Raw genomic sequence first — 115,343 nt, 5'->3', positions numbered from 1 at the left:
GTACTGCCCTGGACTGTTTCATACTCCAGTCGTTCTAACAGGCTTGCCAATTTCTCCATTTTTATTCCTCTTTTCCAAAAAGCATATTCGTTTTATTATATGATAAATATAGGGATTTTGCAAGTAAGGCATCTGACTTTCCAGCTTTAACATAACCGTGAAAACCAGTACTCTTGTACTTTAAGGTAATGGTATTTCCTGTTGTGCAAAAAAGCTTTGAACCATATTCTCATATCGTTCAAAGCTTTTTATTTTCTGTTTTTATTCTATATCTGTGTTACTACAAAGATATCGTAAATAGCCTTAATAGCTGCTTCAAAATCTTCATTTCTTACACCGATAATTACATTCAGCTCACTAGAACCCTGGTCAATCATTTTAACATTAACATTTGCATGTGCTAATGCGGAGAAAATTCTTCCTGCTGTTCCACGAGTAGACTTCATACCACGACCAACAACTGCAATCAATCCCAAGTTTGATTCGATTTCAATGGAATCCGGTTTTGCTAAACGATGAATTGCTGCTAATACTTCCTGTTCTTTTCCTTCAAATTCTTCCTGATGTACAAAAATAGTCATTGTATCAATACCAGATGGTACATGTTCAAAAGAAATTCCCTGCTCTTCAAAGGCTGCAAGCACTTTTCTTCCGAATCCTACTTCTGAATTCATCATATCTTTTTCGATATTAACTGCTACAAATCCTTTTTTACCTGCAATTCCTGTGATGGTATATGCAGACTGACGACAAGTACTTTCTACGATTAAAGTTCCTTCGTCATCCGGAGCGTTGGTATTACGGATATTGATTGGAATACCTTCCTTACGAACCGGGAATACTGCATCTTCATGAAGTACTGTTGCACCCATATAAGAAAGCTCACGAAGCTCTCTATATGTAATTACTTTGATAGATTCCGGATTCTCAATGATTCTTGGGTCTGCTACTAAGAAACCGGAAACGTCTGTCCAGTTCTCATACATATCTGCATGTACTGCCTTTGCTACGATAGATCCTGTAATATCAGAACCACCTCTGGAGAATGTTTTTACAGTTCCGTCTTCTTTTGCTCCATAAAATCCCGGAACAACTGCACGTTCACATTTTTTCAAACGCTCAGATAAAATCTTATTGGTCTTTTCTGCTTCAAACTCGCCGTCTTCATCAAAAACAATTACTTCCGCTGCATCAATGAACTCATATCCAAGATATTCTGCCATGATGATACCATTTAAGAATTCACCTCTGGAAGCTGCATAGTCACTTCCTGCTTTTTTCTTAAAATTCTCCGCAATTACTTTGAACTGCTCGTCTAAAGATAATGTTAAATTCAATCCGTTGATGATAGAATTGTAACGTTCCTGAATCTTCTTCAATGCTGCACTAAAATCTTTCTCTTCTTCTGCCAATGCATAACATTGATAAAGCATATCTGTTACTTTTGTGTCTTTTGAATTTCTTTTTCCCGGAGCACTTGGTACTACATACTTACGCGCTTCATCAGAACGAATAATATTTCCAACTTTTACAAACTGCTGGGCACTTGCCAGTGAACTTCCACCAAATTTTACTACCTTTGTCATTTCTTTCTCATGGTTCCTTTCTAAACTCTCTTTGCTTGTACACGTTACTGCATTAAACAGCATCTGCCCTAGATTGTACCACAAAGTTTTTTTAATTGGAACTAATTTTTTCATTTTTTGTAAATTCTATGGATTTTTCTTCTTATTTTACCGTATATTGTGATACATCTTCACCATTCAACCATTGATTTATAATCGGAATCTCTTCTTCTCTCAGTCCATGAATGTTATCCTCATAGACAACAAAAGAACATTCCGTTCCGGCTTCTTTTAATGCCTGATACATTGCTTCAGCCTGTAAAAAGGATACTTTTTCGTCATTTCTACTATGAAACATTAAAACCGGTACCTTAATCTCATCCGCCCAGCAGATTGCAGAACGTTTTTCATATTCTTCCGTAGCTTCTCCAGGTGTTTTTCCAATTAACTCTGTCAACAACTCCTGCATGTCGCTTCGTTCTTCATAGGATTGAAATAAATCTGTCAGTCCCGAAATAATGACCAAACGCTTTACCCTGTCATCCTGTCGTGCTACCATATAGGACATCATTCCTCCCCTTGATGCCCCCATCATGCAAAGATTGTCCATATCCACAAAGGAAAACTGTTCACATAAATCCAATAATTTCACAACGTCTTCCACATCTTTTCCACCGTACTGGTCTTTCCCTGTACCTCCGGATGTTCCACGGTACTGAGAACCAATGACAACGCTGTTGAACTGATAGCTCATATACGCTATTTCCTGTTCTTGTAGTGCACCGTAATCCTGATTTCCGCCTCTGTTATACACAATTACCGGATATGGCTTTTTCTGCTCTATACACTCCTTTGGTATGCCTATATAGCCTACCACCTGAGCATCGTCACTTTGATAAGTAAAACGGTAGGAAACAACACATTGCGCTCCCTGTTCTTCTAACTGTACCGGCTCGATAGACAAAATATCTTCCAAGGACTTATATGCCTCAAAGTCATATTCTTCTGCCGTTACTTCTTTATCTATTTCTTTACCTGCTTGTTTCTCAGATACTTGTTTGTCTTTTTTCCCACACCCTGTTCCCAAAACAATAACAGCTAACATCGCTAATAAGATTCGATATTTTTTCATAACTTCTCCCTATTTTCCCATCTTCTATTTCATCTGCTTTCTTTTTACGCCTCTGCCTGTTTTTGATTGTCCCTCATGTTTTTATAATACTCCATGCGGTAATTATTTTTTCCTTTTTCTTTTACGGCATAAAGTGCATCATCCGCAGCCTTGAAATTGGTAGATAAAATCTGTCTTTTATGGTAATTATCATCACTTGCCGGATTGTCGCAAAAACAGATAACACTCTGCATATCGCCATAGTCTTCAAGAATTGGATCTGTCTTTACTAATGACAACATTTCATGTTCAAGTGCATAACCCGACTCATCCAGCATTTTCTACTTCTGACGCATAAACTCTGCCGCTCCATAATATTTGAACCAACATGCTGAAAATTAGCAGTATTGTAACTTTATATCTTGCTTTATACATATATATTTATCTCCTTAGCTGTTGCACATAATTAATTTTTATCATAGCACTTTTTTCCCAGTAATACACCAATTAAACGAATAAATATACATAAATTATATTTTTTTGAACGTAAGTATTATTTTTAAACACGCTTCTTCCAGCTCTGCTTCCATATCTCCTTCCATAGTTTCCATAAACATTTTTGCAATGGTAAGCCCTAATCCGGAACCGCCCAGTGTGCGAGACTCTTCTTGCATATAAAATCGGTCAAATAAGTGTTCTACATCTTCTTCTGTAAGTTTTTCCGCCGGATCTTTGAATATCATCTGTATCCGTCCTCCTGCATCTGCAAACTCTATCTGCCAGAAATCCTTTCCGTACTTTAACGCATTTCCAATTAAATTTCCAAAAACACGATTCAATGCATTCACATCTGCCATTACTGAATACGACTTTTCTTCCGGTAATTGTACCTCTATCCCTTTTTCTTCAAAATTTTGATAATAATTCAATACCTGATTGCAGAAAAAACTATAAAGTTCCACTTGTTCTAATTTTACACTCTGTACTCTGTCTTTTACACTGGTATACTCGTACAGTTGCTCTATCAATTCCTGCAATTGTTCTGTCTTTCGTTGAATTACTCCCAAGTACTCTTCCCGTTCTTTTTCTTCCTGAGTTTCTTTTAAAAGTCTCAAATATCCCTTCATCGAGGTAAGGGGCGTTCGTAAATCATGGGAAATATTAGCTATTTCATCCTTTAATTGTTGCTCCTTCTTTTCAACTGCCAATTGATTTTCCTTTGTTTTTTCCAGATAATGATTCACTACTTCTACGAATTTTTCCATATCAGAAGAAGGTGAGCCTAAATGAAGCTCACCATTTCCTTCTTCTCGCAAAAGTATCTCAAATTCTTTTGTTAATGCCTTTAAATTTCTTTTTTGTAATCTATTCTTAATAAGTGTTCCTAATAGCAAAATGCTCAATACAATGATTACTATTTGTTCCATTTCTTCACCTTAACGTATTTCTTTCTTCTGCAATGATTTTATTCCTAATACAGAAAAAATGACTATTGCACAAACTCCGGCCACAATACACCGAATCACACCTTCCGTTGTCTGCCAACCATACACACGGTCATATCCGGTTGCCGTTTCCACAAGCTGCACCTGCATCAAATTACGCATCAGCATATTGCTAAATCCTCTTATTTGCGGAAATTTATAAGCTATCACATCAATTCCTCTTGGTATGATATCCAAAATCAGAATCATAATTACCGCAGAAATAATCGTATTGTTACTCCATAAAATGCAACAGTGATATAAAACCAGGGCTCCCAGCAACATTGGAATACATACAAAGGTACTACGGACAAACATCTCTGATATTTCTCTTCCGCTATCTTCCAGTAATGCTTTTCCCAAAATATAGTAAAATCCCATTAACCCAAGATACATCACAACACAAATAATCGCTTGTGTAATAACTCTTCCTAAAAAGATAACTTTTCGGTCTACACCGTACCCCACCGAATTTTTCAGATTCTTCAAACTACTTCCATCCAGAGAACTACATATAATAATGATGACATAGAAAAATATTCCCATTGAAGCATCTATCATTATATAAGCATGATGGGTATTGCCATAGAGAAAGCCGGGTAAAGAACGTTGTGCAAAGTATAGAATAATGTTATATGCAGCCAACAATGCAGCAAAAATTCCGGTCAAAAGATATACTTCCTTAGAATAAAATATTCGATAAAATTCACTTTTTATATAATTTAGCATCTTACATTTCCCCCTCTTTGCTTTCTTCACCAATTAAATGCATATAGTAATTTTCCAGATTCATTACTTTTCGAGTTAGTCCCAGTAAACCAATACCATTTTTTATTGCTAATTCACTGATTTGCTGTTCCTTTTCTAACATGCCGTAAATATGAATGATATTTTCAGGGTATACTCGATATCTCATTTTGGGAAAATGTTCTTCTAATACTACTGCCATTTTTTCACTGTCAGATATTTTAAGTTCTAAGTAAGTCTGACACTTCTCTTCTAACGCTTCTCTGCTGATTTCTTCTAATATTCTTCCTCTATCCATAAAGCAAAAATAGGTTGCTATATTGGTAAGTTCCGCCAAAAGATGACTGGAAATTAAAATCGTAACTCCCTTTTCTTTGCTTAATCGAAGTAAAATATTACGGATTTCTATCATTCCCTTTGGGTCTAATCCGTTTACCGGCTCATCCAATATCAAAAAATCCGGATGATTTAAAAGGGCAAGAGCAATTCCCAGTCGTTGTTTCATTCCCAGGGAATATCCTTTTACTTTTTGTGTTGCCGCCTCAGACAGTCCCACCTGTTCTAATAATTCCTCTACCCGCTGTTTTCCCGGAATCCCTAATTGAATTCGATAATATTCCAGATTCTGTCTTCCTGTCATATTTTCAAAAAAAGCAGGTGTTTCCAACATCGAACCAATTCGCTTGCGTTCTCTTCCACTTTTTTCTGACTGTTCTACTCCGAATAATTCCAGTCTTCCGGTATCCCAAAAAGAAGTCCCGGTAATCATACGCATTAACGTTGTCTTACCTGCTCCGTTATTTCCTACTAATCCATAAATCTGTCCTTGTCTGATAGACATAGATACATGATTTAATGCTGCTTTTCCCTGATATAATTTTGTCATATCTGAAATCTTTAAAATTTCTTTTTCCATGCTTGTTCTCCTCTTTTCTTTTCTACTCTATTATAGAAAAAGAGTTTTTAAAAGTCCTAAATAAAGTTTAAAGAAAGTTTAAAGATTTGCAAGTTTAAATCCGATTCCCCACACTGTTTTTATATACTCTTCTTCATCACATACTGCTATTTTTTTCCGAATATTGCTGACATGTACACTAACGGTACTATCTTCTCCGATATAGTTTTCTTTCCATATTGCCTGATATATGTTTTCCTTTGAATATACTTTATCCGGATGTTCTAACAGAAGTGTTAAAATATCAAATTCTAATGCTGTAAGAGAAATTTCCTTTTCTTTCACATAACAAGTACGAGCTTCTTTATCCAATACCAGATTTTTAAACTGCAACTTTTGAAAACCGGATTCTCTCTTTTCGTTCTCCTTACTCTTTTTGCGAAAACGGCGCAATCTTGCATTGACTCTTGCTACAACTTCTTTGTTTTCAAAGGGTTTGGTAAGATAATCATCTGCACCTAAATCTAATACAGAAACTTTATCTTCTAATGCTGCTTTTGCTGTTAACACCAGAATCGGAATCTCATTTTCTTTTTCCCGCAATTGCTTTATCACTTCTTCTCCTGTCGTTCCCGGAATCATTAAGTCTAATAACATCATGTCAAATTGTTCCATAGAAATTCGCAATAATGCCTCACTTCCGGAATAGGCACTTACTGTTTCAAATCCTTCTTTTTCTAAAATTTTACACAACAGACTATTGATATCACTATCATCTTCCACAATTAGTATTTTTTCTTTGTTCATAACGGGCTCCTGTGTATGTTTTCATTTACCATTCCTATAACAATGAAAGGATTATTGTAAAATCCTCTTCTACAATAATCCTTTCATTTTCTTATTATAATCTGTCAGTTTATAGCAATCTGATACTTATTTATAATTTACGATTTTTCCGAAGTCTGCCTTTAAGGAAGCTCCACCTACTAAACCACCATCAATGTCTGGTTTTGCAAATAATTCTGCCGCATTTCCTGCATTTACAGATCCGCCGTACTGAATACGGATTGCTTCTGCTGTTGCTTCATCATAAACTTCTTTGATGCATGCACGAATTGCTGCGCATACTTCTTCAGCCTGATCAGATGTTGCTGTTTCACCAGTTCCGATAGCCCAGATTGGTTCGTAAGCGATAACAGCTGTTTTTGCCTGATCTGCGGTTACATTCTGGAATGCAATCTTAATCTGCATACGAATCCAATCAATGTAGATGCCCTGTTTTCTCTGTGTTAAAGATTCTCCACAGCAGATGATTGGTGTAATACCATGTTCGAAAGCTTTTAATACTTTCTTATTTACAGTTTCATCTGTTTCTGCGAAATATTCTCTTCTTTCAGAATGTCCTAATACAACGTATTTTACACCAGCGTCTGTTAACATTGCAGGGGAAATTTCTCCTGTGTATGCTCCGCTTTCTTCAAAATACATATTCTCAGCACCAATGTTGATGTTAGAACCTTTTGCTGCTTCCATAGCTGGAATGATGTCAATAGCTGGTACACAGAATACTACATCTACGTCATCATTTGCTACTAATGGTTTTAACTCGTTTACTAAAGCTACTGCTTCACTTGGAGTTTTGTTCATTTTCCAGTTTCCTGCAATAATTTTTTTTCTTGCCATGATTTTATTTCCTCCGTAATATTTTCATAAGGATGTTTGCTTTACAAGGAAGTTCACTTCGCTAAGCTCACTGAACGACCTCGCAACACGCTCTGCCTAAGCTAAATGTCTCGCTTTCACAAGGAAGTTCGATTCACTAAGCTCTGTCTGCGCTTTGCTTGCCAATCGCTAAGTTCCTTCGAACTAAGTTCACACTAACCTCACATTTCGCCTTCAGCTCATGTTCGCTAAGTGTTCTACTTATCGTTAGCTGCTGCTACACCTGGTAATTCTTTTCCTTCTAAGAATTCAAGAGATGCTCCACCACCAGTAGAGATGTGAGTCATCTTATCGCCAAATCCTAACTGGTTAACTGCTGCTGCTGAATCTCCACCACCGATGATAGTAGTTGCATCTGTTTCAGCTAATGCCTCTGCTACTGCGATTGTACCTTTTGCAAGTACCGGGTTTTCAAAGATACCCATTGGTCCGTTCCATACAACAGTCTTAGCAGATTTAACAGCGTCTGCGTATAATGCAGCTGTCTTAGGTCCGATATCGAATCCTGCTTTGTCTGCTGGCATAGCTTCTACTCCATATACTTCTACTGGAATTTCAGCATCGATTGGATCTGGGAATGCATCTGCTGCTACTGTGTCGATTGGAAGTAATAATTTCTTTCCAAGTTTTTCAGCTTTTGCAAGCATTTCTTTACAATAATCAAGCTTTGTATCATCTACTAAAGATTTTCCGATTTCATATCCCTGTGCTTTTAAGAATGTGAATGCCATACCACCACCGATGATCAAAGTATCACATTTCTCTAATAAGTTAGAGATAACGTTTAATTTATCAGCAACTTTAGCTCCACCAAGAATTGCTACGAAAGGTCTAACTGGCTTTTCTACTGCATTTCCTAAGAAATCGATTTCTTTCTGCATTAAGTATCCAACTGCTGCTGTATCAACTAAACCAGCAACACCTACGTTAGAGCAGTGTGCTCTATGAGCTGTACCGAATGCATCGTTTACAAATACGTCGCATAAAGAAGCAAGGTCTTTAGAGAAAGCTTCTCCGTTCTTTGTTTCTTCTGCTCTGAAACGTGTATTCTCTAAAAGAATAACATCTCCGTCTTTCATAGCTTCTACTGCTGCTTTTGCATTTGGTCCTACAACTTCTGGATCTGCTGCAAATTTTACTTCCTGTCCTAATAATTCAGAAAGTCTCTGTGCTACTGGAGCAAGAGTTTTTGTTTTCTTATCTTCTTCTGTTTTTACTTTTCCTAAATGAGAGCAAAGAATTACCTTTCCTCCATCAGCTACTAACTTCTTAATTGTAGGAAGAGCTGCTACTAAACGGTTTTCGTCTGTGATTTTTCCATCCTTTAAAGGTACATTGAAGTCACATCTACAAAGAACACGTTTTCCTTTTACATTAATATCATCTACTGAGAGTTTGTTTAAAGACATAATATTTCTCCTTTTCTAAAAGATTGTTGTCGCTACTTGCGGAACAAAGAGTCCGCTTGTCGGACTCTTTCGCGCCCGAGCGATGTCGTTTACGACTAATTTCTTCTCCGCGAGGTGTGCTTCCTTAGCGGAGCGTCTTTTATGCAATAGGACGCACTTTCCTATTGTATAAAAAAGAAGTCCGGTCCATAAGACCGGACCCCTTCCTGAGTCTTGTTGTCAATACTATTGAATTTGCTAATTACAATTAAGCTAATTCAGAGAAGTATTTGATTGTACGAACCATCTGGCTTGTGTAGCTGTTTTCGTTGTCATACCAAGAAACAACCTGTACTTCATATAAGTCATCAGATACCTGGTTTACCATAGTCTGAGTTGCATCGAATAAAGATCCAAATCTCATTCCTACGATATCAGAAGAAACGATTTCGTCTTCGTTGTATCCGAAAGATTCGTTAGATGCTGCTTTCATAGCTGCATTGATATCTTCTTTTGTTACTCCAGCTTTCTTAACTACTGCTGTTAAGATAGTTGTAGAACCTGTTGGGGTAGGTACACGCTGTGCAGAACCGATTAATTTTCCGTTTAATTCTGGGATAACTAATCCGATTGCTTTTGCAGCACCTGTGCTGTTAGGAACGATGTTAACTGCTGCTGCACGAGATCTTCTTAAATCACCTTTTCTCTGTGGTCCGTCTAATGTCATCTGATCTCCTGTGTAAGCATGGATTGTACACATAATACCGGACTGGATTGGTGCATATTTGTTCAAAGCGTCAGCCATTGGTGCTAAGCAGTTTGTTGTACAAGAAGCTGCAGAAATGATTGTATCGCTTGCTTTTAATGTCTCGTGGTTTGTATTGTAAACAACGGTAGGAAGGTCGTTTCCTGCTGGAGCAGAAATAACAACTTTACGAGCACCAGCGTTGATATGAGCCTGTGCTTTTTCTTTGGATGTATAGAATCCAGAACACTCTAATACAACGTCTACTTTTAATTCTCCCCATGGGCAGTTATTTGCATCTGGGAAAGCGTAGATTTTGATTTCTTTTCCATCAACAGTGATAGAATCTTCACCAGCAGTTACTTTATCTGCTAATTCATATTTACCCTGAGATGAATCATATTTTAACAAGTGTGCTAACATTTTAGGGCTTGTTAAATCGTTGATTGCTACTACTTCGTATCCTTCTGCACCGAACATCTGTCTGAATGCTAAACGTCCAATACGTCCAAATCCATTGATTGCTACTCTTACTGACATGTTTAATTCCTCCTAATTTTGAATGAATTTAATTTTACTTTGGGATAATAACCCAAATCTAGATACATTTTACCCAATCTTTGTCCAAAATTCAAGTGTCATTTTCAACTTTGTTAATTTTTTCACTATTTTTTTTTACGTAAACTGCTTTTCACTCACTTTTTACGGTATATATGACCTATATTCCATTATCTTTTGACAAAATAATACATTTCATATATATTAAACTGTGAAATATGAACAAAGGAGGCTTATTTATGCTTTGGGATACACATATGCACACGCATTTTTCCGGTGACAGCGATGCTGACCCTCGTGACATGATTCGTTCTGCGCAGGCAAAAGGCTTGGGCGGACTCTGTTTTACCGACCACCTGGATATTGATTATCCAAAAACCCCAGATGAATTCTTAATTGATTTTCCTGCTTATTTTTCAGAACTGACAGACATTCAACAGGATTTTTCTGCCAAATTTCCAGTATATATTGGTCTGGAGCTTGGACTGCAACCACATCTTGCACAAAAGCTTCCTGAAATCATTGAAAAATATTCTTTTGACTTTGTCATCGGTTCTTCCCATGTAGTCCATCACATGGACCCTTATTATCCGGAATACTATGACGGAAAATCCGAAGATGATGCATATCGGGAATATTTTGAATCTATATTAGAAAATCTTGCGGTTTTTGACTGCTTCGATGTATATGGACATATTGACTATGTGGTACGATACGGTCCTAATACCAACACCTATTACACCTATGAAAAATTTGCAGACGTGATTGATGAAATTCTTCGCACCCTGATTCAAAAGGGAAAAGGCATCGAAATTAACACCGGTGGATTTAAATACGGACTTGGGCATCCTAACCCTACCGAAGCCATTTTGAAACGTTACCGTGAACTTGGAGGCGAAATCATTACCATTGGTGCCGATGCGCATAAGCCGGAACATGTGGCTTTTGATTTCAATAAAGTACCTGCCATTTTAAAAGATGCGGGATTTTCTTATTACGCTGTATATAAAAATCGAAAACCTAGTTTTTATAAACTTTAATGTACAAAAGCTGTGGCAAAATACCACAGCTTTTGTATTTATTTACAAGAGTTGATTATTCTGTTTTTTTGTTAATAGCATCTACCATGCTTCCATCCGTCAGGTTATATGCCTCAATTCTACCGTCTCCATACAGCAGATAAAATACATCCCCGATATAGGTACCTCGCACATTGCAATATCCGTATGTTTCATTTTGGGTATCACAGGCAATTTTCATTTTCTGTTGAAACCCTCCGTTCTCATAAGAAAATAATAAAAAGTCCTGTTTCTCGTCCGTATCACTGTTATAGCTCCGTGCGAAAAAGCCAAACAGATTTTTATTTGTATCAATCATAACTGCTTTATAGTCATAAAGTGCAGCTGAAGTATCATATTCTGAGAGACCGTATTTATCCTGCTCCTTTACATCTGCCGGATTGGAAATATCAAACATGGAAAGTTTCATTCCTTGTGTTCTTCCGGTATTTTCGTCTGCTTCCATCCCGATTCCTAACAAAAGATTTTCGCTATAAAAATGTAAATATTGTGAAAAACCACTGATTTTCAATTCTCCTAAAATCCGGGGATTTTTCGGGTCGGATAAATCTACTGAAAACAGCGGGTCTGTTTGTCGGAAGGTAACAAAATATCCCATATCTCCCATAAAACGTGCTGAATAGATTTCTTCATTTTCCGCTAACCCTTCAATTTTTCCTACTATTTCAAGATTTTTATCTAAAACATAAACACTATTATCCTGTGCGTTATCTGTGGTTTCATATCCCATGAAGTAGCCAAAAATATCGTCTCTTACTCGTTCCTTTTTGTAAGAATCTACGGTAACTGCCATTCTTAAATAACCATTAGCTTCATTGATTGCCATATCATCTAGCAGGATTCCTTTGACACTTCCTTCTGCTTCTTTATGGAAAATTCCTTTTTCATAAGCAATTCGAATAATATTTGTCTTATCGCTATAGGTTCCATCTTCCTCATTTTTTTCTTCGTATACGTTATTCAGCACATAAATATCGTTGTTTGTCACATAAACTCTACTAGAAGTACCCACAATCGCCTTTGTATCCTGAAATTCATCCGGCTGGGTTAAGTCCACAGTTGCCATTACGAAATATTCAGAACCTTGTGCTTCCTTTGGAAAATAAATATCAGAAGCTGCCATTGCCTTTTCTTCAAATATCGGAACATAATCCGTATAATTTTTGCATCCCTGCAATTTATTCACACCGCTTTTTAAGAAAAGATAGAAATAGCCATCTGCAATTCTGGAATCTGAATAAGCCCCTTTTGCTGTAAAAACATGCTGTTGTTTTGGATTGGTGCGTTCTGTAATATCATAGATATATATCTTTTGAAAAGCTGTTCCACTATATGCTACATCTATTGCCTTTGCCCCCTCATTGCCTTCTTCCTCGTCTGCCCAACAAGATTCTATAATTACCAGAGTATCATTCCAAACATAAAATTCACGAGGATTATCCATTCCTTTTATTCTTGTCAGCTCTTTTAATCCTCCTTTGGTATCCGCTATCTGCAAAGATTCTGTGCCATCCTGTTCCTCTACAAGCTGATAAAGATAACGACCATCGTTTTTTATAATATCTGCTTCATCTACGCCTGCCTCCTGCTTATTGGTATCTGCATAATCCTGTGGGGTTTCTGCCTCTTGTGCACTTTCCGTTTCAGCAACACTATAAGTATCCTCCATTACCATTTCTCCCTTTGCAGAACTATACACATAACTTTCCCGTTCCTGTTTCTTAAAATAATTATATAATTCATCATAAGAAGTGTCATAAGTTTCAGCCAGCAAGGTATTATTTTCTGTTTTACTCTCTTCGCTTTCTTTACTTGTACTACTTTGTGCTACCTTTTCCGTATCCTGATTTGTTCTATTTGTTATATTCCATGTATTATGTCCGGCAAACAAAAGTATCCCCACACAAGCCGCAGTTGCAGCCATTCCACACCACTTATAGATACTTTTCTTTTTCTTATTTTTTTCTTCCATTCTTTGTCGCCTCACTTTCTTTTTTTAATACCTTTCACTTATTAAAACTCTACAACTATTCAAAATGTTGCATGAAAAGAAAAAGCCACTCTTCATCCTAAGACGAAAAGTGACTTTTCATTATTCTCTTCTATTGTGTTTAAAAGCGTTCTTCTACTTCTTTCTTTAGGGTATCTAAATTAAATTTACTGATATTTTCTACCAGTTCCTCTGCAACCGCTGTCAACTGCTTTTTTTCCTACTTTTCATAACTCCTACCATACTTAGCCCAATCATTATACACAAAAATTCCAATGGTGCGCCATCTCCCGTTTTAGGAGCTGTAACCGCTGTATTTTCGAGTGTTTTTGCATTATCTGCTGATTTTTCCTTAATAATAAAGTTTGTGATTGCAGAACCGTCTGTCCATACAATTTCAATAGCATGTGTTCCCACGGATAACGTATTAAGATATGCTGCTTTTAATGTGATAATGGTCGATCCTTCTCTTACACTGTAATTACTTTCATCAATAACATTTCCATCAACTTTTACACTTATAAACTTAGCATACTCTCCATTTCCTCGAATTGTGATACCACCGTCACTTTCCTGTGTATAACTGCTACCTGCGCCATCTATGATTTGATAATCTTTTTCATTAACAGTAAGTTTTGGAAGAATTGTATCGGCAATATTGATTTCCCGTGTTCCCGCTTTGTCACTAAAATACTTTCCACAATCTTCACAATAATAATATTCTATATTTCCAGCGACTAAATTTGTGGCAAATTTCTCCTGAATTTTCACAAGATTAGTATGGTTAGATGGATTAATAGGTGTTACCGCTTCCTCTGTTTTTCCACATTTATAGCAATAATGTAAGACCTTTCCCTCCTGTGTACAAGTGGATTCCCTTAAAATCGTATCATAGTTCTTCGAAAAATCGTGTGTATCATGATATCCGGCACTAAATGTAATATTTAAGTCACCTGTTACATTAGGAATTGACAGCACAACAGGTTTTCCATACCCCTCAAAAGAATAGGTGAAATCTTTTCCCAAAACTAATCCTTTGTTTGTTGTTGTATTATAAATGTGTAACTTTTTTAATGTCAGAATCCATTCATTTGTACCCACATAGTACTTTTCATTTGCAAGATACAGATTAATGGTGAAATCTTCCCCCTTGTTTATCTTAATTGTCGACTTCTCTAATGGCAAAAATCCAGTAGTGTCTTCAAAATTTATCAGATAAAACCTTGCCTCTTTTCCAAAAGCAGCATAGTATGTCTTATCTCCACTTACTGTTCCCAAATTTGTTATTGCGTAAGCAGATTTTTTCTCAACTGCCCATCCGTTAAAAGTATAACTATATCCCTCTTCTGTTATTGCAGGAGTTGAACCACCATAAACAATCGGAGTTCCATAATAACCTTTATATGTATATAGCGTTTCCGTTCCATCATACGATTTAAATGTAATGTCATACTGATTGCGTTTATAGTAAAGAGACAGAACCAGTGACCCATCAGCTGATATTGTTCCCGTATTCAAAGATTTTGCTTCATCATATGTAAAACCATTTTTTTCATATGTGGAATCAGGCACTTCTATCTGCGTATTTGTGATTCCTGTTTCATTATAAGATTTATCCGGGGTCATTCCATACTGACCGTCTTTATCCATATAATAAACGTTAACCTTGTAAGGAGTATCGCCTTTTGCTTTCCACTTTGCTGTGTATGCACGATTTCCTGTAGTTCCCTTTGGAATTGTTACTGAAGAATACGTCTCAGTTGCTTCACCAAGCTTCCACCCCTCAAAATCATAGCCACTTTTCGTCGGTGTCGGAAGTGTAAATGTTTCACTTTCAACATTGAAAAGAGTATACGAATCTGTTCCTCTGTTTTTAATTTCCGGTTCTGTTACTGTTTCTGGAAATGTGCCACCATCAAGATAATAGAAAATATAATATGTTTCCGGCTCCCAATGTGCTTTCAAAGTAATATCAGCTCTCCATTCCATCATTATATCTAAATATAGGGAAGGTTGTTCTGTATCACCATTCTTATCACAAGACCAGCCAGTCAGTTTATAATTTGGGCGAACCACATTTTGATTCAAAGTATCAAAAGGAGCATCAAATCCGATTTTGTAATACGGCGTTGCATCATTGGTATCATAAGTGTACGAAAATATCGACTCATCCGGTGTACTTTTCCAATTGCCTCCATTTAAATCATAGGTTATCTTATACTTACTACCCTTGGTACTTCCGGAATTATTATCATACTCTTCCTGTGTCATAACCTTTCCTGTACCTGTCGTTTTATTTTCCAAGTTTTGCATTGTACTTGGTAATATATTTTCTCCACAAACAATTGTACCTGTATTCGAAACACCACTTACATTCGCATTGCTAATATTATTAAGGAACAGCGTTCCATTATTAATGAAAGACGTTCCTAAACCGAGATTATAACAACCGGAAATGGTCGCAGTTCCATTATTTACGAAAGAGCAAGCATCTGTACCTACATCAAATGTGGAAGAAGAACCGGTAAATGTAAACGTACCGTTATTGATAAAAGTTGCCTGATATGTTAAATTGAATCCATTCGTAATATTTACCGTTCCGTTATTTGTAAAAGTACCTGCACTTGACCAACATTGCATATCAAAATTGCTATCCGAATAATTTTCTCCTTCATTCACTGTTTTGTTACTATATAATGGAGCCGCATTTGCTGACATCGGAAAAATGGTAATTACCATAATCACCGCCAATACAACCGATAAAAACCTTTTCATTTTCATATTACTCAACCTTCCTTTGTTTAAAATATCTGCGCACTAAATTTCTGTGTTAAAATACACAGTTGTTCTTTAAATCAATTTTCGCTTTCTAGCTTCCATAACTGCTTCTGCTTTTCCTCGAACTCCCAGTTTCTTATAATTTTCTCTGCAATGATACTTGACTGCACTTTCTGTAATTTCAAGTAGTTTAGCAATTTGGAAATTCGACAGACCTTCTGCCTGAAATCGAAGAATTTTGACAGCATTATCTGAAAATACTTCTTTTTCCATGCTTTTAACTTTCAGGTAAGAAGGATAAGCAATGGCAACTGCTTCCGTTTCTTTCAACACCTGCCTTCGATATGCCTTTCCTTCCTTCGTTTCTGCATCCTCCGCCTTCCATCCTGCTACTTTCAATAATTCTCGAATAGCAGCGCCTTCTCGTGAAATAATTCTAACAAAATGGTAATCCTCAGCCTCACCCAACACCTTTAAAAGGACATCCTTCCATGCTGCTTGGTTCATCCGATAAAGCGTAATACTCAAAAGTAGATTAGCTTCCATTCGAATATATGAGCGTTCCATGACCTTTGCATAATACAAAAGTCGTTCCAGTAAGCTCTGTGCCCGCTCATATCTGCTATACAAAAGATAACCTCTGACCTTTGCCAGATACTTGTAACGGTCAAATGCGCAGAATTCCTCATCCTCTTTCGGAGCTTTCTCCATCCATTCCTCAATCTGTGCTTTTTCCCCCTGATATAAAGCCAGCCGAAAGAGGAAAGTATCTATGTTAGAAAGAAGTTTATCTCCATGCTCTCTTACCGCCATGTTTCGAAAATACAATAAAATCTCAATGGCCTCTTCTATTTGTCCATTAATCACATGAATTCTTGCCTGAATAGCCGCTGCCACAAAACACTGCTCCAATTTTCCTCCTGCCTCTGCCTGCATTCTTCCCCTACTCACAAGGGAAAGTATCTCATAATTGTCCCCACCCTTTTCATAAAGGCTCTCTGCAAGTGCAATATCTGCAAATCCTTTTCCATATTTTCCGAGTAGAATAGATACCGGTTTTCCAATTGTCCTTGCCAGTTCTCTATCCTTTTTGCTCCATTCACAGAAATCCTTTCCGCCGTTCATCTGTGATGGAAGATTACTGGTAACAGAAAATTCCGGTAATGTAATCTGGCGATTCGTAAGCAAAATAAATGCATTCTTCAGAATATCAATAAGACCACCACTCCCCCGGTGAGGCAGGGCAATATCCAAATAAGCAAGCCAGTTTTTTACCGTCTTTCTTTCACTTCCGTTTTTTTTCTTTTCCTGCGCTGCTAAAATATCGTACCACCGCTCACTTTCCTCCGGATTCATCAGTATGGATTGAAGCATGCACATTCCTGCAATCAATTCTATGCTTTCTACTATAGTTTCTTCTGGCAAAGTCAGATAATAATGACGTAATTCATACAAATACCCGCTGCCCGGATTTTTTCTTGCATTATCAATCAACAGACAGCTTATCCTATTTCTGTTTCCACAAGCTTCATACATATGAAGTGCATCCATAACCATGCCTTTCTGTTCATAAAATAGTCCGGCATTATAATATAATTCATTTTTCTGCTGTTTCTTATATCTTTTTTGGAAACGTTGTCTCATGCTTTGAAGCATAGCTAATTCATAATGGTAAACACCCTTTTCTTCATAGAGAAAGTTTCCTGTCTCCCATGATTTCTGGATTAAATAAGGTACATTTGTTTTTCCTGTGATATGTTCTGCCATCTGCACCGTAAAGCTATCTACCACACTCATCTGCATCAAAAATTCCAGCAATTCCGGTTCCCACTGGTCATACACATTATATTCCAAATAATCCCACAATATCTTTTGTGTCCGCTTTATAATATCCTCGTTAAAAGGTTCCCCCTCTTGTAACAGCTCTGCAAAAATTTTTATCGTCATACCATGCCCTCTGGCACCCTGCTCTACTCTCTCCATGGTATCTTCATTTGCTACAATGCCACTTTGTTCAAAATAACGTTCTAACATACTACGGTCAAACTTAAGTTCTTCTTGACTAATTACTTGAAATGGATAATGTTTCAAAGTTGCAGGCAGCAACCATGACGGACAGTGACACCGTCCCACCAATATAAGCCATATATCCTTTCTTCTGTTCAAATCTAAAATAGCATTTCTCACATCTTCTGGCTCTGCAAGCTGAATATCATCCACTACCACAATGGTTGTGTCCGTTTTCTTTTCTTCATGAACACCCTCATGTTCGTCGTTATTCAATATAGCCAGTTCATTAACAAGTACACTTCCTGCATTAAAATAGGCATATCTCATATTTTTTAAATAATTCTTTATAAAAACAGTCTTACCATACCCTGTAGCCCCATAAAGATATACTGTCTGTGCATTCATCTGGGCTTCTTTCAATTTTCTTCTTGCCTTTCCTGGCGATATGTAAATTTCTTTCTGCGTCAACTACATGCTCCTCCTCCGCATAAAAGCAGTATTATGGTTTTAAGTAGGTATCTTGCTTCTTTCATAATCTCAGAGCGTACCTCTGAGAAATATCATGATAATCGTATTATAGCAAAGATAATTTTAAAATGGAACTAACCAAAAGGATAGTCTGCGTTTTTCGCAGTACCTTCATTCTATTTCGGTCAGTGCTGAACAAGTGCCACTGGCACTTAGCACCCTTGAATTTTTATGCACGCATAACGTTTTCATTGCTACTGGCGAAAAAAAGCCACTCTTCATCCTAAGACGAAAAGTGACTTTTCATTATTCTCTTCTATTGTGTTTAAAAGCGTTCTTCTACTTCTTTCTTAATTGTGTCTAAATTAAACTTACTGATATTTTCTACCAGCTCCTCTGCTACTGCGGTCAACTGCTTTGTAGATTCTTTGCAGGAAGCCACCATTTGCTCAAATTCTTCCATAGAATCTCTTGTTTCCGTAGCACTAGCTGTATTCTTTTCTGCTGCATCGTTTAATACAGTAACACCTGCTTCCATAGCTTCTTTGTAGCTCTGTAATCCACCTACCTCAGCGTTAATACCTGTAATAGATTCTCCTACCTGAGCAATTTCTGTATTTAATGACGTGAAAATACTCTCTGTTTCCTGAATTTTTTCATTTTGTTTTACAAATGCCTCTGATACCTGCTGTGTAATATCTACACTTACATTTGAATTCTGTATTAGTTCATTTACAATCGCATTAATCTGTTCGGATGATTCTCTGGATTGGTCTGCCAGTGTACGAATCTCCTCTGCTACTACTGCAAATCCTTTTCCCTGTTCTCCTGCTCTTGCTGCTTCGATACTTGCATTCAGTGCTAAAAGATTGGTCTGACTGGAAATTCCGGCAATAATCTCTGTTACTGTACGAATCTGCATTGCAGACTGGTTAGTTAAATCTGTCTGATTTCTTACATTTTCTATGGCAGTACTACTTGCCTGACTGATAGAAACCAATTCTTCCATGATACTGTCTGCATTCTTATTACACTCTTTCATTTTATCAGCACTGTTGGTAAGAAGTTCTACGTTCTCTGCAATCACATCAATGGCTTTACTCATATCATTTACTTTTTGTTCCATCTCATGAGTTCTTTCTGCCTGTGATACTGTGTTGTCTGTAATTGCTTCTACTTCTGTGCTGACATGTTCCATGGATTGATTCATATTGTCAAATGACGTACGAAAATCCCCGGATACTTCTTTCAAGACTGCTGTTGCCTTTCGAATTGCTGTTGTAATCTTTGCAAAGGATACCACCAACTCATTCATAGAACGCATCATATCGCCCCATTCGTCCTGACGCTCTGCCAACTTATTTTCTTCCATTGTCAGTGTTCCATCGGCAATTTGTCCAAGATTACTTATAATCTTATTAAAACGATTAAAAAATGATTTAACTCCTATGAACAGTATTGCGAATAACGCTACCATGATAATAATGATTCCTACTGTTCCAACCAATACAGATACCGTTCCGTCTTTTACCAAATGCATAAAAACAACTGCTATGATTGCTGCTATAATAATTGGACACGCTACGATTCCGGTAAGGGTGAATAATAACTTTTGACTTTTTTCCTGCTTCATCCTCGGTTCCTCCATCCCATATTTTATTACCTTTATCATAGCGCATTTTTCAACAAATTTCTACCTGTTTCTTACTATATTTCACCTTAATTACTATGCACCTAATCCCGGTTTCTTTCCGGTATACAGCTGGTAATATCTTCCTTGTTCTTCGATTAACTGGTCATGCGTACCTCGTTCGATGATTCTACCCTGCTCTAATACCATGATACAATCGCTGTTTCGTACTGTTGATAATCTGTGGGCGATGACAAAGGTTGTTCTTCCCTTCATCAGCTTATCCATTCCATCTTGTACCAAACGTTCTGTTCTGGTATCAATGGAGCTGGTTGCTTCATCCAAAATCAATACAGGCGGGTCGGCGACTGCCGCTCTTGCAATAGCAAGAAGCTGTCTTTGTCCCTGACTTAAGTTTGCTCCATCACCGGTCAATAACGTATTGTATCCTTCCGGAAGTCTACGGATAAATCCATCTGCATTTGCAAGCTTTGCTGCCGCAATCACTTCTTCGTCGGTTGCATTTAAATTACCATAACGAATATTCTCCATAACTGTATTGGTAAACAAATGGGTATCCTGTAATACAATTCCAAGGGAACGACGCAGGTCTGCTTTTTTTATCTTGTTTATATTGATTCCATCGTAACGAATTTTACCATCCTGTATATCGTAAAAACGATTAATTAAATTGGTAATTGTTGTTTTTCCTGCTCCGGTAGAACCGACAAATGCTATTTTCTGTCCTGCATTGGCATACATTTTCACATCATGTAATACTGTCTTTTCCGGTGTATATCCAAAATCCACACCGTCAAATACCACATCTCCGTTTAGCTCAATATAATCTGTAGTTCCTTCTGCCTTATGGAAATGTTTCCATGCCCAGTGTCCGGTACGCTTTTCAGATTCTTCCAGTGTTCCGTCTTCTCTCTTGTTTACATTTACCAAAGTTACATATCCTTCGTCTTTCTCCGGTTCTTCATCCAAAAGTTTAAATACTCGCTGTGCACCTGCTAACGCCATTACTACACTGTTAAACTGCTGGCTGACCTGATTTACCGGCATACTAAAGCTTTTATTAAATGTCAGGAAGCTGGCAAGTCCTCCCAAGGTAAAACCTCCCACACCATTTAATGCAAGAATACCTCCCACAATGGCACATGCTACATAACTCAAGTTTCCAAGCTGTCCATTTACCGGTCCTAAATAGTTTACAAAACTGTTTGCCTTATTTGCACTCTCAAAGAGTTTATCATTCAGCTCATTAAAATCCTTAATACTTTCTTCTTCGTGGCAAAATACTTTAACAACTTTCTGTCCTTCCATCATTTCTTCGATATATCCATTTACCACACCTAAATCCTGTTGCTGTTTAATGAAGTAACGACTACTTGTTCCTGCAAAAAACTTTGTTGCATACAACATGACTCCTACCATGAAAAGTGTTACCAAAGTCAATGGAATATTTAATATCAACATACTGACAAACACACTCACAATAGTAATGACACTGGATAAAAACTGTGGCATACTCTGGCTAATCATCTGTCTTAAAGTATCAATATCATTGGTGTAAATAGACATGATATCTCCATGGGCATGAGTATCAAAATATCGTATTGGAAGGCTTTCCATGTGTGTAAACATATCATTTCTCAAGTTACGAAGTGTTCCTTGCGTTACATTTACCATAATACGGTTATATGCCCAGGTAGATATCACACCAATACCATAAAATACGGCTACTCTTCCAATAGCTGCTGCTAATGGTCCAAAATCCGGATGTTCTGCTCCTATCATTGGCACAATATATTTATCAATCAGTGTCTGCATAAACATAGTTCCCTGCACATTTGCAAGCACACCTATAAAAATGAAAATCACAACCAGAATTACATGCCACAAATATTGTGAAAAAATGTATTTCATTAAGCGTAAAAATAATTTCCCCGGATTTTCAATTTTAGGTTTTGCTCCCTGCGGTTGTCTTGGTCCTGGCATTACTGGTCACCTCCGTTCTCATCAAAATCTCCTGTCCCTTTGTTTTGTGATTCATAAACATCACGATAAATTTCACTGTTTTTCAATAAATTCTCATGTGTATCAAAATCTGCTACTTTTCCATCATCCATTACGATAATGCGGTCTGCATTCTGTACACTGGAAATACGTTGTGCAATAATCAGCTTTGTCGTATCCGGAATTTCTGTTGCAAATGCCTGACGGATTTTACTATCTGTAGCAGTATCTACTGCACTGGTGGAATCGTCCAAAATCAATATCTTTGGTTTTTTCAGAAGTGCTCTTGCAATACAAAGTCTCTGTTTCTGTCCACCGGATACATTATTTCCGCCCTGCTCGATATGAGTATTGTATTTATCCGGGAAACGTTCTATAAACTCATCCGCACATGCCATCTGGCAGGCACGAACACACTCTTCTTCTGTTGCATCTTTATTGCCCCAGCGAAGATTATCCAAAATGCTTCCGGAAAACAGCACATTTTTCTGTAATACAACTGACACCTGATTACGCAAAGCTTCCATGTCATACTGTCTTACATCCAATCCACCTACGGATACACTTCCTGCAGTTACGTCATACAATCTGCTGATGAGGTTTACTAAGCTTGACTTTGCGCTTCCTGTTCCTCCAATGATACCAATTGTTTCTCCCGCATGGATATCTAAATTAATATTTTTCAATACCGGTTCTTCACTGTCTTTGCTATAAGCAAAATTAACATGGTCAAATACAATGCTTCCATCCTTTACTTCCATTACAGGATTTTGTGGATTTGCCAAATCACTTTTTTCATTCAGTACTTCTGTGATACGTTCCGCACTTGCGGTACTCATGGTTACCATAACAAATACCATGGATAACATCATAAGATTCATCAAAATGTTCATGCAATATGTCAGTAAGCTCATAAGCTGTCCTGTGGTAAGACCATTTACCACAATCATTTTTGCTCCCAGCCAACTAATTAACAGAATACAGGTATATACGGTAAACTGCATAAGTGGTGCATTCCAAGTGATAATGCACTCTGCTTTTTTAAACATGTTATAGATATTTCCGCTTGCCTTTGTAAAACGCTTATTTTCATAATCTTCTCTTACATATGCCTTTACCACACGGATTCCAGACACATTTTCCTGTACGCTGGCATTTAAATCATCATATTTAGGAAAAATCTGTTTAAAATAACGTGTTGCCTTAATCATAATAAATAGCAGGCAACTTCCTAACAAAATAACTGCAATAAGATAAACACTTGCTAACTTAGCATTAATCAAAAATGCCATCACCATTGCACAAATCATACTAAACGGTGCTCGTGCACACATTCTAAGTATCATCTGATATGCATTTTGGACATTAGTTACATCGGTAGTTAAACGTGTTACTAATCCTGCTGTAGAAAACTTATCTATATTGGAAAATGAATAACTCTGGATATTTTCAAACATAGCTCGTCTTAAATTTCTTGCCAACCCGGTAGAAGCACTTGCTCCGTATTTTCCGCCTAGCATACCTGTAATGAGCCCCAGCACAGCAAGACCTACCATAATGGCTCCCACTTTGTATATGTAATTCATGTCGCCTTTTTCTACTCCGTTATCAATGATAGCCGCCATAAGTAATGGAATTAAGGTTTCCAGAATTACTTCCAGAATCATAAATATTGGTGTTAAAATGGAATCTTTTTTAAACTCCTTCACCTGCTTAAGTATGGTTTTTACCATAATTATTTTCCTCCTTATTTTCTATTTTTTTATTGGATGCAATGTCTTCTTCTAAGTTTCGTTTTAACTGTTCTGCAACCTTCCAGAAAGTTTTCAGCTCTTCCCTGGTTATATTTCGCTTACAACGTTCCTCTAAAATATCCATATCATCCATATGCAACTCATGTGTGTTACGCCCGGTTTCCGTTAATACCAATTTTTTCAACCGTGCATCCTGAGCTACACACTCTCTTTTGATATACCCCTTCTTCTCCATCAATTTCACGATACAAGTCACTGTAGATCTTGCAATGGAAAACTCTGCTTCAATATCTTTCTGAAATATGTCCTTACCCTCATTTTCGTAAAGAAATGCCAGAATCCAACCATGCATAACCGTAATTTCATCCATATGATTATTGGCAATTTCATAGGACATTAGATTACGGAAAAACAAGTTGTCCAGGGTTTTTACTTCATATCCCAGTGTGCTTTTGTGTTTCATCTTTCCTCCGTTTTGTTTTGTATCAAACTGTTCGGTAGCTAATTGTTCGTTACAAAACTATTATATGCGCATAAAAAAAAATGTCAAGAGGAAATCTATTACTTTTTTCCCATTCTCCCAATTATGGCACTCCCATGCTCCTTTAACCACATTCTTCTTTCCCTATAGTCCGGTAATACTTTCTCCACTTCCTCCCAAAATTGCTTTGAGTGATTCATCTGTTTTCTATGACATAACTCATGTACTACCACATAGTCCTGCACATCTTCCGGTGTCAGCATAAGCAGACAATTCAAATTCAAATTTCCTTTTGCGCTGCAACTGCCCCAACGTGTCTTTTGATTACGAATAGTAATTCTGCCATAGGTAACTCCAATAATTTTTGCGTAATATTCTACTTTCCTTGGCAATATATCTAGTGCCTCTTTCGCTAACTTTTGAATATCCGCATTTGTAAGTTTTTCCTGCCCGGAATGTTCTTGTTGTTTTTCCAACATCTTTTCCACATGTTTCTGTATCCAATCAGATTTTTCATATACAAACCGTTTAACTTCTGCCATAGGCATACGATACGGTGCTCTTACTAAAACTTTCGCATCATTGGTTATCTCAATCACCATAGTTTTTCTATTGCTGCGCTTTACTTCTATTTCCATTTTTCTTTTCCTTTTTATTTCATATTACCTTATACTAACAAATTCTTTTGAACGAGCCAAAACAAGGATATGGCAATTTTCTTGCAACATATCCTTGTTTCTTATCAAACTCTATTATAATAACATCTTTTCTTGCACTTCGAGCCTCTAAAATTATTAACATTACTATGCTATATGATGGTTCCTCCGCCGACAACAATCTCGCCATCATAAAATACTACAGCCTGTCCCGGTGTAATTGCCCGTACCGGTTCATGAAACTGACAAACCACCTTATCCTCTTCTACTTTTCGTATGGTACAAGGTGCTCCCTTATGACTATAACGTATCTTTCCAACTACTTCCATCTCTCCTTCTAAGTCCGGAATAGACATAAAGTTGAGATTTGTAGCATAAACAGTGGTTCCAAATACGTCATCATTACTTCCAATCACCACTTCATTGGTTTCCGGACGGATTTCCGTTACAAATACCGGTTTTCCAAGTGCAATTCCAAGTCCCTTACGTTGTCCAATTGTATAATGAGTGATTCCCTTGTGCTGTCCGATAACTGTACCATCTGCCAGTACAAAGTTTCCCGGTGGTGGTATCTGCCCCGGAGCCTCTCTGTCAATAAATCCCGCATAATCATTATCCGGAACAAAACATATCTCCTGACTATCCGGTTTATTTGCAGTACGCAATCCTATCTCTTCCGCAATAGCACGAATCTGATCCTTAGAATAATCTCCCACCGGCATTAAGGTATGAGAAAGCTGATACTGTGTAAGATTATAAAGTGCGTAGGTCTGATCCTTCGCTGCCGTTACAGATTTTTGTAATGCAAATCTTCCATTTGGAAGCTGGGTCACCTTAGCGTAATGTCCGGTAGCAATATAATCTGCACCGATTTCCATACTGCGCTTTAATAAGGATTCCCACTTTACATAACGATTGCAGGCAATACAAGGGTTTGGAGTTCGTCCCTTCAAGTACTCTGCCACAAAATAATCCATGACATTTTCCTTAAACTCTCTCTTAAAATTCATGACATAATAAGGAATCTCAAGAGTTGCTGCTACTCTTCTTGCATCATCCACTGCACTTAATCCACAGCAGCCTCCGTTTTCTTCCTGCACAAATTCTTCCTCATCCTGCCATATCTGCATGGTAACTCCCATTACCTCATATCCCTGTTCTTTTAAAAGATAAGCAGCCACAGAGGAATCTACTCCTCCTGACATACCTACTACAACTTTCTTCTTCATACTTTAGTATTCTTCTTCCTCTTCTCCCTCGCTGATATCGTTCTTTGGTTTCTCTAATCCTTCGATTTTAATTCCGTTCTTTTCTGCATAATCCCACAAAGCTGCGTGAATTGCTTCTTCCGCCAGTAAGGAACAGTGTACCTTAACTGGTGGCAGTCCGTCTAAAGCTTCCATAACCGCTTTATTTGTTACCTGTAATGCTTCTTGCACATTCTTGCCCTTTACTAATTCAGTCGCCATAGAACTTGTTGCAACTGCCGCACCACATCCAAAAGTCTTAAATTTTACGTCTTGGATAATTCCATTATCATCAATATCAAGGAAAATTCGCATAATGTCTCCACATTTTGCATTTCCTACAGTTCCTACTCCACTGGCATTTTCGATTTCTCCCATGTTTCTTGGGTTTTTAAAATGGTCCATTACCTTTTCGCTATACATGTTTTTTCCTCCAACTTTCGTAATTCTTAACTATATTTTTTGATATAATCCTCATACAGTGGGGACATCTCTCTTAATTGTGCAACAATATCTTTGATTGCATCAATGGTATAATCAATATCTTCTTTGGTTGTGTCTGCTCCTAAAGTCAAACGAAGAGATCCATGTGCGATTTCATGTGGTAATCCAATTGCCAGTAAAACATGAGAAGGGTCCAAAGAACCCGATGTACAGGCTGATCCTGAAGAACCGCAAATGCCCTTCATGTCTAACATGATTAACAGAGATTCTCCTTCAATAAACTGGAAACAGAAGTTTATATTATTTGGCAAACGATTCTTTCTGTCACCGTTTACACGGGTAAATGGCACTTCTTTTAAAACTCTGTCAATTAAATAATCACGAAGTTCTATTTCTTTATCGGTACGTTCTTTCATTGTAGAAACAGCAAGTTCTACTGCTTTTCCAAATCCTACGATACCCGGAACATTTTCTGTTCCTGCACGACGTTTTCTCTCCTGAGCTCCACCATGTACGAAAGAACGAATCTTAACTCCCTTACGAATATATAAAAATCCGATACCCTTTGGTCCATTTAACTTATGACCACTGGTACTTAACATATCAATATTCATTTCATCTACATTGATTGGTACCTGTCCAAATGCCTGTACTGCATCTGTATGGAATAAAATGTCGTGTTCTTTTGCAATTTTACCGATTTCTGCAATCGGCTCAATTGTTCCGATTTCATTATTAGCAAACATAATACTAATTAAAATTGTATCTGGGCGAATTGCTTTTTTCAATTCATCTAACTTAACCAAACCATTTTCATCTACATCAAGATATGTTACTTCATATCCCTGTTGTTCTAACCACTGGCAGGTATGAAGAATTGCGTGATGCTCTATCTTACTGGTAATGATATGCTTTCCTTTGCTCTTGTAAGCCTCTGCTGTTGCTTTTAATGCCCAGTTATCAGACTCACTTCCACCTGCTGTAAAATAAATTTCATTGTCTTTTGCACCAATGGCATTTGCGATTGTCTCTCTTGCCTTTGCAATTGCCTCTTTGCTCTTTCCACCAAATTCATACACAGTAGAAGCATTTCCATAAAACTCTGTAAAATATGGAAGCATTGCTTCTACTACTTCAGGTGCGGTTCTTGTAGTTGCCGCATTGTCAAGATATATCATCTTTCCCATTTCATTCACCTCTACTGTTCTTTTTTGCTTTCCTTAACCAATTCCCCTATATATATGCTGTCCACGGTATTATTAATACTATCATTAATCCGTTTCCATACAATCTTACTAACACAATGTGCAGAACCATTACAATGAGTTGTTGCCTTATCACTGCCAATTCCCGCACATTCTACCGGTGCAAGGTCTCCCTCTAACGCTCGCAAAACATCTCCGACTGAAATCTCTTCTGCCGGTTTTGCAATTACATATCCACCGTTTACACCACGGATACTATTTACTAAACCAGCCTTTTTCAGTTTTGCCATGAGCTGTTCTAAATAACTTACGGAAATGTCCTGCCGTTCCGCAATACTGGTAAGAGATATTGGTTCATTTTCTCCCCATACTGCCAGATCAATAAACGCACGCAGACCATATCTTCCCTTCGTTGATAACTTCACTGCTGTCACCTCGCCTTTAGCAGATTTTAAAACCCGACTATTTTAGTCGGATTTCACATAATCGCATAGTACCACGCTTTGTTTTTTATGTCAAGATAAGTTCCATGCATTTCAAAGTATTTTTTTACATACATTAAATAGAACTATTTTTTTCTTTCGGAGGACGTATGAATTCTAAATCCCTACAAAGTCACCCTCTGCTTACCGGAACACTACTTTTAACCATTTCCGGCCTCATTTCACGAATTATCGGTTTCTTTTATAGAATATTCCTTTCCCAGACAATTGGTGCAGAAGGTGTTGGTATTTATCAATTGATTTTTCCACTTTATGCCTTAACTTTCTCACTCACTGTTTCCGGGATTCAAACTGCCATTTCACGTTTTACCGCCCAGGCTGTTGCTGCTTCTTGCAGTAACGGTGTTCCATCCCAAAATACCGGTTTGTGCAACGACCGTTGTTACCTGACTACTGGTCTTATTCTTTCACTGTTTTTATCCTTTTTATGCACAATTTTTCTTTATCATTTTGCAACACCACTTGCCGTATTCTTTTTAGATGAACCACGTTGCCAGGCTCTATTGGAAATCCTTTCCCTGACGGTTCCTTTTGGTGCTATTCATGCCTGTATTAACGGTTATTACTATGGCCTTAAAAAGACCTTTGTTCCTGCCACCTCACAACTTGTAGAACAGGTAATTCGTGTGGTCTGTGTCTTTGTGCTTTATCAGATTTGTTTGGAACGTCACTATCCTGTTACTGTCAACATTGCTGTTTGGGGATTGGTTGCCGGAGAATTTGGTGCAGTCCTCTATTCCATTTCTTTTCTTGGAAGAGGAAAATGCTATGGTAGCAAACTTTTAGGCTTAAAACAGATTTTTTTAATGTCTACGCCACTTTCTGCCAATCGTGTACTGGTGAATCTTTTACAAAGTATTGAAGCTACCATGATTCCGGGACAGCTACGAAATTACGGCTATTCCGTATCGGAGTCCTTAAGTGTTTACGGTGTATTGACCGGTATGGCTCTCCCTATGGTTCTGTTTCCCTCTGTTATTACCAATTCTGTTTCGGTAATGTTACTTCCTGCCATCGCAGAAGCTCAGGAAAAAGAAGACCGACATTATATTCGAAACGCTATCCGAAAAACCTGTTTTTACTGCCTGTTTCTTGGATTTCTCTGTACAGTTTCTTTTCTTCTTCTGGGAAATTGGATGGGAAAAGTTCTGTTTGCAAATGAACTCGCCGGAACATTTATTGTCATCCTTGGATGGATGTGTCCTTTTTTATACCTTTCTACTACTTTAAGTAGTATTTTAAATGGACTTGGAAAAACAACCACTACCTTTACCCTGAATATGGTAGGATTATCTCTTCGCATTGTTTCCGTGGTATGGGGAATTCCGTCATTTGGTATCAAGGCCTATCTTTGGGGAACTTTAATCAGTCAGATTGTTATGGCTCTGGCTTCTATTGCAGTTCTTTCAAGAAAAAATAAGTAATATCATAAAAAGACCGAAGTCCAATATCACTTACTAAAATAATACTGAAACTTTGGTCTTTTCTTTGCTACTCTTATACTATTCTCCGATTGCTTTTAACAATATTTCCTTTGCATAGGAAATTGCCTTTGCAACACTTCCTTCTTCAAAAGGTACCGAAAGATTTGCTGTCTTTAACAATCCTAAATAGCTCTTACTTCCACCTGCATTACAAAGATTCAAATAATATTTCCATGCCTGTTCTCTATTTTCCTCATAACGCTTTTTGAACTCCATAGCTCCCATAGTCGTTAAGGTATAGTTAATATAATAGAATGGATATAAGTAGATATGAAGTTTGTGATACCAATAACCTCCACGCTCCATAAACTCATCATCTTCATACTTTCTCCATGGCATATATTTTTCTTCTAACTTATGCCATTCATAAGTACGCTCTTTGGGTGTTAATTCCGGATGTGCGTATACAATATGCTGGAATTCATCTACTGCCACTCCAAACGGTACAAATGTAATTGCCTCCTGTAAATGTGCAAAACGATATTTATCTGCATCTTTTCCAAAAAACTGTTCTGCATATGGATATGCAAACTGTTCCATGGACATGGAATGAATCTCTGCAATATCTGTAGATTCACTGTAATAAGCCGAAATCGGCTGATGTCTCATTGCCTGATATCCTGCAAATGCATGACCTAATTCATGGCTTAATACCTGCATATCAAAAATGGTATGATTAAAGCATGAGAATACATATGGTGCCTTATAATCTACCAGGAAAGTCATATAACCGGTAGATGCTTTGTTCTCTTTATTCTTCAAGTCCATTAAATGATGCTCAATCATAAAGTCTATAAATTCTCCGGTTTCCGTACTCATATCATGATACATTTTTCTTGCCTGTTCAATCATATAGTCATCATCACCGGCCGGCTCTGCATTTCCATCCGGGAACACAAACTTTTCATCATACACTTTGATTTCATCCACACCGATACGCTTTGCCTGAGCCTTGTATAATTTTTCACAAAGAGGTACGATTTCCTTACGCACCTGTTCACGGAAAGAAGCTACTTCTTCCTGTCCATAATCACTTCTGCCCTGCTGTTTATATCCTAATGGGATAAAGTTTTCATCTCCAAGAGCCTTTCCCATTTCATTTCTTACTGTAATTAATTCAGCAAAAATTTCTTCTAATTCCGCTTCATTTCCATGATAGAAATCTGAATATGCCTTAAACGCTTCTTTTCTGATTTGACGGTCCGGATGCTCAAAGAACTTCTCGATTCCGTAAAGGTTATACATTTTTCCACGGAACGGTATCTGTGCTGTCGCCATTATTTTCTGATATCTGGTAGTTAATTCTCCTTCCTTCTGTAAAAAAGGAACCAATGCAGGATTAAAACTATCTACCTCACGCTGCATAGCTACAAGAACTTCCTCTCCGTACTCTTCTTCGATGTCTTTTCTAAATGAGCTTGTCAAGACTGCCTTATAGTATTCCATTGCGCTTTCCATAACTGTTGGATATGTATTCTGCACATACTCTATCTCTTTTTCGTAAAATTCATCTGTAGTATTCAATGTATTTCGAATACTGCAAACATTCATCATGGTAGACATATTTCCCTCTGCTTTTTCGATTCTGCCCATGGCATCCTTTACTTCAGCATAAGAAGTTGCCTTTTTGATTTTCTCAGTTTCTTCTTCCCAAACTTTTTTCATTCCCTCAAAATCAGGGCGTACATATTCTATCTCTTCAAACTTAAATGTGTCCATTTTCTACTACTCCTCCTTTTTATCTAATTTCCGAAATTCATTGATATCATGTACCAATTCTTTTACACATCGCATCTGATTATCAAAAACACCTGCTTTGTACAGGTTAATTAATATCATTCCGATTGGAACAGCAACAATCATTCCGATAATACTGCTAAACTTGTATCCAATATACATAAAAATCAATGTTGCCAGAGGATTCATTCCTATGGTATCGCCTACCACCTTTGGCTGAATAATCTGACGAACCAACTGAGTAACCAGATACAAGATAATCAGTCCCACTGCCATTTTATAATCTTTGGACAATATCTTTAAAATAGCCCAAGGACCTAATACAGTACCCGTTCCAAAAAACGGCAATGCATCCAAAAATGCAATAAGCAGTGCTACCAACAATACATAGTCCACTTTTAAAATCCAAAGCCCTATCACAAGAATTACATACACAACCCCCATGATTTTAAACTGTGCCTTGAAGTAGCCGCCCACTACATGTTTTAAATCATTGATAACACCGGAACAACGATTCCACACACTTTCCGGCATACTTTTCTTTAGCAGAGCCAAAATATTGTCTCGATCTGCTGTAAAAAAGTATGCTGACAAAATGCTCATGATTATAGCAATCAGTGTTCCCGGAACATTCTTTGCAAAATTTCCTGCTGCCTCAAAAGTTGGCTGACCGATTGCTTTTACTGCTCCACTCAAATATCCTGATAAATTATCCGTCACTTCCGAAATATTTTTCTGCATATTAGCCGGCAGTTTATCATAAAATCCTTGCATATTATTTCCAATTTCTTCAAATTCTTCTTTGAAATTGTCATATATCTTAGGAAGTCCATTTACCATATTGACAGTCTCTGATACTAACTTAGCTCCCGCTAAATATCCCGCTAAAATAACAACTACCAATACTCCGATAATCGTTATCATAGAACCATGTTTTCTAACGACCTTCAACTTTCGTTCCAGTAACCGTACCAGTGGATTAGCAATCATAGATATAATCCATCCAACTACAAATGGCATAAAAAATACTAACAGTTTTGGAACCAACACACACAATACTACAATTACAAATATTGCTACCAACAAATTCAGTGCAATTTTAAAATATTTGGTGGATTTTTTCATCTCTTCACCCCTTTATTATTTTTAAATGTCCTTACGTTCTACGCCGTATTTTGACTCAAGTTCTTTTACTTTTGCGTCATATACTTCCTTCTGCTTTGTCTGAATCAACTGCTGATGAATCTGATCTTTCACCTGTTCAAATGGAATTGTAGAACCTTCTTTTTTATCCTCTACACGAATCAAATGATAACCAAACTGTGTCTGTACTGGTCCGATTACTTTTCCAACTTCACCTTCAAAAGCTGCCTTTTCAAACTCCGGTACCATCTGTCCCTTGGAGAAATATCCCAAATCTCCGCCCTGTTCTTTGGATGGGCAAGTAGAATATTTCTTTGCTGCTTCTTCAAATGCAAGTCCTTCTGCAATTTCCTTTGCAATATCATTTGCAGAATCTTCACTATCTACTAAAATATGTTTTGCATTTACCTGTGGTTTTGCTACAAATAAGTCTGGATTTTCTTCGTAGAATGCCTTTTCTTCTGCCTCATCTACTTTGATGTTTTCGATGACACTGGTAGCTGCCATATGACTTGCTAATTCTACCTGCATTTTTTCTATCATTTCTTTATATTCTTTAGATTCTGGAATTTTCTCATCAATTGCCATTTGATGAAATAAATGGAATGCAATAATCTGCTCTAACACCTGCTGCTTTGCCTGTGGACTAGACATATAAATCTGCTGCTCTGGTGGATAATTTTTAATTAAATCGTTTACTTCTCCTTCGGTAATTTCATGTCCTGCTGCTACTGCTAAAACTTTTTCACTCATGTTCTTTCTACGCGTGCTCTGACGCTTCCTTTCTATTAAATACTTGGGAAATTCTGTTTTTTCGCCTGTTTCTACTCTAACATATCAAAGTATGTTCGTAAAGAAAAAAGTACCTTTTCCTTTATTTTTAAGAAAAAGATACTTTTTTTAGAAAAATTTTATTTTTCTGCCAAACGATTAATCTGCGCTGCCAAATAACCTGCTCCATAACCGTTATCTATATTGACCGTAGCAATTCCATTGGCACAGGAATTAATCATAGTGAGCAGCGCTGAAATTCCATTCATACTTGCTCCATATCCTACGGAAGTTGGCACTGCAATTACCGGATTGCTAACTAAGCCGCCGATAACACTTGCTAATGCTCCTTCCATTCCGGCTACTGCTACAACACAATTCGCTTCCTGAACCACATCCAGCTCTGCCAGCAAACGATGAATTCCACAAACACCTACATCATAAGCTCTTTCCACATGGGCACCAAAGTACTCTGCTGTCTGCGCTGCTTCTTCTGCCACCGGAATATCTGCTGTTCCGGCAGAACAAACTGCAATACTTCCAATATACACTTTATCCGTCTTTTCAATCTTGAGGATTCGTGATATCTTGTCATAGGTAATCTGTGGTAATACTTCTTTTACTATTTCGTATTGATGTTCACTTGCTCTCGTTCCGAATACTTCACCATACATTTCAAACATTTTCTGATAAATAGATACCAGATAATCATCTGCTTTTCCTGCGCAATAAATCACTTCCGGAAATCCTGTACGCACTTCTCTGTGTACATCTAACTTTGCAAATCCCATTTCTTCATATGGTTGCTTTTTGAAATGTCGTTCTGCTTCCTCTATGGATATTTCTCCACAACGAACTTTTTCCAGTATTTCTTTTGTTTCCAACTTCCCCACTTCCTATCTGCTATAAAGTATGTGACCTGCTACATATTATGTTTTCTGCCCCATAAATAAGTTGCAAAGTAAATAATAGATGCAATAATTACAATCATTGGACCGGTTGCCACATTGGTATAATATGAGATAATAAGTCCTGCTACTCCGGAAAACATAGAAAATACTATTGAAAAGAAATGGTACTCTCTCATATTTTCCGAAATATTCCGACTGGCTGCTGCCGGAAGAATTAACAGTGCATTAATAATTAAAATTCCTACCCACTTAATGGATACCATAACAATTAATGCCGTCAACACTGCAAACAAATTTTCCATTAGTTTTACGGGAATATGTCTGCTCTTTGCTAACGTTCGATTCAAACTTACTGCCAACAGCTTATTAAATCCCAGTATCCAAAATCCCAGTGTAATCGCAAAAATTACAATCAAATATATAATTTCGGTAGGTGTAATACTTAAAATATCTCCTACTAAGATACTGGAATACTTACTGAAATTTCCACCCTTTGACAAAATTGCAAGTCCTATTGCCATGCTACAAGAGGAAAATACCGAAATCACTGTATCTGTAGATGCTACTACTTTACTGCTTAACTGATTTAACAATATAGCAAACACAATGGCAAACAATATCATAGATATATTGGTATTGTTTACGCCAAGCACCACGCCAATGGCAATTCCTGTCAATGCGGAATGTCCTAATGCGTCTGAGAAAAACGCCATTTTACGGCTTACAATCATAGTTCCCATCATGCCAAACAATGGGGTAATAATTAAAACTGCTATAAAAGCATATTTCATAAAATCATATTGCAACCAAGAGAAAATTTCCATTATATCTCCTCCTTTTTGCCAAATACTCTTGTAAATTCCCCACTGGAAAATACCTCTTTTACATTACCTTGTTTTAAAATTGTTCCATCCAACAACACTACTTTGTCTGCATAGCGTTTTACATATTCTAAATCATGGGAAATAAGAATTACCGCTAAATCATAATTTTCTTTTAACTGGTATATGGTTTTATAAAAAAGTTCCATACCGTTTTGGTCTATTCCCGAAACCGGCTCGTCTAAAATTAATAAGTTCGGTTCATCCATAATTGCCATAGACAACATTACTCTTTGCAATTCTCCACCTGACAGATTGCATACCTGCTTATCTATCAAATATTCTGCCTCAAATACTTGTAAATGTTCCAAGATACGTTCCCGCTGCTTGTGGCTTTTTACTGCAAATACCGGTACATTACTCTGATACGCTGCTATCATATCATATACGCTGACCGGTGTTTGTTTTTCGATATTTAAAGACTGTGGCACATATCCAATCTTTAGCTTCTGAATTCTGCCATTTTCACTATCTTTAAATTCAATATTACCACTATGGGGAATGTCTCCTAAAATTGCTCGTATCAAGGTGGATTTTCCTGCACCATTTCGACCAATAATAGCATTTAGACTTCCACAATGAATATGAAGATTAATGTCTTTTAAAATCTCCTGTCCACCTAATGTCACGCCAAGATGATTTACCTTAATGCAATGTAACCCACAAGGTTTTATAATTTTACGCAAAACGGTCATTCCTTTCCTGCTATCTGTTTCATCAGATTTATGTTTTCCTGCATAGTTTTTAAGTAACTATCTTTTTCATATGTTCCTCTTACCAGGGAATCTAAATAATATACCTGACATGTTCCTTCTTTTTCCACAGTGTTTCCCATATCCTTGCCATATAATTCTTCAGCTAGCACTATGGACACCTGATTTTCCTTAATATGTTCCATCACGTTGGCAACTTCACCTGCACTGACCTGACGTTCTTCATCCAAGTTCAGACAATATGCCACATTCATACCATACTGTTTTGCCACATAGGCATATGCCTCATGAAAAATAATAACCTCTTTTCCAGAAAGTTCCTGTTTTAATTCATTTACCTGATCTGTTAACTTCTGAATCTGTGCACTGTATGCTTTTGCATTATCCTGATATATCTGTTTATGTTCTGTGTCTACTGTGGAAAGACCATTTGCAATGTTTTCCACCATGTCTGCATAAAGCTCTGTGTCCATCCACGCATGGGCATTTTCCTCACCATGGTCATGGTCGTGTTCCTCTTCATGGGTATCTTCGTTTCCATGGTCATGGTCGTGTTCCTCTTCATGAGCATCTTTCTTACCATGGTCATGATTATGCTCCTCTGCCTTAGCATCACCTTCCTCTTCGCTTAGAAGTTCTAATCCATCTGTCGCCTTGATAATAGTAAGATTTGGATATGATTTTGCCACCTGAGATAAAAAACTCTCAATTCCACCACCATTTACAATAAATACATCTGCGTTGGATAAAAGAATCATATCCTGTGGTGTAAGCTGATAGTCATGCATACATCCCGTCTGTGGCTCACTTAAATTCTGTAACGTAACATCCGGATTATCTCCTACTACATTTTCTGTTGCAACATATATTGGATAAAAAGATGTAACAACATTTAATTTTCCTTCTGTTGTGCCCTGCTCTTCTAATTTTACATATGCAATTGTAAAAATACCGCCTGCCAAAGCAATGGCAAGCAGCATTATTAATACGAAAATATATTTATTCTTCTTCATTCTTTTCCTCAGAAAATCCAAGTATGGAATCCATTAACTCCCATATTTCGTCTCTTCCCTGTTTTGTTAAGGCAGAGTAAGGCATAATTGGAGTTCCCGGTTTCACATTCAATCCTGTTCTTAGCATTTTTACATGTTTCTGTATCTGGCTACGATTAATCTTATCCAGCTTTGTTGCAATAATGATTGGGTCATATCCCTGATACACTATCCAATCATACATCTGCTTATCGTTTGCAGAAGGCTCATGGCGAATGTCTATCAGTAAGAATACCGCCTTTAACTGCTTTGAAGTATGCAGATAATTTTCAATCATCTGTCCCCATTTTTCTTTTTCTTTCTGGGATACTTTTGCATAACCATATCCCGGTAAATCCACCAGATACATTGCATTATTAATATTATAATAATTGATGGTCTGTGTCTTGCCCGGCTGAGACGAAGTTCTTGCCAAAGCCTTGCGATTCATCAGTCCGTTAATTAATGATGACTTTCCTACGTTAGACTTTCCTGCGAAAGCTATCTCGGCTTTATCTGTATCAGGTATCTTACTGGTGATTCCACAAACAATTTCTAATTCTACTGACTTAATTACCATTGCTTTCTCCTATTCCTTTACAAAAGCGACCTCTATCACCTGTTCCATTTTTTCCACAAAAACAATTTCCAATCCCTGTTTTATTTCCTTAGAGATTTCCTGAATATCCGGTTCATTTTTCTTTGGAACACATATGGTCTTAATTCCTGCATTCTTTGCTGCAAGAATCTTCTCTTTTAGTCCACCAATTGGAAGTACTCTTCCGCGCAATGTTATCTCTCCTGTCATTGCCACATCCTTGCGCACTTTACGCTTGGTAATCGCAGAAAGCATTGCTGTTGCCATTGTAATTCCCGCAGACGGTCCATCCTTTGGTACTGCTCCTTCCGGAATGTGAATATGAATATCATGTTCTTTGAAAAATTCTTTATCAATGTCATACTGTTCACTCACAGAACGGATATAACTAATGCCGGCTTGTGCAGACTCTTTCATAACATCACCAAGCTGACCTGTCAACTGGAATTCACCCTTTCCGGGCATGATGTTTACTTCAATTTCAAGAGTATCACCACCAACACTCGTCCAGGCTAATCCACGAACAATTCCTACCTCATCCGTTTCATTAATTAAATCGTAGCTGTACTTTTCTTTTCCAAGAATCTTTTCTATATTATTCTCAGTAATTTTTACCGTCTTCTTTTCCTTGGTGTAAATCTCTTTTGCAGCTTTTCGACAAAGTTCACCCACCTTACGTTCTAAGTTACGAACTCCTGCTTCTCTGGTATAAGCACGAATCAGTTTTTCCAAAGCTCGGTCACTGATGGAAAATTCTCCTTCCTTCAGTCCGTTTTTCTTCATTTGCTTTGCAATTAAATGTTCTTTTGCAATATGACACTTCTCGTTTTCCGTATAACTACTAACCTCAATGACTTCCATACGGTCCAACAGAGGTCTTGGAATCCCCTGTAAATCATTAGCAGTTGCAATAAACAGTACTTCTGACAAATCTAATGGCAATTCTACATAGTGGTCACGGAATTTATTATTCTGTTCTGAGTCCAAAACCTCTAATAATGCCGATGCAGTATCACCCTTATAGTCACTGCTTATTTTATCAATTTCGTCTAACAACATAAGTGGATTTTTTACACCTGCATATTTTAATCCGTTTGCAATACGCCCCGGCATTGCACCCACATATGTTTTTCGATGTCCACGAATCTCTGCTTCGTCACGCACTCCGCCAAGACTAATGCGCACATATTTTTTATCTAATGCTCTTGCCACTGATTTCGCAATACTGGTCTTACCGGTTCCCGGAGGTCCCACCAAGCAAATAATTGGGCTTTCACCCTTTTGTGTAAGATTGCGTACTGCCAAAAATTCCAGCATACGCTCTTTCACTTTTTCCATTCCATAATGGTCTTCATTTAAAATTTGCTCTGCTTCTTCCAGATTCTTGTTATCCTTTGACTCTTTATTCCACGGAAGTTCTAATATTGTCTCAATATATCCACGAATAACACCGCTTTCAGAAGAGTTTGGTGATATATTTTTAAATCTTTCAATTTCTTTTTTCAGTTTCTCTTTTACTTCTTTTCCGGCTTTTAATTTCTTAGTCTCTTCTAAAAAATGTTCTGCCTCTGAAACCGTATTATCCTCGCCTAGTTCTTCACGAATAAGTTTCATCTGCTCACGCAGAATATATTCTTTTTGATTTTTATCAACCTTCTCTTTTACTTTTGTCTGAAATTCTTTCTTTATCTGTATCACATTAATTTCATTCATCAATAAAAGCATTAAGGTTTCATATCTATTCTCTAAAGTCTCTGCCTCGAGAATTTTTTGCTTTTCTTCATATCCCACCGGCAAATTATTTGCAATATAATCAAGAAGCTTACTAAGCTCCTTAATTTCTCCGATTTGTTTTGCCAGTTCCTTGCCCGGCTTTGGATTTGCTATACAGTATCTTGCAAACGTTTCTTGTAGTCCACGCTTCATAGCTTCCTGTACTTCTACAGGAAGCTCTTCTGTTTGCTCTGATATCACTTCTATTTCAGCCTCTAGATATTCTTCATATTGACTGAAATCAATTATTTTTGCACGCTCTATTCCTTCTACTAGAACACGTACAATATTATTTTGCATTTTAATCACTTGCTTAACAATTGCTATGATTCCAACGCTGTATAAATCTTCTATTTTAGGCTCTTCCTGCTCTGCTTCCCTTTGAGTTACCAAAAAAATCTTCTGGTCCTGAAGCATTGCATTTTCTACTGCCTTCACAGACTTTTCCCGACTTACATCAAAATGCGCTACCATCCCAGGAAGAATTGTCATTCCACGAAGGGCAACTGCCGGAATTTTCCTTTGTTCTTCCCTCATCTTTTTCTCCTTTAAGCGGTCTTACTTTCTTTGTATTGAATCTCCGGTTCTCCTTCTTCCTCTACTGCTGCCTTTGTAATATTGCAACCTACAATAGATTCATCGGACGGAACTCGATACATTAAATCCATCATTACTTTTTCCATAATAGCTCGAAGTCCTCTTGCACCTGTCTTACGTTTCAAAGACTTCTCTGCAATCGCTTCGATAGCATCATCATCAAAAGTCAATGTTACACCATCTAATTCAAATAATTTCTCATACTGTTTTACTAATGAATTCTTCGGTTCTTTTAAGATACGCACCAAAGCGTCCTTATCCAAAGCATCTAAAGAAACAGTTACCGGTACACGTCCTACAAATTCCGGAATTAATCCGAATTTTACAAAATCCTGTGGTAATGCCTGTTTCAATATCACGCCCGGATTCTTTTCTCTCTTATCTGCAATCTGTGCATTGAATCCCATGGACTTTTGATCCATTCTTGTTTCCACAATCTTATCTAATCCTTCAAATGCTCCACCACAGATAAATAAAATATTTGTAGTGTCAATTTGAATTAATTCCTGCTGTGGATGTTTTCTTCCACCCTGAGGCGGAACACTTGCAACAGTTCCTTCTAAGATTTTTAATAATGCCTGCTGAACACCTTCACCGGATACATCACGGGTAATTGATGGATTCTCAGACTTTCTTGTAATCTTATCAATCTCATCAATATAGATAATTCCCTTTTGCGCACGTTCAATATCGTAATCTGCTGCCTGAATAATCTTCAGCAATATATTTTCTACGTCTTCACCTACATATCCTGCTTCTGTTAATGCAGTTGCGTCTGCAATAGCAAAAGGAACATTCAATACTCTCGCCATAGTCTGCGCCAATAAGGTCTTACCAGAACCAGTTGGTCCAAGCATTAAAATATTACTTTTCTGTAATTCTACACCTAAATCCTGTGGTGCCATAATTCTTTTATAATGATTGTATACCGCAACGGAAAGTACCTTTTTTGCCTCTTCCTGACCAATTACATACTCATCCAGAAACGCTTTCATTTCTTCTGGTTTCAGTAAGTTAATTTCCTCTTCCTTAACGTTTACGGTTTCTTCTTCCTCTAATTCTTCTTCAATAATTTCTGCGCAAATATCTACGCATTCATCACAAATATATGCACCGTTCGGACCTGCTATTAATTTACGCACCTGTCCGTCTGTCTTTCCACAAAAAGAACAACGTATTCTTTCATCTCTACCTGCCATATTTTCACCTCGCTAATTTCATTTTATACTCTACATTCAACATAAGGGACAGTGGCAAATGCTCGCTGTCCCCTGGGATTTTTCTTACTGTCTGTTTGTAATAACACGATCAATCAAGCCGTATTCCATTGCCTCTGTTGCAGACATATAATTATCTCTTTCTGTATCTGCCGCAATGACATCGTATGGCTTTCCAGTATTTTCCGCCAAAATAGTATTTAACTGTTTCTTGGTCTTTTGAATGTTATCAGCAACAATCTGAATATCTGTTGCCTGACCTTTTGCACCACCGGATGGCTGGTGAATCATAATCTCAGCATTTGGAAGTGCAAGACGTTTGCCCTTTGTTCCTCCTGCTAATAAAAATGCTCCCATACTTGCGGCAAGTCCAATACAAGTTGTTTCAACATCGCATTTAATATACTGCATTGTATCGTAAATTGCAAGTCCTGCGCTTACAACGCCTCCCGGAGAGTTAATGTATAAATGGATATCCTTTCCCGGATCTTCGGACTCTAAAAATAAGAGCTGTGCAACTACAAGACCTGCTGTTGTTTCATTTACTTCTTCTCCAAGGAAAATGATTCTATCCTTTAACAGTCTGGAATATATATCGTAGGACCGTTCTCCTCTGCTCGTCTGCTCAATGACATAAGGTACTAAACTCATTAATATTCCTCCTTATTCTTACCAAGAATTATTTTTCTGCTGCTGCAGCAGCTTCTGCTTCTTTCTCTTTCTTAGACTTTGGCTTTGCTCTTTCTTTGATGTTTTCCATGATTAAATCAACAGCTTTCTGAATTGCCATATCTTTCTTCATGGATTCTTTCTCAGCATCTCCCATGTACTCTTTGAGTTTTTCAACTTCCATTCCGTACATTTCAGCCATTTTCTTTAATTCTTCATCTACTTCTTCATCAGATACTTCGATGTTTTCTTCTTTTGCAATTGCTTCTAATACTAAGCTAGACTGAATACGCTTTAATGCTTCCGGTTTCATCTGCTCCATTAATTTTTCAATGTTCATGCCTGTAAACTGCATGTACTGTTCCATAGATAATCCCTGCTGTGCGATTCTGTTAGCAAAATCATCTACCATAGAACGAGCCTGTGTATCTACCATTGCATCTGGGATTTCCATCTTAGACTTATCAATAATCTTCTGAATTGCTTCGTCTTCCTTCGTACGTTTTGCTTCTGCGTCTTTTCTTTCAACAAGCTTCTTTTCAATGCTTTCTTTGTACTCAGCTAATGTATCAAATTCAGAAACATCCTGTGCAAACTCATCGTCTAATTCAGGTAATTCTTTTGTCTTAATCTCGTTAATCTTTACTTTGAATACAGCTGGCTTTCCTGCTAATTCTGCTGCATGGTATTCTTCTGGGAAAGTAACGTTTACTTCTACTTCGTCTCCAACATTTTTACCTACTAACTGATCTTCAAAAGTATCGATGAAGGAATGAGAACCGATTACTAATGAATGGTTTTCAGCCTTTCCACCTGCAAATGCAACACCATCAACAAATCCTTCGTAGTCAATTACTGCTGTATCGCCATCAGCGATTGCTCTGTCTTCTACAGTAATCATTCTTGCATTGCTTTCTCTTTCTTTATCGATTTCAGCCATAACTTCTTCTTCTGTTACGGAAGTATCAATCTTTGTTACCTGTACACCAATGTATTTTCCAAGAGTCACTTCTGGTCTTACTGCTACTTCAGCTGTGAAAATAAATGGTTTTCCTTTTTCAAGCTGTGTAATATCGATAGTTGGACGAGAAACGATATCTGCTCCTGATTCTTCTACAGCCTTTGGATATTCCTGATTAATCAGAATGTTTGCTGCATCTTCAAAGAAAATTTCTACTCCATACATTTTTTCAATCATATGTCTTGGTACTTTTCCTTTACGGAAACCTGGAAGGCTAATCTGTCCCTTCTGTTTCATATATGCTGCCTGAATTGCCTTTTCTAACTCTTCTGCGGAAACCTCAACTGTGAGTTTTGCCATGTTTTTTTCTAAATTTTCTACCTGTACGCTCATTACAACTATTTCCTCCTTAAATATATATCTTATCCTTTTCCATTCTTTTCAAAATGGTGTGCAGACGTACTTTTCTTTCCTTCAAGACACAATGCCAGAGCATAATGTCCTAATTTACAATCATTTTGAAATTATAGCACACTGTTTCTCAAAATACTAGTGTTTTTTACATTCTTTCGAGAAATTTTATAAAAAAACTACTTAACATTACTTTTTATCATATCAATCTGACTTTCTTCTACAGACGCTTTAAATCCGATACTTTCATATAGGTGAATTGCTCTATAATTTTGTTCATCTGCTGCTAAAAATGCTTTTACTGCTCCATGACATTTTCCATACCATAATGCCTGCGTAATCAATTTCCGTGCAATTCCCTGGTTGCGGTATTCCGGTCTTACGCCTACCTCACGAATCCAAGCAATTTCTCCAGTTCCACTGGCATTTCCATAAGTTCCGGCACATACTAACCCTATTATTTTCCCTTTTTCATTTCTTTCTGTCAACACTACTCTATTTTGGGCAAAGCCCTCTTTTTCTCCTATCCACTCTTGAAACCATTCCTTGGTCTGCCCGGTAAATCCTCTACTATCTCCACGACACGCCACGGTAACTTCAGCTGCCTCTTCACATTCATTTTGTTGTAAAAATGGATACTTTGTTTTACTTTCTTTCACATTTTCTAATGATTCCATAAAATAATCATGCCACGCATTTCGAATCTTAAATCCTGCCGTTTCCATTTTCTTTACCCATTCATGTGGTATAAATGTAACGAAACAATCTTGCTCTGTCAGTTTTTTTATTAATTCCTGTGGATTATTTGCTGCCCAATGATATTCTTGCTGTTTTGCTTCTGGATTATATCCTAAAATCAATATAAGTTCCGGGGTCTTACATATTATTTTGTATGTTTCCACCTCTTCATACTCTGCATAAGTTAATGAGGAAAATTGATATTTTTCTAATTGACTTTGAATTTGTTCAAATTCTGTTTTTTCCATGATTTAACTATCCTCCCAGTCTTTTTAAGATTTTATCTTTTCGATACTTTTTTATGGTATCTGCAATTGTATTGTAGTCTCGTTCAAACAATTCCTTGCTTATCTGTTCCCGCAGCTGTTCTTTTTCCACTTTCAAAAGTATCTTTTCAATAACAAACGCTTTACTTTTTTCCTTATATTTAGGTAACTGATTCTTCTCTTGAATATGAACAAGCTCGGGTCTCCACAACAAAGTCATTTTCCGTTTCCAATCCACTTTGGGATTTTCTTTTGGTTCTCGTAACAGATAAAAATCCGTTTTTTCATTTTCCAACTCTACGGTAATAATTCCCCACCATTCCGGCACATGTTCGGCAACATGCTTTGCATGCGTAGTTTCTACTACAATATAGTTATAATCATAATATTTATCATAATCCTGCACCTGCCGTTTTAAACGCGCATAAGTGTCTGCATCACTTTTTATTTCTACACCACAAACTGCCTGTGGGCGTACCATCACTACATCTGCTCTGGAACGCCCCATTTGCTTTTCTTCTATAATTCTTACTTTTCCATATAGTTCTTCTAAGAATTCAAAAAGTGGCTCACGAATATCCTTGTCATATAACATATTTCTTACCTATTACAATCTCTTTACAAAGAAGAACTCCGAAAATTGGTCCTCCTTATTTTCATAACTTCCTATACATGCTTTTCTAAGTTATACTTCATTTTATATTAACTCCATATTGATAGATTTCTCTGTAAATCCACACTTTTCATACATCTTTTTTGCAGCTGTGTTTCTTGCATTTACCTGTAATTCTATGCCATCACACTGTCGCTCTTTTGCAACCTTTTTCAGATACTCAAACATCCCTGTTCCAATTCCTTTTCCACGATACTTTTCCTCGACTGCCATAGTATCCACAAATAAAACTTTTCTTTTCACATGAGTAGGGCTCTGATATATACGTTCTACAAATACTAAAACTGCACATACTTTATCTTCCCGTTCTTCTACTACGATGGCTTCTTCTTTTTGTAATTCTTCAAATTCTTCTTTGGAAAGCACCGGTGTAACAGGTTTGTAAATATCCGGTCTCCAATCAACATGTAACCCCTGTACCTGCTGCATTATTTTTTCCACTTCTTCGTAATCTTCTATTTTAGCATTTCTTACCATCTTGCTCCTCCTATTTTTCTATCTGTTTCGTTCCATACATTCTACAATTACTTCTACTTCTTCTTTTCCCGGCATAATACCACAAGCCTTCTTTGCCAGTTGAAATCCGCAGGATTCATAGAGCCTTCTGGCAGGTTCATTTCCTGCCAAAACCTCTACATGAAGCGGTCTCCTTGATGTGTGTTCAATTACATAATTAGAAAGTGTTCTGCCGATTCCTTGATGTGCATAGGCAGGATCTACATATAACCACGCCAGTTCATCCTGTGAATATGCGCAAAATCCTACTACTTTTTCTTGTATACAAGCTACGCAAATTTCATATTGAAATAATCTTTCCCGAATCACTTTTTCCTTTAATGGTACAAATGCACACTCACATTTTGCCCAATGCAATTCTTCCATTCTTGCTGCATCATGAACTTCCATAAGCCGGTTCCAATCTTTTTCTTCGTAGCTTCTTATATTGACACTTTCTATAACGCTTTCCATCTATACAATCCCTTTCACCAAACAAATTTCTGCCTAAATATTCTTAAACTGTGCCATATACAGGTTGTAATAATGTCCCTTCTTTTCCATTAATTCTGCCGGACTTCCCTGTTCTAAAATACCACCTTTATCAATTACAAAAATGCGGTCTGCCTTCTGAATGGTTGACAGACGATGGGCAATTACAAAGCTGGTTCTTCCTTTTAACAATGCTTCGATTCCCTGCTGCACCAAAATCTCCGTATGGGTATCAATACTTGATGTTGCTTCATCTAAAATTAGGATTTTCGGCATACTTACCATAGTTCTGGCAAACGCAATAAGCTGTCGTTGTCCAATAGAAAGTCCTGCTCCACGCTCTTTTAGCACCGTATCGTATCCTTTTTCCATTTTCATAATAAACTCATGAGCATTTACTGCCTTGGCTGCTGCTATAATTTCTTCCTCCGTTGCATCCAGTTTTCCATAAGCAATATTTTCTCTTATCGTTCCCTGGAAAATGAAATTCTCCTGTGTCATAACTCCCATCTGTTGACGCAGACTTTGAATAGAAACCTTTTTCACATCATAGCCATCTATGAGAATTTTTCCTTCCTGAATATCATAAAATCGGCTAATCAGGTTTACAATGGTACTCTTTCCTGCTCCGGTAGGACCAACCAATGCAATCGTTTCTCCCGGCTGTATCTGAAAACTTACGTCTTTTAATACTTTTGTTTCTGATGGAGTACCTGCATCATATGTAAATGACACATGTTCAAATTCTACTTTTCCCTGAATCTCCGGTAATTTTTCCACCTCTACTTCATCTGCAATATCTGCCTTAGTGTCTAAGATGTCAAAAATTCGTTCTGCTGCTGTCAGATTTGTAATAATCTGATTATAAAAATTACTCAGATTCATTACCGGATTCCAAAACATACTGATATATGTTCCGAACGCAACCAAGGTACCAACACTGACATAATCTGCTCCAATCATCTGAATTCCAGCCCAGTACAAAATCATAGCTCCAAGTCCCCAGCAAAAGTCAACAGCTCCTCCAAACATATCTGCCAGGCGAACTGCACTGATAAAAGACTGTTCATGTTCTTTTACCAAACCTGCAAACACTTCTTTGGTTTCATCCTCCGCCCGAAAACTTTGAATTACATTCATACCCGCAATACTTTCATGCACATACGCATTTAAGTTAGAACCTTTCTTTCGAAAAATCTGCCAACGTACATGTGAAAACTTCTGAATAAACCAAATTGCTAACATCATAAGAGGGATACTGCATAAAGATGCCAGCGCAAGACGCCAGTCTTTTACCACCATAATCAATACTACTCCACATATGGTAACAAAATCCGGAATCAATGTAGTTACTGCATTTGTCAGCACTTCCTTCAATGAATTTACGTCTCCAATAATTCTTGCCAAAATCTTTCCGGTAGGACGACTGTCAAAAAAGGAAAATGACAGAGTTTGAATATGTTCATATAATTCCTGGCGAATATCCAGAAGAATTTTGTTGGATATCTTCGCCATTACATACATTCGTACTTTTACCATAATGATAAAAATCACATTCAATACTATGGTAAAAATTGCAAGTTTTGCCAATCCCGGCATATCATTGTTTGCGATATACACGTCGATGGCATTTTCAATAATCAATGGATTTACCAATGTAATTACTACCGTAATCAGCATACAGACTAACACGCCGATTACTGCTCTTTTATATTTAAAAAGATACGAAAACAGTCGTTTCAGAGTTTCTTTTTTTCCTACTCCGTTTAACTGTTCATCCTCTCGAAATGAATTAACTGCCATGTTTTTATCACCTCATTTTCTAATTTGCACCACCATACTGTAACTGATATGTTTCATAATACAATCCCTTTTGTGCCATCAGTTCTTCATGGGTTCCACGCTCTTTTATTTTTCCGTTTTCTAAAAAGATAATTTCGTCTGCACGGCGTACTGCTGAAATACGATGTGCAATGATAATCTTTGTAGTATCTTGTAAGGTATCTAATGCCTTTTGAATCTCGTACTCTGTTTCCATATCCAATGCTGAAGTGGAATCATCCATAACTAAAATCGGATTATGCTTTGCAATGGCTCTGGCAATGCTGATACGCTGCTTTTGTCCACCTGATAATCCCACACCACGTTCTCCAATAATGGTATTATATTCAGATGGCATTTCTTCAATAAAATTCTTTGCCTGTGCCAGTTCTGCTGCATGCACCATTGTTGGATCTTCCATGGTTTCTCGTTGACCCATCTTAATATTTTCCTCGATGGTATCAGAAAACAAAAATACATCCTGCATTACTGTTGATACATTACTTCGAATCTGTTCTAATTTTAATTCTTTTACATCTACTCCATCTAATTTCACACTTCCTTTGTTTACATCAAAGAATCGCATTAAAAGGTTGACAATAGATGTTTTTCCTGCACCGGTTGCTCCCATAATTCCAAGAGTTTTCCCTGCCGGAAGTTCAAAGGAAATGTCCTCTAAAATCTTTTGATTTCCACGTTCAAAGGAAACATGTTCAAAAGAAATCTCACCGTTAACATTTGGTAATTCCACTGGGGTTTCTTTTTCCTTGATTGTGGATTCCTGCTGATAAATCTTGTTGATTTTCTTGCAGGAGGCAACAGCGGAAGACAAATCATTGGTAAGCCATCCAAGCATTTCCATTGGCCATACAATGTTACGACAATACTCTGAAAATGCTACCAGACTTCCCAATGTCATGTTACCATTGATTACCTGTACACCTCCGATAATGACCATAACAACCGGTAACAGTTTTCCTGTAAACTGAAAAATCGGATAATAACGTACTAACATTTTTGATTGTTGCATATTTAACTCATAATACCGCTTGTTATGTGATAAAAATTTTGTAATTTCAAACTTCTCTCTTGCAAATGCTTTTACAGTACGAACTCCTGCAAGATTTTCTTCCGCAATCGTAGTAAGAACTGCATTTTCCTCACTAATGGACTCGTACACCTTATCTAATTTTCGTTCCATGTAAATAGCCGTAAATCCCATAAGAATCATAGCTGCCAATGGAATAAATGCCAACTGCCAACTTAATGTAAACATGCAGTAGAGCACAATGGATACATGAATTACAACTTCAATAATTAACATTCCCACATATCCTAGTGCATTCCAGATACGATCCACATCGTCCTTCACTCGTGCCATGAGTTCTCCGGTATTGGTATCATCAAAATAATCCATAGATAAACCTTCGATATGGGAAAATAAATCTTTCCTCAACCTGGAAGCAATTTTAATGCTGACACAGTCAAAGGTAAATTCCTTAAAGTAACCGCCTAATGCTCTACCAATTCCAATAATGAAAATAGTTACTAACAGCCCGCCTAACAATTTCATTTTTCCACCAATAATTACGTCATCTACAATCCTTTTGGTAATCATTGGATATAACATATCCAGTACAATTGCTGTTATCATACATGCAATTGCAAATACATATGCATACCAGTATTTTGCTATGTATTTTAATATTTTCTTCATGTCTTTTCCTCTCTTTATTTTCTTAAAATCTCTCTTGCATCCGTATCATATCCCGTACTAAATTTTTATTTTCCTCATACATGTTTAATACTTTCTGATGTTCTAACAGATTTTCTACAGATATCTGTGAATCTGTCTTTTTCTTTGCTCTTTTTACTTTTCTTATTACACCTTCAATTTCAAATGGTCTAATAAAAAAATGTATACAAATTGTATCTCCATATTGTCTTGTTTCCATAATACTTTGTTCCTCCCATTGCTGTTTCCCCGATGGCCTTGTATTCTATACTTGCGCTACTTCTGTTCAATTCTGTTCTACATCAAATGCGCAAAAAAACCCCGTGGCAGATAAATCTACCACGGGGTACTATTCCGTAAGAATACAATTTACAATCTCCATGTAAATTGACGCATATTCTATTTTCCTAACTCAAACAAAATAAAATATGCTACCTACGTTCTACAACCATCGAGGTAAACTTATGACTATCTGTATATATCATGTTGCCTGTTGTGTACGCTAAATTAATCATCATTTTTACCTCGCTTTCTTTTTATTTTAATTCAGTTTACTAATTTAGTAAATCACATCTGTTAAAATTTGTCAACACCTTTTTTTACCTCATCACAGCGTATGTGAGATACCCAACATATACAAGAATACAAATTGCTCCCTCCACTCTCGATGTCATACCCTTGGTCTTTCCAAACAAAAACATCATAATGGTTACCACAGTTAATACACAAATGTCTACCAAAGACTCTCCGGTTGCCATCATTGGTGAAAGTGTACCTGACATTCCTAAGATAAATAAAATATTGAATATACAGGAACCTACTGCATTTCCAAGTGCAAGTCCACTTTCTCCCTTTCGTGTTGCAACGATGGATGTTACAAGTTCTGGTAAAGAAGTTCCTACTGCTACAATGGTAAGTCCTATAAGATTCTGGCTTAATCCAAAATTTCTAGCAATTTCACTTGCATTATCTACTACTAAATTTCCGCCAAATACAACTGCTGCCAGTCCTCCAAGTATATAGACAATACTGATTAACGGAGATAAGCTCTTGACTTCTTCCTCTTGCTCTGTACGATTTTTTACTCCTTCTCCTACCACAATAATCATGTATACTACAAAAAGAATCAATAAAATAATTCCTTCTATTCTGGTGATTTTCAAATCCATCAAAAACAGTAATAACAATGCACTGATACCAATATTTACCGGCATGTCCCGTTTTAAAATATCCTTATCGGTAGCCACTCCCTTCATTACTGCACAGACACCCACAACAACTAACAGATTGAAAATATTAGAGCCAATAATATTTCCAATGGCAATATCGTTGTTTCCTGCCAATCCTGCTGTAATACTTACCGCAGCTTCCGGTGCACTGGTTCCCATTGCCACAATCGTAAGTCCTATAACAACCGCTGGAATCTTCAATAATTTTGCTACCGCAGAGCTTCCCTCTACCAGAAAATCTGCTCCCTTAATCAACAACACAAATCCTACTACTAACCATACATAAATCATATTTTTCCTCTCTTTCCGCAATAGAATCTGCGTATAAAAAATGAGACTCCTATTGCATATTTTGTACTAAAATAAGCAATAAAAGTCTCGTTTCTTAGAATACAGCCCGGTTTTACAACGTGATGACGAACTGCATTATATCCATCGGATACAAACTACTCCCTTTTATTTAAGAAAATAGTAGCAAGAACGACACCTTTCGTCAATATTTTCCATGCTAAGATTCCGTTAAAATTACTGTTGATAGATAATTCCTTTTTTCAATTCTTCTGCTTTCTGTTCAGAGGTAAGATATGCGGTCAATCTTAATGCAAAGGGGATTGCTGTTCCCATACCACGACTTGTAATTACATTTCCTGCTTCTGCCACTTCTTCATAAGTAACCTCTGCTCCAAGAAGTTTTTCCTCAAATCCCGGATAACAAGCTGCCTTTTTTCCCTTTAAAATACCGTTTTCTCCAAGAACACTTGGTGCCGCACAAATTGCTGCCACTAATTTTCCTGCTGCTTCAAATGCTACAATCTGCTTTTTTACACCTTCATGTGCACCTAAATATTTCGTTCCTGGCATTCCACCCGGAAGAACTACACCATCTAATTCTTCGAATGCCACTTCTTCATATAATGCATCTGCCAATACTGTAATTGCATGTGCTCCTTGAATTTCTTTTCTTCCCATAATCGAAACGGTAATTACCTCTACTCCTGCTCGACGTAAAATATCTACTACCGTTAACCCTTCAATCTCCTCAAATCCATCTGCTAGAAAAACTCCGATTTTTGCCATATTTCCTCCTATAAACGCTTTTTTAACATTTCTTGATTGGTTGCATAATTAATTGCTGTCTCTTTAGTAATTTTCCCTTGTTGATAAAGCTTCACTAAACTTGCATCCATAGAAATCATGTCATCCTTATTTGCTGAATATACAATTCCGTCAATCTGCGGTATCTTATTATCGCGAATCATATTACGAATAGCCGGTGTGATTGTTACAATTTCAAACACCGGAATAACATTTCCATCTATATCTGGAATAAGTTGTTGTGAAACAATTGCCTGCAATACCATAGAAAGCTGTACTGTAATCTGACGCTGCTGATTTGCCGGAAATACATCAATAATTCGATCAATTGCATTTGCAGCTCCTATTGTATGTAATGTAGAGATAACCAAATGTCCGGTTTCTGCTGCTGTCATGGCAACTCCAATCGTTTCATAGTCTCGCATTTCTCCTAATAAAATCACATCCGGACTTTGTCGCAAGGATGCCCGTAAAGCAGTTACATAACTTTCTGTATCTATACTGATTTCACGCTGACTGACAATACTGTTTCCATGGGTATGAAGGTACTCAATGGGATCTTCTAATGTAATAATATGTTTCTTTTTATGCTTATTAATAGCATCAACAATACATGCAAGCGTTGTAGACTTTCCACTTCCCGCCGGTCCTGTAACCAAAACTAAGCCTTTGGATAAGTTTCCAAAATTAATAATACTGCTTGGAATCCCAATGTCTTCCGGATTAGGCAATTCAAATGTAATTACACGAACAACCGCAGACAAGGTTCCACGCTGTTTATATGCATTTACTCTAAAACGTGAAAGTCCAACTACCGCAAAAGAAAAATCATCATCCCCATGTGTAAGGAAATGTGACATATCCCTGTGATCTGCAAGTTCATAAATCTGTCGCAAATACTGTTCTGTTTCTGCCGGCATCAGTCGTTCATTTTCTTCACTTAGAATTTTATTATTTAAACGATAAGATACCGGTAATCCTGCAACAATAAATATATCAGACGCATGTTTTTCTACAGCTCTCCTCAACAAATCTACAATATCCATTTTAGCACCTCTAAAGGCTCTATTCGCTTCCAATAACCGGAAGTTTTGTATCACTGTTCCATTCCTTAGAAGGAACTTCTTTCCATTCCGTAATTTGGTACGACACCTTTTTATCTTTTTCTAAATTTATAGTTATCATAACCTGCAATTTCTGCTGTTTTGTAACCTCAACTTCATAATAAACAGTAGCAGACATTTCATCTCTCGTCAATACTGTAACTTCCGTTTCTTCCGAAACCTCTTTCCACGCACTCTCCCAGTCATCACTCTTTGTAATAATTCCATCGATTTTTTCAATTATCTCATATGCCTTTGAATTTGCTGCATAATAAGCTGTTGTTTTTTCTGCCATACGCTGGCTATATTTATAATCTCTAAGGGATGTCGATAATGATAGAACACTAAATACAACAAGCATTAAAATAACCATAATCGTCAACAAAAAAGAATATCCCATAGGACTGGAAAGAAACTTTTTTTTCTGAAAATTTTTCACTTCATTCCTCCCATATAAATTTATCAAGACTTATATCGTAAATTTCCTGATTTGTTTCTATATCCTTCATGGAAAAATACCCTTCTGCTTTCTTTGCTTTTTGGGTGATTTCAATAGACAATTGAAATCTGGCATCCTTCTTTTTGCAGGCTTCCCATTTTTCATTATAATAGACAGCAAATCCATCTTTGTTTTCCTTACATTGGGGAAATTCATTTTTGAAATATTCTTCCACATCTGTCTCAGATTTAAAAATTTCTGCCGCTGTAGTCACTTGATTCAGAGCCATATTCAAATTTTGTGTTTTCTGACTGATGATATGAGATTTTACAATTAATCGAATGCAAACCGTAGCAGCTAAACAAAAAAATAAAATTGCAATCATTAATTCTAAAAGAAACATACTTGAATGTCGTGTTTGTCTTCCATTCATATATAACTCCTTTATATAAACATTTTTATGTATCAATTTATTTACTCAATGTGGTCACAACAATACCAGGCTCTTTTCCATCTTCTAAGACACAGGAAAATCTGAACACACCGTCTGTAATCTCTTCCATTTTCAAATCATGTATTTCCATGATTTTTCTCCCATCTTCTGCTGTGGCTTGCACTCCATCCTGTACAAATAATTCTCGTAATTCCCCTTTTTCCTCATAGATATAAGTGAAATAACTTTTTTCTTCATACACCTTTTTTATAATAAGACTGACACGTCCATCAAAAATTCCGATTGAAATTCCTCCATTTTCATCTTCCTGATGAATCTTTTCTGCTATATAAGAAAGAGCTGTTCTACTTTCATAATTGGAATTTTCCATATTTACTGTACTTTCATAAACATTTGCTGCCAACAAACTTACCCAAAGGGATGAAACCATAAATACAAAAAAAACCGCAAATGGAAAAATTCTATCTATTACATGTTTCTTCTTTAAATGAAACCCCATACTACCACTTCCATTCCTTAATAATTATTTTTCTATAATTGTCACATCCGGCACAATATTCTCTCCCAGCACCTGATAATCTACAAAGAACTTATCTGAATCATATTGAACACCATATTCTTTTTTCAGATATTCCAAGCTTTGAGGATATCTTCCTTCAATTGCATAACACTGTGTAATTCCGTGCCAGATTGCTTCCTCCATACTTTTCGCCTGTTCCTTGCTTGTCTTATCCGAAAGATTCTCTATCCCTTTATAAAATAAAATAATGGCAAAAGCAAACACCAGTATTTTTATAAAAATCCCATATCCGATTCCTCTTTTTTCATGATAAAATCTACCCTTATTTCCTGTATACTTCATCTGGGTACCTCCTGTCTTTACAAACCTGCCATAATTCCCATAAGCGGAAGCATAACAGATAACAGAATCGCTCCTACAATGATAGAAAGGATAATCACCAATGTAGGTTCTATTACTGCAATAATATCAGAAAGTTTTCCTTCTATTTCAAATTCATACTGACAGGCAATCTTATCCATCACTTCATCCAGTCTTCCGGACTTATTTGCTATTGTTACCATTCTTGCATAAAGTCCGCTAAATATTGCAGATTTCTGAAGTGCTTCTCCTAAATCACTACCATTTTCCATCTCTTCTTTTGCAATATTAAGCTTTTTATTCAAGCATGGGTTATCTACTAATTTTTCCGCAAATTCCAAACTACGTTCCGGATTGATTCCGCTTTTTAATGTTAAATACATACCACCTGCAAAACGGCAAACAGTTACTTTGTCATAAAACTCTCTAAAAAATTTCATATGATACCCCAGCCTTATGAAATATCTTCTTCCATTTTTCGTCTTTGTGAAATAAAGCACTGCCAGTACAATTACTACCACTACTCCGCCTAACACAACTGCATATTGTGAAATTGTATTAGACAGTACCAGGACTCCCTTGGAAAATCCTGTCATTTCATGTCCCAGCTGCTTATAAACCTGATTAAAAACCGGCATTACTTTTGTCATTAATACAACTACAATTAAAAACATCATTCCTATCATAATAAGGGGATAGGTCAACGCACTTTTTATTTCTTGGGAAATATCTGCTTCTCGTTTATAATGTTGGGAAAGCGCATCCATTACCTCATCTAACGTACCTGTCTCTTCTCCGATTTCCACCATCTGTAATAGATATGCCGGGAAAACTCCGGTTACTTTCAATGCAGGATAAAACTGACCGGAATCCACAATTTCCTCATACATTCTTTGTAAAAGTTCTTCCTCTTCTTGATTCTTAGCATCTGCTAAAAGTAACGAAACCCCTTCTAATGCTGTAAAACCAGATTTTAAAGCCATTGCCATCTGCTCACAAAAAAATGCAATTTCAAGATTGGACAAATCACTCTGTTGTTTCTGTTTTTTCATAATTATTTTAAAACTCCTTTTCTTAATAGCTATACTTAACGATATAACGACTCTTATCTCCTATATACTCTTTTGTTGAATCCTTATCATTATTTGCCGCCAGTGTAGGGTCCATTAAGGACCAATTCTTACCATCAAATTCTATGATGTCATCTACCCAGCCAACATCCTCGATGTAGCAGCTAATCCATGCGTGATATATCTCACCCACATAGCCTACTTCTAATCTCACCGGAATCCGTTGGGAACGCAACATTGCAGACATTAGTGCTGCATAATCAAAACAAATTCCTTTTCCACTTTTTAAAGTTTCATCCACATCCGGTGTATATCCATACGGAACATTTTCTGCCTTTTTCGTATCATATTCTATGTTCTCAATAACATAATTGTAAACATTAGACACTACTTCCAAATCACTGGTACATCCTTCTGCCAGCTTCTGTGCCATCTTCACTGTTTGTGATTCTATGGAAAAGTTCACATAGTAATTTGGATATAAAAATGGGGAAAACTCGTTTGAAATGGTGACATCCTGCTGTTTGGAAAATACGACAGCATATTGATTATTTTCTACTGAAACGGACTCTAACAACACATATTGATATGTGCCATTTCCACCAGAAAGAGAATACACATTATATTGTCCTGTATTTGTAACAGGATATGTGTATTCTATTCCTTCCGGCGTTTTTATCTGAAATTTAACTTTCTCATTTGTTCCTGTATAATTTAACATAATATATCCTTCAGAAACATTAGAAGCATCTATACTAACATTTTCTTCCTGATAAGTTACAGCACCAGTTGCCTCTGGACTTAAAACCACTGGAGTTGCATCTCTTAATTCTTTTTTTTCGCTGCCATTTGTGCTTACATTACTTTTCTTCGATACCTCTTTTTCGTTTGCACAAGAAACAGTAGCTCCCAAAAAAAGTATAAATACTAAAAAAAAGAAACAACGTATGCCCCTATGCCAACCTTTTTTCTTTTGGATGAAATAATGCATAAATGTTCTCCCTTCTTTTTCATTTAAGAAGAACCTTGAACAATGAACCTCTTTTCAAGTATAGCATGCACACAAAATTTACACAAGAATCCTCTATGTTAAATCTGAATTTTGTATTTTCCCGGCTATCAGTTGAAGTACCGTAGCAAACAGCACCATTACTCCTGCTACTATCTTTCCCTGCATCGTCACCATCACAGAAAGAATTTTACCAAGTATCGGTATATTCATTACAACTTTTCCAATAAGCAGTTCATATTTTATGGGCATGGGATCTGCTTTATCATTCGCATCTCCCTTGGTAATGAATTGTCCTGATACTACTTGATTTTTTTCTACTCTATGGGTAATAATTGCCCCACTATCTGAGGCACTGTAAAATGCTATTACATCACCTTCCTGTACTTTTTCTGCTTCTATTTCATCAATGAAAACCAAACTTCCTACCGGAATCGCCGGCTCCATACTTCCACTAATAACGGTATAAACCTGATATCCAAAAATTTTGGGCAAAATCAGCGGTATACATAGCAAAATAATTGCTACAAGAATTGTTCCTCCAACAATATTACAGATTATTGCCCCCACCTTTTTCTTGCTTTTTTGATCCACTCTTGTTTTCCGCCTTGTTATTTTTTTTCTTTTTCTTAAACAGCACTGTTACTAATACCCCTAATGCGGCAATTGCAACCACTCCAATTCCAAGAAATAATAACATATTTTTCATTGTTCTGGGCTTTGCACTTGTATTCTTTATATTGGCTAACGGCGTTTCTTCATCATCTAAATTAACCAATTCTTGTGGAGCCTGCTGTTCCTCGCCTATTTCATTTCTGCCATTATTTTCCCCATTATTTTCCCCATTTTCTTCTGTTCCCGTATTATCTACGCCCATATCATTATCGTTATTATTTCCCCCGTTTGTTGTATTGTTGTTCAACTGTCCCCCAACTGCTTCTGCATTGGTACTATTCGTTCCATTTTCTTCGGTCTGAACAATTGTTTTCTTATAAACAAATGTAAAAACATTATCCGCTTCATTACGACTTAATGTTTTTGTTAAATTATATGCCTGTGGCTGATAATTTTCAATATAGCGAAATGCCACTACCGGTTGATCTCCTACTGTTCCGTAAAATTGTTGACTTTCTGCTAACGTATTTCCTTCCTCATCCTGATAATTTACTGTATAAGATACCATATCTCCTTTTATTCCATATGCCACTACATATTCTTTGTCTGCATCTACACGAAAAGCGGATTCTCCCACAGTACTATTGTCTCGACCACTTTCTCGTATTCCTTTCACATAATATCTGGATGTGTCTTCCATCTTAATATTAGAAGGAGCACTTGCAACCACTATATCCCCCAACTTAAGTCCGGTAATTTTTATTTTTTCTCCGCCTTTTTGTTCTTCCAGTATCTGATAATCAGAACCTGTCAGATGATTATCTACCTGTATTCCTTCTTCTCCCAAAAAAGTTCCTTGTTTTCCGGAATATAATGTTACGGTATAGGTATAGCACTCTTCATTTCCACCTTTTTGTGCAAATACATTCTGTACATTCATAAGAGTGCATATACTACACGCCAGAAGGATTTTTTTCAAAATTTTACATCGTTTCATTTTCTCAGAATCCTCCTATCTCCTATTTGTATCTTTTTCTTTCTTCAAATTGAGTTGCTCTCTGCGAATTCTTATAATAACGGTAATTGTACATATTATACCGGCAAATAATGCTAATAGAGAATAAAATAAAATTCTGGTATTATCGCCTGTCTTGACAAACTTACTAAATGGCAATATTCCTGGAGAAGTATTATCGGTTAATTCCACTGCAAAATTCATTTGCAGTTTTGCCAAAGTATCCTGATACGAATTTCCCTGTGTTTCTCCTTCTAATTTTACTACAAGAATAATTTCTGCTTCACTATCCGCATTTAATTGATCCAGATAGAAAAAATCTTTTAATGAATTGGTTGCCTGATGAAGTCCTTCTCCGCTCTCATTCACTGTTTCACCACCAACTGCTTCGCTGCTATATAAAACCCTGGATGTTCCTTTTTCATCAACATACGTCAATATATATGCATATGCTCCTCCAGCCGTTGTACTATTGGTATCCTCCAGACTTTGCAAAACTTCATTGGACATATACCAATTTGTGGCTTCTTTATATGAATTTTTAAGTTTCAAATGAATATCTATGCTATCGCCTGGTTGAAGCTGACTGATTGCGTCATCAATATCTACATTTTTAAATGTACTCTCCATCTTTTTTCCGTCAAAGGTAACGCTCCAATTATCTCCGCCCGAAAAATTTTCTGCATGCGCTGTTATTGAAACAGACAACACCAGAATCATCGTTGTTACCAAGCTTGCTAATCTCTTTTTCATGCCTCTTTCCTTCCTACTGTACAAGACTCAATGTTCCATTCTCTGTAATCTCTACATCTATTCCCCAGGCACTTTTTATTGCATCTACTGCATTATGCGTCTGTACTGCATCTACTTGTGCATCAATATTAAATTGAACACCATCGTAGTTAAATTTTGTAGTAATTGTGGTTAATCCACCTTCCGTAGTAGTTGTTGTTGTAACCTTTTTTCCAATGGAATCATCTATTTTAAGTGTGTCAGAAAATGGTGCTGTTGTTTCTCCCGGCTTTAAAATATTCGGCCAATATAAAACTGTTCTTTCCTCCGTGGATGCACTTTCATCTATTAACCAGCCGTTCTGTGTTAAGTGAAGTTCAATCAAACTCGGTGCCAATGTAGTTTCCTTGTTTCCATCTGCATTTGTCCAATTTTTTGAAACATATACTCTTACATATTCCTCAATACTTCCACTATTTTTTACTGCAAGTTCTTCCACATAATTTCTTCCAAGAATCAACTTCCCATTGGTCTCTTCCAACATATCCTGCAATAGTGCTCCCTGCGTCTGTTTCCAGTCATTATTACTCTTGGAATAATCTCTACTACTAATATCCTTGGTAGATTGTGCAGATTTTTCTACCAAAGTTACACCGATATCGTAAGTTTCCATCTGCGCTGTATAATTTTCACTATAATAAGTAAGGGCTGCCCTTACGCTGCCTACTGCACTAAAAAGCAATAAAATAAATGCTATCACTGCAAGAAGCAAAGTTCTCTTATTTCCGCTAAAAATACTCTTTCGTTGCTTCATTCTCCTGCATCCCCTTCTCCATTTGCCACACCAATATCCGTTCTTGTATCAACTTTTCTGTTCCAATCTGCGTAGGGATTTCCTGATTCATCGTATAAAACAGGGGTACATTCCTGAATTACAACAATGTCAAAACTTTCCTTTAAATCTTCCGGAACTTCTATTTTTGCCAACAATTCTTTTGTTTCTTCCCCTACTTGCAAAATATCTTTATAATACCAATATCCATCTTCTTTTAACTCCCACCATGGATTATTATTTTCATCTACTTCCTGCGAAAAATTGATAGTATACTGACTTCCACTAAACACCTTAACTCGTACATAACATTCACACTCTCCGGTATTGGAAAGCACAATATGTTTCGTCATATCTTTTACTTTTTCTTCCACTGAAGTACTTGTTCCAAGTGTTATTGTATGTCCTCCTTTTGCTTCTACATATGTCGTAAAATACGCCATAGCTCCTTGAACGCTGCTGCATCCAATCAACACCACAGTTAAAGCTGCAAACCAAAACTTTTTTTGCTTAAATACTTTTTTCAATGTTTCCAGCCTCCTCTACTTGTTGTCTATACTGTTATCTCTTAATTGTGACCACTGCCATCCTTCATCTTCGCTATATTCAAAATGATTCGTCACTCCATATCCAGGTACTAATTCTTCATCATATGTATTGGTGAATTCTACCGTTACAAAATCATCTGCTGCAATTACCACTGTTTTTTCCGGTTCTGTTTCTAGGCGATAACTTGCGCCACTATACACTTCTGTAACTGTTACTGTGGTTCCTGCCGGAATATGCTCCACTAACACTTCTTTACTTCCCGCTTCATCATGTGTAGTAGACACCACATTACTATAAACCGTGTTTCCTTCTGCATCTACTCCTTCAATCTGAAATACAAAACTTACATCTCCGAGAGCTGTATTGTAGGACTTTAGTGTTTTACAGATTTTAATTGCTCCATAACGTGGATTTTGTTCTGGTTTTAAATTGCATATTACATCATAATACCAGCTATCATCTTCCACTTTACCTGTTTGTAAATACAAATTATTTGGCAACATAACTAAGGCTGAACTGAAATGATATTCATGCAAATCTGTAACTGCATCTTCTACCATAACAAGATATAACCCTGTTTTTAACTCTCCTGCGGTTCCCTGTCCGTGTTCTACTGTAATTTCAGCATCCGCAGTTTTCCCCTTTGCTATTGTTTCTGCCTTTTTCATAATCTCTTTCCAATTTTTACTGTCTTGTCCATATTTTTCAAGGTCTAAGCTTTCATATCCTGATACAGATGCACATACCCCATTTTCATCAATTGAGGCAATACGATACACTTTTGCCTCTAATGATACATTTTCCAGTTCTGTACAATACTCACTATTATCTGGTAATTGTAATGTCAAGGAACATTTTTTAGATACCTCCACCTGATTTGCTGCGTATAAATGAGAAAATCGAAAAGCCACTATAGTTAACATCACACCCAATAGTAAGCCTACGACCAGATATCCTTTTTCCTTTTTTACTTTTTTCATTTTTTCTCCCTCCCAGACCTTTTTTCTGATTTTCTATTTCTAATTATTCTTATTCCTAATGCAACTAATACGGATATTGCCACTGCTGTTAATGCATACAGCATATAATAATCTTTCACAGATTGAAGCATGTTGTCACTCATAGTACTGGTCTCATCATCTTCTCCATGATATGCAACACAATGTCCTCGCACTAACAGTCTATGACTATTTACTCCATATGGGGTACAGGTAAATAATGTTACATAATCCTGTCCTTCTTCATTTTTTAGTGCATCCTGTAGTGCCTCGATATCATCTTTTTCTATCATTGGAAATATCTGATCCACTTGATAGGCTAATACCTTATCCAAAATATGGATATAAAATTTATCTCCGCTTTTTAACTGATCAATATCTGTAAATAATTTCGCACTTGGCAGACCACGATGCGCCGCCAGTACACTATGATTTCCCTCTCCTCCAATTGGAAGTCTGGTTCCCATAATATGTCCTGCACCAACCTGTAAAACAGCATCTGATGTTCCATGGTAAATAGGAATCTTTTGTTCTATTTTGGGAATAGATACATACCCCATGATTCCATTATCACCTACATTTAACACTGACCAATATTCGCTTCCTCGCATGTTTTTTTCTTCCTGTGAAAAAACCTCTCCTGAAAATGTGTTTGTTTTTATTTTCTCATTATAATTTTCTGCTTCCTGCCACTGTTTTTCAAAATCTTCTTCCTTCATATCACTAACAACATTTTCATAATCAGCAATAGCTCTACTTTGATGTAATTTATTCCACTGATCTGCAATCGTGGGATACAACATCACGGAGAGACCTATTATAAAAATTATTATAAAAATTACAGTCCACTTATCCTTTTTCATAAACCTCTCCCTAATGTCGTATTATAAAACCAGACTCTTCTACCTGATATATCCTTTACATCAGGTAGAAAGTCTGTTATTATCAGTGCTCAAATTTCATTATTTTTCCTGAGCAGTACGCTTTCTTGAAATCAATATTACTGCTGCACCAATCATTAGAACCGCACCAACGGTATAAAAAATCTTAGTACCAATACCACCGGTAGATGGAAGTTCTGTTCCACTTAAGTTCACAATATTTGTACTTGCTGTACCTTCTGCTAAATTAATTGTGATTTCTGTAATTTCTTTTCCATCTTTATCTACAACAACTAATTTCTTTAACTTTGGATCATTTGAATTGGTATCATATTCTGCCTTTATTGTAAATTCAAAATCATCTGCCTTATTGTATCCAGCCGGTACTGTTGTTTCCACTAATTTATACTGACCTGCATCTAATCCTGCAAATGTAAATTGAGTTACGCCGGTAATTTCATCTTTTACTGCTACATAATCTGCTTTTTTCGCATCATATTTGTATAAAGTAAATCCTGCTCCTTCAAGTGCCTTTCCATCCTTGTCTACTTTGTTTGCAACTAATTTATATGTAAATACAGTTACTTTATCTTCCGGAGTCTCTCCTGTACCATCACCGTATGGGTTATTACTGTATTCCAATTTTGCAGTATTTGGATTTCCTTCATCGCCAATCACTGCATCTTCGTTTAATGTAGCTGTATATTCCACAACAATTTTACTTCCTGCATGTGCCGGAGTAACCTTTAAGTTATCAAATACAACTTTAAATGTTTCACCGTTTTCTAATTCTGCTGCATCTGTTACAACTCTATATCCGTCACTGATTTCTGTTCCATCTACATATACTTTTACATCATTATTAAAAGTAAGTCCCTTTGATAATGTATCGTGGAATGCATAATAATATGTTTCATAATTATCATATTTTGCTTCTACCGTACCTGTTAATTGAAACGGCACCTTATCCCCGATATCATAATCTGCTCCATCCTGCCAATCTGTTACTTCTCCGGTAGAATCATTTTTTTCTTTTACTTTTTTTACTAATTCCGGTTTATCTTCCTTAGTGGTTACATTTATTTCATCATTACCTGCGGTATCTAACATAACCAAAGAATATGTATCTGCATCATTACCTGTTTTTGTTTCTACAATCAGATAATATCCCTGTTCCACACCTGTGAATTTGTCATTGGCTGTTGTATAATCTGCCTCTAAATCTTTCACTTTTCCATACATAGCATCTGCAAACTGACGTGTCTGAGCTGCATCAAAAGAACTAATATAGTCAATAATTTCTCTTTCCTGTGTCTTTCCAGTTACTTCTTTAAGTGCTGATTCATATTTTGCATTTATAGTATATGCAAACTTTCCTTCTCCACCATCTGTAACATTCAGCAATTTATATGCTGCATACTCAGATCCTTGTGCACCTCCACTAATTGTAATGTCTGCTGCAAATGTTGTCATTCCCATTGCTAATACCATAACAAACACTACTAACGTTGCTAATAAACTTTTTTCCTTTTTCATTCTTTTTCTCCTTTTTAATAAGTTATATATTTGATACCTTTTTTCACTATAGTTTTTCTTTTTTCTATATTTCAATCGGTATCCATACAGTAGTGATGCTACCACCATAAGCAGTACACCACCTACAGTATATACATTTGTTCCCATTCCTCCGGTCTTTGGAATTTCCTGCCGGAAGAGACTTTCATTTCTTGCAAGAATGGAAATATCCTTTTCTTTATAATAAGTGAAGGTGTATTCTTCACCAAATGTACTTAACTTTTCTCCTTCTTGCCCTATTCCCAGAAGTTTATATCCTTCTGGCACTTTTTCTTTAATTGTATATTCTGTTCCGTCTTTTAAAACTACCAGCTTACCATCCTTATCTTTCAAATTAGATAATTCTGCATAACCACCCTGACATATGGTAAACTCGCATAATTTTATGTTGGAATGTTCTCCTTTTTGATACAGTTCAAATGTAAATTTCTTGTTTTCATCATATTCCTGTATATTTCCATCTGAATCTACTACCTCTTTTTTTACTACTGGAACTTTCGGAATCATAACTCCTACCTTTGGTGGTTCTGCCTTTAATAAGGTGGTACAACCGTTGGAATGATACTGATATCCAAAACTATTCCATGCAATATCACCCGCTCTGGCTCCTTCCGCTATTTTTCCGTCATACTGTATTACTAATGTCTCATTGGGTGCAAGTTCAAATGCCTCTGACATTTTTACCCTGAATGAGCAATCACCCTTTTCCCACGCTTCATGCCACTGGGTAGAATCTCCCTGGAAATCTTCCTGCGTATAAGATGTTTTTGTGGAAAACTCTATTTTATAATCTTTTTCGTTTACAGCTCTTTGTACTCCTCCACTACTTATTACATAAATGTTAAGTCCACCGGCATATGCAATTGAAAATTCACTTCCACGCTTGTCTTCCTGATTGATAACTCCTGTATCATTTCGCATTGGCATTAAATCAACTATGGTAAATTGTTTGAATGTTTTGCCACTTATATTGCGAATGTTATCTGTGTAGGTAACCATATTTGCATTACCATCATCATCTAATCCTACCGAAATATAATTCTTTTTCTGTGTTCCTTTGGTTGTGTTTGCTTCATTTCCTTTTTCCGTAACACTTTTCCAGGATACAGAAGCATAATCTCCTAAGGCGTTTACTTCTGCCGATGCAGTTACACCAATATATTCTCCCTTATCGTTCTTCTTCAAGTCACCATATTTTGCTCTATTAGCATCAAACTTCTCACTTGGAAGAATTGTTACTGTATTTTTATATACCTGATAGTTCGTCACAAGGTTATTAGTATATACCCGAAGTTTTGCATAGCCCCCTGGCGGAATACTGTATTTTTCCTCTGAAAAGTCAAAGGTAAATGCATTTTCCTCTGAATCATTCTTAATGGTTTTCCAGACCTCCGAGGATACATCGTAAGTATTTAATTTTTTGCCACTGTAATCAAATATTGTCAATTCATATGGAGATTTTATTTTCTTTTCATTTGCCTCCGCTTCGGTAAGCAAATGAAATCCTTCTGTAACCAAATCCTCCACCTGATAATTTTTTAAATCTTTCGTTCCATCATTATGTAACGTAATTTCCCAATGTACCATGGACTCCGGCTGAATATTTGAATTTTCCTCCAACGGCTGTTCCTCTATCTTTCCCGGTATAATATAAGAAACCGCTTCTTTTTCTATTCCGGGTACCGGTAAATTTTCCGGTATAATTGTTACCGATGAAGAAATTATCCTTTTTCCATTTATTATTCCTTCGTCTTTTGATTTTCCATTGTTCTGAATCAAATCATATGGTGTATTTTGGGTATAAATTTCTTCACAATCCTTATATTGTACTGACTTATCTACCAAAAGCTTTGCTGTATTAGTGATAAGTTCTCCTTCTTTCACATCCGGTTTTATCCTGCACAATACTAAAAATGTAATTGCTTGTCCTCCTGAAAGTTCATATCCATCGGAATCTTTTTCAAAGGAAAATGTTACCTTCTTTCCTTCTTGCTTGGATGTAACACTTACTCCCTGTGCAAGTTTGTGCCCGCCATAAAGGTTCAGCCCACTCCAGGCATCTGTGAAAATCTGCGTTGTAAACTGCTCTTTCATATTACGTTTTTCGTTACCGTAATAATCTGCTTTCATTCCGATATATTCCAGACCTTCAGGCAGCTCATCCTCCACAGTATCTACATGTACTGTCTCACTTCCGGTATTTATCACTGTCATGTTATAGATCACATAATTTGTTATATCACTATCATCAATCGGAAACAGTTCCTTATCATACCAATTGGACCACTCTTCGTATCTGTCACTGCTATTTCCAGTGATTTTTCCCTGCTTGATTGCCCAGACACTCTTTTGTAAATCTACACCGCTTCCACTTCCGTAATTGTTATTAATAATTACTTCTGTATCTTTTTGGCCATCAACTTCTACAATAACTCCTGATTTATCGGTAGAATCGGTGACACAATTAGGAGCAAAAGTTCCGTTTACCTTATAAGTTGTGGTCAATACCTTACCCGGAATCGTTGCATTCTCTTCGATTAACGTATAGGTACCCGGTGAAAGATTTTCAAATACATGATGCCATCTTCCATTTCTCCGTGCATTATTAAATTCTCCCAGCTTGACACTCTGGCGTATCTCATTTCCGTCATTATTTTTTCCAATCAAAGTAAATGTAATATTTTTTTGTTCCTCGGTAAGTCCATCTATGTTATACAAAATTTCTCCGTCAAAGTGTTTTTCAATATATATTTCACCTTTCGGTTCACCACCGTACACTGTTACCGATTTACTTATTCCATCTACATATACTGTATTGGTAAATTCTTTTTTTCCTTCTTCCCCTTCCGGTATTGATATCTGAGCCTGATAAGTAATCTTTACTTCTTCTCCCTTACCAAGTTTCCCAATCTTCCATACCAGTATGATGCCTCCATCCCAATTTCTTTTTACCTGGGTCTGCCGTCCATCAATTTCCGTGGAAAAGGTACTGTTCCATGTCTCTATTTTTCCTTCGCTGAAATCTTTCCAGGAAACCTTTCTTGTTGTACCATCGTCTTTTTGTTGTATCAAATCATATCCATATGGAAGCATACCTGCCGGCATCTCATCTACTAATTCTAAATCTTCCTTTTGACTTGGATTCTTTTCGTCATTTTTCATGGTTACAGTATAATCAAACACCGTTCCATCCGGATATACGATACTGGTATCTTGTGCTACCTCCTTATCCACTTTAATTGGATAATCTACTTCACTTTCTTCTGCATCACCAGAATCTGAAGTTGTTACTTCATTTCGAATCACTCTTCCGGATGTTATTTTATCTGTATTCACGGTACACACATATACTAATTTTATTTCTTCATGTGCCTTTAACATTCCTATATTCCAGCTAAGATTCTGTCCATCTTTTGCAAAAGTTACTTCATGCCCATTTGTTAAAAGATTACTTATAGCAACATAGGTACCTGCCTGTGTAATCTGTCTGTTTTCCTTATCAATTACTGCATCAAATTCAACTCCATCCGGTAATGTATCTTTCACCATTTCATCCATTACTGCATCGAAATTCGTATCGTTTTTTACCGTTAGCGTGTATTTGATTTTCTCACCATTGGATACTTTTCCGTCTCCGTTACTGTCTTTTCCCTCTTTTTTTACTTTTATTTCCGCTTTATCATATGTAATTTCCACTTCATTGGAATAATGTTCTTTGTACTGTGCGGTATTTCTAATCACAGAGCCATTCTTAAGTTCCTGCATTTCTTCATCTGTTGCATTTCTCACTGTTACCCAAAAAGAAATTTCATATGTTTTTCCCGGTTGTAATTCCGTTTCATCCGGCACCCAGGAAATTGTATTGGAATTTTTATCATAACTTATTTCCCGAGGCAAATTTCTTATTTGTTCATCTGTCATAGTCAAATACTTAACTAATTGATCTGTTACGGTATAATAATTTCCCTGGTTATCCTTTACCTTAATTGCATTTTCACCGGTATTGGTAATTGATAAAGTATACTGTATGGCATCCCCTGCCTGTACATGTTCTCGATTGGCTGATTTTTCCACAATAAATTCTTCCGGTACAGGAGTAGGCGTTGTGGTAACCTTATCACTTGTCACCGTTCCTTCACTTCCTTTATATGGAACCGGAGTCATTTTTACTTCATTTTCAATTTTATCATGTGCCATCTCCTGTATAGACTTGTCTTTATAACCTTCCTTTAACTCCAGAAGATTTGCATTCATTTTCATTTCTAACGAAATATGTTCCATTTCCGCAGTAAGAACATTTTCACTATTTCTATTGGTATTCGGCACCTGAATTTCATAAACAACTTTATTATTATTTTCTAATTTCAAGCTCTTAATATTAATTTGTTGTTTTTGATTTGTGGGAAAATAAAATATTTTATTTCCGTTTTTGTCTACAATCGCCTCTCCGGAATCATCTACCTTACTTCCCTGTGGGAAAGTAATCCCCTCCGGTAAGGTCAAGGTATCTGTTACATTAACATAATCTGTCCATATCTCACCAAAATTTTCTTTGTTTTGGCTTTCGGCTTCAACTGTATATGTTAATTCTCCCGCTAACTTATTCTTATTGTTTACTAAAATCTGGTTGTTTTTTGCATTATTTACCCATTTTTGTACCGGATTCCATTCATTATTTGCTGTCCAAGTCAATACAACCGGTTCTCCGAATATATCATTTCCGGGACCTTCTAATTTTTGCATCTTTTCTTTGTCTACTTCCAAAGAAAGTGTTTCCTTTTCTCCCATGATTCCATTTTCCGAATTAAACTGTACGGAAAATTCTATGGTTGCACCTGCCGGCTGCTCAAAGCTAATATAATAAATTCCATTTTCTTCTATTAAATGTAATGTTACATTATGCTCTTTATTATTATCATCACGCCATACAACTTCTTTTTTCCCATCGGTTGTAAACCCTGTTATTGTTACACCCTCCGGCAATGCCCCCACCTTTATAAAAACTTCTGCATTTTTTTCCTGCTGATTCGCCTGTGAATAACTAGATACTACTTTTACATATTGTGTTTCTCCCGCCTGCGCATTTCCGCCATTTGTCTGAGCTTCAAAATTTACCACAAGTCTTTCGTTAATATTATCCGTTTCAGAATTGCTCTCACCATTTACTGTTGCTTTTCCAGATTCTTTTTCCTGCAATGCTACCTGAGTCTCCTCATCAGCAGACTGTTCATTCTCCGAAGTACTGTCCGTTTTTCTTAGTAATGCATACCCTAAAACTTCTTCTCCAAAAGCCTTATGTTCCTTTTCTTTTACTGAATAAGTATTATGTTCCTTTTCCCCTTCAATTGTTTGAACATAATACTCGCCTTCACGCTCTTGCACATCTTCTACAATTGCAATTTCTTTTTCCTGATTTCCGCTCTCATCTTCTATCTGCAAAATAACCATTTCGCCTTTTTCAGGCAACATGGTAATAGATGCATCAAAATTAGAAATATACAATTGTTCCTCTTGTAACTTTGCAATCCATTCTTCTATATTTGTTTCCGTTGGAAATACACTTTCCGGTATTCCTGCATAATATAAACTTTCCGAAACCAGTAATGTATTCCACTTATTACAGACATTCTCCTCATTGTCCTGATAGCCTATTTGCATTTTTGCAACAGCAACCAAGTCATTTTCCCACTCGCCTGTAGGTATATATTTTTCACATTCTTGTGTATACTCTTGTCTTGTTTTAAAATCCCCACTACCCTCATAATTTTCTCCATTATATGCCATGCTGGGAATTGTAGCCTGCCCTAACATATTTATTCCTATAATAAAAGCACACACCCTTTGAAATAACCGTGCTTTCTTTTTTCTGTTTTTCCTATCTCTCCAATACAACTGCTTTCCCCTTCCCCTAGTGTAGCCCCAACTTCTTAGTAACCCCTACCAAGAATCATTTTGCTTACTAGATTTATATCTCCATTTTTTAACCACTAAAAAGAACTATAGCAAATCTATTCCCCTTTCTCAAGATTAACCTCGTAAACGTCGACTTAACCCCGTAAACGTCAACATTTGTCTACAGAACGCGGTATTTCCTATTGCACAAAAAAGGCGTTTATTACTTATTTACTACAATAAGCAATAAACGCCTTTTCCTCTCCTTATGTCCATCTTGTGTTCGTTTTTACATACACTCTAACACAATCACTTCGCAGCTTTCAAGTTGCAATTTTTCTCCCACCTGACTTTTTTTCATATTGGATAACGCTACTCTTTTCACTGGATAATTCAGTTTTAATTCCACTGGCTCTGTTCCGAAATTAGCCGCTATCAACATTCTTTTTCCTTCGTCCACACGATAGTATGCCATAACATTGTCTGTATTTTCATACTCCGGAACAAATGTACCATAAGTAAATACTTCTTTATATTCCGGTGATTTTCGCAAAGCAGTCAACTTACGATAATAGTTCAAAACGGAATCCTCGTCTTTTTCCTGACTTTCTACGTTAATTTCCTTATAATTGGAATTTACCTTAAGCCATGGTGTTCCTGTGGTAAATCCTGCATGCTCCTTATCACTCCACTGTACCGGAGTTCTTGCATTATCTCGACTCATTCTTCCGCAAACTTCTAATGCCTCTTTGTCGGAAAGTCCCGCCTCTCGTGCAATATGATACTGGTCTTTGGTACTGATATCGTCATACTCTTCGATGCTATTCCATACAGCATTTTGCATTCCGATTTCCTGTCCCTGATAAATAAACGGAATTCCTCTCAGTAATACGCTTACTGTTCCAAGCATTTTTGTTCCTGCCGGTGTTCTTGCGTATTCCGGTAAAAATCTGGAAACTCCTCTCGGCTCGTCATGGTTTTCAATAATATTTGCTTCAAATCCTGCCTTTTGCACTTCTAACTGTGAATTTACAATGGTTTCTCTCCATTTTTTGAAATCTACTTTTACAGCATCATACCAACCATGCTCTCCATCACTTAAGGAATGAGCACTAAAATCAAAGATTGTTGAAAAATGTCCATCTTCTCCGATAAACTGTGGCAATTCTCCTTCTTTCATATTAAAGACCTCTGCTACGGTAAAAGCGTCATGCTTTTGGAAGGTATTTTTCTTTAAGTCTTCCAAAAATTCTCCTACTCCTTCTACGCTTTCTACCATCTTCCAGCAGCCTGCCATTCCATCCGGACCATCCGGCTCAAAATCCGGAAATTCCAAATTCTTTTTGATATTAATAATGGCATCTATACGAAATCCTGCTAATCCCTTTTCCAGCCACCAGTTCACCATATCATAAAGTTCCTGACGAAGTTTCGGATTTTCCCAATTTAAATCCGGTTGTTCTTTTGCAAACATATGAAGATAATATTTGTTGGTACCCGGAACCGGCTCCCAACAACTTCCTCCGAAATAAGAACGGTAATTGCTTGGAGGATTTCCATTCTTTCCCTCACGGAAGTAAAAGTAATCTGCGTATTCTCCTTCCGGGTCTGCCAATGCCTTTTGAAACCACTCATGCTTATCAGAGCAATGATTGATAACTAAGTCCATGATAATATACATATCACGCTTTTTAGCTTCTGCCAACAACTCATCAAATTCTTCCATAGTTCCGAACTCTTTAGCTATTGCATAATAATCTGCAATGTCATAGCCCTGATCTACAAATGGAGACTTGTAAATAGGAGAAAGCCAGATAATATCAATTCCCAATGCTTTTAAATAATCTAACTTTGAAATAATTCCCCGTAAATCTCCGATTCCATCTCCATTAGTATCCAAAAAACTCTTGGGATAAATCTGATATGCTACTTTATCATGCCACCATTTTCTTTCCATTTTTACGACCTCTCTTTCGCTTTTTCGTTATAATTATTCGTTGTGATATTTTTCTATTTGTATTATACTGCTATTATAAACATGATTTTTTATTTTTTCTTGCAGTATATTTGCCTTTTATGACACAATACTGCTCTTTTGCTTTTTTTATTTTAAAAGGAGGAAAACACATGAAAAAGCTACATTCTCTCGCTTTAGAACAAAAGGAAGATGCGAAACACGGAGAAGCCTTTTTCCCGGTGCAAAAATATATTACTAACTTAAAGCCGGACTATCCCGTAGTAACCACTCATTGGCATGAGGAAGCGGAGTTTACATTAATCACGGAAGGTCAGGCACTCTACCACATTGATCTTGCCGAATATCCGGTAGAAGCAGGTGACCTTTTATTTATTCCCCCTTTGGTGCTCCACTCTATTTCTTTGCAGGAATATCCGAAAATCAGCTCGGAAACCTATGTGTTTCACATGAATTTTCTCGGTGGAAATTCTACTGATATTTGCTCTACCCGTTACTTGACCCCTCTGATGAATCAGGAATTTTCCATGCCTTATCTGATAAAACCGGAACACCCTGCTTATGCTTCTTTGCGAAAGATTTTCAATCAGATAAACTCTTTATACGTAGCGGCTGTTCCCGGATATGAACTTGCCTTGAAGTCCCTATTTTTGCAAACTATTTTTCTATTATTACAGTACAGTAAACGAAATCTTTCTTCTGATACCGGTACTTCTTCCGATAAATTGAAACAAGTATTAGATTATATCGAAGTTCACTATGCTGAAAATATCACAATTTCAGAATTGGCAAAACTGTGCTACTTTAGCGACTACCACTTTATGCGTTTTTTCAAAAAACATATGAATATGACCTGTGTGGAATATATCAATAATCTGCGTTTGGAAAAATCCGTGGAACTGTTTGAACAGGGCAATACTTCTATCTTAGATGTTTCGCTCTCCACCGGTTTTCACAACTTATCTTATTTTCACAAGGTCTTTAAGCGAAAATATCATATGACCCCCAAATCCTTTTTAAAACAATTGGAGTGATTTTCCAAAATTCATAAAAATTGCCATTATATTTTTCTTTTCTTTGCAAATAATAACACCATGATAAGCGACAACATTTTGAAAAGGACATCATTCTTCGGAATGAACCGATTCAGAATGATGCCCTTATCAAAACAAAAAGAAAAATTTGGAGGTGTATCACATGAGTGGATCTAATAACTCTGGTTCTAACACAAGTAAAATGGCAGTACCACAGGCAAAGGAAGCAATGAATCGTTTCAAACAGGAAGTTGCATCTGAAATTGGAGTACCTTTAAAGGAAGGTTACAATGGAGACTTAACTTCTGCTCAGGCTGGTTCTATCGGTGGAGAAATGGTTAAAAAAATGATCATGAAACAGGAACAGCAGATGTCCGGTGGACAGCAGTAAACAGCTGAACGCATAAAAAAGCTTAATGCATAAAAGAAGCAGGTCTTTATGGACTTGCTTCTTTTATGTTTACTTTTTTCCTCTACTTTTTTATAATGGTATTATCACTTTTCAAAGGAGCATACATATGGAAATCGAGCGTAAATTTTTAATTGATACTTTACCGGAAAATCTCTCAGACTATCCCTATCATCAGTTAGAACAGGGATACCTTTGCACAGAACCTGTGGTTCGTATTCGCCGTGAAAATGATGATTACTATCTTACCTACAAATCCAAGGGGCTTATGGTACGGGAAGAATATAATCTGCCATTAACAAAAGAGGCTTACGAACACCTATTGCCTAAAATTGACGGCATTTTAATTTCAAAAAAGCGATATCTCATTCCACTTCTGGAAAATCTCACCATTGAATTGGATATTTTTGAAGGAAAGCTTGCCCCGCTATACCTTGCGGAAGTGGAGTTTGATTCCGAAGAGGCTGCCAATGCATTTATTCCACCGGAATGGTTTGGAAAGGATGTCACTTATTCTTCTGAATATCATAATATTACCCTGAGCCGGAAAAAATTATAAGTTCCGGTCAGGGTAATATTTACTCTGTAACACAAACCTCTGTTGTTCGTTCTGCAATATGTTTTAACTTTTCCAGGGCAAATAAGATAACTCCGCCAAGTAAGAAAAATACAACATGGAATGTCTTCACTCCCATTGCTTCTTGTGGTACATCCAGTGTAGTGGGTCCCATCACAATCGCATATAAGGAACCAAACATCAACCCCAGGATAAAATATATCATAGCAGAACGATGTCTCTCTAATCCTAGTTTTACCAGTTTAATTACCGATAAAATTCCTACAATCACACCGCATCCAAATACAAACAATGCCGGGACGTACTGAAAGTTAAAATGCAAAAATTCTTTAATGCCACTAATAATCGGCACATACAATCCAAAAATCAACAATAGCGTAGAACCGGAAATTCCCGGCAGTACCATGGCTGATATAGCAATCATTGCTACCACGAAAAGATAGATTCCGTTTTTCCAGCTTAACGCTGAAATATCTACGGAACTTCCTGCACCGATATGCTGATTTGAATAAGTAATGGCTACAACTACACCAACTCCAATAAGCGCAAATATGACATTTTTATAATGCCCTATGATACTCTCTTTTTCCTCTCGAAAAATAATAGGAAGAGAAAATATAGTGAGTCCCATAAACAGTGAACACAGTTGATAAATATAAGTATGAAACAGATTTCCGATTACTAACACAGACATGCAAAAACCGATTCCCCATCCACACATTAACTTCACCAGAAAAACAGCCGCCTTCTTTTTCTGTTCTTTATTTCCACTTACCATTGCATCCAAAGAACCTATAAACCGGTCATAAAATCCCATGATAAAAGCAATCGTTCCACCGGAAACTCCCGGTACACTATCTGCCAGGGACATACAAAATCCTTGTATCATTGTCATAATTACTTTCATTTTAAAATAATCCTCCTATGTCATGATTATTTTCATCATATCATAGGAGGCTGTTAAGATTCTGTCCTGAATTGTCTACTTCTGGTACACCGGTGGATTTTTTTCTAAAATATCTCTTACAAATTCTGCTCGCTGGTAGGTCATAAAATCAATGATTTTCACTTCGTTTGCAAATGGTTTTATTGCATTATGTATTTCCTCAAAAATCTTTTTCGCGTTTTCTTCCGGGCAATCTACCACACAAAGATATGCTCTCTCATTATTTTCTTCAATCTTAAGTAAAAAATCTATCCGTTTGATTTGTTCCTGATGTTTTGCATAGGTAAGCATTGCATCTTTTATCAATGTAACTTCCTTTGTTTCTCTTGGAAGTCCCACCATAACCTTAGTGTCTTTCTTGGCTTTCACTTCTTTTACATTGGAGTTTTGTTTGGAACCAAATTCCGCCTGATACCCTTCTGTATTGACAATGTTTTTTATCAAATCTATTGGTAAAAATACCGGTGCTGTTCCAAAGGGATTCAATACCATTCCCGCACTGTTTTTCAACACAAATGCTACGCAGTCTGGAAAACGCAAAATGACTGTTTTGGGCGGATGTTCCTTGGAAAACACATTCTTCCACTTGTGCAATTCTTCCCAATCGGTAAATACCGGAAAAACATCTTTTGTTGCATCCTGTGGATGTTTTAAGGATAAAAATCCCATGGTAGTTCCCTCCCCCATAACACAGGTTCCATTTTCCTGTTTTTGGGGTTCTTTATTCATGTATACCGGTGTAATATAATGTCCATGTGCAATCTGATAAACCAATAGATTAATATACTCCGGTTCCTTATAGAATCTTCCATATTCTCTTGCTAATCCTAAAACATATGGATTTTCTACCGCAGTATCTACATCTACTACCGTCTGTGGTCTTATACTGGTAAGTACTGAAAATCTTGCAATTTGGCTCTTATCTTTTATATCCTTTAACCATATGGCAACCGGCTGATTGGAAGCTTCCTTTACCTTGCCCTGTGGTTTTAATTCCAATCCGCTTACCTCGGTAAGCGTAATTGCATTTCCCGGACACATAATATATGCTGCGTCACCTTCACAAATTGTTCCATGAATGGTTCCTAACACAACAATTCCCTGTTGGTCTTTTAATTGAACTGCATCTTCTACCATATAGGTAAACTTTCTTCCATCATTTGCATAATGGACAGACTGCTGCTCTACGTTCTTTTGTTCCTTCTTTTCGTCCTTTTTTTCTTCTTTCTCGCTTTTTCCAATATTTCTTATTTTATCAAATAAACCCATTTTCTCTACTCTCCTACGTTTTTATATTTTCTTGATGCTATCTTCGATTTCTTTTCCATATACATTTCGATATAAGGCGCGATATTCTTCATATGTAATCTCACAGTTATATGTCAGCACTTCCATTTCTACGCCTCGTACTTCCACATAATAGTCCATTTGCTTCATTCCATTAGACAGATAAAACTTCTTTCTTCTTTTTCTGTCTTCCGCATTTGGTGCCGGTACTCCGGTTCGTTCAATTTCTAAGAAAAAACGTTGCTTTCCATAACGCTCTTGAAGTGCTTTTAATGTTTTAGAACCATTTCCTTTTCCACGACATTCTGTATCAATAGCAAAATAATCCAACAATACCATATCTTCGTATTTTGCAGTAATCGCCTCTCCTCTAAATGCTTCCGGTTCTCTAGCACTATCCTCTGAAATAGCCGCAAGCACTTCTACCGTATTTTGTGCTTCTCTTTCAAGTATCATGGAAAAAGGCTTTTTTTCTTCTTCCGGAAATGCCTCCTCATATAATTGCTCTATTTTGGGTAAATATATTTCTGTTGCACCATTGATTAATTTCATTTTTTAGTTTCGTCCTCCTTGTTATACTTCTACATAATACAGACAAATATCTTCGTATTTTCCATTCTTTAACAGAAATCCCTTTGGTATTGTACCTAAATACTGAAATCCTAAACGTTCATATAAATGTCTTGCATGAATGTTACTTGCCACAACTGCATTAAACTGAAGAATCTTAAATCCATTTTTTCCTGCTTGTAAAATACAATCTTTTACCAGCTTTTCTCCAATATAAAGTCCTCTGCTGGCAGAAGCTACCGCGTAGCTGGCATTTCCAATATGTCCGCATCTTCCGATATTATTGGGATGAAGAATATACAATCCTAAAACATTTCCGGTTTCCACCTCTTCTGCAACTGCACAATAGGTTTTTGATTTGCGAAAAATTCTTTTCCTAAAATCTCATCCAAATAATCCTCCTGCGGAAAAGCACTCCTTCTTCTACCACTTCATTCCAGATGTCTACCATTTTTCCGATATCCTTGGATTGATATTTTCGAATTATAATATTTTCATCCATTTGTTTTCCTTCTTTCTGCTAAATCCTTTTCTAACAAATAATCTTATCATATGTTGCAAGAGTTTGCTATGTTGATTTTATATTCTAGATAAACCTCACTGAAAAACACGGCTCCTTCACTTCAAATACCATCTCTTCACAGTTTCCATTTTTATAAACTTTTCCATCCTTTAATTCATATGTAATTTCTTTCATCTCTTTCTTTTTATCCCCGTAAGGATACCAAAACCATTTTACTTTTTTTGCCTGATGAATTGCAAACTCCTTTGTCGTATTAATAATTTCCGTTGGTTCTAAAACTACTAAGCACTCTTCTTTATCAAAAACTATTTTTAATACATTATTTTCATATGAATATTTTTTTATTCTATGCAAATTATCCATTGGTCTTCCAAACCAATCATTATAAAAACAAAGTGACCCTGTCTCCTTTTTTATTTTCAGCCTTTTCCAATATTTTTTGTCTTTTTTTTGCAATATTTCTTTTCTCACTATCTGGGTTGCCTCTTGCAATGCTTCTGAATATCTTTTCTTTAATTTTATCTTTTTTCTACTAGATTCTATTTGTAGGAAATATTGTTTTTTATTATCTACACAAACAGTTCCTACAACCTCTTCTCCTAAGCATATACAGCATGGCGTTACCGGTCCATATCCATACTCACATTCCGCATAAATACAACTTTTACATTTTGGACAAAATACTATAATATTTGCACTAGGCACATAAGGGACCTTCCAATCACAATACCGACATTCTACTGTTTCCATATTTTACTTTTCACCTATAAAATGATTAACCTTTCTATACTCCTTTATTTAATTAGCGGTATATCTATTTTCCATAGACATACCGCCACTTTTTCATTCTTAATTTTCAAATGCAAGCATATTTCCTAGCGGAATTTCAAATCCAATCGCCTGATACATCTTCAAGTCACAATCTGCGCATCCCACAGTTAGGAAACCTACTCCGCTTGTCTGAAATGCAAACTGAGCCAATTGTCTTGCAATTCCTTGATGTCTGTATGCCGGCTCAATGTAAAAATCCTCAAACACCCCTGCCTTTCCGTATTGAAAGGTGGAGTATGTAACGCATACGGAACAACATCCTACTAATCTTTCTTCGCAAATACATCCATAAAAATATATCTGTTCTGTTTCAATTGCCTGATATAGGCTTTGAAATTCTTCTGTTTTGGGACTATCTTCCCCAATCTCTGCCTTATACGCTGTTTGCAATTTTTTCAATTCTTCAAAATTTTCTGTTATAATTTTCACGAACTTCATTATCGTGTCCTCCATTTTTTATTTGGAGGATTATTTATTGTGCATCCTCCAGTTACACAAAATTGTATTCTTCATAAAAAATCATCCTTTCCGTTCTTTATTTATTACAACGCCTAAGCGATGAATAGCTACTATTTACTTAAACTATTTTATCATAAAACCATTATTATTTTAACCTTTATTTCTTTTTTAATTAAATCAAATTTACAATCCAGGCTACTACTACCGCAACGATTGCAAATGTAGGGATTCCCCGTAAGAAAGCATAGATATGTTTTTGTGGATTTTGATACATTTCTTTTTCGGGTATGAATGAAAAGCGGATTTATTACACTAATTTCATATATAAAAGTGGATACGGATTTCCTTCTCCATCATAATCGGTTCTTTTATATATTGCAAAACCCAAATGCTTATAAAATCCATCTGCCTGAGGATTCTGCTCATTAACAGTAACTTCCTGTATACGATAATTCTGAATAGCGTATTGCATTAGTTCTTTTCCAAGTCCCTTTCCACGCTCTCCCGGAGAAAGAAACAGCATTTCTAAACGATTATTCTCTACGCCCATAAAAGCAACTGGTTCTCCCGACTCCCTTTCAGCAACTATCAAGTGCGCAACTCCATTTAGAGCCTCTGGAACGTATTCCCTAATCTGCTTTATTTCTGTATCAGGCTGGAAAAGATGTGTTGCTCGAACTGACTCTTCCCACACAATCAAAAGTTGTTAATTTCACTCCTTTTTTCTCATCCATATCACAACCGTTCTTTGGGCTTAATTCTGTTCTATTGTATCAATAATGATATCAATTGTATTCCCAACGAAACTGACTTTTCTTTCACTGATAATCTCACCATTTAATGATATTGTGACTACAGCAATTGCAAGTTGATTCTCTTTTGAATAATTTGTATCACCCATTAATGTCTGCCACTGTACATCTATATCGTCTTTTGTTATTTTATCAGTAGTCTTAATTTCATAACTCATATCTTTACAAAATGCAGAATTTGAACTTGAAGCAACTTTAATCCCTGTATCTTCCTGGTATACTTTAATGGTATAGAAAACCTTATCTTCATCTTTTTCAATATATTCTTCATTTGGGGATATCGTACTTTCATAAATTGCTTTAGAATTATCACTATCAGTAGATGGGGTATGTCCATTACTGCATCCAGTTAAAGAAAAAATAAGAATAAGTACCAAAATTCCCTCAAAAAATTTTTTCATACAATTTCTCCTTATACAATTATCCATTTTTCGCTAATTATATCATTTAACATAGTACATATCAATAATATATAATATTGCCTCTAAGATTTTCGCAACCTCGATTCCGCTTCGCTTCATCTCAGTTCGGGCTTGCGCCCTACTGAAAAAGAGAAAATCAGCTTCTAGAAAGTAAACTTTCTGAAAGCTGATTTTCTCTTTTTCTGCACTGCTTGTAGCTTTAAATGTTTTTGACTGTTGCGATATCTACAAGATTAAGTTCTTTATTTTCGTTTGCATGCTCTAAGCTTCGTGCTAATGCATTAGCTGTATCCATTGCTGTGATACAGTAAACACCTGTTTCGATTGCATTTCTACGAATCAAGAATCCGTCTCTTGTCTTATCACGTCCCTGTGTTGGAGTATCAATTACAAGGTCAATCTTATGTCCAAGAATTAAGTCCATTACATTTGGTGATTCCTGAGAAATCTTATTGATTCTCAATGCATCTACTCCATGCTCCTGCAAATATTTTGCTGTACTTCTGGTTGCATATATCTTATATCCCAGTTTTTCAAAACGCTTTGCTACACCTACTGCTTCCGGCTTATCTGCGTCTTTTACTGTCATAATCATCTGCTTATATTTTGGCAACTGTACGCCTGCACCTAAGAATGCTTTATACAGTGCTTCATCAAAGCTCTTTCCAATACCAAGACACTCTCCTGTGGACTTCATTTCCGGTCCAAGGCTGATTTCTGCACCACGCAGTTTTTCAAAGGAGAATACCGGCATCTTAATTGCAATGTAATCTGCCTCTGGTGCAAGTCCTGTTGGGTATCCCATTCCTTTTAAGGTATTTCCAATGATTACCTTCGTTGCAAGATCTACAATTGGAATTCCTGTTACCTTACTGATATATGGTACGGTTCTGGAAGAACGTGGATTTACCTCGATTACATATACTTCTTCGTCCATAGCAATGAACTGAATGTTGATTAAACCTACAACATGAAGTGCTTTTGCCAATCTTCCGGTATAATCTACGATAGTATCTTTTACTTTCTGGCTAATGGTTGGTGCAGGATATACGGATATACTATCTCCGGAATGAACTCCTGTACGCTCGATGTGCTCCATAATACCAGGAATTAAAATATCTTCGCCATCACACACTGCATCTACTTCAATTTCTTTTCCCTGTAAATACTTATCTACCAAAATTGGATGATCCTGTGCAATTCGGTTAATGATTTCCATAAATTCTTCGATTTCCTGATCAGAGTATGCAATCTGCATTCCCTGTCCACCTAATACATAAGAAGGACGAACCAATACCGGATATCCCAAACGATTTGCAACTGCTTTTGCTTCTTCTGCTGTAAATACAGTTCCACCTGCTGCTCTTGGAATCTCTGTCTGCTCTAATATTTTATCAAATAACTCACGGTCTTCTGCCGCATCTACATCTTCTGCCTTTGTTCCTAAAATCGGAACTCCCATCTTCATGAGACTCTCTGTTAATTTGATTGCTGTCTGTCCACCAAACTGAACAACTGCTCCATCCGGTTTTTCTAAACGAACAATGCTTTCCACATCTTCCGGTGTTAATGGCTCAAAATACAACTTATCTGCAATATCAAAGTCGGTAGATACGGTTTCCGGGTTATTATTTACAATAATTGTCTCATAACCTTCTTTTGCAAATGCCCATGTACAGTGTACAGAACAGTAGTCGAACTCGATACCCTGTCCAATACGGATTGGTCCGGAACCAAGTACTAAAACTTTCTTTCTGTCATTGGTTTCTACTGCTTCGTTTTCACTACCAAAGCAGGAATAATAATATGGTGTTTCTGCTGCAAATTCTGCTGCACAGGTATCAACCATCTTATAAGCTGCTGTAATACCGTTTGCATAACGCATATCACGAATTTCTGTCTCGTCTTTTCCTGTCAAACGTGCGATAACATTATCCGGGAATTCAATACGTTTTGCTTCTTTTAATAAATCTACAGTAAGTTCCTCTTTTTCAAGACGCTCTTCCATTTCTACTAAAATAGCAATCTTATCAATAAACCAGTGGTCAATCATGGTAATCGCATGAATCTCGTCATAAGTAACACCCTTACGAAGTGCCTCTGCAATAACCCAGATTCTACGGTCATCTACTACTTCTAACTGTTTTAACACTTCTTCTTTGGAAAGTGCACTGAAATCATAAGATCTCATGCAATCTACATGCTGCTCCAAAGAACGAATTGCCTTCATTAAAGCACCTTCAAAGTTATTACAAATACTCATAACTTCTCCGGTTGCTTTCATCTGAGTAGTTAATGTTCTCTTTGCTGTAATAAACTTATCAAACGGAAGTCTTGGTATCTTAACAACACAATAGTCAAGCATTGGTTCAAAACTTGCATAAGTTTTTCCGGTAATTGCGTTCTTAATCTCATCCAAGGTATATCCTAATGCAATCTTTGCTGCAACCTTAGCAATCGGATATCCGGTGGCTTTACTTGCTAATGCAGAAGAACGGCTTACACGAGGATTTACTTCGATAACACAATATTCAAAGCTGTTTGGATTCAATGCATACTGTACATTACATCCACCGGTAATATTTAATTCAGAAATAATATTAAGTGCGGAAGTACGAAGCATCTGGTACTCTTTATCACTTAATGTCTGGGATGGTGCTACTACAATACTATCTCCGGTATGAACACCAACTGGGTCAATATTTTCCATGTTACATACGGTAATTACATTTCCCGCAGCATCACGCATTACTTCGTATTCGATTTCTTTCCATCCGGCAATACAACGCTCTACCAATACTTCACCAACACGGCTCAAACGCAGTCCGTTTGTTAAAATATCGATTAATTCTGTTTCGTTATGAGCGATACCACCGCCGCTTCCACCTAAGGTATAAGCAGGTCTTAAAACTACCGGATAACCAATGGTATTCGTAAAGGCAATACCGTCTTCTACGTTATGCACAACTAAAGATGGTGCACATGGCTCACCGATTTTTTCCATGGTGTCTTTAAATGCCTGACGGTCTTCTGCCTTAAAGATTGTCTCTGCTGTGGTACCGATTAACTTTACTCCGTTTTTCTCTAAGAATCCGGATTCTGCTAATTCCATACCAAGGTTCAGTCCAGCCTGTCCACCTAAGGTTGGCAATACGCTGTCTGGCTTTTCTTTTAAAATAATCTGCTCCAAGACTTTTGCAGTTAAAGGCTCAATATATACCTTATCTGCAATGTCCTTATCTGTCATAATTGTTGCAGGATTGGAGTTTACCAAAATTACTTCAATGCCTTCTTCCTTTAAAGAACGGCATGCCTGTGTTCCTGCATAGTCAAATTCTGCTGCCTGTCCGATAACAATAGGACCGGAACCGATTACTAATACTTTCTTAATATTTTGATTCTTTGGCATTACTGGTTCCCTCCCATCATATTGATAAATCTGTCAAATAAGTATCCACTATCCTGTGGTCCCGGACATGCCTCCGGATGAAACTGTACGGTAAAAATATTCTTACCTGTATATTTTAATCCTTCGTTGGTTCCATCATTTACATTGATAAACGCCGGAACTGCTACCTTTGGATCAAGATTGTCAGTATCTACTACATATCCGTGATTCTGAGAAGAAATATATACTCTTCCTGTCTCTAAATCCTTAACCGGATGGTTTCCACCACGATGTCCGTATTTCATCTTATGAGTATCTGCTCCGGTTGCTAATGCCATTAACTGATGTCCTAAGCAAATAGCAAAAATCGGAACTTCTGAATCATATAATTTCTTGATTTCTTTTATAATCTCAGTACATTCCTTTGGATCTCCAGGTCCATTACTTAACATAATTCCATCTGGATTCGATGCCAAAATTTCTTCTGCGCTGGTATGTGCCGGATATATCGTCACATCACAACCACGCTGGTTTAAAGAACGGGCAATATTCTTCTTTGCACCCAAGTCTAACAGTGCAACCTTTTTTCCTTTTCCGCTTAACTTGGAAGATTCTTTACATGTTACCTTATCTACAACATTTCCTGTGGTATATTCTTTTAATTTTGGAATAATCTCGTCAATGTTGTAATTTTCATTGGTAGTAATCATACCATTCATCGTTCCCTTTTCACGGAGAATCTTTGTTAATGCTCTTGTATCAATTCCTGCAATTCCAGGAATGTCATGCTTTTTCAAAAAGTCCTGAATGGTTCCTTCACAACGGAAATTGCTTGGCATTCTAGATAATTCTCTTACAATATATCCATCCGGCCATGGCTTTTCAGATTCCATATCCGGTGTGATACCGTAATTTCCAATTAACGGATATGTCATGACTACTGCCTGTCCAGCATAAGATGGGTCTGTTAAGACCTCTAGATAACCCGTCATTGACGTGTTAAAAACGATTTCGCTAATGATTTCTTTTGTAGAACCAATGCTTGTCCCTTCAAACACCGTTCCATCTTCCAATATTAGAAATGCTTTCATTTATTTACCTTGCCCTTTCTATATGAATCTCTTATGTCACCTAATTTTTTACAAAAAAAAAGAGGGATTCTTTTTTTTCATAAGGGTTCTAACATACTTGTTTATTTGTGCTTCTTCCTATTATAAATGTATAGGCGCACACATAGTATGCCTAAATTGTAAAAATTCTACCATAACCAGCATTTTTTTTCAACTGTTTTTTTATACAAAATTCTTCCAATTTTATGCTTTTTTATTGAACTTCGATTCTTCCTGCTCTTTTTCCATATTAAAATACTGCTCTCTGTCGTTGTGGGGAAACAGCTTTTCCATGTAAAGACTTCCCAGTAAATTCTTCACTTTTTCCGTTTTCACCTCTTGAATTGGGAGTTCTTTCATATCCATTTTTCGCAAATTATCCAAAATCTGCTCCATGCTCTCTCTTTTCAGCACCACCGGCTCACCTGTTGGAACTTCTGTTTCTTCCGAAAGATTTTCTTTCACCTCTTTTTTCGTTTCTTCCGGTTTCAACAATTCCTTTGTCTCCGGAATGTTGTACACAAGATTCTGACAAGTCTTGGCAAAACATTCCGGATCATACTTTGCTAAAAAAGTCAAATCATCCATAGTCAGTGACCGCTTATTGTAAATTTTAATATAAATATCTGCAAGACGAATCTTATTTTCCATATCCCATACCCTCCTGTTATTTATAGCATAACACATTTCAGGGCTTTTTTCTATACATACATTCTCCAATAATGTTTTGGGTCCTGATAAGAAGCATTTTCCATTCCATTGGTAGAAATAACAGGTAGTTCTCCTTGTACTTTCACATAAGCAAGACCATTATTGTTTCCGAATAACTCCAGCGTGGAGATTGCACATATACGATCTACCGGATAACTGCAACCGGTATATTTATCTGTGCTGTAACATGTTGCAGAGGATTCAAACAGAAAATAGGTATTGGTTCCGTCACATACAAATTCTTCTGCCATTGGCGGGAATTTGCAGGAATTGTAGTTATAGTATAAATTTCCATCACTGTTAAGGTCTTTTACCACCTGATAAAAATATATATCAGAATGAAAATGTCTTCCCTGAGAGGTAGATACTGCCATATAGGTTTTTCCGTCACATTCCATAAAGGAAACGCCATTTGCAAATCCTGGAATAGAAATTTGTTCCTGTTTTACAAGCTGTAACTCTTCTCCTTCTACAATGTCATAGCTTCGTAAAGTTCCCATTCCACTGGTTCGGTTGGAATAAGTTCCCACCCAAATACGATTGTTATGGTATTCAATAAAGGATGCTACTGCTCCGCAATCTACATTTTGTGTATAATTATCCAAAAAATAACTACCTTTTGATGTATTTACTGCTGTTTCAATTACATCATAATCAATTACACTGCATTTACGAGTGGTGCTTTTTGCAATCCAAACTCGTTCTCCATCGAAAGCAACTCCACCTACATGATTCGCATCCGGAAGTACGATTGTAGTCAACAACTGACGATTTTGAGGATTTTTATTTGACAATACATACATTACAGAATTAGCTCCTGAACTATCATAAGCGGTCACTAACATATAATCCTTTGCCACACAAATTCCCTGTGGTACCATTTGATTGCTGATACTTCCCATAACATCCGTTGCAGCTAATCCGGGAATTGCACTGGAATACTCTTCCTGATACATGCTCTTAAAAGTTCTATAACGGTTTAAAGTTTGTTCAAATTCTTTATTATAACGATAATCTGTACTGGTAATATTATCAACAGAGGCTGTTTGTTCTAAGCGATAAAAAAAGGAAACGACCGCACTGATCCTGCCTCCTGCAAAAAGGAGCCACCATGCCGCCGTTATTACTGTTAAAACTACACTATATTTTAAAAATGTTGCTGTATTTTTTCTCATATGCTGTCGCCACCTTTGCTGTTAGTTTTGTACAATTACTTTTCTTGTAATTATAGTATAACCAACTTTTGTTTAGACAGCATTAACAAAAAATGTACATTTTGTTAACATTCTTTGTTAATTTAATCCAATTTTATCCATTTTTTCACAAATAGCCTTTACTAATACCTCTTCTGACGGCATTCTGCCTGTCCCCTTGTCTCCATTTGCTAATATTCCATCTTCCGGAGCTATTATATCATAACCAAATTTTTCTAATTTTTGCACATTTTCCTGCACGATTGAATTATGGTACATGTTATGATTCATAGACGGTGCCACAAGTTTCGGACAATTACATGCCATTACGGTTGTTGTGAGCATATCATCTGCGATGCCATTGGCAATTTTTCCAATGATATTAGCTGTTGCCGGAGCTATTAGTACAATATCTGCCTGTTTTGCAAGGGAAACATGTTCTACAGAAAATTCAAAATTTCGGTCAAAAGTATCAATTAAACATTTATTTCCTGTTAATGTTTCAAAGGTAATTGCTGTTGCAAAATTCGTTGCATTTTCTGTCATAAGTACATGCACATTGCAATTTAATTTTTTTAACATGCTGGCTACATTTGGCATTTTATAGGCAGCAATTCCTCCTGATACTGCAAGTAATACGGTTTTTCCCTGTAACATAAGTTTCCCTTACCTTTCTGTATTTATCCTTTACATGGAAATTTGTCCATGTTTTTCATATGTAGTTACTTTTTTTATTTTATTTTCTTCATCTACAAATACTACCTGCGGATGAAATTGTGCTGCTTCTTCCGGTGTCATCTGTGCATATGCCATGATAATCACATGGTCGCCTGTTAACACCTGTCTTGCCGCTGCACCATTTAAACATATCATACCACTTCCCGGCTCTCCTGCAATAGTATATGTTTCAAATCTGTTTCCATTTTCTACATCTACGATCTGAACATTTTCATATTCCATAATTCCCGCCGCAGCCATAAGCTCCGGATCTACGGTAATACTTCCTACATAATTTAATTCCGCCTGCTTTACGATTGCACGGTGGATTTTTCCTTTTAACATTTTTAAGTACATTTTTTATTCCTTTCTAAATAAGCTGGATTTCGCTCTGCTCTATCTTTTTTAACTTTTTACTTCTGTTGTTCTAGATATGTTCTAGGCAGTTACAAAGTTATCAATTAATCTTGTTTTTCCGATATATACTGCTGTTGCTACTAAACATGGTACGTCTATGGTCTGTACCGGCTCTAAATTCTCGTTATCTACGATTTCGACATAATCTACCTTTGCCAATGGTTCTGTTTCCATATTTTTAATGATAGCTTCTCGTACTTTTGCTGCATCCTTTTCTCCTGCTTCTATCATTTCTTTTCCAAGTGTGAGAGACTTATTTAAAATCAATGCTGCTTTTCGTTCTTCATCGCTTAAGTAAGTATTTCTGGAACTTAATGCAAGTCCATCTGCCTCTCTTACGATTGGACATCCTACCACTGTAATATCAAAGTTTAAATCACGCACCATACGCTTAATCACTGCTAACTGCTGTGCATCTTTTTGTCCAAAGTATGCTCTGTCCGGTGTTACAATATTGAATAATTTAGAAACTACTGTACAAACACCTGAAAAATGTACCGGTCTTGTTTTTCCACAAAGTCCTTTGGTTAATTTATCCATATCCACAAAGGTACATTTATCCGGATAATACATTTCTTCCGGTTCCGGATGGAAAATAATGTCTGCCCCTGCTGCTTCACAAAGTGCTGCGTCTCTTTCAATATCTCTTGGATAACTGGATAAGTCTTCGTTTGCCCCAAACTGTGTTGGATTTACAAAATCACTTACTACTACTTTATCATTTTCCGCTACCGCTTTTACAATTAAGCTCTTATGTCCGTCATGAAGATATCCCATGGTTGGCACTAATCCAACGGTAAGTCCTTCTCTCTTCCATCCTTTTATAATTGGTCGTAATTCTTCTATGGTTGTTATAATTTTCATGTTTTCTTTCTCCTATACCTTGAAATTTCTCATATCCTGTCCGAGACTATACTAAATTTGCTTTTTACATTTAGTACAGTTTTTCGATTACTTCATCATCTATTTTAAAAGTATGCTCCGCTGCCGGGAATGTCCCATTTTTTACTTCTTCACTATATGCTGCAAATGCTGCCTTCATCTGCTCTCCAATCTGTGCAAAATGTTTTACAAACTTCGGTTTGAAGTCACTAAACATTGCCAGCATATCCTGATATACTAATACCTGTCCATCGCATCCTGCACCGGCTCCGATTCCAATGGTTGGAATTCTTAATTTCTTACTGATTAATTCTGCTAATTTTGCAGGTACACACTCTAACACAACAGCTACTGCACCGGCTTCTTCTACTGCCAACGCATCTTCTAATAATTTTTTTGCTGCTTCTTCTGATTTTCCCTGCACTTTAAATCCGCCAAAGGCATTTAAGGACTGTGGGGTTAATCCCAAGTGTGACACAACCGGAATAGAAGCATTGGTAATTGCTCTGATATGCTCTGCTACTTCTTTACCACCTTCTAATTTTACTGCCTGTGCACGTCCTTCTTTCATCAATCTTCCTGCATTTACTACTGCATCATATACGGATGTCTGATAAGACATAAATGGCATATCCGCTACAACAAATGTATTTTTTGCACCTCTTGCTACTGCGGCAGTATGATGAATCATATCTTCCATGGTAACAGATAAGGTATCTTCGTATCCTAATACTACCATTCCTAAAGAATCTCCTACCAAAATCATATTGATTCCTGCTTCGTCTATCAGTTTTGCGGTAGAATAGTCATACGCAGTAAGCATGGTAAGTTTTTCTCCATTTTCTTTTGCCTGTTGAATTGTAACTACTGTGTTTTTCATTTTTCCTCCAATTTTCACTTACTTCCTCTTAACATCTTCCTGAAATAGCTGTTGCATCTTGTGATAATCGCATTTGGGATTTTTCTCCTTAGCAACTTCTAACACTAATTTTCCATTTGCCTGATATGCCTGATTCCACAAAGCGTTATTCTCTAACGCTGCAAGATGTTTTTTCACCGTTTCTAAGTCATTTCGCTCGATTGGACCTGTTAAGGCTTCCTTACATCCATTGAAAAAAATACTGTTTACACTGTTTTTTACCAATGGCTCTAACATCTCATATGCCGTTTTCTCCGCAATTCCAGTTTCTTTTAACAATTCAATTGCCATCCATAAAAGTCCTGTCAACTGATTGCTAGCTACACTGGCTGCTGCATGGTACTTTCCCTTTGTCTCAGTTGGAATTGACACCACCTGATTCGGCAATATTGCAAATAATTCCTGCATACGGCTCAACGCTTTGGAATCTCCCTCTACGGTAAACAATGCTTCTGTTAAGTTCTGGTAAGCTGTGAATTTATTACTGAACGCATAAATTGGATGGATAGAACAAGCCACAACGCCTGCGCTCTCCTTATTTGAAAAAATATCACTTGATAATGAGCCACTAAGGTGGCAGATGACTTTGCCCTTCACATTCTTTGCCGCAATGCAATCCCATACGTTTTTTATTGCTCCATCACTCGTAGTAATAAAAAGGGTATCGCTTACTTCAATCAGTGAGTCTAAATCCTTAAAATAATTTGTGTTGCAAAACTGTGCCGCTTCTTTCGCATGTTCTATGGTTCTACTATAGAATCCCTGTATTTTCCCACCATGAGCGATAATATACTTGCCCATGGTAGTACCTACTCGTCCGGCACCTATAATTCCTATGTTAATATGTATTCGCCTCCATTTCATTCTTCTACATTACTGCATGAATCAAAAGGGATGGCACTATCAAAATGATACAGTTTCTTTCCAGAATACCGTTCGTTAATAAATTAACACATATGGGAATTTTTTACAACCCATTTTTGAATACCTATATTTTAATACAAAAAAATAGTGATTCCCTCAATCCCTCTTACAATTCTTCCTCTACTGCTTCCTCCATCAAACGCATTCCCGCAGTTGCCGACACAGGAAGGGAGAATACAATGGCTTTTGCCTTGCTTTCTAAACCTGCTTTTTCCATAATTGCTTTCATAATTTCTTTTTTTTGTTCGCTTTTTACTACGATAAAGACCATTTCCTTTTCTGCTACCAGGGTAACACCAAGGAATTTCTCTGCTTTTTCTGTTCCGGTTCCCTTGGCATGAATTACCGTTCCTCCTGCTGCATGCACCTGACGAGCTGCATCCATAACAAGTTCTGTATATCCCTGATTTGCGATTGCAACTAAAAGTTCATATTTTGTTTCCTTCAATGTGGATTCCTCCTCTTTTACAAATTTTTGTCCACTTAGCAGATAATTCAGTGCCTTTTTTCCGCCAATACTACTTAATGGCACTAAAAACGCAATTCCCATTCCCGGTAAATCAATCTGCATTTTCTGTTGCAAATCATACTTTACTTCTCGCCACTTTTCATTGGTAACAACATGAAATAATACACTTTTTTCCGTTCCTTCTAAGCCAAAATAATCTAAGATTTCACTGGCTGCTGTTCCCATTCCTACGGTAACACCGGAAACATCCAGTCCTTTTTCTTTATAAAAATGTACAAACTTTTTTGTAAGATTACGATTGGTAATCGTAACCATCATATGAAGCTGACTCATATTTTATATCCTTTCTGCTACAATTCAATAATTGCATCTTCATCCATATTGGCATAAGCATCTTCCACTGGGGAAACATCCTGTCTGTGCTCTTTGATTTTATAAATCATGCCTAATATCTGAATGGTAATAAGAGGGGTCATGGCTACCATTGCTACCACACCAAAGGCATCTGTTACCATATCTCCACCTACTGCCATACAAGCCCCTTGTGCCATTGGCAGTAAAAATGTTGCTGTCATAGGTCCGGACGCAACTCCACCGGAGTCAAATGCAATGGCAGTAAATATTTTCGGTACAAAAAAAGATAATCCAATGGCAATGGCATATCCCGGTATCAGGAAATAAAGTACCGGTATTCCCCAAAGAATACGCACCATGGATAAACCTATGGAAACTGCCACACCAATGGAAAGGCTAAGACCCATAGCACTTGCCGGAATTGCTCCGTCTGTGATTTCCTCTACCTGATGATTTAACACATAAACTGCCGGTTCTGCTTTTACAATAAAATATCCCATCACCGCACCAATGGGTATAATAATCCAGCGATAATCTAAGGAGGCAAGTGTCTGTCCCAGGTAATTTCCAGATGGGATAAATCCCACATTAGCTCCTGTTAAAAACAGTACCAACCCAATATATGTATACACTAACCCGATTACAATCTTCGTAAGCGTTTTTCCTGATAATTTTAAGGAAAATATCTGAAACAATCCGAAAAATACCACAATTGGAAGCAACGAAACTGCAATCTCTTTCATATATGCAGGCAATTCTGTGCCAAATAACTTCCACAGCTCTACGGAATCATTTATTTCCGGAATGGCTGCCAGACTATAATCACTTCCGGTTGGATGGTATATCATTCCCAATATTAATACCGCTAAAATCGGTCCGATAGAACAAAGTGCTACCAATCCAAAACTATCGTTTGCAGCATGGTGGTCATTACGAATAGAAGATATACCAATTCCGAGAGCCATAATAAACGGTACTGTCATAGGTCCGGTAGTAACTCCGCCAGAGTCAAATGCTACTCCTCGAAAACTCTCAGGAACTAAAAATACCAATCCGAACACAATAGCATAGAAAAATACCAGAAGCGGAGGAAGAGCAACCCCTAACAGCATACGAAGAAATGCGATTACCAGGAAAAATCCAACTCCGGCTGCCACTGCTAAAATCAAAGTGACATTTGGTACAGACGGAACCTGTTGCGCTAACACCTGCAAATCCGGCTCCGAAATGGTAACGATAAATCCAAGAATAAAAGATAATACAATGATTACAATAATATTTTTACTTTTTGTCATACTGGTTCCAAGACGTTCTCCCATTGGGGTCATGGACATTTCCGCACCTAGTGTAAAAAACATCATACCAATAATCAAAAATACTGCTCCTACCAGAAAACTCAGAAGAATACTTGGTGTAATAGGTGCAATGGTAAAACTTAACACCAGTACAATTCCTATAATCGGCAACACTGCCCGCAATGATTCTTCTAATTTCTTTTTTAATTTTCCTGTGTATTTTCCCAAACAATCGCCTCTTTCCTGTTTACATAATATTTGCTTTTTATTGTAACATAGGACTTCTCCCAAGGGCAAAGTCTTTTTTAATTTTAGCGTTTTATTAGCACTATAGAACAAATCGTTACCCGCTAGACTCTTTGGCATCCAACATAGCAATGTTACTTATGACTAATCAGCACTTTAACATAGTATTTCTTATGACACAAAAACCTCCTTACCTTGGCACCCTTGCCAACATAAAGAGGTTTTCTTTTCTTATTTTTTCTATTTTATTCTATTCTAAAAATTATGGCTCAATTTTTTCGATTCCACCCATGTATGGTCGCAATGCTTCTGGAATTCTTACGCTTCCGTCTGCCCGCAAATTATTTTCTAAGAATGCAATTAACATACGAGGTGGAGCTACTACGGTATTATTCAAAGTATGTGCAAAATATTTTCCGTCTTTTCCGTTTACACGAATCTTTAAACGACGTGCCTGTGCATCGCCTAAGTTAGAACAACTACCTACTTCAAAGTATTTCTTCTGTCTTGGAGACCATGCTTCTACATCCACAGATTTTACTTTAAGGTCTGCTAAATCTCCAGAACAACATTCCAGTGTACGAACCGGGATATCCAAAGAACGGAACAAATCTACGGTATTCTGCCACAACTTGTCAAACCATGCTTTAGAATCTTCTGGCTTACAAACTACAATCATTTCCTGCTTTTCAAACTGGTGAATACGGTAAACACCACGTTCTTCTATACCATGTGCTCCCTTTTCTTTACGGAAACATGGAGAATAACTTGTCAATGTCTGTGGCAACTGATCTTCATTTAAAATAGTATCAATAAATTTACCAATCATGGAATGTTCACTGGTTCCGATTAAGTACAAATCTTCTCCTTCGATTTTGTACATCATTTCGTCCATTTCTTTAAAGCTCATAACACCGCTTACTACGTTACTACGAATCATAAAAGGTGGTACACAATAAGTAAATCCACGGTTAATCATAAAGTCTCTTGCATAGGAAATAACTGCGGAATGGATTCTTGCAATATCTCCCATCAAATAATAAAATCCATTTCCTGCTACTTTTCTTGCACTGTCTAAATCTAAACCATGGAAGCTTTCCATAATTTCTGCATGATATGGAATTTCAAAATCAGGTACAACCGGCTCTCCAAACTTCTGAACTTCTACGTTTTCGCTGTCATCCTTTCCGATTGGAACAGATGGATCAATGATGTTTGGAATTGTCATCATAATCTTAGTAACTTTTTCCTGTAATTCTGTTTCCTTTTTTTCTAATTCATCTAAACGTTCTGCACTTGCATTTACCTGTGCTTTTACAGCTTCTGCTTCATCCTTTTTTCCCTGTCCCATCAAAGCACCAATCTGCTTAGACAGTTTTTTACGGTCTGCACGCAAAGCGTCTGCTTCCTGCTGTGTCTTTCTTGCCTGTGCATCTAATTCAATTACTTCATCTACCAATGGAAGTTTGCTATCCTGAAACTTATTACGAATGTTCTGTTTTACTACTTCTGGATTTTCTCTTAAAAATTTTAAATCTATCATGATTTTCCTCCTAAAATATAAAATGCCCTCGCCTCATGCACAAATATCCATGCATGGGACGAAGGCTTATGCTCCGCGTTGCCACCCAAATTGCCGCTCTTGCGACCTCTCTAATAGTATGATAAGGAATACTACTCCGTGGTTCTCACCACTGACTCTGAAAGTGGAAAGATTGTATCCCGTACCGATTCACACCAACCATCGGCTCTCTGTCACAGCATTGCAATCATAGCTTTCGTCATTGTCAAATTCTTTTCACATTATACTATTATTATTTTGAAAATGCAAGCTCCTTATGCCAGAACTCTATCAAAATTTTCCTATTCGTGTCGCAATGCATCAATTGGATTGAGATTTGCCGCCTTATAAGATGGAAGCAAACCAAAAATAATTCCGATTACCATAGAGAACACAACCGCCACAATGGCTGCCGGAACACTAATGGCAACTTTTGTTTCCATTACTTTGGAAATTACTTCTGCTAAAATAATTCCCACTACAACGCCAAGTATACCACCCATACTGGTTAATACTGCTGCCTCTGTTAAGAACTGTCCTAAAATCTTTCCTTTTCTGGCTCCGATTGCCTTTTTCAAACCAATTTCCTGGGTACGCTCTGTTACAGATACCAGCATGATATTCATAACGCCGATACCACCTACTAAAAGAGAAATTCCTGCAATCCAGATTAACATGGTATTGGTAGACTGGCTTAATTCCTGAATTTCCTTTGCCTGCTCTAACAGATTGACTGCCTTATATTTTAAGGTATCGTCCTGCACGGTAAGGTTCGCATTCAATATATCTGCCGCTTCTTTTCCCGCTGCTGTCATATTATCTGTACTATCCAGCTTCAATACCAATGTCTGCGGTTCATCATAGGAATAAATTACCGGCCATGTGGTATTTGGTACATATACGGAACCGCTGCTATCCTGTGCATACATATAATAATCATCCATAGAGTTGATTACCGGTTCAAACTTTGAAGATTTTTCTACCACACCAACTACCACATATGGCTCCTGTTGAATTTCAATGGTTTTTCCTACCGGATTTTCTCCTTGAAAGAGTGTCTCTGCTGAATCGGTATCTAAAATTGCTACTTTTCGCAGTTTGCTATAATCGGAATCTGCAAAATTTCTTCCACTTTTTACTTTATAATTACAGGTAGAAAAATAATTGTTGTCAATTCCATATATTTTTCCACCAGATAATCCTGTGTTCTGATGATATACTGTGTTATATCCTTCTCTATAAGTATATAAAGAAGCATTTTTTACATGATCCAAATCTACCATCTGCTGTCTTACTTCTTCTGAAATCACCGGAACTCCATCTGGTATTCCGTTATATTCCATTTCGTAAGCATTATCACCTTGATTTAACTGTACGGTCACTGTATTGTCACCTGAGCCTACCAGATTTTCTTTAATCTGCTCATTGGTTCCTTTGATAGTTGAAACAATTGCAATAATTGCTGCTATACCAATAATGATTCCCAACATGGTAAGAAAGGAACGCATTTTATGTGACCAGATGCCCTGAAAGGACAATCTTATATTTTCTAACATACTGTTTCCTCCTTAATACATTATTCCACCGGAAGACTCTTTTACTTTTACGCCTTCCTTTGCATTTTTTCCATATGGGAATGCTATTTTATCATCCAGACTAAGACCTGATACAATCTCTACCGCCTGACCCCAAAGAGTTTTTCCCGTTACTACATACTGCTTTACTAAGCGGTCATTCTTACCCGCTTTCCATACATATGACTTTCCATCTTCCTGGCGCACATAAGCTTTTTCTAAATAAATACTATTTGAAGAATCTTCATTGCTTGACATGGTAAGTTCCACAGATTCCCCATTTTTTAATCCGTCAGTATCTTCAATATAAGCAGTATATGGATAGTAAGATACATTTGGATTACCATCTCCACTCCATGCATTACTGTTTTCTTCCGGATATGTGGATATTTCTGTAATAGTTGCTTCAAAGCTCATTCCGCTTTCCCATGAATTTGCATAAACGTTCTGTCCTACTGATATGTCATTTAACATCAATTCACTTAACGCACCTTTTACATACAAACCTTCCGAACTGCTCACAGTCAAGAATGCACTACCATCTGTTGGTGGATTATCTTTATCTCCTACTTTTTTTACTACACCATTTACGGTTGCTGTTACTGTTCCGTTTTCTGCAATTTTTTTCATTTGTTCTAATTCCAGTTCCGCTTTTCGTTTGTTTAAATCAAGCTCTCGGATTTCTTTTTCCTTGTCTGAAATCAGCTTTGCTAATTCTTTTGCAGTATATCCTTGTGGAGCTTGTGGTTCCGGTGTACTTACCTCCGGTTCTGTTACAACCGCTTCATCATCCATCGTATCTTCTATTTGTGACTGGGTACTTACTGCCCATTTGGAGTCTTCTGCCATCTTCGGTAAACCATTTGCTCCGCTTATGCTCCAAGATGTAATCAATTCCCCATCAAACGTATTATTCTGATGAATCTCAAATATCACAAACTTTGGATTAGTTGCATCTTCAGATAAACTATTCAAATATTCACCTAATACATAACAATCCGGTGTACACAAAAATACATATGGGTCATTTACTGTTCCGCTTCCCTTATTCGGTACTGCATTTAATGAAATATAATTGTAAGCATCCCCTGTCTTCTCCGCTACTTCCGGTGTATCCGGTACTGTTGGTGTATCCGGTACTGCCGGCGTACTTGGTGTTGTGGATGTTTCCGGAATCGGAGTTGTTTTTTTCAATTTTTCCAATTCTTTTTGTGCCGCTTCAAGCTTACTTGTATCGGTGTCTATATCCAGTTGTTTCATTTCTAACTGCAAATTCGACAAGGTCATATCATAAGAAATCAACGGATCTCCTACGGAAACCGTCTGTCCTTCTGTTACCAATACTTCCTTAACGGTCTGGTTATCTAACAAATATACATCTTGTGACAAATCATTTGTTACTTCCCCATAGCTGCTCATTTCATTTCCACTATATCCCCAGTTCAAATCAGAAACAGATTGAACCTCTATGGTTGTATTTTCTGATTGATACCAGCGATATGCAAAAATTCCACCTACAACCAGTGCAATTACCACGATAATGGAAACTACTATAATAATTATCTTTTTCTTACTCATCGGCTGCCTCCTCACTGCCCTCTTCTGTAATCACACCGTCTATAATGTGTACAATACGCTTTGCATTTGAGGCAATCTTTCTATCATGGGTTATCATTACGATGGTAACCCCTTCTTCATTGAGTTTGTCAAAAAGTTCCATAATCTGTTGACCTGATTTGGAATCCAATGCTCCCGTTGGCTCATCTGCCAAAAGAATCTTTGGATTGTTTACCATGGCTCTTGCAATGGCAACACGCTGTTTTTGTCCACCTGATAACTGAGTTGGTTTAAAATCCACACGTTCTCCCAATCCAACTCGTTCCAATGCAGCAGCAGCACGTTCTCTTCGCTCTTTTTTCTTTATGCCGGCATAACTTAATGGAAGTGCTACATTTTCAATTGCAGACTGACGTGGTAACAAATGAAAACTCTGAAAAACAAATCCGATTCTTCTAAGACGCAGGTCTGACATCTCTTTATCTTTATATTTCAATACGTCTTCTCCTGCTAATTCATAGGTTCCGGATGTTGGTCTGTCTAAACAACCAATAATATTCATCAAAGTTGTTTTTCCTGAACCGGATGGTCCCATAATTGCCACATATTCTCCTTCTTCTACTTGGAGGGAAACATCCTTGAGTACCGGAACTACAAGCTTATCCTGCTGATAATCTTTATAAATATTCTGTAAATTCAATATCATTCTGCTCATCCCTCCGGTTCTTCTGCCGGGTTCGCAGACTGACTACTCTCACTATCAGTTGCATCTTTTCCTTCCGGCATAGCCTCTCCATCTTCACTCATTCCATCCTCCGGCACGCTTCCTCCGTCTTCGCTCATTCCGTCCTCTGGCATAGTTTCTTCTTCATTTACACCACTTTCTCCCTCTTGATTATAAAGCGGGGAAGAATAATCTACTTCTGATGCATCGGTTACCGTAGAAACACCTTCATATAATCCATCCATTGGATATGCAATGTAATCATCTTGGGAAAGTCCCGATTTAATTTCGTACTCACCTAATGCTTCATCATATTCCCCTAATTTTACTTTGCGTTTCTCTAATTTATCCTTTTTGTTTGCCACCCAGACATATGGTTCATCTCCACTCTGGTCAAGATAACCTTCAAATAACCAGATTCCATCTTTTTTCTCTGTTTGACCTTCGTCTAATTCTACATAGACATGCTGTCCTAAAATCAATCCATCGGTAGTATTTAAGGAAACATAAAATGGATATTTACTGGAAGTCTGACCGGAGCTGCTACTATCCATATACATATTGTTGTTATTGCTGGTTTCCTGATTCTCCAAATCCACTTTGCTAATAGTTCCGGTCCATGTCTGATTTTCATCTACTCTGGAACGTATAATGACACTCTGTCCTTCACTTAAGGCTCCAATGTTCTGTTCGCTTATGGTTCCTTTGATTCTGTAATCTCCCGTTGCCAGAATTGTCATATACGCTGCTGTATTTCCATTTGAATCTACTTCTTTTTCATTGATTGACTTTACTACTCCTGCAATCTGGCTGGTCACAGTAGCATTATTGATTGCATCCTGTTTCTTTTGTATTTCAATTTTTTTACTTTCGATATTGTATTGTGACTGTTTGATGTTATTTTGTAATCCCTGAACCTGAGTTGTGTAATTAAATTTTTCATCCTCCGGTGCTGTGTTTTTTTCATCATTCAGCTGTTTAATCTGTGCCTGATAATTGGTAATGTCGTTTTGAAGTCCCTCTACTTCTAACTTTGTCTGTTCTATTTCTGACTCTAATGTTTCCGTATCATATACAAACAAAGGTGTTCCTACTTCTACTGCATCCCCTTCTTTTACATAAACTTCTTTTACCGTCTTCTCACTGTTTTTATTTACTTCCCATGTTTCCTGAGGCTCTACTACTCCAGAATATCGATTCTGCGCCCCTGTATTTGCAGATACTAATGTCGCTACAGATTCCACATATACTTTATCTGCACTACTTCCTCCCGCATTGTTTCCTTTTAAGAAATACCATAGTCCACCCCCTGCCGCAGCTGCAACCACTACAACTGCTGCAATGATAATTCCTACTTTCTTTTTGTTCATCGTTCTCCTCCTGATATTTTAATAAAAAAGAGTTCCCTTGTCAGACTCTTTCGCACCCGAGCGGTGTCGCTCACGACTAATTTCATCTCCGCATAGAAAAAATGGCTACAACGCTCAATTGCCTTATAGCCATTCTACCATGGAAAGTTTATAAACTTCATGGAAGTTTCTTAATTTTTCCTTAATCTTAAACTAATGGATATTTTTCTGTTAATTCCTTTACCATTGCTTTTACTTCATCCGCTGCTGCTTCGCCTTCTTTAATCATTCTTGCGATGCATTCTGCAACCTTATCCATATCCTCTGTATTAAATCCTCTGGAGGTAACTGCCGGTGTTCCAAGACGAATACCACTGGTTACAAACGGAGACTTTGGATCATTTGGAATTGTATTCTTATTAGAAGTAATGTTTACGGAATCTAATAATTTTTCTACTGCTTTTCCTGTTAAATCAAATGGTGTCAAATCTACTAACATTAAATGATTGTCTGTTCCACCGGAAACAATCTTAATGCCACGATTCATAAGACCTTTGCATAATGCCTGTGCATTATCAATGATATTTTTCTGATATACTTTAAAACTATCATCCAATGCTTCTTTAAAGCAAACTGCCTTTCCTGCAATAACATGCATCAGAGGACCACCCTGAATTCCCGGGAAAATTGCTTTATTGAAATTGAACTTATCTGCGATTTCCTGACTGGAAAGAATCATTCCACCTCTTGGTCCACGCAATGTCTTATGTGTAGTTGTGGTAGTAACATGTGCATATGGAACTGGGCTTGGATGAAGTCCTGCTGCTACCAATCCTGCAATATGAGCCATATCTACCATTAAGTATGCTCCTACTTCGTCTGCGATTTCACGGAATCTCTTGAAATCAATGGTTCTTGCATAAGCACTTGCACCTGCAATAATAAGTTTTGGCTTACACTCTAATGCAATTTCTCTTACTTTGTCATAATCGATAAAGCCTTCATCATTTACACCATAAGGTACAACATGAAAATAAGTTCCTGAAAAGTTTACCGGACTTCCGTGTGTTAAATGTCCGCCATGGTCTAAGTTCATTCCCATCATGGTATCTCCTGGCTTTAACATAGCAAACTGCACTGCCATATTTGCCTGTGCCCCGGAATGTGGCTGTACATTGACATACTCACAACCAAATAATTCCTTTGCACGTTCAATTGCCAGGTTTTCTACTACGTCTACACATTCACATCCGCCATAGTATCTTTTTCCCGGATATCCTTCTGCATACTTATTTGTCAAAGGGCTTCCCATTGCTGCCATAACAGCCTTACTTACCCAGTTTTCTGATGCAATCAACTCAATGTGACTGTTCTGTCTTTCCATCTCATCTGTAATTGCCTGTGCTATCTGTGGATCTACATTTTTTACTTCATCAAATGCGTACATATCTTCCTATCCTTCCTCTTTTTATTCTCAACTGACTTATTTGTCAGTCATTCATTCTTGTTACGTTTATGATATTCTTTTGTTTTTTGAATGTCAATAAACATTTTTAAGTATTCCAACTACTACTTGCAGTATCAATATTGCCGGCATTCCCAGCACAAAATACCAGTGTTTTGTCTTATGATGAAACACATACATTCCTGCCCATGTACCAATACTTCCTAACAAAACCGCTACCAAAAATAATGTTTTTTCCGGTATTCTCCATTCATGTTTTCTGGCTCTTTTCTTATCAATTCCCATAAGTGCAAAACCAATCACGTTAATCACGATGACATATAGCAGGAATATTTTCTCTAAGGTACTCATTTTTCTATTCTTCTCCCAGTTTCATAGCAACCACAATTCCTACTGCTAATGCCACAATTCCGGTAAGTACCGTTACTACACTAATTGTTCCAAGACTATTCATCATAAGAATTGCAAATGGAGATGCTATGATTAATCCGATAATTGCCCAATATGCTACATACGGGAACTTGGTAAAAATAATTTCAATTAACTTAGCAATTGCAAAAATTCCAACTACTACACCGATACCAAATGGTACCAAAACGGCACATCCATCCATTAATCCCGGCACATTAAAACTTACTAAGTTATCAATAAAACGGTTTACTTCTTTTAATATCGGGTTGTAATAGCCCATAATCATTAAAATCATCGAACCACTGACACCCGGAATTACCATGGTTGCTGAAGCAACAATTCCCACACCAAAGAGCTTCACTACATTGATTGCATTAAATGTCATATCTGCTGCTGCACCTTCTGTTTCGCCCATTGCTGCCAAACCTACTACAAAGGCAAAAAATAAAACACATGCCATGATATGAGGCAACCGTATACTCTGACCTTTTACTTTCTTAGTCATAGCCGGTAATCCCCCTACAATTAATCCTACAAACAGCAAATTTGTCTGTAACGGTGCTTTATCAAACATAATCTGAATGACTCTTGCTACTACTACCAATCCCAGTGCCGCACCAATCAAGATAGGAATTAATACCTTCATACTCTTTTTAAACTCTGATAACAAGTGAGTTGCAGCATGAATAATCTTATCATATATTCCCATGGAAACAGCCATGGTTCCACCGCTTACTCCCGGAATGATATTGGCAACACCAATTACCACTCCTTTTAAAATCATTTTTAACATAGATTTTCTCCAATTCTTTTCTTACTTTTATTTCATATAATTTTTCAAAAATGTAACTAATGCATCCATTTCTTCATCTGTTCCGATGGAAATACGCAAATAATTGTCAATTCTCGGCTTATTGAAGTATCTTACATAAATGCCTGATTTCTTCAATGCCTCAAATAATTCTTTTGCCGGATATTTTGGATGACTTGCAAAAATAAAGTTACTCTTAGAATCCTGAAAAACAAATCCCAATGCCTTTAACTCTTTCTGAATACGCTCTCTGGTATTAATTACCTTTTGCAATGTCTCTCTAAAATATGTTTCATCCTTTACCGCTTCTACCCCAAGAGTTAATGCTGTCATATTCATGGTATAGGAATTAAAAGAATATTTTACATCATTAAGGTACTTAATAAGTTTCGGTGCGCCAATGGCATAACCGATTCTCATTCCAGCCATACTTCTGGACTTGGAAAAAGTCTGAACTACCAAAAGATTTTCGTATTTCGGTAATAATGTCAACGCTGACTCTGCTCCAAAATCAATATATGCTTCATCAATAATCACTATTACCTCCGGATGACTCTGCAAAATCTCTTTCACTTGAGCCAAATTCATAGCTACTCCGGTAGGTGCATTGGGATTCGGAATAACAATTCCGCCACATTCCTTTTTATAATCATCTATTTTTATATGGAAATTATCGTCTAATGGCTGACACTCATATGGAATCTGAAATAAATCTGCCCACACATCATAGAATGAGTATGTAATATCAGGAAACAAAATCGGCTTTTTTGAATTAAAAAAAGTCAAAAAGCTCATTGCCAATACATCATCAGACCCTACGCCTACAAATACCTGTTCCGGTTTCACCTGAAAGTATTCTGCTAACACATCTACCAATGGCTTTGTCTCTGCATCCGGATATTTGCGAAACTCCTGTACATCCATTTCACGCAATGCCCGTTCTACGCCCGGAGCCGGTGGATAAGGATTTTCATTTGTATTTAACTTTATTATATTTTTTGCCTTTGGCTGTTCTCCCGGTGTATAGGGAACTACCTTACGCACATTTTCTTCCCATGTTTCCATATTCGTTCCTCCTATCATGTATTTCGTACCCTACCATATTAACATATGAAAGTAAAAAATCATACATTTTTTTCTAACCATTTTTTCACTTCCATAAGATTCTCAAGAATGACAACACTTTTTTCTTCCATTTCTTCATTAGGTCCTACTCTGTCCGGTACCATAATTGCCTTCATTCCTGCGTTATAGGCTGCACGAATTCCATTATAAGAATCTTCTACTGCATAGCTTTCTTCCGGTAAAACTTCTAATTGTTTACATGCCATCAAATAAATATCCGGTTCCGGTTTACTCTTTTTTAGCATATCACCACAGACTACTTTATCAAAGTAGTGTAACACTCCTAAATCCTTTAATTGCACTTTTGCTACTGCTTCTCTGGTGGATGTTGCAAGTCCGATTCGATATTTTTGCTCTTTTAACCACTGCAAAAATTCTTTGGCTCCTAATTTTAGCTTCAGTTCTTCTTTTTCTCTTTGATGAAATAAATCAGAAGACTCCTGTTTATATTCATCATATGGAAAATCCGCTCCGTAACAAGAAAGGAATACTTCTCTCGTTGCATCCTTATTTAGTCCAAGACATTTTTTACAATTCTCTTCTATATTGGGAATTTGGTATTTTTCTCCGATAATACGCCAGCAGTCTGCCACCAGCCATTCGGAATCAATGATTACACCGTCCATATCAAATACAATTGCTTTCATTTCCGCCTCCTGTTATTCTGTCCTGTCAATACTTTTTGTTATTGTGACATTCTATCACGAAAAAATAGAATTGAAAAGAATTTTCATAAAGGAAAGAGAACTGCCTTTCTCTGACAGTTCCCTTTCTTTTTCCTGCTTCTTTATACAATTCCCTTAAAACAAAACTTCAATTCCATCGGTTTTGTTACATCCAGCAAATACTCTTCATGAGTTCGTGCTCCCCAACTGTTGTCTCCACCGACTCCCATCTGCTGTTTTGCCACTCTTACTACAGTATAATGTATCTGTGGCAACTCATATGGATGCATTGCATTTTCCATTTCGTGTGGTGTATACGGTAAAGCGGAAAAGCTTAGTTCATCTCCTGTAAACATGATTCCTTTTCCTGTATTATCAGTTATCTTTGCCCAGCGCACCTTGGTTTTATTTCCACACTCCTGTGGCACCAAATACTTCGCTACATTATCTACTACTTTGTTTTTATAGATTCCAAGCTTTGCTCCATGCTGTCTGTCGCAATAAGTTTCAGATGGTCCATTTCCATACCACTCTACATTTTCATAATCCGCATTAAATTTAAACATTACACCAAATTCCGGCATATCTGCTAACTCTTTTACCGGTTGATATGTTAATGTAGTAGCAATGGTTCCGTCTCCAAATACCTCATAGGAGATACTGCACTTGCTTGCAGGTGTCGTAGGCATTGCATAATAGAAAGTAATCACTGCACTGTGCTCTTTTTCCAGAAGGGTTGGATTTTCTTTTACTTCTGTATCCATCCAACAGTACATGCTGGCAATTTTCCACTGTGCATACCGTCCCATCATTTTGTTTCCACAATCGTTATCAATTGGTGCTCGCCAGAAGTTTGGCATTGGTATTTTTTCTATCATTTCTTTTCCGCCATATCGATAAGATGCCAATCCTCCGTTTAAATAACTGAACAGACATTCAAAATGTTCTCCTCGCACCCCGATATTTAATTTTCCACGAATTACGGTAAGCGGCTCCGTGATTGAATTTTCTTCTGCTTCTACTTTGAAAGTACCCTGTCCGAATGCCACTTCATGTCCCACCGGTGCCCAGTCTTCTGCCTCTTTCAATCGGAACGATACGGTAACCACATATTCGCCCGGTGCTTTTGGAATTTGCAACGGAAGCGGATATGTCTCCTCACTTAGCGGTGCCACATTGGTTATCAACTGCGCTTGCTCTACAAATACACCATCTTTTTCTAATATCACTATACAATCATATTTTTCTGTATTTACAAACAGATTTTTATTTTTTACCAAAACTTTCTCTTCGCTTATTTCAACACTGATATTCTGATAATTGAATTTTACTTCCTGCATTTTAGGTGATTCATCACGTTCTCCGCCATATACAATTCCATTTCCGCTAAAATTATAATCACATGGATGATCTCCAAAATCACCACCATATGCTTGGAATTTATTGCCATATCGGTCTTTCTTTTCAATAGACTGGTCGATATAATCCCAAATAAAACCACCTTGATAGGAAGGCTCTGTATCTGTTAAATCCGTATATTTATGCATTGCACCACAGGAATTTCCCATAGCATGGGTATACTCACAGCAGATAAATGGTTTGCTTCTATCCTTTGCCAAAAATGCCTTGATATCCTCTACACTTGGGTACATCTGACTTTCCATATCGCTGGTTTCATTGTATCGTCTGTCATTGAACACACCTTCATAATGTACTAATCTGGTATTATCCAACTTACGGAAACAATCTGCCATATCTCGAATAACAGTTCCGCCAAAGGACTCATTTCCACAGGACCAAATTACAATGGCGGGATGATTTTTATCTCTCTGGTAGCAGGAATTTACTCTGTCAAGCATCATTGGTTCCCACTCTTTGTTATTTCCCGGAACTGCTGTTTCAATATCCGCTATACCACGCACAATTGGATCCCATGAGCCATGACTTTCCATGTTGTTTTCTGCAATCATATAAAGTCCGTATTTATCACATAATGCATAAATTCTGGAATCATTGGGATAATGGCTGGTTCGAATCGCATTGATATTATTGCGTTTCATAGTCATAATATCCTTAAGAATCTCTTCATCTGTAACTGCCCGCCCTGTCTTAGAACTGAATTCATGACGATTTACGCCTTTAAATACAATTCGTTTTCCATTAATCTGCATGATATGATTCTTCATTTCAAACCGGCGGAATCCTATCATTTGAGAAATGACTTCTACCACATTGTCTCTTTCATCTAAAACCTCTAAAAGCAATTCGTAGAGATTCGGTTCTTCTGCACTCCACAGTGCCGGTTCTTTTACATTTTGTAATATTGTAAGTTCCTTTTCCAGCATTGCTTCTGTCTGAATTACCGCTTCTTCTCCATCTTTTAAGGTAACCCTTACCTTACCTTCTCCTACTGTTTTGCATGTAATCTGCAAATCTGCATTTCCATAAGAGTCATCCAATAAGGTACGAATACGAATATCTTCTATATGTGTTTTTGGAATGGTATACAAATATACACTTCGATAAATACCAGAGAATCGGAAAAAGTCCTGATCCTCACACCAACTTCCGGAAGTCCACTTAAATACCTGTACTGCCAGCTTATTTTCTCCCTCTTTGATATATGGTGTAAGTTCAAATTCCGATGGTGTAAAACTATCCTCACTATAGCCTACATAATTTCCATTTAGCCACAGTGCCATACCACTTTCCACTCCTTGGAAAGAAATATAAATTGGCTTTCCTTTCATTTGCTCCGGTACCTGAAAATATTTTACATAACTTGCCACCGGATTGAAATATTCCGGTATTTCTCCCGGTTCAATCTGTTCTCTTCCATCCCATGGATATTGTACGTTAGCATACTGCGGTGCGTCATATCCTTCCATCTGGATGTGTGCCGGAACTTTAATATCTGCCCAGGATTTACAATCGTAATCCTCTGCTTCAAATCCTTTTATTGTGGAATTATAGTTTTTTGCATAGGAAAACTTCCAAAGTCCATTCAGGGAATAGCGAAAACTTGTCTTTTTCTGTTGCAATTCTTCCATAGATGCATAGCACACATGGTCTGAATGCGCATCTTTTCTATTTTCCGCAAACACAAGTGGGTTCTTTACTTTTTCATAGTTAAAGCAAGACATATTCATACCTCCAATACATTTTTCTTTATACTGGTTCGGCAGCACCGAAAACCAGTGCTGCCGAACTTTGTTCTTATGCTTTCAAATATGAGATTATTTCACTGCTCCTGTAATACCTTCTGCAAAGCTCTTCTGTAACAGGAAGAAAATAATTACAGTTGGTAATGTACATAACAAAACCGCTAACATCAATACACCATAGTCGGTAACATAACCTTCGATTAAGTTTGCTACTAACATCGGCATCGTGATACTGGTATCATCCTGCATAATTACCTTTGGCCACAGATAATTGTTCCATGCATTCATAAAGGTAATTGTCATTGCTGCTGCATAAGTGGAGCGCATGGTAGGAACGAACATACGGAAGAAAATCTGTAATTCGCTCAATCCATCAATTCTTGCTGCCTCGATAATATCATGAGGAAAGCTTCTTGCACTCTGTCGAAACATCATAATCAGGAATGGTGTTGAAATCGTTGGAAGGATAAATCCTAAAGTTGAATTCAACAAGCCTGCAGAAGAAAACATTCGAAACAATGGAATCATTGTTGCAACAAATGGTACCATCATTGCCAATAACAGAATTGACATTACGAAATCTTTTCCTTTATCATGATAAATTTCAAATCCATAACCTGCCAAGGAACAAATGATCAGAGAACAGATTGTCAGGATAATAGCATATTTAAAGGAATTAAACATTGCTGCCTGAACATTCTGTGAGGCAAATAATGCCTTGATATTTTCTATCAAATATCCACCTGGTATCAGTTTTCCATTAGTAACATCCACACTCTTATTGGTTGCAGATACTGCCATCCAATAAATTGGAAATACGGAAATAATAGATACAATCGTTAACACAATATACATTAAAACATTGGCTCTTTTTGTCTTAGTCACGCTTGTCACCTACTTTCATCTGTACGAATGCCAAAATAGCTACTAAAATGAAGATTAAGAAGGACATTGCTGCTGCATATCCGAAGTTTGGCACATACTTAAAGGATACATTATAAATGTAATGGGACATCGTAATTGTTGCATTTGCCGGTCCACCTTTTGTCAAGTTAACGGATTCATCAAACAACTGTAATGTTCCGTTTGTAGACATAATTGCTGTCAACAAAATGGTTGGTTTCAGCAAAGGTACTGTGATTTTGAAGAAGGTCTGCATTGGACTTGCTCCATCAATTTTTGCTGCCTCATAAACAGAATATTCTATATTTTGTAATCCGGAAAGGTAAAATACCATATTATATCCGGTCCATCTCCAAACCAAAGCAAGTATAATGATAATTTTGGCACTTGTAGCATGCCCCAGGAAATTATATCCTGTATTTAAAATTCCTACTTTAATTAAAATATTGTTAATGAATCCGTCTACTGCAAACAGAGAACGGAAAATAATTGCATAAGAAACAAGTGATGTTGCACATGGTAAAAATATTGCGGTACGGAATAATCCCTTAAACCGAAGATTCTTATTATTCAACATAGATGCCAAAACCAATGCTAAAATCAACATGATAGGCACTTGAATAATTAAGTATAAGAATGTGTTTCCTAAGGAAGTCATAAAAACTTTATCCTTAAACATTCTTGTATAGTTGCTAAATCCACCAAAAGTCAGATTATTTGCCTTACCAACTTGCAAAGATAAAATAAATGCTTTTATCATTGGCAAGAAACTCATAATCGCAATCATTACAGTTGCCGGTGTCAGAAACGCCCAACCGGTGAGATTATGTTTTTTACTCAAGGACCTCTTTTTTCTTCTGGGTTCATTTATCTGGCTCACATCTGTGCCCCCCTTTATTACTATTGTGGAGAATAGCCTTTGCCATTCTCCACAATACTTATTCTGCTACTTTTATTGTTACTGCATATTGAATTCCACTGTTTCCTGTGCAACCTGAAGTTCATCATCAATATTTGCACCGGCCACAACATTCTGGATTGCTACTGCTACGGCATCACGAGCTTCATAGTAGTATACACCAGTATTGTTAGAAGGAACTTTTCCTGCAAACTCTGTAATCTTTGAGAATACTGCATCGCCGCCGAAGAATTCAGATGGCTGTGCATATACCTCAGAATCACCTGCTGGTAAGTAGGTTGCTAAAGCACCGGAGCTTGGTAAAATATTTTCATAAAGCTGTACACTTCCTGCGAATGTACTTGCTAAGAAATCTTTTGCTAAATCTAAATTTTTACAGTTGCTTGTAACTGCCCAAGAAGATCCACCATTGTTGGAATAGTTCGTAGCACCATCTACACCTACAAGTTTTGGCATATCTGTGATAGCCCAGTTTCCGCTCTGATCTTCTGCTGTCTGAATAGAAGCCATAATCCAGCATCCATTGACAGTTCCAGCTACTGTTCCCTTTGTAAGTGTTCCTACATATTCATCCCAAGAGTTTACTTCGATTAATACTCCTGCTTCTACTAATTTAGAATATGTTTCCATAACTTTCTTTAACGCATCGTTTCCAACTATATCAGGATTTCCATCATCATCAAAGAGAGAAGCTCCGCAGGACTGAAGCATCATCATGATAACATCAGATTCACCTGCCTGACAGGAAAGTAATGGTTTACCTGTTTTAGCTAAAACATCTTTTCCTTTTTCCAAATATTCATCCCATGTAATATCTGTAAAATCATCAACAGTGTATCCGGCTTCTGCTAATACATCTGTTCTGTAACAAGCAATAACTGCTCCATTATCAAAAGGTACTCCGTAATTCTTTCCATCCACTACAGAATATGCTGTTTTTCCTTCTGCAAAGTTAGAATAATCAATTCCACTATCTGTTAAATCAACAAATGCATCTGGATAGGAAATAACATTTTTTTGGAATGCATTGTCCTGCATTAACAAAATATCCGGTAATGTGTCAAAGTTTCCACTGGTTGCTGCTGTTGTCAACTTGGTCTGAACGTCTTCCCAAGGAGTTTCTACTACATTAACAGTAACGTCCGGGTGATCTTCCTTATAAATCTTAGCGGCTTCTTCCATTGCATAAATATTAAATGCCGGATCCCAACACCAAACGGTTAATGTGTTCTCGTCCTCAGAAGCAGCTGTGTTGCTATCTTTGGAACTGTCGCTTTTCTTACTGTTGTTTCCTGAGTCCCCACAGCCAACCATCATAGTTGCTGTCATTGTTAAACAAAGTAATACGCTTAAAAGTTTTTTCTTCATATTGTTTCCCTCCCAATAAAAAGTTTTTGTTTGTTTAGAACAATTCGCAAATTGTTCAATCGGTTGTTCTATGGTTAAAGTTTACCAAATAATTATATTGTTGTAAATGTCTTTTTTTTCTAGTTTTTCAAATCTGTTTTTGTGTATTTTTCCTATATTTTTTTCGTCATTTTCACTATATTTTTTGTTTGCGCAATCGGTTGTTCAGTCGAAAATTAGATATTTTTTCCTTATTTTACTATAAAAATCAGTCATGGTAACGTTACCATCCTTATAAATCCGTTACTCCTATTTTTCTTTGTATGTTCTTTAACTTATTAGTAAATTTTCACACTATTTTTACTGGCGTTTTTTTATTTTTTTACTAAACTTTTACTTACTACTATTTATATACATTGCTATAAGAGATTTGTATCCTTAGCGGTGTCACTTACGACTAATTTCATCTCCGCGAGGTGTGCTTCCTTAGCGGAGCGTTTTTTATGTAATAGGACGCATTTTCCTATTACATAAAAAAAGACCACTGCTAAAACAGTGATCTTTTCCATTGCTCTTCTATTTGGTTGATTCTTTTAAGATTACCTCATATCCTAATAGAGTTTTTTGTTCTACTTGTTTTCCCTCTATCATATCCAGTAGGGTATGACACACTGTCATTCCCAATTCCCGTACATTAAAGGACAGCGATGTGATTGACGGCATATGGCTGTCTAAAATAGAACTATCATAGAAGGACGCTACCTTTACTTCTTCCGGTACCCGCACATTTTCCTTGCGCAATTTATTTAGTACCTGCATACAAACAGCATCGTCCAGACATGCAATACAGTCCACTTTTGCCTCTAACAATTTCTCAACTGCTCGCTCTATCATTGCCTCTCTATCTGCATTTACAAAAATAATATCTTTTTCGATTGCCAGACCTGCATTTTCATATGCCTCCAGGTAACCATTCAAACGGCTTTGTGTTACCACATGCGACTCAATTCCCCCTACAATTCCAATTCGCCGCATTTTTTTCATCAATAAAATGGAAATCAACTCTCTACATGCATTTTTATGGTCATTATCAACCTGTACCACATCTGTATAATTGGTACTTCCTACGGTTACAAACGGAATACCTGTCTTTTGTAAATATTCTATACTTTCATCTTTGGTAAATGTCCGCATTAGAATAATACCATCTACTTTATGATTTTCTACCATTCGCATCAACTGGGTATTTTCATTTTCCCTTCCCATAGTCAACAGAATATCATAGTCCATACTAACTGCAACTTCACTAATTCCCATAAGGCATGTCTGAAAAAAAGGTAAATCTACCAATGTATAATCTTCCGGCAACATGACACCTATATTATACGTTTTTAACTGCGCCAAGCCTTTTGCCAAAGCATTTGGCTTATAGTTATGCTCTTTAATATAAGCAAGTACTCTTTCTCTTGTTTCTGTTCCAATTCTTCCTTTTCCTGAAATTGCTCTGGAAACTGTGGTCTTTGATACCCCCAACGCATCTGCCACATCGGAAATTGTTATTTTCTTATCATTTTCCTTTTGATACTCCATATCCTGTCCCTTCTCCTTGAACACTTTATGAACCACTTTCCATTGTTGCTATCAATCGTTCTGCTTCTGTAAGTACTGAATAATTTGTTACTTTAGCCTTTGCTGCATCTGACAGTGCATCATACTGACGTCTGATTTCCTGTACAATCGGTTTTTTATCCAGTGTAATTGCCTGATTTACAAGATTATTGTTAATTGCATCTATTACCGGCTGTGCCTGACCCTGTGCCTGTTGATCTGCCGCTCTCGCAGCAGCATCAGCGTCAAGTTGTGCTAATTGCGCTTCTGCTGCTGTCAAGACATCATAATTCGTTACATAACCCTTTGCACTTTCATCTAATGCATCATACTGTGCCCTTGCATTACTAATTGCAGATCTGCTTCCCTGTGACACCGCACCAATGCTGTTAATTGCACTGACAACTGCTGATGCCGCATCTTGTGACTTAGCCTTTGTACTTTCTGTTCCGCCTAAGGTATATACAAAAATCGGGCATCCTGCCTCAATATTTTCATATAATTTTTGTGCTGCACTATACGGTAAATTTACACATCCATGAGATCCGCTCTTATGATAATAATTACCGCCGAAATCTTTTCTCCAAGTTGCGTCATGGAATCCTACTCCACCGTTAAATGGCATCCAGAAAGATACCGGTGTTGCATAACCCTCTCCACGCAACGTCTTATCTTTTTGTTTATAATACAAACCATAAACTCCGGTTGGTGTACTCCATCCCTTCGATTCATTTCCCGATACAAAATCTGACTCTAACACCAATGAACCATTTTTATAATAATATAAATGCTGTGCAGTCAGATTGACTTCAACGTATGTATTGCCATAATCATTATCTCCGTGGCTACTTGCTGTCTTGGCATATGCCGGCTCTTTGGAAACTTTATCTCCTGCTTTTATATTTTCCATCAATGCTTCTGTTTCCGCAGCTTTATCTATCTTCCATCCATAATCTCCGCCACTTACCGTAATTGTAGTGCCATAGGATGTTTTTAAACTTTTTGCCTTTCCTGCTGTATTGTATGTATCTGCTAAGGTTGCCACATATTCACTTACTTTATCCTGTGAAATATCTGCCTCCATATTTTCATTTACCGTAAGCCACTGACTAATTGTTTCCCCATCTAATTTTTCACTCTTATCCCCAAACTCATATGTAACTTCCGTACCTGCGTACTTATTCATAGTGTCTACCAGGGTCTTTAACTCTTCAGAATCTTTGGTATATGTTGGCTTGGTATAACACTTTTCGCCCTCTAAAGAAACGCTTTTTTGTAAATTTGTTACGGATTTCCCTATCACCTTAAAAAACTTTTCCGTATCAATTTCTGTTCCATCTTTTTCCGGAACAATCTCATATCCCTTGGACTTAGAATATTCTGATACAGTAGCATTTTCCGGTTTTACCATCTTGGATTCATCCATACAGTTAAGATTTTGAAGCTCTTTTTCTAAACTATCTTCATCATATTTTACCATCGTCTTAACTTCTATTTTGGATGATTTAAACAAATATATTGGCCATGCAAATCCGTTTTGCTTCTTCAATTCCTTTTCCAAGCTACCATCAAATTCTGTTTTCAATCCTATTTTACTGCCATCTAGAACCTCTGACTGATTTTCACGTTCTTCCACAGTAAGTGTATATCCATCAATGGTCTTTTTAATCTGTTCTTCTACCTGTTTCGGATTCTTACCGGAGGCTGACACTCCATTAACTGTGGTATGAAATGCGAAATGTCCTTGAAAAAATATTGCTATACTAATGTAAATCACCAATAATACGAAAAGTGTTATTCCAACACTCCCAAGTATTATCTGCTTCTTTGTAAATTTTTCACTCACTTTCATATACTACCTTCCCTTATTCTAATCTTTCTTTCCCTTCTATTATATCGGCATTTTCCATTTAGTCAAACGATTTAGCGCTTTTTTTTATTGCCCCATTGTACAATTTGTGATACAATGTGAAAGTTGCGGGGTATGGCTCAGCTTGGTTAGAGCGCACGGCTGGGGGCCGTGAGGTCGCAGGTTCGAATCCTGTTACCCCGATGTTATTTTACAAAACAAATTATATTTCTTTCAATTTCCTTTTTCATATAATTTATAAAAATCCATTTTTTAGATAATTTTGAACATATTAAGCCAGTAGACTTTTTCTACTGACTTCACGCAGTTTGGTTTTTTATTTACCATTTATAATGATACTGGAAAAGTTGAATAATTTATCTTAGAACTTATCATATAACATTTCTTTATGATTCTTTCCAACCTAGACTTTATATTTTCATCAGATGTTTGAACTGTTACCAAACCCAAAACAAAGTTTAATAATTCTTTTGCCATTTCTTTCTCACCTAAATCATATGCCCAAAAAATCATACTGCTTCTTTCTGCTAAATCTTTTCTTCCAAGCACGGTTTCAGAAATACATGCAGTCCAAATCTGAATCATACATAAACGGTTATATAAGCAATCCAGTTTTACTATCATATATTTCCAAATTTTCTATGTAAATCGAGTAAACTCTCATTTATACATGTAATCTTATTTTCTAAATTTATTTTGTAAATCCTTTAATAATATTTCCTGTCTATCTATCCCCTTTTCCTTATTAGCATATTCTATATAACATATAATCTTTGTCTCTTCTGTTATATCAATATCTTTGCAGAAAACAAACTGTTCACGTTTTTCAAACCCTAATTCTCGTGCTAATATTTCATTTTGAGTAACAATAGTTAATTTATGTTTTTTAATAGCATTAATATTTAAAGAAAGAATTTCAAATTCTCTTTTATCATACACAGCCATATAACGCAAATTATATATCTCTTCAACATCGTTAATTTTCACCTTTTTAAAAAAACATCCCTTTATTACATTTCCAAGTAAATCTTTACAAGGCAAAAAACCTTCTTCTTCATTATGTGAATAAATACTCACCATATCTTTTTTCACTTTACAACTATATTCTTTTCCTCTATAATTACATCTTTTTTCAATCAAAAGAATCACCTCTCTTACCGCTTTTCAATCTGAAATCTTATGTAATTCCCTTAATATACTAAAAAGGTAACAGTAAGATATTCACCATTACCTTCATAGCATTACTTAACGAATCCGTCCAATAGCTCTATCTGCTTCTATTTGTAACTTTCTTGATGTAGCTCCCAAATATTTTTTAGCATTAGCAAGAACATCATCATTATCTCCTAACTTTTCCATCATATTCTGCTACCTCCATAATCTTATTATGAAATTGCAATTTCTTTCCCTGTAACAATATTTTGTTATTTTCTATTTTTATCATTGTCCAATAATCCTTTGTTGTTTCTTTAAATACATTTAATATTTAAACGCATCATTCAATGTTTTGTCTAAGTTATGCTCAGATAAAAAGAAATATATCATATCACAAAACAATTTTAAATCGCTTTTCTTTACTACATAACTTAATGATTTAAAATTTCCCTTTTCACCATCGATTTCAAACTCTATCTTTCTATCCCGAATTTCTTCTTCAAACCCCCACATCCCCATTGGCATAATAACATTATAGCCCTTATAATCAACATAGACTCTACATTTTCCTTCAAAATATTGGTCCTATGTCAAGATTTAGTACAAGTTAAAATGAGAAATTTCTCCCCATTTTAACCTGCCAGAAGCTCAGCCTCAGTGTTCGTTCTTTCATACACTCGTTCGAATTCGTTTGGCGAC

Annotated in this window: 101 protein-coding genes, 1 tRNA gene and 2 pseudogenes (1 of these 104 running past the window's edge); 6 read left to right on the top strand and 98 right to left on the bottom strand. The window is 36.9% G+C overall.

The genetic code is table 11. From position 1 onward, the window contains the following. The 11 genes from KQI83_RS10375 to gap all read right to left on the bottom strand — a co-directional run. A protein-coding gene (locus KQI83_RS10375) for a UDP-N-acetylmuramoyl-L-alanyl-D-glutamate--2,6-diaminopimelate ligase (protein WP_216557430.1) crosses the window boundary here: on the bottom strand, positions 1 to 59 show its start. 1,408 nt of this gene lie to the left of the window's left edge; 59 of the gene's 1,467 nt are visible here — the first part of the coding sequence; it begins with the start codon at positions 57 to 59; its stop codon lies beyond the left edge, outside the window. 207 nt (positions 60 to 266) lie between these two features. Further along, positions 267 to 1,586 (bottom strand): aspartate kinase, encoded by a 1,320-nt coding sequence (locus KQI83_RS10370; RefSeq protein ID WP_216557846.1) that lies wholly within the window; start codon positions 1,584 to 1,586, stop codon positions 267 to 269. Positions 1,587 to 1,728: 142 nt separating this feature from the next. Continuing rightward, complete coding sequence (locus KQI83_RS10365; protein ID WP_216557427.1) at positions 1,729 to 2,697, bottom strand: alpha/beta hydrolase family protein; 969 nt, start codon at positions 2,695 to 2,697, stop codon at positions 1,729 to 1,731. Between the two features lie 44 nt (positions 2,698 to 2,741). Beyond that, positions 2,742 to 3,014: a hypothetical protein gene (locus KQI83_RS10360; RefSeq protein WP_216557424.1), complete on the bottom strand. Its 273-nt coding sequence runs from the start codon at positions 3,012 to 3,014 to the stop codon at positions 2,742 to 2,744. Between the two features lie 192 nt (positions 3,015 to 3,206). Beyond that, positions 3,207 to 4,103: a sensor histidine kinase gene (locus tag KQI83_RS10355; protein ID WP_216557421.1), complete on the bottom strand. Its 897-nt coding sequence runs from the start codon at positions 4,101 to 4,103 to the stop codon at positions 3,207 to 3,209. 9 nt (positions 4,104 to 4,112) lie between these two features. Further along, complete coding sequence (locus tag KQI83_RS10350) at positions 4,113 to 4,889, bottom strand: hypothetical protein (RefSeq protein ID WP_216557418.1); 777 nt, start codon at positions 4,887 to 4,889, stop codon at positions 4,113 to 4,115. 1 nt (position 4,890) lies between these two features. Then, positions 4,891 to 5,823: an ABC transporter ATP-binding protein gene (locus KQI83_RS10345; protein ID WP_216557414.1), complete on the bottom strand. Its 933-nt coding sequence runs from the start codon at positions 5,821 to 5,823 to the stop codon at positions 4,891 to 4,893. Between the two features lie 78 nt (positions 5,824 to 5,901). Then, complete coding sequence (locus KQI83_RS10340; protein WP_216557412.1) at positions 5,902 to 6,609, bottom strand: response regulator transcription factor; 708 nt, start codon at positions 6,607 to 6,609, stop codon at positions 5,902 to 5,904. Positions 6,610 to 6,735: 126 nt separating this feature from the next. Continuing rightward, positions 6,736 to 7,485 (bottom strand): triose-phosphate isomerase, encoded by a 750-nt coding sequence (gene tpiA / locus KQI83_RS10335; protein WP_216557408.1) that lies wholly within the window; start codon positions 7,483 to 7,485, stop codon positions 6,736 to 6,738. A 236-nt stretch (positions 7,486 to 7,721) separates the two neighbouring features. Further along, complete coding sequence (locus KQI83_RS10330; protein WP_216557405.1) at positions 7,722 to 8,933, bottom strand: phosphoglycerate kinase; 1,212 nt, start codon at positions 8,931 to 8,933, stop codon at positions 7,722 to 7,724. A 247-nt stretch (positions 8,934 to 9,180) separates the two neighbouring features. Next, on the bottom strand, positions 9,181 to 10,197 hold the full coding sequence (gene gap / locus KQI83_RS10325; RefSeq protein ID WP_216557402.1) for a type I glyceraldehyde-3-phosphate dehydrogenase: 1,017 nt from the start codon (positions 10,195 to 10,197) through the stop codon (positions 9,181 to 9,183). 257 nt (positions 10,198 to 10,454) lie between these two features. Here gap and KQI83_RS10320 point away from each other — a divergent pair, with 257 nt between their 5' ends. Beyond that, positions 10,455 to 11,255 (top strand): histidinol-phosphatase HisJ family protein, encoded by an 801-nt coding sequence (locus KQI83_RS10320; protein WP_216557399.1) that lies wholly within the window; start codon positions 10,455 to 10,457, stop codon positions 11,253 to 11,255. Positions 11,256 to 11,310: 55 nt separating this feature from the next. Here KQI83_RS10320 and KQI83_RS10315 read toward each other — a convergent pair whose 3' ends face one another. The 12 genes from KQI83_RS10315 to KQI83_RS10260 form a co-directional block, all read right to left on the bottom strand. Continuing rightward, positions 11,311 to 13,266, bottom strand: a complete 1,956-nt coding sequence (locus KQI83_RS10315) for a beta-propeller domain-containing protein (protein ID WP_216557396.1) — start codon at positions 13,264 to 13,266, stop codon at positions 11,311 to 11,313. Between the two features lie 222 nt (positions 13,267 to 13,488). Continuing rightward, positions 13,489 to 16,065 (bottom strand): InlB B-repeat-containing protein, encoded by a 2,577-nt coding sequence (locus tag KQI83_RS10310; RefSeq protein ID WP_216557393.1) that lies wholly within the window; start codon positions 16,063 to 16,065, stop codon positions 13,489 to 13,491. Between the two features lie 69 nt (positions 16,066 to 16,134). After that, positions 16,135 to 18,540, bottom strand: a complete 2,406-nt coding sequence (locus KQI83_RS10305; RefSeq protein ID WP_253295585.1) for a LuxR C-terminal-related transcriptional regulator — start codon at positions 18,538 to 18,540, stop codon at positions 16,135 to 16,137. 325 nt (positions 18,541 to 18,865) lie between these two features. After that, the gene (locus KQI83_RS10300) at positions 18,866 to 20,173 is read right to left on the bottom strand and encodes a methyl-accepting chemotaxis protein (RefSeq protein WP_253295584.1); all 1,308 of its coding nucleotides are present in this window, start codon (positions 20,171 to 20,173) and stop codon (positions 18,866 to 18,868) included. Between the two features lie 93 nt (positions 20,174 to 20,266). Next, complete coding sequence (locus KQI83_RS10295; protein ID WP_216557390.1) at positions 20,267 to 22,174, bottom strand: ABC transporter ATP-binding protein; 1,908 nt, start codon at positions 22,172 to 22,174, stop codon at positions 20,267 to 20,269. Beyond that, positions 22,174 to 23,925, bottom strand: coding sequence for an ABC transporter ATP-binding protein (locus KQI83_RS10290; RefSeq protein WP_216557387.1), 1,752 nt, complete (start codon positions 23,923 to 23,925; stop codon positions 22,174 to 22,176). The genes KQI83_RS10295 and KQI83_RS10290 overlap by 1 nt, the downstream gene beginning before the upstream one ends. Beyond that, the gene (locus KQI83_RS10285) at positions 23,906 to 24,409 is read right to left on the bottom strand and encodes a MarR family winged helix-turn-helix transcriptional regulator (protein ID WP_216557384.1); all 504 of its coding nucleotides are present in this window, start codon (positions 24,407 to 24,409) and stop codon (positions 23,906 to 23,908) included. Before KQI83_RS10285 ends, KQI83_RS10290 begins: the two co-directional genes overlap by 20 nt. A 98-nt stretch (positions 24,410 to 24,507) precedes the next feature. After that, positions 24,508 to 25,065, bottom strand: coding sequence for a M48 family metallopeptidase (locus KQI83_RS10280; RefSeq protein WP_216557380.1), 558 nt, complete (start codon positions 25,063 to 25,065; stop codon positions 24,508 to 24,510). Positions 25,066 to 25,235: 170 nt separating this feature from the next. After that, positions 25,236 to 26,312, bottom strand: coding sequence for a tRNA 2-thiouridine(34) synthase MnmA (gene mnmA, locus KQI83_RS10275; RefSeq protein ID WP_216557377.1), 1,077 nt, complete (start codon positions 26,310 to 26,312; stop codon positions 25,236 to 25,238). A 3-nt stretch (positions 26,313 to 26,315) separates the two neighbouring features. After that, on the bottom strand, positions 26,316 to 26,753 hold the full coding sequence (gene nifU, locus KQI83_RS10270; RefSeq protein WP_216557374.1) for a Fe-S cluster assembly scaffold protein NifU: 438 nt from the start codon (positions 26,751 to 26,753) through the stop codon (positions 26,316 to 26,318). 26 nt (positions 26,754 to 26,779) lie between these two features. Beyond that, entirely contained in the window at positions 26,780 to 27,961 is a 1,182-nt protein-coding gene (nifS, locus tag KQI83_RS10265; RefSeq protein ID WP_216557371.1) for a cysteine desulfurase NifS, read from the bottom strand. Between the two features lie 11 nt (positions 27,962 to 27,972). After that, positions 27,973 to 28,404 carry an RrF2 family transcriptional regulator gene (locus KQI83_RS10260; RefSeq protein WP_216557367.1) on the bottom strand — a complete coding sequence of 144 codons (432 nt, stop codon included), beginning with the start codon at positions 28,402 to 28,404 and terminating at the stop codon, positions 27,973 to 27,975. Between the two features lie 167 nt (positions 28,405 to 28,571). On the opposite strand from KQI83_RS10260, the gene KQI83_RS10255 reads away from it, so the two are divergent. Next, on the top strand, positions 28,572 to 29,906 hold the full coding sequence (locus KQI83_RS10255) for a polysaccharide biosynthesis protein (RefSeq protein WP_216557364.1): 1,335 nt from the start codon (positions 28,572 to 28,574) through the stop codon (positions 29,904 to 29,906). Positions 29,907 to 29,984: 78 nt separating this feature from the next. Here KQI83_RS10255 and KQI83_RS10250 read toward each other — a convergent pair whose 3' ends face one another. The 37 genes from KQI83_RS10250 to KQI83_RS10070 all read right to left on the bottom strand — a co-directional run bounded on the left by KQI83_RS10250 (position 29,985) and on the right by KQI83_RS10070 (position 71,924). Continuing rightward, positions 29,985 to 31,685 (bottom strand): M3 family oligoendopeptidase, encoded by a 1,701-nt coding sequence (locus KQI83_RS10250; RefSeq protein ID WP_216557358.1) that lies wholly within the window; start codon positions 31,683 to 31,685, stop codon positions 29,985 to 29,987. A 6-nt stretch (positions 31,686 to 31,691) separates the two neighbouring features. Continuing rightward, positions 31,692 to 32,828 (bottom strand): sporulation integral membrane protein YtvI, encoded by a 1,137-nt coding sequence (gene ytvI, locus KQI83_RS10245; protein ID WP_216557355.1) that lies wholly within the window; start codon positions 32,826 to 32,828, stop codon positions 31,692 to 31,694. A 21-nt stretch (positions 32,829 to 32,849) separates the two neighbouring features. After that, complete coding sequence (locus tag KQI83_RS10240) at positions 32,850 to 33,599, bottom strand: peptidylprolyl isomerase (RefSeq protein WP_216557352.1); 750 nt, start codon at positions 33,597 to 33,599, stop codon at positions 32,850 to 32,852. A gap of 158 nt (positions 33,600 to 33,757) precedes the next feature. After that, entirely contained in the window at positions 33,758 to 34,501 is a 744-nt protein-coding gene (gene larB, locus KQI83_RS10235) for a nickel pincer cofactor biosynthesis protein LarB (RefSeq protein ID WP_216557349.1), read from the bottom strand. Between the two features lie 38 nt (positions 34,502 to 34,539). Then, positions 34,540 to 35,352, bottom strand: coding sequence for a metal ABC transporter permease (locus KQI83_RS10230; protein WP_216557346.1), 813 nt, complete (start codon positions 35,350 to 35,352; stop codon positions 34,540 to 34,542). Next, complete coding sequence (locus KQI83_RS10225) at positions 35,352 to 36,095, bottom strand: metal ABC transporter ATP-binding protein (RefSeq protein ID WP_216557343.1); 744 nt, start codon at positions 36,093 to 36,095, stop codon at positions 35,352 to 35,354. The genes KQI83_RS10230 and KQI83_RS10225 overlap by 1 nt, the downstream gene beginning before the upstream one ends. Positions 36,096 to 36,100: 5 nt before the next feature. Next, positions 36,101 to 37,135 carry a metal ABC transporter substrate-binding protein gene (locus KQI83_RS10220; protein WP_216557340.1) on the bottom strand — a complete coding sequence of 345 codons (1,035 nt, stop codon included), beginning with the start codon at positions 37,133 to 37,135 and terminating at the stop codon, positions 36,101 to 36,103. Beyond that, positions 37,122 to 37,733: a ribosome biogenesis GTP-binding protein YihA/YsxC gene (gene yihA, locus KQI83_RS10215; RefSeq protein WP_216557337.1), complete on the bottom strand. Its 612-nt coding sequence runs from the start codon at positions 37,731 to 37,733 to the stop codon at positions 37,122 to 37,124. Before yihA ends, KQI83_RS10220 begins: the two co-directional genes overlap by 14 nt. 9 nt (positions 37,734 to 37,742) lie before the next feature. Beyond that, complete coding sequence (gene lon / locus KQI83_RS10210; RefSeq protein ID WP_216557334.1) at positions 37,743 to 40,061, bottom strand: endopeptidase La; 2,319 nt, start codon at positions 40,059 to 40,061, stop codon at positions 37,743 to 37,745. A gap of 11 nt (positions 40,062 to 40,072) precedes the next feature. Continuing rightward, a complete protein-coding gene (gene clpX, locus KQI83_RS10205; protein WP_216557331.1) occupies positions 40,073 to 41,320 on the bottom strand; it encodes an ATP-dependent Clp protease ATP-binding subunit ClpX in 1,248 nt (415 codons plus the stop codon). An 84-nt stretch (positions 41,321 to 41,404) separates the two neighbouring features. Then, entirely contained in the window at positions 41,405 to 41,989 is a 585-nt protein-coding gene (gene clpP / locus KQI83_RS10200) for an ATP-dependent Clp endopeptidase proteolytic subunit ClpP (protein ID WP_216557328.1), read from the bottom strand. Positions 41,990 to 42,017: 28 nt separating this feature from the next. Then, positions 42,018 to 43,361 carry a trigger factor gene (tig, locus tag KQI83_RS10195; protein ID WP_216557325.1) on the bottom strand — a complete coding sequence of 448 codons (1,344 nt, stop codon included), beginning with the start codon at positions 43,359 to 43,361 and terminating at the stop codon, positions 42,018 to 42,020. 197 nt (positions 43,362 to 43,558) lie between these two features. Beyond that, complete coding sequence (locus tag KQI83_RS10190; RefSeq protein WP_216557323.1) at positions 43,559 to 44,365, bottom strand: GNAT family N-acetyltransferase; 807 nt, start codon at positions 44,363 to 44,365, stop codon at positions 43,559 to 43,561. A 7-nt stretch (positions 44,366 to 44,372) separates the two neighbouring features. Then, positions 44,373 to 44,978 (bottom strand): sce7726 family protein, encoded by a 606-nt coding sequence (locus KQI83_RS10185; RefSeq protein WP_216557320.1) that lies wholly within the window; start codon positions 44,976 to 44,978, stop codon positions 44,373 to 44,375. A gap of 102 nt (positions 44,979 to 45,080) precedes the next feature. Continuing rightward, positions 45,081 to 45,533 (bottom strand): GNAT family N-acetyltransferase, encoded by a 453-nt coding sequence (locus tag KQI83_RS10180; RefSeq protein ID WP_216557317.1) that lies wholly within the window; start codon positions 45,531 to 45,533, stop codon positions 45,081 to 45,083. A gap of 18 nt (positions 45,534 to 45,551) precedes the next feature. Next, complete coding sequence (locus KQI83_RS10175; protein ID WP_253295583.1) at positions 45,552 to 46,025, bottom strand: GNAT family N-acetyltransferase; 474 nt, start codon at positions 46,023 to 46,025, stop codon at positions 45,552 to 45,554. Between the two features lie 33 nt (positions 46,026 to 46,058). Then, entirely contained in the window at positions 46,059 to 47,846 is a 1,788-nt protein-coding gene (locus KQI83_RS10170) for an ABC transporter ATP-binding protein (RefSeq protein WP_216557314.1), read from the bottom strand. A 19-nt stretch (positions 47,847 to 47,865) separates the two neighbouring features. Continuing rightward, on the bottom strand, positions 47,866 to 49,581 hold the full coding sequence (locus KQI83_RS10165) for an ABC transporter ATP-binding protein (protein WP_216557310.1): 1,716 nt from the start codon (positions 49,579 to 49,581) through the stop codon (positions 47,866 to 47,868). Between the two features lie 22 nt (positions 49,582 to 49,603). Next, positions 49,604 to 49,819: a hypothetical protein gene (locus KQI83_RS10160; RefSeq protein WP_216557308.1), complete on the bottom strand. Its 216-nt coding sequence runs from the start codon at positions 49,817 to 49,819 to the stop codon at positions 49,604 to 49,606. A 379-nt stretch (positions 49,820 to 50,198) separates the two neighbouring features. After that, positions 50,199 to 51,119 carry a calcium/sodium antiporter gene (locus KQI83_RS10155; protein ID WP_216557305.1) on the bottom strand — a complete coding sequence of 307 codons (921 nt, stop codon included), beginning with the start codon at positions 51,117 to 51,119 and terminating at the stop codon, positions 50,199 to 50,201. 234 nt (positions 51,120 to 51,353) lie between these two features. Next, positions 51,354 to 51,905 carry a DJ-1 family glyoxalase III gene (locus tag KQI83_RS10150; protein ID WP_216557302.1) on the bottom strand — a complete coding sequence of 184 codons (552 nt, stop codon included), beginning with the start codon at positions 51,903 to 51,905 and terminating at the stop codon, positions 51,354 to 51,356. 8 nt (positions 51,906 to 51,913) lie between these two features. Then, the gene (locus KQI83_RS10145) at positions 51,914 to 52,969 is read right to left on the bottom strand and encodes a type IV pilus twitching motility protein PilT (protein WP_216557299.1); all 1,056 of its coding nucleotides are present in this window, start codon (positions 52,967 to 52,969) and stop codon (positions 51,914 to 51,916) included. A gap of 19 nt (positions 52,970 to 52,988) precedes the next feature. Continuing rightward, entirely contained in the window at positions 52,989 to 53,465 is a 477-nt protein-coding gene (locus tag KQI83_RS10140) for a hypothetical protein (RefSeq protein WP_216557296.1), read from the bottom strand. A gap of 1 nt (position 53,466) precedes the next feature. Continuing rightward, positions 53,467 to 53,898 carry a hypothetical protein gene (locus KQI83_RS10135; protein WP_216557293.1) on the bottom strand — a complete coding sequence of 144 codons (432 nt, stop codon included), beginning with the start codon at positions 53,896 to 53,898 and terminating at the stop codon, positions 53,467 to 53,469. 37 nt (positions 53,899 to 53,935) lie between these two features. Continuing rightward, positions 53,936 to 54,418, bottom strand: coding sequence for a DUF4860 domain-containing protein (locus KQI83_RS10130; protein ID WP_216557291.1), 483 nt, complete (start codon positions 54,416 to 54,418; stop codon positions 53,936 to 53,938). Positions 54,419 to 54,442: 24 nt separating this feature from the next. Further along, entirely contained in the window at positions 54,443 to 54,781 is a 339-nt protein-coding gene (locus tag KQI83_RS10125; RefSeq protein ID WP_253295582.1) for a hypothetical protein, read from the bottom strand. A gap of 17 nt (positions 54,782 to 54,798) precedes the next feature. Continuing rightward, a complete protein-coding gene (locus tag KQI83_RS10120; protein WP_216557289.1) occupies positions 54,799 to 55,851 on the bottom strand; it encodes a type II secretion system F family protein in 1,053 nt (350 codons plus the stop codon). Positions 55,852 to 55,873: 22 nt separating this feature from the next. Beyond that, positions 55,874 to 56,860: a transglutaminase-like domain-containing protein gene (locus KQI83_RS10115; protein WP_216557286.1), complete on the bottom strand. Its 987-nt coding sequence runs from the start codon at positions 56,858 to 56,860 to the stop codon at positions 55,874 to 55,876. A 93-nt stretch (positions 56,861 to 56,953) separates the two neighbouring features. Continuing rightward, positions 56,954 to 57,472 (bottom strand): signal peptidase I, encoded by a 519-nt coding sequence (locus tag KQI83_RS10110; protein WP_216557283.1) that lies wholly within the window; start codon positions 57,470 to 57,472, stop codon positions 56,954 to 56,956. After that, entirely contained in the window at positions 57,429 to 58,490 is a 1,062-nt protein-coding gene (locus KQI83_RS10105) for a MucBP domain-containing protein (protein ID WP_253295581.1), read from the bottom strand. Before KQI83_RS10105 ends, KQI83_RS10110 begins: the two co-directional genes overlap by 44 nt. 15 nt (positions 58,491 to 58,505) lie before the next feature. Beyond that, positions 58,506 to 59,261, bottom strand: coding sequence for a hypothetical protein (locus KQI83_RS10100; protein WP_216557280.1), 756 nt, complete (start codon positions 59,259 to 59,261; stop codon positions 58,506 to 58,508). 13 nt (positions 59,262 to 59,274) lie between these two features. Further along, positions 59,275 to 60,054, bottom strand: coding sequence for a hypothetical protein (locus tag KQI83_RS10095; protein WP_216557277.1), 780 nt, complete (start codon positions 60,052 to 60,054; stop codon positions 59,275 to 59,277). After that, entirely contained in the window at positions 60,051 to 60,599 is a 549-nt protein-coding gene (locus tag KQI83_RS10090; RefSeq protein ID WP_216557274.1) for a hypothetical protein, read from the bottom strand. The genes KQI83_RS10095 and KQI83_RS10090 overlap by 4 nt, the downstream gene beginning before the upstream one ends. A gap of 15 nt (positions 60,600 to 60,614) precedes the next feature. Beyond that, positions 60,615 to 61,601, bottom strand: a complete 987-nt coding sequence (locus tag KQI83_RS10085) for a DUF5979 domain-containing protein (RefSeq protein ID WP_216557272.1) — start codon at positions 61,599 to 61,601, stop codon at positions 60,615 to 60,617. Then, positions 61,598 to 62,482: a class C sortase gene (locus KQI83_RS10080; RefSeq protein WP_216557269.1), complete on the bottom strand. Its 885-nt coding sequence runs from the start codon at positions 62,480 to 62,482 to the stop codon at positions 61,598 to 61,600. The genes KQI83_RS10085 and KQI83_RS10080 overlap by 4 nt, the downstream gene beginning before the upstream one ends. A 99-nt stretch (positions 62,483 to 62,581) precedes the next feature. After that, positions 62,582 to 69,886 (bottom strand): isopeptide-forming domain-containing fimbrial protein, encoded by a 7,305-nt coding sequence (locus KQI83_RS10075; protein ID WP_216557266.1) that lies wholly within the window; start codon positions 69,884 to 69,886, stop codon positions 62,582 to 62,584. Positions 69,887 to 70,256: 370 nt separating this feature from the next. After that, positions 70,257 to 71,924, bottom strand: coding sequence for a glycoside hydrolase family 13 protein (locus tag KQI83_RS10070; RefSeq protein WP_216557263.1), 1,668 nt, complete (start codon positions 71,922 to 71,924; stop codon positions 70,257 to 70,259). A gap of 170 nt (positions 71,925 to 72,094) precedes the next feature. Between KQI83_RS10070 and KQI83_RS10065 the strand changes: the two genes are divergently transcribed. The 3 genes from KQI83_RS10065 (at position 72,095) to KQI83_RS10055 (ending at position 73,944) form a co-directional block, all read left to right on the top strand. Next, positions 72,095 to 72,976: a helix-turn-helix transcriptional regulator gene (locus KQI83_RS10065; RefSeq protein ID WP_216557261.1), complete on the top strand. Its 882-nt coding sequence runs from the start codon at positions 72,095 to 72,097 to the stop codon at positions 72,974 to 72,976. Positions 72,977 to 73,139: 163 nt separating this feature from the next. Next, complete coding sequence (locus KQI83_RS10060; RefSeq protein WP_075720742.1) at positions 73,140 to 73,367, top strand: alpha/beta-type small acid-soluble spore protein; 228 nt, start codon at positions 73,140 to 73,142, stop codon at positions 73,365 to 73,367. Positions 73,368 to 73,494: 127 nt separating this feature from the next. Further along, positions 73,495 to 73,944, top strand: a complete 450-nt coding sequence (locus KQI83_RS10055) for a CYTH domain-containing protein (RefSeq protein WP_216557259.1) — start codon at positions 73,495 to 73,497, stop codon at positions 73,942 to 73,944. 19 nt (positions 73,945 to 73,963) lie between these two features. Here the strand turns inward: KQI83_RS10055 and KQI83_RS10050 are convergent, their stop codons facing one another. From KQI83_RS10050 to KQI83_RS09880, 35 genes and pseudogenes are all read right to left on the bottom strand, one after another. Next, a complete protein-coding gene (locus KQI83_RS10050; protein ID WP_330622364.1) occupies positions 73,964 to 74,869 on the bottom strand; it encodes a DUF368 domain-containing protein in 906 nt (301 codons plus the stop codon). 75 nt (positions 74,870 to 74,944) lie between these two features. After that, complete coding sequence (locus KQI83_RS10045; protein WP_216557257.1) at positions 74,945 to 76,177, bottom strand: enhanced serine sensitivity protein SseB C-terminal domain-containing protein; 1,233 nt, start codon at positions 76,175 to 76,177, stop codon at positions 74,945 to 74,947. A gap of 21 nt (positions 76,178 to 76,198) precedes the next feature. Further along, complete coding sequence (locus tag KQI83_RS10040) at positions 76,199 to 76,747, bottom strand: hypothetical protein (RefSeq protein WP_216557254.1); 549 nt, start codon at positions 76,745 to 76,747, stop codon at positions 76,199 to 76,201. Between the two features lie 21 nt (positions 76,748 to 76,768). Next, positions 76,769 to 77,267 (bottom strand): annotated as a pseudogene (locus tag KQI83_RS10035) (GNAT family N-acetyltransferase). 84 nt (positions 77,268 to 77,351) lie between these two features. After that, on the bottom strand, positions 77,352 to 78,038 hold the full coding sequence (locus KQI83_RS10030) for a hypothetical protein (RefSeq protein WP_216557251.1): 687 nt from the start codon (positions 78,036 to 78,038) through the stop codon (positions 77,352 to 77,354). Between the two features lie 99 nt (positions 78,039 to 78,137). After that, on the bottom strand, positions 78,138 to 78,557 hold the full coding sequence (locus KQI83_RS10025; protein ID WP_216557248.1) for a GNAT family N-acetyltransferase: 420 nt from the start codon (positions 78,555 to 78,557) through the stop codon (positions 78,138 to 78,140). A 328-nt stretch (positions 78,558 to 78,885) separates the two neighbouring features. Continuing rightward, a complete protein-coding gene (locus tag KQI83_RS10020) occupies positions 78,886 to 79,272 on the bottom strand; it encodes a GNAT family N-acetyltransferase (RefSeq protein WP_330622388.1) in 387 nt (128 codons plus the stop codon). A gap of 60 nt (positions 79,273 to 79,332) precedes the next feature. Continuing rightward, positions 79,333 to 79,791, bottom strand: coding sequence for a hypothetical protein (locus KQI83_RS10015; protein ID WP_216557242.1), 459 nt, complete (start codon positions 79,789 to 79,791; stop codon positions 79,333 to 79,335). A gap of 220 nt (positions 79,792 to 80,011) precedes the next feature. Further along, positions 80,012 to 83,221 carry a carbamoyl-phosphate synthase large subunit gene (carB, locus tag KQI83_RS10010; protein ID WP_216557239.1) on the bottom strand — a complete coding sequence of 1,070 codons (3,210 nt, stop codon included), beginning with the start codon at positions 83,219 to 83,221 and terminating at the stop codon, positions 80,012 to 80,014. Further along, entirely contained in the window at positions 83,221 to 84,291 is a 1,071-nt protein-coding gene (locus tag KQI83_RS10005) for a carbamoyl phosphate synthase small subunit (RefSeq protein ID WP_216557236.1), read from the bottom strand. Before KQI83_RS10005 ends, carB begins: the two co-directional genes overlap by 1 nt. A 222-nt stretch (positions 84,292 to 84,513) precedes the next feature. Beyond that, positions 84,514 to 84,960: a hypothetical protein gene (locus tag KQI83_RS10000; protein ID WP_216557234.1), complete on the bottom strand. Its 447-nt coding sequence runs from the start codon at positions 84,958 to 84,960 to the stop codon at positions 84,514 to 84,516. 50 nt (positions 84,961 to 85,010) lie between these two features. After that, positions 85,011 to 86,195, bottom strand: coding sequence for a hypothetical protein (locus KQI83_RS09995; RefSeq protein ID WP_216557232.1), 1,185 nt, complete (start codon positions 86,193 to 86,195; stop codon positions 85,011 to 85,013). A 138-nt stretch (positions 86,196 to 86,333) separates the two neighbouring features. Next, positions 86,334 to 86,870: pseudogene (locus tag KQI83_RS09990) on the bottom strand (flavoprotein); the annotation flags it as partial. Between the two features lie 30 nt (positions 86,871 to 86,900). Beyond that, entirely contained in the window at positions 86,901 to 87,287 is a 387-nt protein-coding gene (panD, locus tag KQI83_RS09985; protein WP_216557228.1) for an aspartate 1-decarboxylase, read from the bottom strand. Between the two features lie 81 nt (positions 87,288 to 87,368). Next, entirely contained in the window at positions 87,369 to 88,211 is an 843-nt protein-coding gene (panC, locus tag KQI83_RS09980; RefSeq protein ID WP_216557226.1) for a pantoate--beta-alanine ligase, read from the bottom strand. Between the two features lie 70 nt (positions 88,212 to 88,281). Continuing rightward, entirely contained in the window at positions 88,282 to 89,109 is an 828-nt protein-coding gene (panB, locus tag KQI83_RS09975; protein ID WP_216557224.1) for a 3-methyl-2-oxobutanoate hydroxymethyltransferase, read from the bottom strand. 18 nt (positions 89,110 to 89,127) lie between these two features. Next, complete coding sequence (locus KQI83_RS09970; protein ID WP_216557221.1) at positions 89,128 to 90,012, bottom strand: Rossmann-like and DUF2520 domain-containing protein; 885 nt, start codon at positions 90,010 to 90,012, stop codon at positions 89,128 to 89,130. Positions 90,013 to 90,178: 166 nt separating this feature from the next. Continuing rightward, positions 90,179 to 90,874 (bottom strand): P-II family nitrogen regulator, encoded by a 696-nt coding sequence (locus KQI83_RS09965; RefSeq protein WP_216557216.1) that lies wholly within the window; start codon positions 90,872 to 90,874, stop codon positions 90,179 to 90,181. 17 nt (positions 90,875 to 90,891) lie between these two features. Then, on the bottom strand, positions 90,892 to 92,418 hold the full coding sequence (locus tag KQI83_RS09960; protein ID WP_253295579.1) for a DUF1538 domain-containing protein: 1,527 nt from the start codon (positions 92,416 to 92,418) through the stop codon (positions 90,892 to 90,894). A 280-nt stretch (positions 92,419 to 92,698) separates the two neighbouring features. Further along, a complete protein-coding gene (gene serS / locus KQI83_RS09955; protein ID WP_216557209.1) occupies positions 92,699 to 93,979 on the bottom strand; it encodes a serine--tRNA ligase in 1,281 nt (426 codons plus the stop codon). Between the two features lie 320 nt (positions 93,980 to 94,299). Further along, complete coding sequence (locus KQI83_RS09950) at positions 94,300 to 95,553, bottom strand: ABC transporter permease (RefSeq protein ID WP_216557206.1); 1,254 nt, start codon at positions 95,551 to 95,553, stop codon at positions 94,300 to 94,302. Between the two features lie 12 nt (positions 95,554 to 95,565). Next, positions 95,566 to 97,149, bottom strand: a complete 1,584-nt coding sequence (locus tag KQI83_RS09945; protein WP_216557203.1) for a biotin/lipoyl-binding protein — start codon at positions 97,147 to 97,149, stop codon at positions 95,566 to 95,568. Continuing rightward, positions 97,142 to 97,834, bottom strand: coding sequence for an ABC transporter ATP-binding protein (locus tag KQI83_RS09940; protein ID WP_216557200.1), 693 nt, complete (start codon positions 97,832 to 97,834; stop codon positions 97,142 to 97,144). The genes KQI83_RS09945 and KQI83_RS09940 overlap by 8 nt, the downstream gene beginning before the upstream one ends. Positions 97,835 to 97,839: 5 nt before the next feature. Next, complete coding sequence (locus KQI83_RS09935; RefSeq protein WP_216557197.1) at positions 97,840 to 99,222, bottom strand: efflux RND transporter periplasmic adaptor subunit; 1,383 nt, start codon at positions 99,220 to 99,222, stop codon at positions 97,840 to 97,842. 187 nt (positions 99,223 to 99,409) lie between these two features. Next, positions 99,410 to 100,648 carry a serine hydroxymethyltransferase gene (gene glyA, locus KQI83_RS09930; protein ID WP_216557194.1) on the bottom strand — a complete coding sequence of 413 codons (1,239 nt, stop codon included), beginning with the start codon at positions 100,646 to 100,648 and terminating at the stop codon, positions 99,410 to 99,412. A 93-nt stretch (positions 100,649 to 100,741) separates the two neighbouring features. Beyond that, the gene (locus tag KQI83_RS09925; RefSeq protein WP_216557192.1) at positions 100,742 to 101,017 is read right to left on the bottom strand and encodes a DUF1294 domain-containing protein; all 276 of its coding nucleotides are present in this window, start codon (positions 101,015 to 101,017) and stop codon (positions 100,742 to 100,744) included. 4 nt (positions 101,018 to 101,021) lie between these two features. Beyond that, a complete protein-coding gene (locus KQI83_RS09920; protein WP_216557189.1) occupies positions 101,022 to 101,870 on the bottom strand; it encodes a DUF368 domain-containing protein in 849 nt (282 codons plus the stop codon). A gap of 27 nt (positions 101,871 to 101,897) precedes the next feature. Continuing rightward, positions 101,898 to 102,953: a histidinol-phosphate transaminase gene (hisC, locus tag KQI83_RS09915; protein WP_216557186.1), complete on the bottom strand. Its 1,056-nt coding sequence runs from the start codon at positions 102,951 to 102,953 to the stop codon at positions 101,898 to 101,900. A gap of 59 nt (positions 102,954 to 103,012) precedes the next feature. Beyond that, positions 103,013 to 103,660: an HAD family hydrolase gene (locus KQI83_RS09910; RefSeq protein ID WP_216557183.1), complete on the bottom strand. Its 648-nt coding sequence runs from the start codon at positions 103,658 to 103,660 to the stop codon at positions 103,013 to 103,015. A gap of 140 nt (positions 103,661 to 103,800) precedes the next feature. Next, positions 103,801 to 106,821, bottom strand: a complete 3,021-nt coding sequence (locus KQI83_RS09905) for a glycoside hydrolase family 2 TIM barrel-domain containing protein (protein WP_216557180.1) — start codon at positions 106,819 to 106,821, stop codon at positions 103,801 to 103,803. Positions 106,822 to 106,914: 93 nt separating this feature from the next. Next, the gene (locus KQI83_RS09900; RefSeq protein ID WP_253295590.1) at positions 106,915 to 107,697 is read right to left on the bottom strand and encodes a carbohydrate ABC transporter permease; all 783 of its coding nucleotides are present in this window, start codon (positions 107,695 to 107,697) and stop codon (positions 106,915 to 106,917) included. 22 nt (positions 107,698 to 107,719) lie between these two features. Beyond that, positions 107,720 to 108,532, bottom strand: a complete 813-nt coding sequence (locus KQI83_RS09895; RefSeq protein ID WP_216557826.1) for a carbohydrate ABC transporter permease — start codon at positions 108,530 to 108,532, stop codon at positions 107,720 to 107,722. A gap of 171 nt (positions 108,533 to 108,703) precedes the next feature. Further along, entirely contained in the window at positions 108,704 to 110,032 is a 1,329-nt protein-coding gene (locus KQI83_RS09890) for an ABC transporter substrate-binding protein (RefSeq protein WP_216557177.1), read from the bottom strand. 555 nt (positions 110,033 to 110,587) lie between these two features. Beyond that, a complete protein-coding gene (locus tag KQI83_RS09885) occupies positions 110,588 to 111,601 on the bottom strand; it encodes a LacI family DNA-binding transcriptional regulator (protein WP_216557174.1) in 1,014 nt (337 codons plus the stop codon). A gap of 25 nt (positions 111,602 to 111,626) precedes the next feature. After that, complete coding sequence (locus tag KQI83_RS09880) at positions 111,627 to 113,471, bottom strand: L,D-transpeptidase family protein (protein ID WP_216557171.1); 1,845 nt, start codon at positions 113,469 to 113,471, stop codon at positions 111,627 to 111,629. 126 nt (positions 113,472 to 113,597) lie between these two features. On the opposite strand from KQI83_RS09880, the gene KQI83_RS09875 reads away from it, so the two are divergent. Then, positions 113,598 to 113,672 (top strand) — tRNA-Pro (locus KQI83_RS09875). A 144-nt stretch (positions 113,673 to 113,816) separates the two neighbouring features. On the opposite strand, the gene KQI83_RS09870 is transcribed toward KQI83_RS09875, so the two are convergent. From KQI83_RS09870 to KQI83_RS09860, 3 genes are all read right to left on the bottom strand, one after another. Continuing rightward, positions 113,817 to 114,113: a hypothetical protein gene (locus KQI83_RS09870; RefSeq protein ID WP_216557167.1), complete on the bottom strand. Its 297-nt coding sequence runs from the start codon at positions 114,111 to 114,113 to the stop codon at positions 113,817 to 113,819. 54 nt (positions 114,114 to 114,167) lie between these two features. Further along, entirely contained in the window at positions 114,168 to 114,629 is a 462-nt protein-coding gene (locus KQI83_RS09865) for a hypothetical protein (RefSeq protein ID WP_216557164.1), read from the bottom strand. Between the two features lie 339 nt (positions 114,630 to 114,968). Beyond that, positions 114,969 to 115,169 carry a hypothetical protein gene (locus tag KQI83_RS09860; RefSeq protein WP_216557162.1) on the bottom strand — a complete coding sequence of 67 codons (201 nt, stop codon included), beginning with the start codon at positions 115,167 to 115,169 and terminating at the stop codon, positions 114,969 to 114,971. Positions 115,170 to 115,343: the final 174 nt, after the last annotated feature.

The sequence above is a fragment of the Roseburia sp. MSJ-14 genome (assembly GCF_018918225.1).
In the GTDB taxonomy this organism is placed as follows: domain Bacteria; phylum Bacillota; class Clostridia; order Lachnospirales; family Lachnospiraceae; genus Petralouisia.
Note: the sequence above shows the minus strand (reverse complement) of the source record. Positions and strands in the feature narration are given on the sequence as shown.

Excerpts from the sequence above, each read along its gene's own strand:
- KQI83_RS10185 (WP_216557320.1), bottom strand. The coding sequence starts at position 44,978 with ATGTTATATGACAAGGATATTCGTGAGCCACTTTTTGAATTCTTAGAA.
- KQI83_RS10065 (WP_216557261.1), top strand. The coding sequence starts at position 72,095 with ATGAAAAAGCTACATTCTCTCGCTTTAGAACAAAAGGAAGATGCGAAA.
- KQI83_RS10015 (WP_216557242.1), bottom strand. The coding sequence starts at position 79,791 with ATGAAAAAATTTTTTGAGGGAATTTTGGTACTTATTCTTATTTTTTCT.
- KQI83_RS10340 (WP_216557412.1), bottom strand. The coding sequence starts at position 6,609 with ATGAACAAAGAAAAAATACTAATTGTGGAAGATGATAGTGATATCAAT.
- KQI83_RS10310 (WP_216557393.1), bottom strand. The coding sequence starts at position 16,065 with ATGAAAATGAAAAGGTTTTTATCGGTTGTATTGGCGGTGATTATGGTA.
- KQI83_RS09940 (WP_216557200.1), bottom strand. The coding sequence starts at position 97,834 with ATGATATTGAATTTACAGAATATTTATAAAGATTATCAGCAGGATAAG.
- KQI83_RS10075 (WP_216557266.1), bottom strand. The coding sequence starts at position 69,886 with ATGTTAGGGCAGGCTACAATTCCCAGCATGGCATATAATGGAGAAAAT.
- KQI83_RS10230 (WP_216557346.1), bottom strand. The coding sequence starts at position 35,352 with ATGGAAATTTTCTCTTGGTTGCAATATGATTTTATGAAATATGCTTTT.
- KQI83_RS10050 (WP_330622364.1), bottom strand. The coding sequence starts at position 74,869 with ATGAAAGTAATTATGACAATGATACAAGGATTTTGTATGTCCCTGGCA.
- nifU (WP_216557374.1), bottom strand. The coding sequence starts at position 26,753 with ATGTATAGCGAAAAGGTAATGGACCATTTTAAAAACCCAAGAAACATG.
- KQI83_RS10240 (WP_216557352.1), bottom strand. The coding sequence starts at position 33,599 with ATGAGTGAAAAAGTTTTAGCAGTAGCAGCAGGACATGAAATTACCGAA.
- KQI83_RS10145 (WP_216557299.1), bottom strand. The coding sequence starts at position 52,969 with ATGGATATTGTAGATTTGTTGAGGAGAGCTGTAGAAAAACATGCGTCT.
- KQI83_RS09995 (WP_216557232.1), bottom strand. The coding sequence starts at position 86,195 with ATGAGAAAAAATACAGCAACATTTTTAAAATATAGTGTAGTTTTAACA.
- KQI83_RS10290 (WP_216557387.1), bottom strand. The coding sequence starts at position 23,925 with ATGGTAAAAACCATACTTAAGCAGGTGAAGGAGTTTAAAAAAGATTCC.
- KQI83_RS09970 (WP_216557221.1), bottom strand. The coding sequence starts at position 90,012 with ATGAAATGGAGGCGAATACATATTAACATAGGAATTATAGGTGCCGGA.
- KQI83_RS10105 (WP_253295581.1), bottom strand. The coding sequence starts at position 58,490 with ATGAAACGATGTAAAATTTTGAAAAAAATCCTTCTGGCGTGTAGTATA.
- KQI83_RS09905 (WP_216557180.1), bottom strand. The coding sequence starts at position 106,821 with ATGTCTTGCTTTAACTATGAAAAAGTAAAGAACCCACTTGTGTTTGCG.
- KQI83_RS10170 (WP_216557314.1), bottom strand. The coding sequence starts at position 47,846 with ATGGCAGTTAATTCATTTCGAGAGGATGAACAGTTAAACGGAGTAGGA.
- KQI83_RS09910 (WP_216557183.1), bottom strand. The coding sequence starts at position 103,660 with ATGAAAGCAATTGTATTTGATATGGACGGTGTAATCATTGATTCCGAA.
- KQI83_RS10355 (WP_216557421.1), bottom strand. The coding sequence starts at position 4,103 with ATGGAACAAATAGTAATCATTGTATTGAGCATTTTGCTATTAGGAACA.
- KQI83_RS10130 (WP_216557291.1), bottom strand. The coding sequence starts at position 54,418 with ATGGGGTTTCATTTAAAGAAGAAACATGTAATAGATAGAATTTTTCCA.
- KQI83_RS10190 (WP_216557323.1), bottom strand. The coding sequence starts at position 44,365 with ATGGAAAAAACAGAATTTGAACAAATTCAAAGTCAATTAGAAAAATAT.
- KQI83_RS10330 (WP_216557405.1), bottom strand. The coding sequence starts at position 8,933 with ATGTCTTTAAACAAACTCTCAGTAGATGATATTAATGTAAAAGGAAAA.
- KQI83_RS10120 (WP_216557289.1), bottom strand. The coding sequence starts at position 55,851 with ATGAAAAAACAGAAACAACAGAGTGATTTGTCCAATCTTGAAATTGCA.
- KQI83_RS10300 (WP_253295584.1), bottom strand. The coding sequence starts at position 20,173 with ATGAAGCAGGAAAAAAGTCAAAAGTTATTATTCACCCTTACCGGAATC.
- yihA (WP_216557337.1), bottom strand. The coding sequence starts at position 37,733 with ATGGTAATTAAGTCAGTAGAATTAGAAATTGTTTGTGGAATCACCAGT.
- KQI83_RS10350 (WP_216557418.1), bottom strand. The coding sequence starts at position 4,889 with ATGCTAAATTATATAAAAAGTGAATTTTATCGAATATTTTATTCTAAG.
- clpX (WP_216557331.1), bottom strand. The coding sequence starts at position 41,320 with ATGGCAGGTAGAGATGAAAGAATACGTTGTTCTTTTTGTGGAAAGACA.
- serS (WP_216557209.1), bottom strand. The coding sequence starts at position 93,979 with ATGATAGATTTAAAATTTTTAAGAGAAAATCCAGAAGTAGTAAAACAG.
- ytvI (WP_216557355.1), bottom strand. The coding sequence starts at position 32,828 with ATGAAAAAATCCACCAAATATTTTAAAATTGCACTGAATTTGTTGGTA.
- lon (WP_216557334.1), bottom strand. The coding sequence starts at position 40,061 with ATGAGGGAAGAACAAAGGAAAATTCCGGCAGTTGCCCTTCGTGGAATG.
- KQI83_RS10315 (WP_216557396.1), bottom strand. The coding sequence starts at position 13,266 with ATGGAAGAAAAAAATAAGAAAAAGAAAAGTATCTATAAGTGGTGTGGA.
- KQI83_RS10345 (WP_216557414.1), bottom strand. The coding sequence starts at position 5,823 with ATGGAAAAAGAAATTTTAAAGATTTCAGATATGACAAAATTATATCAG.
- KQI83_RS10255 (WP_216557364.1), top strand. The coding sequence starts at position 28,572 with ATGAATTCTAAATCCCTACAAAGTCACCCTCTGCTTACCGGAACACTA.
- KQI83_RS10005 (WP_216557236.1), bottom strand. The coding sequence starts at position 84,291 with ATGAAAGCATTTCTAATATTGGAAGATGGAACGGTGTTTGAAGGGACA.
- carB (WP_216557239.1), bottom strand. The coding sequence starts at position 83,221 with ATGCCAAAGAATCAAAATATTAAGAAAGTATTAGTAATCGGTTCCGGT.
- KQI83_RS09880 (WP_216557171.1), bottom strand. The coding sequence starts at position 113,471 with ATGAAAGTGAGTGAAAAATTTACAAAGAAGCAGATAATACTTGGGAGT.
- KQI83_RS10125 (WP_253295582.1), bottom strand. The coding sequence starts at position 54,781 with ATGAAGTATACAGGAAATAAGGGTAGATTTTATCATGAAAAAAGAGGA.
- KQI83_RS10040 (WP_216557254.1), bottom strand. The coding sequence starts at position 76,747 with ATGAAATTAATCAATGGTGCAACAGAAATATATTTACCCAAAATAGAG.
- KQI83_RS10155 (WP_216557305.1), bottom strand. The coding sequence starts at position 51,119 with ATGATTTATGTATGGTTAGTAGTAGGATTTGTGTTGTTGATTAAGGGA.
- KQI83_RS09965 (WP_216557216.1), bottom strand. The coding sequence starts at position 90,874 with ATGAGTCAGCTTCATATGATGGTTACGATTACCAATCGTAATCTTACA.
- KQI83_RS10070 (WP_216557263.1), bottom strand. The coding sequence starts at position 71,924 with ATGGAAAGAAAATGGTGGCATGATAAAGTAGCATATCAGATTTATCCC.
- KQI83_RS10115 (WP_216557286.1), bottom strand. The coding sequence starts at position 56,860 with ATGCATTATTTCATCCAAAAGAAAAAAGGTTGGCATAGGGGCATACGT.
- KQI83_RS10370 (WP_216557846.1), bottom strand. The coding sequence starts at position 1,586 with ATGACAAAGGTAGTAAAATTTGGTGGAAGTTCACTGGCAAGTGCCCAG.
- KQI83_RS10025 (WP_216557248.1), bottom strand. The coding sequence starts at position 78,557 with ATGAAGTTCGTGAAAATTATAACAGAAAATTTTGAAGAATTGAAAAAA.
- KQI83_RS10055 (WP_216557259.1), top strand. The coding sequence starts at position 73,495 with ATGGAAATCGAGCGTAAATTTTTAATTGATACTTTACCGGAAAATCTC.
- KQI83_RS10285 (WP_216557384.1), bottom strand. The coding sequence starts at position 24,409 with ATGAAACACAAAAGCACACTGGGATATGAAGTAAAAACCCTGGACAAC.
- KQI83_RS10220 (WP_216557340.1), bottom strand. The coding sequence starts at position 37,135 with ATGAAGAAGAATAAATATATTTTCGTATTAATAATGCTGCTTGCCATT.
- KQI83_RS09900 (WP_253295590.1), bottom strand. The coding sequence starts at position 107,697 with ATGTATATTGTGTTAACGATTGTATCTATTATTTCCGTATTTCCAATT.
- KQI83_RS10085 (WP_216557272.1), bottom strand. The coding sequence starts at position 61,601 with ATGAAAAAAGTAAAAAAGGAAAAAGGATATCTGGTCGTAGGCTTACTA.
- gap (WP_216557402.1), bottom strand. The coding sequence starts at position 10,197 with ATGTCAGTAAGAGTAGCAATCAATGGATTTGGACGTATTGGACGTTTA.
- KQI83_RS10030 (WP_216557251.1), bottom strand. The coding sequence starts at position 78,038 with ATGGAAACAGTAGAATGTCGGTATTGTGATTGGAAGGTCCCTTATGTG.
- KQI83_RS10320 (WP_216557399.1), top strand. The coding sequence starts at position 10,455 with ATGCTTTGGGATACACATATGCACACGCATTTTTCCGGTGACAGCGAT.
- KQI83_RS09950 (WP_216557206.1), bottom strand. The coding sequence starts at position 95,553 with ATGTTAGAAAATATAAGATTGTCCTTTCAGGGCATCTGGTCACATAAA.
- KQI83_RS10060 (WP_075720742.1), top strand. The coding sequence starts at position 73,140 with ATGAGTGGATCTAATAACTCTGGTTCTAACACAAGTAAAATGGCAGTA.
- KQI83_RS10160 (WP_216557308.1), bottom strand. The coding sequence starts at position 49,819 with ATGGAAACAAGACAATATGGAGATACAATTTGTATACATTTTTTTATT.
- KQI83_RS10045 (WP_216557257.1), bottom strand. The coding sequence starts at position 76,177 with ATGGGTTTATTTGATAAAATAAGAAATATTGGAAAAAGCGAGAAAGAA.
- KQI83_RS10180 (WP_216557317.1), bottom strand. The coding sequence starts at position 45,533 with ATGGTAAGAAATGCTAAAATAGAAGATTACGAAGAAGTGGAAAAAATA.
- KQI83_RS09920 (WP_216557189.1), bottom strand. The coding sequence starts at position 101,870 with ATGTTAAAAATGATTTTAAAAGGAGTGGTAATTGGTGTTGCCAATATC.
- KQI83_RS09925 (WP_216557192.1), bottom strand. The coding sequence starts at position 101,017 with ATGAGTACCTTAGAGAAAATATTCCTGCTATATGTCATCGTGATTAAC.
- KQI83_RS09860 (WP_216557162.1), bottom strand. The coding sequence starts at position 115,169 with ATGCCAATGGGGATGTGGGGGTTTGAAGAAGAAATTCGGGATAGAAAG.
- KQI83_RS09945 (WP_216557203.1), bottom strand. The coding sequence starts at position 97,149 with ATGAGTAAGAAAAAGATAATTATTATAGTAGTTTCCATTATCGTGGTA.
- KQI83_RS09935 (WP_216557197.1), bottom strand. The coding sequence starts at position 99,222 with ATGAACAAAAAGAAAGTAGGAATTATCATTGCAGCAGTTGTAGTGGTT.
- panC (WP_216557226.1), bottom strand. The coding sequence starts at position 88,211 with ATGAAAATTATAACAACCATAGAAGAATTACGACCAATTATAAAAGGA.
- KQI83_RS09890 (WP_216557177.1), bottom strand. The coding sequence starts at position 110,032 with ATGAAGAAAAAACTTTTAAGCGTATTACTTTGTTTAACAATGACAGCA.
- tpiA (WP_216557408.1), bottom strand. The coding sequence starts at position 7,485 with ATGGCAAGAAAAAAAATTATTGCAGGAAACTGGAAAATGAACAAAACT.
- panD (WP_216557228.1), bottom strand. The coding sequence starts at position 87,287 with ATGTACTTAAAAATGTTAAAAGGAAAAATCCACCGTGCAATCGTAAAG.
- panB (WP_216557224.1), bottom strand. The coding sequence starts at position 89,109 with ATGAAAAACACAGTAGTTACAATTCAACAGGCAAAAGAAAATGGAGAA.
- KQI83_RS10250 (WP_216557358.1), bottom strand. The coding sequence starts at position 31,685 with ATGGACACATTTAAGTTTGAAGAGATAGAATATGTACGCCCTGATTTT.
- tig (WP_216557325.1), bottom strand. The coding sequence starts at position 43,361 with ATGAGCGTACAGGTAGAAAATTTAGAAAAAAACATGGCAAAACTCACA.
- mnmA (WP_216557377.1), bottom strand. The coding sequence starts at position 26,312 with ATGAAGAAGAAAGTTGTAGTAGGTATGTCAGGAGGAGTAGATTCCTCT.
- hisC (WP_216557186.1), bottom strand. The coding sequence starts at position 102,953 with ATGGAAACATGGGAAGAAAATGTGCGTAAGGTAGTTCCCTATACACCG.
- KQI83_RS10365 (WP_216557427.1), bottom strand. The coding sequence starts at position 2,697 with ATGAAAAAATATCGAATCTTATTAGCGATGTTAGCTGTTATTGTTTTG.
- KQI83_RS10100 (WP_216557280.1), bottom strand. The coding sequence starts at position 59,261 with ATGAAAAAGAGATTAGCAAGCTTGGTAACAACGATGATTCTGGTGTTG.
- KQI83_RS10175 (WP_253295583.1), bottom strand. The coding sequence starts at position 46,025 with ATGGAAAGCGTTATAGAAAGTGTCAATATAAGAAGCTACGAAGAAAAA.
- KQI83_RS09870 (WP_216557167.1), bottom strand. The coding sequence starts at position 114,113 with ATGATAGTAAAACTGGATTGCTTATATAACCGTTTATGTATGATTCAG.
- KQI83_RS10280 (WP_216557380.1), bottom strand. The coding sequence starts at position 25,065 with ATGGAAATAGAAGTAAAGCGCAGCAATAGAAAAACTATGGTGATTGAG.
- KQI83_RS10080 (WP_216557269.1), bottom strand. The coding sequence starts at position 62,482 with ATGAAAAAGGATAAGTGGACTGTAATTTTTATAATAATTTTTATAATA.
- KQI83_RS10095 (WP_216557277.1), bottom strand. The coding sequence starts at position 60,054 with ATGAAGCAACGAAAGAGTATTTTTAGCGGAAATAAGAGAACTTTGCTT.
- KQI83_RS10150 (WP_216557302.1), bottom strand. The coding sequence starts at position 51,905 with ATGGCAAAAATCGGAGTTTTTCTAGCAGATGGATTTGAGGAGATTGAA.
- KQI83_RS10000 (WP_216557234.1), bottom strand. The coding sequence starts at position 84,960 with ATGGAAAATAAGATTCGTCTTGCAGATATTTATATTAAAATTTACAAT.
- KQI83_RS09895 (WP_216557826.1), bottom strand. The coding sequence starts at position 108,532 with ATGATTGCGATTATGAGTTTCTTGCCAATGATAAAAGCATTTATTTTA.
- clpP (WP_216557328.1), bottom strand. The coding sequence starts at position 41,989 with ATGAGTTTAGTACCTTATGTCATTGAGCAGACGAGCAGAGGAGAACGG.
- KQI83_RS10165 (WP_216557310.1), bottom strand. The coding sequence starts at position 49,581 with ATGAAGAAAATATTAAAATACATAGCAAAATACTGGTATGCATATGTA.
- KQI83_RS10360 (WP_216557424.1), bottom strand. The coding sequence starts at position 3,014 with ATGCTGGATGAGTCGGGTTATGCACTTGAACATGAAATGTTGTCATTA.
- nifS (WP_216557371.1), bottom strand. The coding sequence starts at position 27,961 with ATGGGAAAGATGATATATCTTGACAATGCGGCAACTACAAGAACCGCA.
- KQI83_RS10135 (WP_216557293.1), bottom strand. The coding sequence starts at position 53,898 with ATGAATGGAAGACAAACACGACATTCAAGTATGTTTCTTTTAGAATTA.
- KQI83_RS10295 (WP_216557390.1), bottom strand. The coding sequence starts at position 22,174 with ATGCCAGGACCAAGACAACCGCAGGGAGCAAAACCTAAAATTGAAAAT.
- KQI83_RS09885 (WP_216557174.1), bottom strand. The coding sequence starts at position 111,601 with ATGGAGTATCAAAAGGAAAATGATAAGAAAATAACAATTTCCGATGTG.
- glyA (WP_216557194.1), bottom strand. The coding sequence starts at position 100,648 with ATGTACGCATTTGATGAAGTAAAAAATGTAGATCCACAGATAGCACAG.